We start from the raw sequence: 113,584 nt of genomic DNA on the forward strand, positions 1-113,584 counted from the left end.
GGTCCGAACATGGTCAACGTCGGCTTGCGTTCGCGCTCGGGCAGCGACGCTTTCCGCGCAGCGGTCATCCACCAATGGCTGCCGGCGCTCGAGGCCTTCGCCCCCGAGCTCATCTACATCTCCGCCGGCTTCGATGGCCACCGGGAGGACGACATGGGAAATCTGGCGCTGGTGGAAGGCGACTACACATGGGTGACGCAGCAGACCATGGCCGTCGCGCAGCGCCACTGCCGGGGCCGGGTCATCTCCTGTCTCGAAGGCGGCTATGCACTGAGCGCTTTGGTGCGCAGTGCCGCGGCGCACGTCAAGGTCCTGATGGATGCAGACTAAGGTCATGGACAAGCACTACCTCACGCCGCTGCTGGCGCCGGGCTCAGTCGTTGTCTTCGCGGGCCACGCCGAAGACCCGGTAGGCCAGACTTCGCACGCCCGGGCCGTGCGCGAAGCGCTTCGCGCAGACCGGTTCAACGGAACGCTGCAGTTTCTGGACGTCCGCACCAGCGGCACGCTGGGGGATCTGGCGCAGACGCGCGCCGATCTCGCGATCATCGCGCTGCCACCACAGGAGATCGCCTCTGCGCTGGAGGTCGTCGGCCGCATCGGCTGCCGCGCCGCACTCGTCATCTCCAACGGCATCGCCGCCGAGCAGGCTGCGCAGCTGCGAAAGATCGCGCGCCGCGACGGCGTTCACCTCCTCGGTCCGAATTCGCTCGGCTTTCAGCGCCCCCCGTTGACGCTCAATGCCAGCACGGCCGGCCCGCTGGCCAAGGCCGGCCCGCTCGCGCTGGTGTCGCAGTCGGGCGCCCTGACGGCATCGATGCTCGATTGGGCGCGCGAGAACGCGGTCGGGTTCTCCAGCGTCGTTTCGCTCGGCCGCCATACGGCGGTGGACATCGCCCAGGTGCTGGACTTCCTGGCCAACGATGCCGCCACCCACAGCATCATCGTCTACCTCGAAGGGATCTCCAGCGCACGTCGCTTCATGAGCGCCCTGCGGTCGGCCTCGCATGCCAAGCCGGTGGTGGTGCTCAAGGCCGGTCGCAAGCCCGCCGGCAACGAAGCTGCGCACACGCACAGCGGCTCGACCGTCGGCAGCGACGATGTCTTCGACGCTGCGCTGCGACGCGCCGGTGCGGTGCGGGTGCGCTCGTTCGTCGAACTGTTCTCGGCCGCCAAATGCCTGGCCTCGCGCTATCGCCCGGTCGGCCGGCGCCTGGCCATCGTCACCAATGGCGGCGGCCCGGGTGTTCTGGCGGCGGACTGGGTCAACGAGATCGGCCTGCAACTCGGCAAGCTGTCACCCGACTCGCTCAAGACGCTGCAGCCCCGGCTGCCCGCGTCGGCTTCGCTCACCGATCTGATCGACCTTTCGGAGGAAGCCGAGCCGGCGCACTTCCGGGCCGCGGTCGATGCGGCCGCCGCCGACCCGCAGATCGACGGCGTCCTGGCAATCTTCTCGCCCAAGACAGGGGCCGATGCGGTCGCGGTGGCGCGCGTGCTGGCCGACATCCCGCGGCCGATGAGCAAACCGCTGCTGTCATGCTGGATGGGCGACGCCTCGGTCGGCCCCGCGCGTGCGGTGCTGGGGGAGGCCACCATCCCGAGCTTCCGCACGCCGGAAGCGGCGGTTGGCGCGTTCGGCAACATCGCGGCTTTCTATCGGAACCAGGCGCTGCTCCAGCAGACCCCGCCGCCGCTGTCGGCGCTCGCCAAGCCGGATATCGAGGGTGCGCGGCTGCTGATCGAGAGCGTGCTGGCGGAACGGCGCAAGGTACTGACCGAGATGGAGTCGAAGACCTTGCTGTCTTCCTTCCATATCCCGATCACCCGCACCTTGCTGGCGCGCAGCGCCAACGAAGCGATGATGATCGCCGCCCAGCTGGGCTTCCCCGTCGCGCTCAAGATCGATTCGCCCGACATCAGCCACAAGTCGGATGTGGAGGGCGTGGCGCTGAACGTCATGAACGGCGCCGGTGCACGCGACACGTACAGCGACATGATGGAACGCGTGGCGCGCCTGGCGCCCGACGCGCGCATCAACGGCGTGACCGTTCAGAAGATGGCCACGGCCCGGCGCGGGCGCGAAATCCATGTGGGCCTGGTGACGGACGATCCCTTCGGCCCCGTCATCGTGTTCGGCGCAGGCGGCACCATGATCGAGCTGCTGGACGACCGTGCCATGGAGCTGCCGCCGCTCAACCAGTTCCTGGCGCGCCGGCTGATCGAACGCTCGCGGGTCGCCGAAACCCTGCACGAATGGCGCGGGGCCGCAGCCGTGGACATGGAGGCGCTGGAACAGGTGCTGCTGCGGGTTTCCGAGATGGTGTGCGAACTTCCCGAACTGCGGGAGATGGACATCAACCCGATCATCGTCGACGAAACGGGCGCAGTGGCGGTCGATGCTCGCATCGTCGTCGACAGCACGCCGCAAGGCACGAGCGGCCTCATCAACAGCTACCAGCACCTGGCCATCCTGCCCTACCCTGCGCGCTACCAACGCGAGTGGCCTTTGCCCGGTGGGGGCACCTACACCGTGCGAGCCGTTCATCCCGACGACGCGCAGATGCTTCAAGCCCTGGTGCAGCAGCTCTCGCCGGAAAGCCGCTGGTTCCGGTTTGTCTCGCGCTTCCACGAGTTGCCGCCGTCCATGCTTTCGCGATTCACCTTGATCGACTACGACCGCGAGATGGCGCTGGTCGCAGTGGTGCGGGAGCGTGGCGTCGCGGACGATGGCGCGGTCCGCGAGACCGAACGCATCGTGGGCGTGTCGCGCTACATCACCAATCCAGATCAATCGAGTTGCGAGTTCTCGTTGGTGGTTGCAGACGACTACAGCGGCAAGGGACTGGGATCACGCCTGTTGGAGGCGATCATCGATGTGGCCCGCGACAAGGGCCTCTCGGAGATCGATGGGCTGGTGCTGAGCAACAACGCCGATATGCTGAAGCTCGTGAAGAGGTTGGGTTTTTCGATCAAGTCCTTTGCCGAAGATCCGGACTTCAAACTGGTGAGTCGGGCCTTGTGACTCGATCTCGCTGAGCATCAATGCGCCGAGGGCTGCTGCGGCTCGGACCGAACCGGGGTTGCGCGGAGCTCTGTGATCGCGTCTGCGCGTTGCCGTTTGCAGGATCGAATCGCGAGTTCCGCAGATGCAAGGCAGTTCGCGCGGATGCGTTCACTTCCCATCCGCGTATCGCATCGCCATGCCTATCCCCTCGTTGAGGGCATCAGCCCGCGAGCGGGCCGGCCGCTCGTGGGTGCGAACGCGAGAAGTGCCCGCGCTTTCACCACTTCAGCCTGCAACTTCTTAAAGCGCGCCGATGCGGAAGCGGCGTCCTGCTCCTCCATGAAGCTGCGAGCGGCATGCAGGCACGCCAGAAAGTTCGGAACCGCCCGAACCCTTGCGTTGACAGGAATGCTCACGACGCCGGTGCGACGCCGAGTGCCTGGTCCAGTTCCTCGTCAGACACGACCTGCCCCGCCAAGGCTTGCCGCAGACCGGTGATGGCGTCTTCAGCCTGCACCAGATTGGCATGCTCCAATTCAAGCGCATGGTAGTAGTCCAGCCGGCGCGCGTCGATCAATGCCACGTAGCTCGCACCGTTCTTGGTCAGCACTTTCTCAGAGCCGCTGCCCACCACGTCTTCGGCGAGCTCGGTGAGTCTGGCGCGCGCTTCGCTGATGGGAACGATGTCTGATGCTCGCAACGGCATTTTGCAGTATCCGTTAAGGTTGGCGTTAATCCTAGTCTAGCGACCAAACCCTGTTCTCGGCAATCGGTGCTGGACATGCTCGGTTCCCCTTTGCGGCCACCCGCATCGCCAGTGGCTGCCGGGACAACGGACCGTGTGGGCATTTGGCAAGTCCTTTTCTCGCGCGCCAGGCACGATAGGCTTTCGCTTCGCGATCGAGACGTCGAACGCGATGCGGTAGCCGGCCCATTGCAATGACACTTTGAGCCACAAATTCGATTGCTGACCGACGGCAGTGGGCCCAGCCGAAGTTCGGGTTTCTCGAAAGCGGTTGGCTGCGCCAGAATCGCGACGGCGCTTTACTGTCCGAACCCTAGCTGCTGCGTTCGGCCAGCCGCAGCGACGTCATCTGCTCTCCAGTGCGCGTTCAGGTCGGCGCTTCGCAAGACAACATTGATGCTTTAGGCTCCCACGAAGGTGAGCCGCACCTCGTGCGCCAGCCCATCGCGAACGATGTTTCGGGCATCGTCGTCTGCGAATTCGAAGAGTGCATCGGGGATATCGTCCTCCTCGAGCGCGAAAAGGATCTCGATGGCCCCTTGCTGGGCTTCGGAGAAGGTGCCGACCTGGGTCAAGCGGTTGAACTTCGCAGCCGTCTCCTGCGGCGCCAGCTGGCGCAACTCGAGCAACTCGAGCACGAGCTCGATCTGCGATGGGGTGAGGGGCTCGGGGACAGCGGAAGACATCATGGCGTTCGATCCTTTTCGGTGGGGCTCGGGACTGTTCCCTTGCTGAGAATCAGTCTCTTCGTCGATCCTTAAACGTCGCTGAAAAGTGCTCGCTTCCCGGCTCGGCAGCGATCAAGAGCACGCAGCGTTTGACTCAGGCCCAAATGTGGGGCGTACAGAGGTACTGACGTCCTCTCCGGGGCGCACCCGGATCAATCGTCCCAATCCCGACGGTGGTGATGGCGATGGCGCCAACGCTCGCCCGGCCCGTCATAGACCTGCGCCGGCGGCCCGTAGTACACCGGTGCCGGGCGGTAATAAGCTGGCGGCGGCGGCCGGTAGTACACGGGAGGAGCCGGCTGATAGTAGGTTGGTGCAGGACGCGAATAGACAGGTGCCGGCTCGTAGTACACGGGGCCAGGCTCGGCAACGCCGATCGCCACGCCCGGAGCACTGATGCCGACGGACCAGTTCACCTGGGCATTCGCTGACGCGGCGGCGAAGAGTGCACCAGCGGCCACAGCACCGGCCGCGGACCACTTGAAGAAGGCTGAACGATTGAGGTTCACAGAGACTCCTGAAGGGGCGAAAACTGCCCCATGCCGTACACAACGCACGCCCCGGGAGCGAAGTCACGTCTGCTCTGTGAAGATGGTTGCCGAACGTGACCGATCCGCGCTTGTGCCTTCGCTGCGAGATCCTGTCGCTTGCCGCCAGCGCCTACGATCGGGGGATGATCCGACTGATCGCCTGCCTTCTTTTCGCCCTTCCATTCTTCGCGCAAGCCCAGCCCCGCCTCTGTCTCGTCGTAGGTGTCTCTGACGGCGACACCCTCAGCGCTCGCTGCGGTGCTCCAGGAGCCTATGAGCAGGTCAAGGTGCGCGTTGCGGCGATCGATGCTCCTGAATCACGCCAGCCCTTCGGCCAGCGCAGCAAGCAGGCTCTCAGCGGGCTCTGCTACATGGAGCAAGCGCGAATCTCGCCGCGCGACACCGATCGATATGGCCGCACCGTCGCCGATGTGAAATGCAGGGGCGAAGATGCCGGCCGGCACCAGGTGGCCGGCGGATGGGCCTGGGTCTACGAGAGATACGCGAGTCGCGACGACGGCGCGCTGTTCAAGATGCAGTACACAGCCCGCGCGCAGCGTCTAGGGCTATGGGCCGATGCGAAACCTGTAGCACCGTGGGATTGGCGAAAGGCGCAGCACGGCGGCTGACGCTGAGGATGCCAGGGATTGCAGGCATATGCACAAGTGAAACCGGGACCCGACGCGTCTGTCATTTGACGTCATCTGCGCCCGGGTGAACGCGCCGTCGTCGGTCGTCGGCCGCATCCAGGACAGATCTCGCCAAAGTCTTTAGAGGAAAAGGCCGTGCTTCTTAGAGCATCGTCTGCGCCGTTTCAGAATGGCCGCGCCGCGCTACCTACTCCTTGTCGCGCGGCTCAGCCGCTTTGACCTGGAGATCGTTGGGCTATCCCATGGCGTACCCCGGAAAAGACAGACGCTGAAAAGCAGTCTGGTACACGCAAGCTTGGGCGCTGCCCCGAAAAACTCGTCGCGACCCGCGCCAGCACTCGCTCTCCCCCTGGGCCAGTCGGCACAGGGCGCTCCAGTCGTCTCGGGGCCGACTCAGGTGGCGTAGACCGCTTCCAGGTCGCGAAACCCCTTGATCTCGATCGGATTGCCGAAGGGGTCGAGAAAGAACATCGTCCACTGCTCGCCGGGCTGGCCTTCAAAGCGCACCTGCGGCACCAGCACGAATTGCGTGCCTGCATTGACGAGGCGCTCGGCCATGGCCTTCCAGTCGGCCAGCGCCAGGATCAGTCCGAAGTGCGGCATGGGCACCAGCTTGTCGCCCACGTGCCCGGTGGCCGCGGTGGCGAAGGGCTGCCCCAGGTGCAGGGAGATCTGATGGCCGACGAAGTTGAAGTCGACCCAGGTGTCGGTGCTGCGGCCTTCCTGGCAGCCGAGCACGTTGCCGTAGAACTGCCGCGCGCGGTCCAGGTCGGTGACGTTGAAGGCGAAGTGGAAGATGGATTGCATGGGGTTGAGGTGTTGTGGATGTGTGATGAACAGGACAGGTTTGATGCCGAGTGCCGCGTCTCAGTACCCCTTGCCGAGGTCGACGACGCCGCTCAGCGTCGGGCTCTCGAGTCCGGCGCTGACCTTGGTTGCGATCTGGGCGATGGCCTCTCGCACCACCGTCTGCGCGGCAATGTGAGGTGTCAGGACGATCTCCGGGCGCCGCCAGAACGCATGGCCGGGCGGCAGGGGTTCCTCTTGCGTGACGTCCAGCGTCGCGCCCGCCAGATGCCCCTCGTCGATGAGGCGCAACAGATCCTCCTCGACCAGATGCGCGCCACGAGCCACATTGATCAGATAGCCACCCGGCTTCAGCTGCGAGAGCGATGCGTGCGACAGGATGCCCTGCGTGGCGGGTGTCAGCGGCAGCATGCACACGAGGATGCGGGTCTCCGACAGGAAGCGATCGAACTCGTCGGCGCCCGACAGGCAGGTGACGCCGTCGATCGTCTTGGGGGACTGGCTCCAGCCGAACACCGGGAAATCGAACTGCGCCAGGCTCCAGGCGACCCGCTTCCCGAGCGCCCCAAGGCCCATGACGCCGACCGGGAAATCGCTGCGGATCGGCGGCTTGCGGGGTGCCCATGCACCGGAGGCTGCACTGAGCTCGTACCGATCGAACTCACGGAAGTGGCGCAGTATCGCGTGGCTGACGTACTCGGCCATCTGCACGGCCATGCCACCGTCTTCAATGCGCACGATACGAGCCTGCGGCGGAAGCCGGAGTTTCATCAGCGCGTCGACGCCCGCACCCATGTTGAAGATGATCCGCAGGCGCGGATGGGCGTCCATGAACGCCTGCGTGGGCGACCACACGATGGCGCATTCGGCCTGCTCGTCAGTGTGGGGCCAGGCGCTGATCGTGGCATGGGGCAGTGCGGCCCGCAGGCCGAGCTCCCAGGTGGTGGCTTCCGTGTGGCTGCAGCACAGCGCGATCCTGTCACGGACCTCCTGTGGTCCGGATGCGTCGCCTTGCGACGCGGTGGCAGCAGAAGAGGTGGAGAGGGATGCTTGCATGAAAAGGTTCGTGAAAGGGTTGATCGCGGGGTGCGATCGGTGGCGAATGTCAGGCGGCCACCGCCGCAGCGGATTTGAGACAGTTTGCGAGCATGGGCAGGTCGACGTTTCCGCCCGAGAGCACGATGACGCTGTCGCGCCCGCCCATCGACAAGTGACCGGCCAGCAGCGCCGCCAACGCGACCGCGCCACCGGGCTCGACCAGCATATGGAGTTCCTCGAGCGCGAAGCGCACGGCGACAGCCACTTCCAGGTCCGTCACGGCCACGGCCTTCTGCAGGAAACGCCGGTTGATCTCGAAAGGCAGTTCGGCCGGCGTGGCCGCCTGCAGCGCATCGCAAAAGGTCGCCGCGCCGGGCTCGTTCACCTCGCGCCGACCACTGGCGAGTGAGCGCACGGTGTCGTCGAAGCCCGCGGGCTCGGCGGCCACGAGACGCGTTGCAGGGCTCATCGTGTCGACGACCAGCCCACACCCGGCCAAGAGGCCGCCACCACCGCAAGGAGCGGCGAAGGTTCCCAGATGGCGCAGCGCATCGTCGGGCAGATCCTGGAGCGCTTCCAGCGCGACGGTGCCCTGCGCGGCGAGCACATCGGGATGGTCGCCCGGCGGAACGAGCGTGCCGCCCATCTCGGCCAGCAACTGCATGCCGATCGTTTCACGGCTCTCGCGACGGCGGTCGTAGTGCACGACTCGCGCACCCTGGTCCAGAGCACGGGCCACCTTGTTGCGTGGCGCGTCGATCGGCATCACGATGGTCGCGATCACCCCCAGCTGCCGAGCAGCCCAGGCGATGGCCTGGCCATGGTTGCCCGTCGAGTACGCGACGACGCCGCGCATGCGCTGCTCCTCCGAGAGGCCCAGCAGGGCATTGAAGGCGCCCCTTGCCTTGAAGGAGCCGGTGACCTGCAGGTTCTCGGCCTTGAGCCACACTGGCGCACCCGCGATCTCGTCGAGTCGGGCCGATCGCAGCAAGGGCGTGCGGCGAACATGTAACGCGATGGCGCGGCCGGCACGTTCGACGTCCTCGAAGGTAGGCACCCGCATGGCGCCGAACATTTCGTGCGTGATCGAAGGCGATGGACGGGTTCTGGTTTCTATCGTGCTCATGGGCATAGAGGCATGGGGTTACACAAGCGCGCGCACCGGTGATCGGGCGCGCGACATTCCGGACAAGGGCTTCGAGGCGCTCACGTCGCCGCGATGGCGATACCGTCGGCCAGTAGCGCAGCACGGATTTGCTCTGCGAAAACGACGGCGCCGGGCTGGTCGCCGTGGATGCAGAGCGTGTCGGCGGCGACCGGCACGTCCACACCGTTCACGGAACGCACGACACCGTCCAGCACCATGCGCCGGACCTGCGCAATGGCCTGTTCGACGTCCTCGATCATGGCGCCCGGCCTGGATCGCGGCGTCAGGGTGCCGTCGTCCTGGTAGCTGCGGTCCGCAAAGACTTCGAACCGGACCGTGAGCCCCTTGTCGCGCGCCGCCTGCGCAATGTTCTTGTTCGCCACGAAGAGCTGCAGCGCCGGATTGAAATCGAACACCGCCTGCGCCACCGCCTCGGCGAGTGCCGGCTGCTGCACGGTCATGTTGTAGAGGGCCCCGTGCGTCTTGACGTGATGCAGGGTTGCACCCTGGGACTGGGCAACGCCCTGGAGCGCACCGACCTGGTAGATGACCAGCGAATAGACCTCGCTCGGCGACATCTCCATCGCCCGTCGACCGAAGCCCTGGCGGTCGGGCAGGCCGGGATGGGCACCCAGCGCCACACCGTTGGCTATGGCGGCCCGCACTGTTTTTAGCATCGTGTCGGGGTCGCTCGCGTGAAAGCCGCAGGCGATGTTCGCGGAGGTCACGTGCGGGAGGATCCGGAGATCCTGTCCCATGACCCAGGGGCCGAAGCTCTCGCCCATGTCGCAGTTGATGTCGATGGATGGCATGAATGGATTCCTTGTGGGTGAAGCGGTTAGCGAGATGCAGCGGTCAGGTCAACGCCCGTCCGGCCGCCTCGCGCACCAACGCCAGTTGGTCTTCGACCAGCAGCCAGGCGTGCTCGGCGGCCTGCTGATCGATCGGGGTGAAGCGAATGGAGGCGCCGGGCAGCGCTTGAGCCAAGGCAGGCAGGTCGGCACTGGCGACATAGGCGATCTTGGGGTAGCCGCCCGCGCTCTGCCGGTCAGCCATCAGGACGATCGGCTGGCCGTTGGGAGGCACCTGCACCGTGCCGAAGCTCGTGGCCTCGGAGATCATCTCGAGCGGTCGCGACAGGACAATATCGGCCCCTTCGAGCCGGTAGCCCATCCGATCGGATTTCGAGGAAATCGTGAACGGCGTGCGCACGAACCGGTCGCGCGCTTCCTCCGAAAAATCCTGCCATTGCGGGCCCGGGATGAAGCGCAGGCCTTCGAGCGCCGCCGACGGCGGTTCCGCGTCGACGCATGCCGCCGTCACGAACGGCAAGCCGCTCTGCACCAGCGTGCGTTCCAGCGCCAGCGTGGGGTCGGCCCTGCGCGGGCGCGCCACGGGCACGCGGTCGTCCTTGCGCAACGCCCGCCCCTCGTGGCCGCCGAAAGCGCCCGGCCGATAGGTGCTGCGGCTGCCGAGCACCGGCGCCGTCGCGAAGCCGCCGCGCACCGCCAGGTACATGCGTGCGCCACGCGTGCGTTCACCGAACTCCAGCGTGACGCCACGGCGCAGTAGCACCGCGCAATTCATGGGAACCGACCGGCCCGCGGCCGTGATCCTGACGCGAGCGCCGCAGATGGCCAGCAGCATGTCGCAGGAAAACTGGACGCTGGGACCGGTCAGCGTGCACTCCAGCGTTGCCGCGTCGTCTTCATTGCCGACGAGCATGTTCGCCGTGCGATGCGACCACTCGTCCATCGCGCCGGTGACCGGCACGCCGAGGTGCTGATGCCCGACGCGCCCCTGATCCTGCAGAACCGAGAACATTCCAGGCCGCAACACCAGCATGTGCGCCACGGATGCCCGGGTCATGGCGGCCGCTCCTGCATCCGCTCCAGTTCGGACGCCGAGATCGGATAGAAGCGCACCCGCGCGCCCTGCGGCATCCTCGTGGGTGGGGTCTTCGTCACGTCGAACAGGTCCCAAGGCGTCCGTGCGATCACGTTCCAGCCCCCTGGCAGCGCCATCTGGTAAATGGAGGAGATGCCATTGGCGATGGCGACCGACCCCGCCTCCACGCGCAGGCGCGGCGTGCTGCGGCGAGGCACATTCAGCCGCGGGTCGAGGGGGCCGAAGAAGGGGTTGCCGGGCGCGAAAAAGTAGGCGTAGAGCGACAGCGGCGTTCCCGAATGCAGGGCGATGACCTCTTCGGCCGTCAGGCCGCAATGGCGGGCCACGTCGTCCAGGTCCGGACCGTAGTCGCCGCCGTAGCAGGCGGGAATCTCGATCACCTCCTCGTTGACCGGCAGCTCGGGAACGCGGCCTGCGAGGAGTTGCTCCACCAGGCGCGTCAATTGAGACGATGCCACGCCCTGCCGGCGATCGAACGCGAGTGGCCGGTAGTGCAACGCGACGGTAGTGAATGCGGGCACGACATCGACGACGCCGGGCAGTTGCGCCGACGACAGGTGTGCGGCCACCGCCTGCACGGTCCGGCTGGTGTCGGCGCCGACGCGGTCGCCCAGGCGCACCTGCAGGCAGCGGTCGCCCACGGGTTCGATCCGCCATCCCGAGATGGAAAGCGACGGTGTCTTGGAAGAAGTTCTCATGATGTCTGTGGCTGTGCAGCGCCCTCGCTCAGGCCTGAACCAGTCGGCCGCAGGCAGTGACGATGCGTTCGCAAGCCGTCTGCAAGCGGTCCTCCGACACCGCATAGGCGAAACGCAGGTAAGAAGCCAGGCCGAATGCAGAGCCCGGGACGCACGCCACGCCCGCGCTGTGCAGCAGATAGTGGGCGAGGTCGGCATCGCTGTCGATGGTTCGACCCTCCGGCGTGCGCATTCTGATGGCGCCAGCGCAGTCGGCGCACAGGTAGAAGGCCGCCGGCGGTGTATCGACCCGCAGCATCGGACTGGCGGCCGCCAGCAGCTCGACCGCCAGATCGCGCCGCCCACGCAACCGGCTGCGCCATGTGTCCAGAAAATCCCTCGGCCCCTCGAGTGCGGCCGTTGCCGCGACCTGGCTGACCGCGCTCGGATTGCTGGTGCTCTGAGACTGGAGGAGCTCCAGTGCCTTGATCAGCCATGCAGGCCCGCCCGCATAGCCCAACCGCCACCCCGTCATCGCGAAGGCCTTGGACACGCCGTTGACGGTCAGTGTCCGATCGATCATGTCGGGCGAGGCCTGCGCAAACGACTGAAAGACGCCATCGAACACGATCTCTTCGTAGATGTCGTCGGAAATCACCAGCACCCGTGGATGGCCGCGCAACACGTCCGCCAGCGCGCGCAATTCATCGGCCGTGTAGAGCGCACCCGATGGATTGCACGGTGAATTGAGCACGAGCCATCGGGTGCGCGGCGTGATCGCGCCCGACAGCATCTTCGGCGTCAACTTGAAACCGTTGGCGCTGCCCGTCGTCAGCACGACCGGCTCGCCGCCGGCGATGCGCACCATCTCCGAGTACGACACCCAATAGGGCGCAACCATGATGGCCTCATCGCCCGCATCGATGGTCGCCAGCATGGCGTTGAACAGGAGCTGCTTGGCGCCGGTTGCGGCCATCACCTGCGTGCTGTCGTAGTGCAGGCCGTTGTCTTGGCGGAACTTGCGGACGATGGCCGCCTTGAGCTGCGGCGTGCCGCCCACGTTGGTGTAGCGGGTGTGCCCTTGCTGGATGCCGGCGATCGCGGCCTGTTGGATATGGAGCGGTGTGTCGAAGTCCAGTTCGCCTTCGCTCAGGCTGATGACGTCTCGGCCTTCAGCAAGCAGCCGGCGGGCGGCTTCGGCCATGGCGCCGGTGGCCGACGGCTTCGCCACAAGCATGCGTGCGGACAGGTGACTGTGAACGGACGGACCTGGAAATTCGTGGCGTGAGTTCATGGTAGCGGACGGAAACAAAGGCGACTCGAACGCACCAGGACTAGCGATCGACTTTGGTGCGCGCACAGCAAGACGGTGCACGAAATGCCAGGAGCCAGTCGTCAAACTGGCGCGCGGCAGCGCTCAAGTCGTCCTGACGCAGCGGCTGCCCTGCGCATGTCCAGAAGGCAAGCGCTCCTGCGTTTCCCTTGGATAGACATCTGCGTCGCATCCTGCATTTCGGTCTTCGGTTCTGGTTCATTTTTAAGTTTGGTATGCCATTGGCATGCAACATGCATGCCACGGAGCAGGCCCGGCAATCCGCACCGATTGCCGCCGTATTCGTAACCTGTACCAATCGGAGAGAGAGATGAAAAGTAAGTTGCTGACGATGGGCCGCATCGTGATCGCGACCGCGGTCCTGCTGGCTGGCGCCGCGCAAGCCGCCGAACTGAATTTCGCGAGTTGGGGTGGCGCCTACCAAGGCGCGATCCGCGACGCGTGGCTCAAGCCCTTCGCCAAGGAAACCGGCATCAAGGTGACCGAGGACACCGATCCGCAGGTCGCGAAGATCCGCGCCATGATCGACACCAAGACCGTCGCCTGGGACGTAGTCACGGAGAACAGCGCCCGCCTGACGCGCGGCATCAAGCTCGGTGTGTTCGAGAAGATCACGCCGGAAATGGTCGACCAGAAGCACGTCATTCCCGGCGCGCGCAACGAGTACGGAGTGCCCTCGGAGATCTTCTCGACGAACGTCGGCTTCTCGACCAAGGCATTCCCCGCGGGCAAGCCGCAGCCGGTCAGCTTCGCCGATTTCTGGGACGTCGTGAAATTCCCCGGCAAGCGCACGCTGCAGGACGATCCGTCCACCGTGATCGAGGCTGCACTCATCGCCGACGGCGTCGCGCCCGGGGATGTCTACAAGGTGCTGTCCACGCCCGCAGGCATCGACCGCGCGATGAAGCAGATCGAGAAGATCAAGCCGCACGTGGCCATGTGGTGGAAGAACGGCGCCGAGCCGGTCAACGCACTGGGCAGCGGCGAGGTGGTGATGGCGCTGGGCTGGAACGGCCGCTTCCAGGCCGGCATGGATTCGGGCCTTCCGATCCAGATGGGCTGGGGCAATGCGGTGGCGCAGGTCGGCTACTTCGCGCTGGTCAAGGGCGCACCGAACCGGGCCGAAGCCATCAAGCTGATGAACTACATCACCGCGCCGAAGAACCAGGCCGAGTTCAGCAAGTACATCGCCTACGGCCCGACGACCGAAGCGGCGTTCCCGCTGATCGACGACGCGCGCAAGCAGCGCCTGCCTTCGACGCCGGAACGCCTGAAGTCCGCGCTCTTCATGGATTCGGAGTTCTGGGACAAGAACGGCCCGGCCATCACCGAGCGCTACAACCAGATCCGCGCACGCTGACCCCTGCATCATGGCAAGCACCGCCCTTCCCCTTCCCCACGCCGCGACGCCGCCCGCGGCGATTCCCGCGCGGCGTGGCTGGAACCGCGCTGCGGTGTTCGCCGTGCTGCCGCTGCTGGTGTTCCTCCTGTTGGCCTTCGTCGGACCGATCGCGGGCTTGCTCAAGGAGGGTTTCCTTCGCGACGGCGCGCTCACGCTCGCCAACTACCACCATCTGCTAGACACGCCGATCTACCGGATCGTGCTGGGCAACACCTTCACCATCGCCGCCGCGGTGACCCTGTCGTGCATCGTGATGAGCTACCCGTTGGCCTACCTGATGGCCACGGTGCGACCGGGCGTCGCGCGGCTGCTGTTCTTCGCCGTCCTGCTGCCGTTCTGGTCGAGTGCGCTCGTGCGCACCTCGGCATGGATCGCGCTGCTGGGCAAGAACGGGCCGCTGAATACATTGCTCACGACTGTTGGCATCCTCGATGAGCCGATGGCGTTCCTCTACAACTTCACCGGCGTGATGATCGGGATGACGCACGTGCTGATGCCGTTCGTGGTCCTGCCGCTCTACGCCGCGTTCCGCGCCATGGACACCACGCTCGTGCAGGCCGCGCAGAGCCTCGGGGCGAGTTCGGTGGGCATCTTCCGCCACGTGGTACTGCCCTTGACCAGCCCGGGCGTGGTGGCCGGCGGCATCATCGTTTTCATGAACGCGGTGGGCTACTACATCACGCCGTCGCTCATGGGGGGGCCCGCCCAGCGCATGGTGGCGGAGCTAATTTCGCACAACATCTCGGAAGAGCTGAACTGGGGACTGGCGGCCGCACTGGCCGCCATCTTGCTGGCAACGGTGCTGCTGTCGCTGTGGGTGTTCAACCGCATGTTCGGTCTGGACAAACTCATCAGCGGCTCGACCGGCAAGGGCAGCAGCACGCCCACGGCAGGGCGCACGCCGGGGGGCCGCGTCGCCGTCGTTGCCGGACTCGCCTGTGCCGCGTTCCTGATCCTGCCGATCCTCGTGGTGATTCCCATGAGCTTCGGCACGACCGACTTTCCGGTGTTTCCACCGCCTCAATACGGACTGCGCTGGTACGCGAATTTCTTCGAGGATTCGAAGTGGATCGGCGCGTTGTGGTCGAGCGTGCGGGTGGGGTTGACGGTGACGGTGCTGGCCACCGTGCTCGGCACTGCGGCGGCGCTGGGTGTCCACAAGATGACCTCCGCCCGCAAAGGCTGGCTCGACGCGCTGTTCGTCATCCCGATGTCGGTGCCCGCCATCATCACGGCCGTCGCCCTGTTTTATTTGACAGCGCCTCTGGGCTGGGTCGCCAACTCGGTCGCGGTCATCATCGGCCACACGGTGCTGGCGTCCCCCTATGTCTACATCACCGTGCGCGCTGCATTGCGCAGCTTCGATTCCAGCCTCGAGTTGGCCGCACTCAGCCTCGGCGCGTCGTGGCCCGCGATGTTCCGGCTGGTCATGATGCCCGCCCTCTTGCCCAGCCTCATCGGCGGTGCCGTCTTCGCTTTCGTCACCTCGTTCGACGACGTGGTGATGGCGCTCTTCCTCACCACCATCCGCAACAGGACCCTGCCCAAGCTGATGTACGAGGGCCTGGCCCACGACTTCGACCCGACCGTGATTTCCGCCTCCTGCGTGTTGATCGCAGCCACCGCCCTCATCCTGATTGCCAACCTGCTTCTCGGCAGGAAGAAAGGAGATTGACATGCCATCCAACCACCAGACATCGGGGCACTCGCCTCTCGGACTCTCCATCCGTCCCGAACGCCAGGGCAAGGACGTCGCGCTCAGCGGCATCCGCAAGGTCTACAAGGATGTCGTCGCCCTGCCGGAGGTCAGCCTGGCCGTGGAGCGCGGCGAGTTCTGCACGCTGCTCGGTGCTTCCGGCTCGGGCAAGACGACCCTGCTGAAGATCATCGCCGGCTTCGAGGCGCCGGACGCCGGCAGCGTGCGCATTGCCGGCCGTGACGTGACCCGCATGCCCATCGCCGAGCGCAACATCGGCATGGTGTTCCAGAACTATGCGTTGTTTCCGCACATGTCTGTGTTCGACAACGTCTCCTTCGCGCTGCGCATGCGCCGCCTGAACCCGCACGACATCCGCCGCCGCGTCGCAGAGGCACTGGAGCTGGTCAGCATGGGCCCGCTCAGCGACCGCCTGCCTCGCGAACTCTCGGGCGGCCAGCAGCAGCGCGCGGCCCTGGCTCGCGCCCTGGTCTTCACGCCTGACATCCTGCTGATGGACGAGCCCCTCGGCGCGCTCGACAAGAACCTGCGCCAGGCGATTCAGTTGCAACTGAAGAAGCTCCACCACGACCTGGGGCTGACCGTCGTCTTCGTGACACACGACCAGGACGAGGCGATGAACCTGTCCGACCGGATCGTGATCATGGACCAGGGGCGCATCGTTCAGACCGGCGCGCCCGAAACGCTCTACCGCGCCCCGGACTCGGCTTTCGTTGCGGGTTTCCTTGGCGAGTGCAATTTCATCGACCAGACCAGCCGCACGCTCGCCGTGCGACCGGAAAACGTCCGCCTGGGCGCACAGCTCGGTGCCGATGACATCCGGCACGAAGGACGGGTCCTGACCTCGACTTTCTGCGGCCTTCACTGGAAGGTGTTCATCGAGTCCCTCGGCCGAACCGTGGTCGCCTATGCGCCCGCCGGCGTCACCGGCGCGGACCGTACGCCGGGCCAGTCCGTGGCGTGGGGATTTCGGGCCACGGATGCGATGGAGTTCGCCGCTGCGTGAGCGGCCGCAGCGCCTCCACCAGTTCCTCATTTCAACTCTTTCAGCTGAAACCAACATGATCTCGCTCACCAAGACAAGCCCGACGGTCGGTGCCTCCTCGGCGTCGGACGCAGAGTCGGATCTCGAAGCGCTTGAACCCAGCCTTACCGCCGCCGTCTCCGACACCGCCGACGGCGTCGATCTGGCGGGGGACGCCTACCGCATCTTGCTGGAGATGATTCAGCTCGGCCGTCTGCCGATGGACAAGCCGCTGCAGGAACGCACCCTGGCCGCGACCCTCGGCATCTCGCGGACACCGCTGCGCGAGGCGATGAGCCGGCTGATCGGCGGGGGCTTCGCCATCCGCACACCTCGAGGTCAATTGATGGTGCGCGAACCCACCCTGCGCCAATACCTCCAGATTCTCCAGATACGCGTGTTGCTCGAGGGTGAAACCGCGGCCGCCGCGGCCACACGGCTCGACGTTCAGCAAGCAAAGCAGATCCTGGCGCAAGTCCAGGCGCTCCTGGTCGCGCGAAACACCTCCAAGGAAGAGAACCACCGCATCGACAACCTGGTGCACGACACGATCGCCATGGCGAGCGGCAACCCGCTGATGGCCCAGACGGTTCACGATCTGCGCATCAAGGCGCGGTGTTTCGACCAGAACGCCGCCCCCGAGCGTTTTGCCCCGAGTTGCCAGGAGCACATGGCCATCCTGCAGGCCATCATCGATCGCGACCCCGACCAGGCCCGTGCCGCGATGCAACAGCACCTGGAAAACGCCCGAACAGGCCACGTGGCCCGCCACACCAGCATCTAGCCCGTCCGCAGCCTTGGCAAGCGCCTCTTCGGCAAGCCTGATCCTTCATCGCATATTCATGACATCCGACTCCCGCATTCACGCACGCTCTTCCGGTGTGTTCATCATTTCCGCCACGCCTTTCAGCGACGACGGCGCGCTCGACCTCCAAAGCACCGACACCCTCGTCGATTTCTACCTGGGCCACGGCGTCTCCGGCATGACGATCCTCGGCATGATGGGCGAGGCCCCGAAGCTGACCGAGGAAGAGTCGCTGACCTTCACCCGTCGCGTACTACAGCGCGTAGCGGGCCGGGTTCCGGTGGTCGTCGGCGTGAGCCACGCATCGAACCAGCACGTGGATCGCCTGGCCAAATCGGCCATGGACCTCGGCGCTGCCGGCGTGATGCTGGCCCCCGCACCCAACCTGAAGATCGATGACCAGGTTCATGGCTACTACGCCACCGTCGCGCGCATGCTTGGCGCCGACGTGCCGATCTGCCTGCAGGATTTTCCGCAGTCCACCGGCGTCTACACCTCGGTCGACGTCGTCAACCGGCTGGTCGACGAGTTTCCGCAAGTGGTGATGTTCAAGCACGAAGACCTGCCCGGCCTGCGCAAGCTGACGCAGATACGTTCGCAGGCAGAGTCCGCAGGCCGCCGCCGCATCAGTATCCTGGTCGGCAATGGCGGGCTGTTTTTGCCCCAGGAATTGCTGCGCGGCGCGGACGGTGCCATGACCGGATTCGCCTATCCCGAAATGCTCGTGCAGGTCTGCGCGCTGTTCGCGCAGGGCCGGCAGGAAGCGGCCGAGGATCTGTTCGACGCCTACCTTCCCTTGCTGCGGCACGAGTTTCAGTACGGCATCGGCCTCGCGCTGCGCAAGGAGACGCTGCGCCTGCGCGGCGCCATCCGCAGTGCGGCGGTCCGTAAACCCGGTCCGGTGCTCGATGCCACCGACCATGCCGAGCTGCGCAGACTGATCGGGCGCCTGCAGCGGCGGCTCGGCACATCCGCACCCCCGGTGCAAAGCGGCGTCGACGCCGCGCTGGCAGCTTGAAAGGAAGACGCAGAATGGAACTCACACTCTGCGTTTCAGGCGCCACCGTGGTCGACGGCAGCGGCCAACCGGGCTTCGTGATGGACGTGGGCATTGCCGGCGGTCGCATCGTCGCGATGGGCGATCTGTCGGACACGCCGGCACGCGAGCGCCTTGCGGCCGCCGGGCGGGTACTGGCGCCCGGCTTCATCGATGTACACACCCACGATGACCGCGCGCTGCTGACACCCGGCGCGATGACGGCCAAGCTCTCACAGGGCGTGACGACGGTGGTGACCGGCAACTGCGGCCTGAGCCTGGCGCCCAGCCGCATCCGCGGCGTCATTCCGCCGCCGCTCGATCTGATCGCAAACCACGAATGGCTCAGGTTTCCGGCATTCGCCAACTATCTGCGAGCGCTCGAGTCGGAAGGCACGGCCGTCAACGCGGTCTGCCTCGTGGGCCACCTGACGCTGCGAGCCAACGTGATGGACGACTTGGAGCGTGCCGCCACACCCGCCGAATGCACGGCGATGCAAACGCTGTTGGCCGATGCCTTGGACGCCGGAGCGTTCGGCCTGTCCACCGGCACCTTCTACCCACCAGCCCGACACGCCAGCACCGACGAGATCGTTGCTGTGGGCGAGCCACTGCGCGCCCACGGCGCGCTGTACGCGACCCACATGCGCAACGAGGCCGAGAAGGTCATCGATGCGCTGGACGAGACCTTCGAGATCGGCCGCCGCCTGGGCGTTCGGGTCCTGATCTCGCACCACAAGCTGGCGGGTGTCGCCAACCACGGTCGTTCCATCGAGACCTTGAAGCGCATCGCCGCCGCGATGGAGCATCAACCGGTGTCGCTGGATTGTTATCCATACAACGCCTCGTCCACCGTGCTGCGGCCGGAATTCGTGGCGCGCGCCTCGTCCGTGCTCGTCAGCTGGTCCGGCCCCCATCCCGAGCATGCAGGACGCACGCTGGCCGATATCGCTCGCGATCTGGGTTGCAGTGACGAGGAGGCCGCCGCCCGACTGATGCCGGCCGGCGCAATCTACTTCATGATGGATGAGACCGATGTGCGTCGCATCCTGGCGTTCCCCAAGACGCTGATCGGCTCCGACGGCATGCCGCACGACGAGCACCCACACCCGCGCCTCTGGGGCACCTTTCCCCGGGTGCTCGGCCACTATGCGCGTGAAGAACATCTGTTCAGCCTGGAGACGGCCGTCGCCAAGATGAGCGGCCTGACCGCCGAGGAACTGGGCTTGCCGGGCCGCGGCCGCATTGCCGTCGGTCACGCAGCCGACCTGGTTCTGCTCGACCCGCTCACCGTCGGCGATCGCGCCACGTTCGAACAGCCGCGCGAGCTGTCGTCGGGCATCGATCGCGTCTGGGTCAACGGGCGACTCGCCTTTGCCGACGGGTCGGTGCAAGACGAAAAGGCCGGCCAGGTCGTCCGGCGCACACCGATCGCGATGACACAGGAGACATGTCTGCAGTAGGCGCACGATCGCCCTAGGCGGCTCATACGGTTCTGGTGCAAAGATTGGTTCTGGTGCAAATCAAGCGTCTCCGTACGCCGTCACGCCGACCGAAGGCGGCTTTGCAGTACGAGAGCAGTCAATCACCTCTGGTCTGCGAATCACCGACCCGGCCAGGAAAGAGTCCTTCAGGACCGGCTCCTTCCCGGCGAACCCCGCCCGAGGGAGGACTGCGCGGCGAATCGCGTGTGCGCCGGTACGTGCATGCTCGGATCACCGGGCAAGATTTGCGGACGCGTGGCCCGACTTGATTCACGTCGCGCTTCGATCATTGACGCTCCTTCAACGAACATTGAAAGAGGCAATCATGCAAAGCGCCCCCTCCGCGACCCAGTACTCGAAGGTCATCGCGAATTCCAAACGCGTCCGCTGGGACATCGACAACGACGTCATCCGTCGCCGGCGATTCGATCTCGAGAAGACGTTCCTGCCGGCCGGCCTGTCACTGGTGAACGAGCTGGATTTCATGACGTCCGATGACCGGCGCCTGCTGAGCCAGGTGCAGGGTCGAAGCTACGCCTACATCTTCGGCCTGGTGGAGCGTTTCATCGGCGCCAAGGTGCTCGAGATCAGCCGGCAGCACGCGCTCGGCGACCAGGTGGCCCTGGAGGCCCTGGTCCGCATGGCCGACGAGGAGCTGAAGCACCAGGAGCTGTTCCGGCGCATGGAAACGATGATGGCCGCCGACATGCCGGCGGGATACGTGGCAACGGCCGAACCCAACGCCGTCGCGACAGCCGTGCTGAGCAAGAGCACCTGGTCGGTCCTTGCGCTGACACTGGACATCGAGCTCTTCACGTTGGCCCACTATCGCGCCAGCATCGAGCCGCAGGACGACCTGTGCGAGCTGTGGAAAGACGTCTTCCTGGCCCACTGGAAAGAGGAGTCGCAGCACGCGGTGCTGGACGAGCTCGAGTTCCTTCGCGAGGACGCGCGCCTGAACGCCGCCGAACGCGACGCGGCCGTCGGCGACCTGATCGACCTGGTCGTGGCGGTCGACGGCATTCTCCTGGCTCAGGCGCGCGCCGATGCGACCTACTTCGAGTCGATCGCGGGCAAGCGCTACGCCGATGCGCAACGCACCGCCATCGGCGAGGGGATCCTGAAGGCGTATCGCTGGCAGTACATCGTGTCGGGCGTGACGGAGCCGCGCTTCCAGAAGGTCCTCTTCCGCGTTCTCGATGACAGACAGGCTGCCCGGGTGACGGATGCGCTCCAGCCGCTGCTCTATGCGGTGCCCGCCCGATCGCCCGCGGTGCCCTGCAAGTAGGGCATCGCCATGCCCACCAGGGCATGCAAGTGGAGGCCGAGAACATGCTGCCCGAGCTGATGCTGCTGGGTTTCGCCGCCTGGACCCTGGTCCTCCTGCTCGCCACCGTGGGCGCCTACCGATTGAGCCGGGTCCTTCGTGGTCGGGCGGGAATGAGCGAATTCAGGGCCGACCATGTCGAGGGGCAGGACTGGTACCTGCGCTCGATGCGCGCACATGCGAACTGCGTCGAGAACCTGCCGGTTTTCGCCGTGCTGGTCTATGCATTGCGCACCTTCGGCATCGCCGATCCGACAGTGGATCCCCCGTGCGTCGTCATCCTGGCGGCGCGGATCCCCCAGTCGCTGGTCCACGTCTGCTTCGCCCAGACGGATCGAGTCGTGTCGGTGCGCTTCGCGTTCTTTCTTGTTCAGTTCCTCAGCTTCTGCGTGCTGATCGCACTGATCGTTTTCCGTCGTTGACCTCAGTCGGACTCTGGAGGCTGTTCTCGCGGCGCCAGGATGCCGGGGGCATGCCGAACTCGCGCTTGAAGGCGCGGCTGAAAGCGGCATCGGTTTCGTAGCCGACTTCCAGCGCGATATGCATCATGCTCAAGGCGTTGCGCCGCAGCAGGTTCGACGCGAGCGCCATGCGCCACTTGCCGAGATATTGGATAGGGGGCTGTCCGACATAGTGGGCAAATTTCTCGGCGAGAACCGAGCGCGATGTTCCGGCCTCGCGCGCAAGGCTTTCGAGCGTCCATGGATACGCCGGCTTCTCGTGCATGAGGGCGAGGCATTTGCCGACGACGCGATCACGCAAGCCCGCGAACCAACCGGTCTGGCCCTCGGACATCTGGGAGATGTACCGGCGCAATGTCTCGACCACCAGCACCTCGGACAACTTGGCCAGCACGCCTTCGCCACCGGGTTGCGTGGAAGTGGCCTCCGCCACCGCATAAACGAAGGAACGCTCCACCCAGTCGGTCTTTTCGTCCCTCCTGAGGCTGACCGTCAGCACTCTGGGCAGCGTTGCCAGGACCGGCCGACACAGGATGGGATCGCATGACAGATAGCCGCAGATGAAGCGGGTTGGCTCGCCGCCGCCGCCCAGCTGCAGTTCGTCGGGCCTCTCGCGCAACAGCGCTCGCACATCGAGCAGCGGCCCGGGCTCGTCCATCCCGGACGAGGCCATCGTGTGGGCATCGCCATGCGGAAACAGGATGATGTCGCCGGCTTGCAGGTGAAGCGGCGGCATGCCGTCGAGTTTCACGGTGCACGAACCGTCCACGAAGAGATGGTAGAAGAGCAGACGCTGGGATCCCGCGTTGACCTGCTTGGCCACCGCCTCCGCTTCCGGGGAAGCAAAACACCATGGTGCGGTGAATCTGGCGTTGAAGAAGATCGCGCTGTTGAACTGCAGGATCTTCAAGACCTCGGACAAGGCATCCATATCGACTTCGCCTCCGCAGGAGCGTCGCCATTTGACCACTTTCACCCGCGCTTCGCGGAGTCCAATTTCAACGAGCTCGGCATCGCGGCCCCGAGGTAGTTGGCGCCGACCGGCATGAAGACCACCAGCGCCCACAGAAAAACCGCGGCCTTGACGAGCTGCGCCCTATGCATGGACCGGATCGGCGGCACGCGACAAGTGCGAAAGAGGACGCAGGAACACGACCCCGGCCGCGGTCATCATCGGAAAGGCGATCGCGCTCAGCACCGCGTATTCGTTGCGCCGCGCCGGGCCGGCGGGAACCCAAGGCGCATCGCCGAGCGAGGGATGGCACACCAGCACGTCGCCCGTGCGGCAACAGTCGATCCACTGCCGCAGCCGCCCGCGGTAGACGTCGGAAGTGCCCGTGAAATCGTAGATGCCGAGCAAGGCGCGGCTGGTCGGGATGCCTCGGCGCGCCGCGAGCTCGAGCAGCCTCGCGCCGCCGAGCGCGAAGACGATGTCGGCCTTGGTCTTCGCGAAGCGTCGCGGTGCGGGCGGCGCCGTGCTGCGGACCCATGGCACCGCCGTGCCGTAGCGGCTCGCGATCTCCTCGGTCAGCACATCGCTCACCACCGGCAGTTGATGGACATGCCGGTGCCCGTCCACGAAGGCCGGCGGTCGGCCGAGCCCGTCTTCGAAGCGCGCCAGCTGGTCCCTGATCTCGGCCCGCACGGCCGAAGGGCGAAGCAGGCGCAGATGGCTTCGGACAATCAATCCGCCCAGCCCAGGCTCGGACTGCCGGCCTTCTGGCGGAGGGCTCAGATCGAGATGGAGTCCGACCTCGATGCAGGACGGCTCGATGCCGCGCAAGCCGCGCAGGCCCACGGCCCATGCGCCGCGGCGGACCATGCAGGAAGTTGCGGAAATCTTGTGTCGCCCCGCCAGTTCGAGCACAGCCGAGTTGATGCCCTCGGTCATGCCGAAGTCGTCGGCACAGACGCAAAGGTATCGAGGTGCATGTTCGGTCATTGCGGCGCGGCGACTCCGGGTTCGTCGAGGCAGCGCCGGTCGCGCGTTGCGCTTCCGGCAAATCGCCACACGGCCGCCTCCCTGCTCACGGCGACCAGGCGGGCCTGCGCCAGCCATGGGTGGGCCAGCACGGCGTTGGACGGCCCGATCAGCCAGGTGGCGCGAGGCACGCACAGCGCATCATGAAGACGGAAGGTGTCGACCAGCAGCGTCGACCCGCGTTCGGGCTCGAAGCGGGCGGCGTCGTGGAGTTCCTTGCGCCAATCGTCGCGCCGCTCCACGACGGCCGGCGTCCAGTCGGTCGCAACCATGACCGGTTGTCGCAGTGCCCAGTTGAAGGGCAGTTCGTAGTAGTAGGCATCGAGCATCAGCACCTGGTCGCCCGGCGCCACGGCAACACCTGCGGGAAGGCGCAGGCGATGGCCGGGCTGCACGACATACACACCCACGAAGGCGATGGATGCCAGGCAAAGAAGGCCGGACAGCGCGGCCGTCCAGCCCAAGGGCCGCGACAGCGGGCCCGGGCCCTTCATCGCGGCCGGCACGGCCCGCGCGATCAGGTGCGCCAACGGCGGCAAAGCGGGCAGCACATACCCGATCAGCTTGGAGCGCGGGATGGAAAAGAACAGGACGATGCAGACGCACCAGATCAGCATGAGCCAGTCCACGTCGGACAGCAGCGTCCTGCCGTCCCGCGCGCCGCGGCGGGCCAGCGCCAGCCAACCGATCCACGGCAGCGTCAGCCCCGCGATCACCGGCAGGTAGAACCAGAACGGGTGCTCGTTGTTGAAGCCCGAGGCGGCGAAGCGCCTGAAATGCTGCGTCACGACGAAGTAGTCGAAGAAGGCCGGATAGCGCATCTGCATCACCACGAACCAGGGGCCGGCGGTCGTCAGGAACAAGGCCCACCCGGGCGGCCAGGCCATCAGCCAGGCGGCACGGGTTCGGCGCGTTGCCACGCACCAGGCAAGGAAGACCGCGCCGGGCAGCACCATGCCGATCAGGCCCTTGGCGAGCACGCCGAGCGCTGCAAAGAAGAAGGCGCCGGCCAGCGCCCCGCGCCATGCCTCGCCCTGCGCCTTGGACAAGCTCGCATGCGCCGCCAGCAGCACAGCGGCGCTGATGCAGCCCGCCACCAGCATGTCGAGGTTGGCGAACTGCGCTGCGACATAAAAGAAGGGCATCGTGACCAGCACCAGCACGGAAAGCTTCGCGCTCGCCGCATCCGCCCAGCGGCGCAGGAACAGCAGCAGGCCGAGCGCCGCGACGGCCGCGCCGAGGATCGAAGGCAGCCGTGCCGGCCATTCGGAGGGGCCCAGCACCGCCATCGCCGCGGCGCCGATCCAGTAGAAGAGCGGCGGCTTGTGAAAGAAGGGTAAGCCGTCGAGCCGCGGCACCAGCCAGTCGCCGCTGCGCAGCATCTCGAAAGCCACGCCTGCGTAGCGCCCTTCGTCGGGCGCCATCAACGGCCGGAACCCGGCCGTGACCGCCAACCACAGGACGAAGGCCGCGAGGCCGGCAGCGGCGTGCAGAATGGCCTTGGAGTCACGGGACAGCCTCATGACTGCTGCCCGTCCAGGCCGTGGCCCAGATCCTTCTTCACCACGTAGAGCGGCCGTCCCTTCACTTCCTCGAAGATGCGCGCGACGTATTCGCCGACGATGCCGGTCGAGATCATCTGGATGCCGATGAAGAACATCAGGCTCACCACGATCGTCGTCCAGCCCGAGACGGCATTGCCTATCAGCAGGTGTTCGACGACCAGGTAGATGCCGTAGGCGAAAGCCGGTACGGCCAGCATGAGACCGACCACGCTGACCACCCGCAGGGGCCAGGTGGTGAACGAGGTCAACCCGTCGACGGCAAGATTGAACAGGCGCATCGCGTTGAAGTTGCTCTCTCCCTGCCCCCGCGGGCCGGGCGTGTAGGGCAACGCGACCGCATTGAAACCGACCCAGGCATACAGGCCTTTCATGAAGCGGGTGCGCTCCGGCAGGCTCAGCAAGGCGTCCACCACCTTGCGGTCCATCAGGCGGAAGTCTCCGGCGTCCCTGGGCAGTTCGAAGCGATGGGACGAATTCACCAGCTTGTAGAACAGGCTTGCGCCCCAGCGCTTGAGCCTGTGCTCGTCGCTGCGCTCCTGCCGCACCGTGTAGACCACGTCGGCGCCGCCCTGCCACCGGTCCAGCATGTCTGCAATCAGCGACGGCGAATGCTGCAAGTCGCCATCGAGCACGACGACGGCGTCGCCGCAGGCCGCCTCCAGCCCGGCGGTGAGCGCGGCTTCCTTGCCGAAGTTGCGCGACAGGCTGATGCACCGGAAGCCCGAGAGCTGGCACCAACCCTCGGCCACCGCGACCGTGCCGTCGGTGCTGCCATCGTCGACCACGATGATTTCCCAGGCCAGATGCGTGGCCCACAAGGCCTCTTCGAGCCTCGCAAGCAGTTCGTTGAGATTGCCTGCCTCGTTGAAACAGGGGATCACGCAGGAGATGCTGCGACCCGTCGGCACACGCACCCGGCGCTCGCCGCGCGCGGTGCTCTCGTCTTGCTGGGGACGCTCGATGTCGAGAATGTCCCCCGTCGTCTGCACGGGACCGTTCATGGCGCGTCTCCTCTCAGACGAGCGGCTGGTCGGCCTTGGAGGCCGGCGCCCGCGCGTGCAGATCGTCGCGCGCGATCCTCGGCGCGACATGGCGCCGCCAGAGCCGCTGGACCCCGACGAAGACGCCCGCCATCACGACGGCCAGCAAGAGCCCGGCCACGATGTCGGCCGGGAAATGAACCCCGACGTAGACACGTGCCCAGCCGGTGATCGCGGCCACGGCCGCCATGCCGATGCCCAGGTCACGAAGCCGGGGACGCAGCAGAAACATCAGCGCGACCGTGAACATCACCGCAGCGTGGGCGCTCGGCAGCGACCCGCGTGCGCCATGGGAGATGTAGGCCGGGCTCAATCCCAGCATGAAAGGACGCGGCAGATTCAGCGACGCAGCGATGGCGTGCGCGATCACCGCGGTGGCCGCCGCAAAGGCCAGCGTCGCCATCACGTAGCCGCGTTCCGACGGCCGCCGCCAGGCGGCCCATCCCATGAGGGCCATGCCGGCCCAGGCCCCGCCGAGCGCGATGGCCGACGCCAGGGGCAGGAGCCACGAACTGGGCTCGTAGCCTGCAGCCATCCATTGAAACAGAGCGAAATTCAGCGCCTTCATACGAGCTCCCGCAATCGGCGAAACAAGAAGCGGCTGTGCGACGACGCACAGCCGAACGCACGGCGCCGCGCGGCGTCGCTCTCAGCTCGCAAGGGGAGGCGCAGTCTCCGGCGGCCTTCTCAGCCAGAGCGTGGTGGGCGGGGGCGCACCGCTGACGTTGGGCACCGGTTCGGGAACGAGGCGCTGGGCCGGTTCGACGACCAGGACCGCGGCCACCGTCAAGGGCAACAGGAGGAGCAGCCGCGCTCTCAGGTTGTTGATGCCATGGTGCAGCGCATCCGGCAGATCGATGTTCGCCGCCGAGGACACGAACAGCGTGGTCTCCCGGTCGGTCGGATGGTCCGGGCGGTTGTCCGGTTCGAATTGCGTCGACGCGCTCACGCTGCGGATGCGGAATCCGGGCTCGTCCTCCCACCCGTCGTGGCGAAAGTGAACGGCGATGAAAGGCTGGATCGCAGCGAGCAGAACCGCTAGAAGACACCATCCCACGCGGCGTGTCGCAACGAAATGACGAGAGCGCGTGATCGGCATGGCGCCACTCTAGGGGGCGCTTGTGAAAGCAAGCTGAACGCTATCTTCAGCTTTGTGTTCCCGCACCGCAGACCTGATGCGCGCGGGTGTTATTGAGAGCAAGCTCGCTGAGCTAGGGCGCGATGCGCAACGTGCTGAGCGCACTGGTAAGTGAGTGCGTCACGGGCGATCGCCCGTGCCCGATCATTCGCACCTTGGCGGCGGACTGATCGCAAGGCGAGCAGGCGATCGTCTGGTAGCGAGGCGTGATCGCCCGTCACGCTCGTGTCAATTCATGCGGAGAAGATCCACCACCCATTCAGCTAAACCAACGCTGATTCGGCCTACGGTTCCGCGGCTCCAGCGTCACCCCGCATGATCCCGGCCATCCACTCCCCAATGAACGCCCTCCCTTCTTCCTCAAGGACGACGATCGCTGCGGCCTGGTCATGCTGCTGGCCCGCCAAGGCGATGCGGCACTGATGGGTTTGGCCTTGGTACAGGTCCGCATGGCCAGCGACGAAGCCGTCCGCCTCAAGCTTGGTCAAATAAACTCGGACGGACCATCCCTCGTGATCGAAGCGCTTCACTTCGAACTCACCATCGGCGTCCACAGCAGCTCCCGGGGATTGCGAACGCCGCCGACCGGCCGCGAATGGTCATATTAAGCCCTTTGACCTACAACGCCGTCAACAGGGGTAGCGGGTTCAGCTCCAACGGCAGCCCCTTGGCTTCGTGGCATTCAGGTGCGGTCGTCCCGCCAAGGGTTGAAGCCGCGTCGATGTGTTCGTCCCGGGCAGCCGCAGGTCGTCGCCGGCGGCGCTCCTCTGCACCGTTAGGATCGACGCATGACCGACTCTCAAGATCTATTCGCCCGCTCGCCGTCTCTGCTTCGCATGCCGTCCTGGCTCGGCCCGGGGGTGCATGAGGAACGTGAACTCCCGTTTGAGCCTGGCGAGTACGAGATCACGCCCGGGGAACGCTGGACCGTCAGCGCTCTGAAAACTGGAGAGACGGTGTATTCGGGCATCGGGCCGGTCGAGGTCCTCCGCGCCGTTCCTCAGTCCCAATAGCCCACTGCGACGCTGAGTGTGGGCGGCGTGCCACACATAAAGAGCTTTGAGCTGCAATGTGCGAAATTGCGCAGCGCGTTCTGCTGCGCAGATCCCACAATTTCTGCTCATGAACAGTCCTCGCTTGCCCCTCTGGTATCGCCACGCCTGGTGGTTGCCGGGCACCGTCACTGCGCTGGCGGTCGTCCTGGTGGCCGCTCTGGTGGCCGCGACGCAGAGGCCAGCCGAACATGGCGTCATGCTGTTCGTAGCGATCTTGTGTGCGCTCCCGTGGTCCCTGGCTCTTCTTCTCCTTGATTTCGGGCAAGGATTCGCGGATCGCGCCGCAGTGATCGTTTCCTTGGGCCTGACTGCGAACACGGCGCTGATCTGGGGCTCAACCGCCCTCCTCCTCGCTCGTTTCCGTCATCGGCAGGGCCTCGAGCTCATCAAAGCCTAGCCCCATCGACAGGACGAGGTCGACGCCTCAGCCCACGCGGCTTTCGGCCTCGTTGCCCTTCTCGCCGACGGGCACGGTCATGTCCGCTTCATGCCGGGCGCCTCTCGACCCAGTGCGTCTCATGCCCAAAGAACATGTTTCCCGTTGGCGCGGCGTGATCGAGCTTGTCTCTGTTGTGCGGCATCTAAGTGGTCACGTTTCGTCGGGAGATACCTTGTCGGACCAGCACAGCCTGATCTCGTACAACACGCGCAATGTCTTGTGCGACACGATGCTCCTCGGTGCAGAAGATGATGAAGAGGGGGAACGCCCGGTTACGAACTGGGGACAGTGACATCAGCCATCGTCTTACAAAAAGACGCACGTAAATATAAGAGAAGAGCGATGCGCTGCTCACCGCCTCGCTTGTGTTCGGCTTACCTGGACGCAGCGCCGACCATCCTGGTGCCGCCCGCCGCGTGACGCCAGTTCAGCCCCATCCTTTTCGCAGAGAAAGATCTCCCACCATGTTCCGTACCCTGCTCAAGTCCAAGATCCACCGCGCCACCGTCACCGATTGCGAGCTTCACTACGAGGGCTCCTGCGCCATCGACGAAGACCTGCTGGAGGCCGCCAACCTGGCGGAGAACGAGCAGATCCATGTCTGGAACATCAACAACGGCGAGCGCTTCGTGACTTACGCGATCCGCGGCCAGCGCGGCAGCGGCATCATCTCGCTCAACGGCTCGGCCGCGCGCCGCGCCTCGCTGGGCGACCTGGTCATCATCGCCGCCTTCGGCCTGGTGCCCGAGGAGCAGGTGCGTGGCCACCGGCCCAAGCTGGTGTTCGTGGACGAAGCCAATTTCATCAAGGAAGAGCGCGCCCACATCCCGGTGCAGGCCGCCGACGGCGAAGCGTTCGCGGCCTGAGCGCGGATTCCGCGGCGTCCGGCCGCTCCCGCTTCCGCGACGCCATCCCCCTGCACGAGCTGTGTGGGCTAGAGGGCAAGGCTTCGAATACCGCGTTGCGACTGGATACCGCTCGCCAATAGGGCTCAGGAGCCGGCAGCGGCGGTGTCGATGAACCTCAGCAGATCATGGAGCCCCGGCCCGAACTCCTGCGTGTCGACTCCCGCAAGGAGGACCAGATCACCAGGTGCCAGATCCATGTCGTCCCCACGAATCGTCCTCACAGGGAGCTTTCCATCCAGTGCGTCGGACTCCCCGGCACACAACACGACGATCGCGCATTCGTGGGGCGCGTTTCGGCCCATGGCCAGGTCGCCACGTCGAAATGGCCGCCGCTCACCCTCCCTGCGGAAACGAAGTCTGGGTAGCGCCATCTTGGTTGGGGAGGGATGGGTTGGGGTCATGTACGTTCTTTGGGGTCAAGTGCAGCCGAAGTCTCGGCTGCATTCAAGCGAATGGGAATCCGCCAAAGGTCGCGCTCCAGACGGTCCGCAAGTTCGGAGGCGCAGCTACCAGAACCTCCAGAACGGCCGCCTTTCGAGCTTGCGCTCAAGCGGCATCTGCGACGAGGTTTCGCGCATGCGCCGTCGCACCTCCACTTCGAACTCGTGCGCGGGCCCATGAGCGTAGCGATCCCCTCGGAGGGCAAGTAGCCGTAGTCGGCGTGCTCGCTCAATCAGCGCGTCATCACTGAGGACACCAGGCTCGGTCATGGCTCAATTCTGCCGATTTTGAACCGGGGCGCCCGCCTCGAGGTGCTACTTCCCGAGGAGAACTTCACACCGACCGGGAGACTCAAGGTCGGACTATTCCGTTCTACAACACCTTTGGCAGGCCTAGCCCGGATATTTCACCAGCAGGCCGATGTGCCGTCGACCGAGCCTGCTGAGGGCCATTGAGCGTGGTCTTGCGTGCAGTGTGAGCTACTGGATGGAGTGGCGGCTGTTTTTGGGCACACGACCCCCTTACCCCCGTTGTTTGTCAGCGTGCCGGGGACAGCACTGGATGGATTTCAGGGGGCGAGGGCCTGCGCTGCGCTCAGGAAGACGCTGCGCAGCGGGTGGTGCGAAGCCAGCAGTACCCGCACACGGCGCGTGTTGCGCACGATGGCCGCGCCGATCTTCAGCAGGCGCACGCGGATCGTGGCCGCGGCGGCGCGTTCCAGCTCGGTGTCCTTGAGAGCGAACTCGCGCAGCCGTTGCATCAGCGTGTAGGCCAATGCGGCCAGCAGCAAGCGCAGCTGGTTGGCCGCGAAGCGGTGGCAACTTGCCCGCGTGCCAAACAGATCGAGCTGAGCCTCCTTGATGCGGTTCTCGGCCTCGCCGCGGGCGCAGTACAGCCGCTCATACAGCTGTATGGCATCGCCCTGAAGATCGGTCACCACGAAGCGCGGGTTGTTGCCCTGGCTGCCGTGCTCCAGGCGCGTGATCACGCGCCGTTCGATGTCCCAGCTGTCGGCCGCGTAGACGAACTCGTCGATCAACCGCTGCTTGGCGCCGGTGCGCGCGTACTCGTCGGCGAGCATCGCCTCGGCGTACTGCACGGTCGCCTCCAGCCGCGCGTTGCGCGCCAGCCCGATGATGTAGTTCACGCCCGAGCGCTCGCACCAGCGCAGCAATCTCTGGCGACAGAAGCCCGAGTCACCGCGCACGATGATCCGCGCGTCGGGCCACGCCTGGCGCAGCCGCTGCACCAGCAGCTTGATCACCGCCGCGGCGTTCTTGGCGCCATCGATGCGGCTGCGCCGCAAGACGCATGCGAGCATGGCTTGGCCGCAGAACACGTACAGCGGCAGATAGCAGTGGTGGTCGTAGTAGGCATGGAACTCGCAGCGCTCCTGGTCGCCGTGCAAGGGCACATCCGAGGCGTCGATGTCCAGCACCAGTTCTTCGGGCGGGCTCTTGTGGCTGGCGATGAACTGCTCGATGAGCACGCCATGCAGCGCCACTGCCTGCGCTCGCGTGGCCCCGGTCTCCAAGCGGCTGAGCGTGGGCGAACTCGCCAGCGCATCGACCCGGCCCACAGCGGTCTGCATCAGCAGATCGTCTCTCAAGGTGTCGTGGTCGTTGAGGTCTTCGTAGCCGCAGCACAAGCCGTAGATGCGTTGGGCGAGCAGGTCGCGCAGGCTGTGCGTGATGCGTGCCGGATCGCGTGCATCACTGAGCACGGCCGCAGCCGCTCGGCTCAGACCGATACGTTCGTCAACGCGACGCAGCAGCAAGACCCCGCCGTCCGAACCGATGTCCCCGCCCTCGAAGTTGGCCTCGATGACCCGCCGACCCACACGCCCCAAATCAATCGTCCCATCGGTACACTTTGGCATCGGCAGTCCTCGGTTGAAATTGGCGTCAGATACCAATGTCAACGCGCTCCGGCACGAGGCTGCCGACCCTCTACTGGTGAAATTTCCGGGCTAGCCAGGATGCGCGACAGGTCCAGGATGCGCACGCCCGCGAGGGCCGCCGGCTCGAAGCCGTTCACGACAGCTTCCCGACGCCGGCGGACACGAAGTTGCTCGCCCCCCTGCCTCTCGCTGATGGTTGCATCCGGTCTTGCCTACCGATCCCATCTGGCTGAAATGTCAGGACCCCAACCCCACCGCATCCGGGGGCGTGCGGCCTGTTGCGCGCGTCGCTGCCGGTGGACTTCGCCACGATCTACATGGCGCCGCTGATCGCGGAGTTTGCTCGCCGCTACCCCGGGATCACCTTCGATTTCGACCTCACCCCCCGGCGAGTGGACCTGGTCACCGAACCCTTCGATGTGGCCATCCGCATGGGCGAATCAGCGAACTCGAACCTGATCGCCCGTCTGCTTGCGCGCCTGCCGGTGCAGGCCTATGCCTCGCCGCGCTACCTCGAACTCTCGGGCGAGCCAACGCAGCCCGCCGACCTGGCGCAGCACGAGTGCCTGGGCTTTCCCAAGGCAGGCAAGTGGACACTGCATCGTGAAGCAGAAACCGTCGAGGTCGAAGTCGGGGGGCGGTTTCATGTCAACAGCGTCGGCATGTTCCGGCGCTTGGCGACGCTGGATCTGGGCGTGATATTGCTGCCTGAGGAGATCGCCGCCGAGGACCTGGCAACTGGTCGGCTGCGCCGGATACTGCCTGACTGGGAGGGTAAATCGATACCGGTCTATGCCCTGACCGAAACTCGCTTGCTGCCGGCGAAGACGCAGCGCTTTATCGAGTTTTTTCAGGAGCGTTTGGGGCAGCAAGCTCGCCCGACCGAATCCAAGCAGAAGAAGAGCCAATAGTCGCGGGTCGTCGCCGCCTACGCCTCGGTCTCGAACGGCACCCTCAGGGAGTCGAACAGGGTGATGAACACGCTGCGCAGCCACTCGCTGCCGGGGTCGCGATGGAATCTTTGATGCCACGTCATCGAGACATCGAAAGCCGGGAACTGTACCGGCGGCTCCACGAGCTGCAGCTGCATATGGGGAGCGACCACCGCCCCCAGGTTGCTGGGCACCGCGCCAATCATGTCGGTGCTCGCGACGATGGGCCCTACGCACAGGAAGCTGTGGACTCTCAATGCCACCCTTGCCTTGACGCGGCTCCCTGACAGCACCTTCTCCACGGCGGCGGCGTGCTGCATTCCTTCGGGGCCCGCCACCACATGCGCCAGTTCCCGTAGCTGGTCGCGGCGCAGCTTGCCCTTGACGCCGGGGTGATCCTTGCGGGCCACGTACACGAACCGTTCGCGAAACAGGCGGCGCTGGTGCATCTGCTTGCCCAGGTCACTGAGATAGCCCACCGCGAGATCGATCTGCCCCGACGCCAACCCGTCGAACAGCTCGCCCTGGCTCGGCGAAACGACCTCGATGATGACCTGCGGGGCCACCTCGGCCAAGTGCCGCATCAGGCGTGGAAGAAACAGTCGCTCGCCGATGTCGCTCATGGAGACCCTGAACGTGCGTGCCTCCTCGGCTTGACTGAAGGTAGGCCGGTGGACGGTGGAGCGGAGGATCTCGAGCGCCGAGCTCACGGGAGACACCAGCGAGTCGGCAAAGGGCGTCGGCACGACGCCGCGCTGTTGCCGGACGAACAACGCATCCCCATACATCTCCCGAAGCCGCCCAAGGCCCCGGCTGACCGCCGGCTGGCTCAGGCCGAGCTGTGACCCGGCCGCGGTCAGGTTACGCGTGCGATAGACCGTCTCGAAGAGTTCGAGCAGGTTGAGATCGACCTGCCGCGACAGGAGACGGGAGGGGTGGCCTGCCTTGATATGTGTCGATGACATATCACGAATTCTATTTTTTCATTTCCGGAATGTCATCGATTTTTCTAAAGTGCCGGCAGCCCCAGAAAAAGGAGACATGCCGTGATCAACCTGCTCGATATTCGTTACGTGCGCCTCGGAACCCGGCAGCGTGACCAGGCGGATCTCTTTGCGCGCGAGATGCTCGGCCTGGAGCGCGCAAGGCAGGAGGCGGGCGCCTCGTACTTCCGCAGCGACAGTCGCGATCACACCCTGGTGTACTTCGACGGCGACCCGGCGGACCACACGGTGGGCTTCGAGTTGCGCACTGCCGATGAACTGGACGCGGCCGCTGCGGAACTCAGCAACGCCGGCGTCGAGGTTCGCCACGGTTGCGCGGACGAATGCGAACAACGCCACGTGCGCAGCTTCATCCACTTCAGGGACCCCACCGGCAACAAGATCGATCTCGTGCTCGGCCCCCACCATAGCGGGCGCCGCTACTTTCCGTCGCGTGATGCCGGCATCACGGGCTTCAGCCATGTCGGGCTGTGCACGACCGACGCCCAGCGCGACGAGCGCTTCTGGACCCAGGTGCTCGGCGCGCGCGTGAGCGACCGCATCGGCGATGCGCCACTGCTGCGGATCGACGAGGTGCATCACAAGGTGGCCATGTTCCCGACGACCCGCTCGGGCGTGCAGCACGTCAACCACCAGGTCGAAAGCGTGGACGACATCATGCGCGCCTGGTACATGCTCCAGAAGAAGGGGGTCAAGATCGCCTTCGGTCCGGGTCGCCACCCGACCTCCGGCGCGCGCTTCCTCTACTTCTTCGGGCCGGACGGAATGATCTTCGAGTACTCCACCGGCGTGCGCTTGATCACCGCCGAAGAGGAGCTGACCTACCAGCCGCGGCAGTTTCCTCGCGGAAACGAATCGTTCTGCATGTGGGGGGCCGTACCCGACATCGCCGAGTTTCGCGAGCCCGCCTGAGGGGCACCACCTTGAACGCCGCTCCAGCCGTTCAGCGCGAACTGCGCATTGCTGCCCGCGCGTTGGCGCGTCATGGCCTGGCACACGCCTATGGCCACTGCAGCGTCCGCCTCGACGTGGGCAACTTCCTGGTCTGTGCCTCGCGGCCGATGGGCCTGATTGGCCCTGGCGAGCCGGGCACCGTCGTGCCTGTGACCGGGGCGTTGCCGGCAGGCGTGCTGGGCGAGGTTCGTTTGCACCAGCAGATCTATCAACGCCACGCCCACGTTCACGCCGTGACCCGCACGATGCCGCCCTTGCTCATGGCGCTTGGCACCGCGCGGCGCACACCCCGGACTCGCCATGGGATGGGCGCCTACTTTGGTGCCGGTGCGGCCTTGTGGGACGACCCGCAACTCGTGCGGGACGACGAACGGGCCGCAGCGGTGATCGACGCGATGGGAAGCGCCAACGCGATCGTGATGCGCGGCAATGGCGTGCTGGTCGCGAGCGACTCGCTCGCCAAGGCGGTGGTGCTGACCTGGTATCTCGAGGATGCAGCGCGGATCGAGCTTGCCGTGCTGGCGGCCGGCTTGCAGGACGAATCGGTCGTGCTCGATGCGCCAGAGCGTGAACGGCGGGCCACCGATGCCGGCGGCATTTTCGAACGAATGTGGGAGTACCTGAGCGCAGGAGACCCAGAGATCAACTTCCAGGAGGCACAACCGTGATTCTCAATTTCATCAACGGCGAATACCGCGAGGGGCGCGGCGGCCGGACCTTCGACGACATCAACCCCGTCGACGGCTCGTTCATCGACAAGGTCAGCGAGGCCGGGCGCGAGGACGTGGACGACGCGGTGCGCGCAGCGCGCGAGGCGCTCCATGGCCCTTGGGGCTCCCTCAAGCTCGCGCAACGCTGCGACCTGCTGTATGCGCTTGCCGCAGAGATCGATCGCCGTGCGGAGGACTTCCTTGCCGCTGAAGTGGCAGACACCGGCAAGCCGCGCTCGCTGGCATCGCATCTCGACATCCCGCGCGGCGCGGCGAACTTCCGCGTGTTTGCGGATGTGGTGCGCAATGTGCCGACGGAGAGCTTTGCCAGCCATGCGCCGGATGGCAAGCCCGCGTTGAACTATGCATCGAGGCGGCCAAAGGGCGTCGTGGCCGTGGTGTGCCCGTGGAACCTGCCGCTGCTGCTGATGACGTGGAAGGTCGGGCCCGCGCTGGCGTGCGGCAACACCGTCGTCGTCAAGCCCTCGGAGGAAACGCCGGCCACGGCGGCGCTGTTGGGTGAAGTCATGAACGCCGTGGGCATCCCCAGGGGGGTCTACAACGTGGTGCATGGGTTCGGCCCGGACTCTGCCGGCGAATATCTCACCACGCATCCGGACATCGATGCGGTCACGTTCACGGGCGAGACGCGCACGGGTGCCGCCATCATGCGGGCGGCTGCAGAAGGCATCAAGCCGGTGTCGATGGAACTCGGTGGCAAGAACGCCGCGGTGGTGTTCGAGGATGCGGACCTGGACGTGACCATCGCCGGGCTGACCCGCTCGGTCTTCGAGAACTCGGGCCAGGTCTGCCTCGGCACCGAGCGGGTGTACGTGCAGCGCCCGGTTTTCGACGCCGTCGTGCAGCGGCTGGCTGCCGCGGCGGCGCGCCTGAAGCCGGGCCGGCCCGACGATCCCGAAGCCAATTTCGGGCCCCTTGTCTCGGCCGAGCACCAGGCCAAGGTCCTCGGCTACTACGCCTTGGCGAGGGATGAGGGCGCTTCGGTCGTCCATGGCGGCGGGGTGCCGAAGGTGCCGCCTGCGCTCAAGGGTGGCGCCTGGATCGAGCCGACGGTGTGGACGGGCTTGCCGCACGGCTCGCGTGTGGCCAGCGAAGAGATCTTCGGCCCCTGCTGCTGCGTCATCCCGTTCGATCGTGAATCCGAGGCACTTCAGATGGCGAACGACACGCGATACGGCCTGGCCGCTTCGGTCTACACGCAGGACGTCGACCGGGCACATCGCTTCGCCAACGCCTTGAAGGTGGGCGTCGTGTGGGTCAACACATGGTTCCTGCGCGACCTGCGCACGGCCTTCGGTGGCTCCGGTGCTTCGGGCATCGGCCGCGAGGGAGGCGTTCACTCGCTTGAGTTCTATACCGAGCTGAGCAATGTTTGCATCAAGTTCAACGGAGCGCCGCAATGACAACGCGTGACATCGAAGTGGCAGCAGATTCGCTGTGGAGCGCCGCCTCCGGCGGCAAGGCGATCGCGCCTTTGCGGGAGACCTTCCCCGGGTTCGGCCCGCAAGAGGCCTACGCCGTCCAGGAGATCAACACGCAGCGCAAACTGCAAGGTGGCGGACGGCTCGTCGGCCGGAAGATCGGCCTCACGGCGAAGGCGGTGCAGAAGCAGCTCGGCGTGGACCAGCCCGACTACGGCATGCTGTTCGCCGACATGGCGATCGCGGATGGCGAGCCGGTGCGCTGGTCCAGGTTGATGCAACCCAAGGTCGAGGCAGAAGTTGCGCTGGTCATGGAGCACGACTTGCTCGAACCCGGCATCTCGATGGCGCAGATGCTGCGCGGCGTTGCGTTCGCGCTGCCTGCGATCGAGATCGTGGGGAGCCGCATTGCCGAATGGAACATCCGGTTCGTCGACACGGTGGCAGACAACGCCTCCAGTGGTTTGTTCGTGCTCGGCAATACCCCGGTTCCTCTGGACGACCTGGACCTGCGCCTGGCTGGCATGGTCATGGAGCGCAAAGGCGAGCAGGTCAGCCTGGGCGCGGGCGCTGCGTGCCTAGGGCATCCGCTCAATGCGGCCCTGTGGCTGGCCAACAAGATGGCCGAGCTGGGCCGCGGCCTGAAGGCCGGCGACGTGGTGCTCACCGGCGCACTGGGGCCGATGGTTCCCGTCAACCCCGGGGATGTGTTCGAAGCCCGCATCCAGGGCCTCGGATCGGTGCGCGCAGTGTTCGAGGAGCAACAGCAATGAGCCAGCAACGAATCGCAGCTTTGGCGCAGCGGGTAGACGATGCCGCACGCCATGCAAAACCCATCTCGCAGTTCGGGCAGGAGGAAGAGCTCAGCGTCGAGGACGCCTATGAGATTCAGCGCGCTTCAATTGCGCAGCGGCTCGCACGCGGCGAGCGGCGCACCGGCATGAAGATGGGCTTCACCAGCCGCGCGAAGATGGTCCAGATGGGCGTGCACGACATGATCTGGGGACGCCTGACCGATGCAATGGCCGAAGAGGATGGCGGCCAGGTGGCACTGAGCCGGTTCGTTCATCCACGCGTCGAGCCCGAGGTGGCCTTCCTGCTCGGCAAGCCGCTGCCCGCGGGCGCAAGCCTCGCACAGGCGCTCGATGCCGTGGTCGCGATCGCACCGGCGCTCGAGATCATCGACTCCCGCTTCGAGAACTTCCGCTTCTCGCTGGAGGACGTCATTGCCGACAACGCGTCGTCGTCGGGATACGTGATCGGTCCCTGGTGCGACCCGCGACAGGACTTCAGCAACCTGGGCCTCATCCTGTCGATCGACGGTGCGCCGCGCCAGGTCGGGAGCACCGCGGGGATTCTTGGCAATCCACTGCGCTCCCTCGTTGCCGCCGCGCGTCTGAGCGCAGGAGCGGACGAGCCGCTGGAGCCGGGGTGGCTGGTGATGGCCGGCGGCGCCACCGCTGCCGAAGCCCTCAAGCCCGGCCAGCATATTGCGCTCGAGATGCAAGGTCTCGGCCGCGTCGAATTCAACACCACCGAATGAGGCGAACATGCCATTGATCCAGGTCACCCTGATAGAGGGCCGCAGTGCAGAGGCGAAGACCGCCCTCATCCGCGGGCTCACCGATGCTGCTGTCGAAGCCACCGCAGCCCCGCGCGAATCCATTCGCGTGATCCTGCAGGAAGTGCCGGCCGCGCATTGGGGCGTCGGTGGCGTTCCCAAGGGCGTTGCCGCCAAGGAGGCACACCGTGGCTGATCGCAAGCTGAAGGCTGCCATCATCGGCAGCGGCAACATCGGCACGGATCTGATGATCAAGATCCTGCGCCACGGCCGCCACATCGAAATGGGTGCCATGGTCGGCATCGACGCCGCCTCCGATGGCCTGGCGCGTGCCGCGCGCCTGGGCGTGGCCACCACCCATGAGGGCGTGGAAGGCCTCTCGCGCCTGCCGGTGTTCGCGGACATCGACATCGTCTTCGACGCGACCTCGGCCGGTGCGCACGTCAGGAACGATGCCTTCCTGCGTGAACTCAAGTCGGAGATTCGCCTGGTGGACCTCACGCCCGCGGCGATCGGCCCGTACTGCGTTCCTGTGGTGAACGGCCAAGCGCACCTGGACGCGCCAAACGTCAACATGGTCACCTGCGGCGGCCAGGCCACCATTCCGATGGTGGCGGCCGTCTCGCGCGTGGCCAAGGTTCACTACGGCGAGATCGTCGCCAGCATTTCCAGCAAGAGCGCCGGCCCCGGCACACGAGCCAACATCGACGAGTTCACCGAGACCACGTCGAAGGCCATCGAGGTGGTAGGCGGCGCGGCCAGGGGCAAGGCCATCATCGTGATGAACCCGGCCGAGCCGCCGCTGATCATGCGCGACACGGTCTACACGCTCAGCGAGTTCGCCGACGAGGACCTGATCGCCGAGTCGGTCGAGCGCATGGCCGCCGACGTGCAGGCTTACGTGCCGGGGTACCGCCTCAAGCAGAAAGTGCAGTTCGACCGCATCGAGGCCGAGCACCCGATCCGCATCCCCGGCGTTGGCGTGCGCATGCACGGCCTGAAGACCTCCATCTTCCTGGAGGTGGAAGGCGCTGCGCACTACCTGCCGGCCTACGCGGGCAACCTCGACATCATGACCAGCGCTGCGCTGCGCACCGCCGAATCGATGGCGGAGCGGATGCTCGCCGCGGTGGTCGCCTGAAGGAGGCCGCAATGAGCCACGACGTTAGCAAGAAGATCTACATCTCCGACGTGACGCTGCGCGACGGCAGCCATGCCATTCGCCACCAGTACAGCGTGGAGCAGGCCAGGCAGATCGCCAAGGCGCTCGACGAGGCCAAGGTCGACTCCATCGAGGTCGCCCATGGCGACGGCCTGCAAGGCGGCAGTTTCAATTACGGCTTCGGCGCTCACACCGACCTCGAGTGGATCGAAGCGGTGGCCAGCGTGACCAAGCACGCCAAGATCGCAACGCTGCTGCTGCCGGGCATCGGCACCGTGCACGATCTCAAGGCGGCCTATGACGCGGGCGCGCGCATCGTTCGCGTGGCCACGCATTGCACCGAGGCCGACATCTCGAAGCAGCACATCGAGTACGCGCGCCACCTCGGCATGGAGGCCGTGGGCTTCCTGATGATGAGCCACATGACCACGCCGCAGGCGCTGGCGCAGCAGGCCAAGCTGATGGAGAGCTACGGGGCGACCTGCTGCTACGTGGTGGACTCCGGTGGCGCGCTGAGCATGAACGACGTGCGCGACCGGTTCCGCGCGTTCAAGGAGGTGCTGAAGCCCGAGACACAGACGGGCATGCACGCGCACCACAACCTGAGCCTGGGCGTGGCCAACAGCATCGTCGCGGTGGAAGAGGGCTGCGACCGCGTGGATGCCAGCCTGGCGGGCATGGGCGCCGGCGCGGGCAATGCGCCCCTGGAGGTGTTCATTGCCGCAGCCGCGCGCCTGGGGTGGAACCACGGCACGGACCTGTACAAGCTGATGGACGCGGCCGACGACATCGTGCGCCCGCTGCAGGACCGACCGGTGCGTGTGGACCGCGAGACCCTGGCGCTGGGCTATGCCGGCGTGTACTCGAGCTTCCTGCGGCATTCGGAAGTTGCCGCCAAGAAGTACGGCCTGAAGACCGTCGACATCCTGGTCGAACTGGGACGGCGTCGCATGGTGGGCGGTCAGGAAGACATGATCGTCGACGTGGCGCTCGACCTGCTGAAGGGTATGGAGCACGAGCGCATCCACCAGCAGCCCAGCATGAGTGAGGCTGGTTGAGGCTTCGACCGTTCGCGCATTGCCACAGCTGCTGGCAATTTTTCAAAGAAATAACAAGGAGACTTCCATGGATCGAATGAACCTTCGCCGATCGCTTCTCGCACTCGCACTCGCACTCGCACTCGCACTCGCACTCGCAGTGTCGATGGTCGCAGTGATACCCGAGGCGCAGGCGCAGTCCGCTGCCGCGAAGTGGCCGAGTCAGCCGGTGCGCTTCGTGGTCCCATTCCCGGCCGGTTCTGCGCCCGACGTGCTGATCCGCTTCGTCGGCGCCAAGCTCACCCAGAAGTGGGGCCAATCGGTGGTGGTCGACAACAAGCCGGGCGGCAGCGGGGTGATCGGCATGAACACACTCCTGACCGGGCCGACCGATGGCACCACCTTCGGCTTCGTCCAGGGCTCGGCCATCTCTGTCGCGCCCAGCACCATCAAGGGCGTGAGCTACGACTTCAACCGCGACTTCGTGCCGGTCACCCTGGCGGCCGTGGCGCCCTTCGTGCTCGCCGTTCCGGGCGACTCGCCCTACAAGACGCTCGGCGAGTTCATTGCTGCCGCAAAGGCCAAGCCACAGGGCATCGAGGTGGCCGACAACGGCCGCGGCACCGCGCCGCACCTTGCTTCGGCGCTGCTGGGCCTGCAGTCGGGCGCGCAGTTCCTTGAAGTGCACTACCCGGGTGGCGCCCAGGCCATGCAGGCCACGCTCGGTGGCCAGACCAAGATGATGGTCGAGACCTACAACGTTGTCGCAGGCAACGTTCAGGCCGGCAAGTTGCGGATTCTGGCGTCGCTGAGCGACCGCGTCGAACCCGGCCTCGAGCAGCTGCCCTTGGCCACTTCGACGGTGCCGGGCGCCGTGGCCTTCGGCTGGTTCGCGGTGATCGCGAAGAAGGGCGTGGATCCTGCCATCCTCGCCAAGCTCAACAAGGACATGGGCGAAGCGCTGCTGCTGCCCGATGTGGTCGCCAAGTCGCGCGAGCTGGGGACCTATCCGCGGCCCGGCACGCCCGACCAGCTTGCCAAGTACATCGAAGACGATCGCAGGACCTGGCAAGGCGTGCTCGACAAACTCAACATCAAGCCGGAATAGCAGCGTCGCGCCGGCTTGGCTGCAAGCTGCCTTGTTTCGGTGAGACTCGCCAAGCGCGAGGCTCCGAATCGCAATCCGCCAGAATCGGGTCTACGCGCGCTGCCCGAAACCTGGAGACACGTCGATGAACGAGATTGCCGCCGGTTCGCGCCATCTGCCCGGCTTCGATGCTGCGCGTTGGTCCGCGGTCGAATCTTCGCTGGTGGATGAGCCGTGGCAGGCGGCTCCTCACCAGGTTCACCGCTCGAGCGACGGCCGCACGTGGCGCGGCCTCTTCGTGTGGCACCAGATCGGACCCGCGGGAGACCTGTACGTCCCGCCGCTCAGCAGTCACAGCATCCTGCTGCGGCGCTCGACCCCGACAGCGCTGCTGCAGCGACACGGGTCGCAAGTCGGTACCGGCCCGTGGCGGCCTGGCGACGCGCTGCTGGTGCCGGCCGGACGGCCCAGCTTCTGGCGCAGCCCGGCGACACGAGACAACATCCACATCAACCTCGACCCCGCCTGGCTGCAGCGCGCGTCGGGTGGCCAGGTCCGGCTGCGAAGCTGCTTCGGCCGGCGCGACCCGGTGCTGGCCTCGTTCGCACAAACGCTGCTCGCCTCGCTGGACAGCAACACCTCGCTGCGGCCGATGTTCGCGGAACATATGGCGCTGGCCATTGCGGTGCACTTGCTCGAACACTATGCCGACCCGGGGCCCGCTTGCGGCCCGGCGCTCAGTCGGCGACAGTCGGACACGCTGGTCGACGCAGTTGCAGCGGGACTGGACGAGAGTTGGCCGTTGGCTCGACTGGCTGGCTTGGCGGGCCTGAGCCCCTTCCATTTCGCGCGAGCCTTCAAGGCCTCGTTCGGCGCCACGCCGCATGAGTACGTCTGCGCGCGGCGGATGGAAGCCGCTGCGCGGCTGATCCGCAGCACGCGCAAGCCCCTGGCCGAGATCGCCCAGGCCACGGGCTACCGCTCGGCCGCGCACTTCGCGCAGTCCTTCAAGCGACACTGGGGCGTGACGCCAACGGCCTACCGCCAAGGCGCCTGACGGAATCGCGGGCCGCCTGGGACTTACCCTCAAAACCGCAAGATTCCGACAAGGACGGCAAGAACCGGTCGACTCCCCGGTCTCCAATCGGCGGCGCGCCACAGAGCGCCAAGCCTCGACCGACTGGAAACCATGGAGACAACGATATGACCACCCGCCGCGGATTCACTTCGCAATTGGGCGCCCTGGCCGCGATGGGCGCCACCGGCTTGCCATTCGCTGCCCTGGCGCAGCAGCATCCTGACGTGGTGCGCCTGCTGGTCGGCTTTCCGCCCGGCGGAAGCACCGACAACGTGGCGCGCCGGCTGGCCGACAAGCTGCGCGACACCTACGCGCCCACGGTCGTCGTCGACAACAAGCCAGGCGCGGGCTCGCAGATCGCGGTGACTGCCCTCAAGGCCAGTCCACCGGACGGGGCGACCTTGCTGCTGTCGCCGCCGGCCCCGTTCTCGGTCTATCCGTTCACCTACAAGAAGCTGCCGTATGCGCCGGAGGACGTGCAGCCCGTGTCGCTGGTGTGCACCTTCTCCTTCGCCTTCGCGGTCGGTCCCGCGGTGCCGGCCGGCGTGAAGACGTTGAAGGATTTCCTGGCCTGGGCCAAGGCCGAACCGGCGAAGGCCACCTTCGGCTCGCCCGCCTCGGGCTCGACACCGCATCTGATCGGCAGCCTGCTCGCACACATGGCCGGCGTGGAGATGACCCACGTGGCCTATCGAGGCGACGCGCCCGGGCTGCAGGATCTGCTGGGCGGCCAGGTCGCGGCCTACTCGACCGTGCTGGGCAGCTTCCTGCCGCACCTGAAGTCGGACCGCCTGCGCGTACTGGCGGTCTCGGGCGCCACGCGCAACGCCTTCGTGCCCGAACTGCCCACCTATCGCGAGCAGGGCTATGCGATCGACCTGACCGAGTGGTTCGGCATCTTCGTGCCCGCCAGGACGCCCGCGCCCCAGGTGCAGCGTGCCGCCGGGCTTATCCAGGCGGCCGTTGCCCAGCCCGACTTTGCCCGCGGCCTGGCGGACTTCGGCATGACGGCCAAGTCGTCCACGCCGCAGGCGCTGGCCGAACGCCTGCGCGCCGAGACGGATGAATGGCGCGCCCACATCAAGCGCATCGGCTTCACGGCCGAGTCCTGAACATGCGCAAGTTGGACAACGAAGCCGCACTTGCGGCGGACGATGCCCCGCTGTGGGCGCCCTCGGCGGAGCGCCGGCGGCGAGCCCTGGTGACCCGGTTCGGTGATTGGCTGGCGCGCGAGCGTGGCCTCGTCTTCGACAGCTACGAGACACTCTGGCAATGGTCGGTCAGCGACGCCGAAGGCTTCTGGTCGGCCGTGCTGGCCTTCTTCGACCTGCCGCTGCGCACCCCCCCGATGCGCATGCTCGGCGCCGACACGATGCCGGGTGCCGAGTGGTTCCCGGGCGCGCGCCTGAACCTGGTCGATCAGGTCTTCCGCCATGCCGGTCTTGACTCGCCCGCCATCGTCTTCGAAAGCGAAGCGGCAGGCGCCGGATCGCTGAGCTGGGCCGATCTTCAGCGCCAGGTGGCCTCGATGGCGCAGGCGCTGCAGGAACTCGGCGTCGGTCCGGGCGACCGGGTCGTGGGCTACCTGCCCAACATCCCGCAGGCCGTGGTCGCCTTCCTCGCTGCCGCCAGCCTGGGGGCCGTCTGGTCACTGTGCGCGCCCGACATGGGCGCGGTCAGCGTCGTCGACCGCTTCCGCCAGATCGAGCCCAAGGTGCTCGTCGCGGTCGACGGCTACCGCCACGGCGGCAAGCCATTCAATCGGCGCGATGTGCTGGACGGCATCCTGGCGGGCCTGCCGACGGTGAGTGGCATCGTCTGGGTTCCGCACCTCGATCCCTCGGCCCCACTGCCGGCGGCGGCCGCGCAGCGCGCCGTCGTGAGCTGGCAGACGGCGGTGTCGCAGGACGCGGTGCCGGCACCGCTGCCCCTGGCCGCCGATCATCCGCTGTGGATCCTGTATTCCTCGGGCACGACCGGCTTGCCCAAGGCTATCGTGCACGGGCACGGCGGCGTGCTGGCCAACGGCATGGTCAACATGGTGCTGCACAACGACCTGCACCCCGGAGATCGCGTGCTGTGGGCGGTCAACACCTCGTGGATGGTCTGGAACGCGCACATCCTCGGCCTGCTGGGTGGCGCCACGCTGGTGCTGTATGACGGCGCGGTCACCGGCGCCGGCGTCGAACCGGACTGGACCCATCTGTGGAGGTTGGCAGGGCGCCTGGGGGTGAATGTCCTCGGGGTCGGCGCGGCGATCCACCACGCGTGCCTGAAGGCCGGCGTCGTGCCGCGCGAGGTCGCGGACCTGGGTGCGCTGCACACCGTGTGTTCGACCGGCTCGCCGCTTTCGCCCGAGGCCTACCGCTGGCTCTATGAAGCGGTGAAGGCCGACATCTGGCTCAACACGGTCAGCGGCGGCACGGACATCGCCGGCGGCTTTCTGGTCGGCCTGCCGACCTTGCCGGTCTATCTGGGCGAGATGCAGTGCCGCACGCTCGGCGCCAGCGTGCATGCCTGGAACGACGCGGGCCAGCCGGTGATGGATGAGGTGGGCGAGCTGGTCTGCACGCGGCCGTTGCCATCGATGCCTTTGCATTTCTGGGGCGACGCGGGCAACGAGCGCTACACCGAGAGCTACTTCGGCAGCTTCCAGGACGCGCAGGGCCGCGAGGTCTGGCGCCACGGCGACTGGCTCCGGCTGGTGCCCCGGCGCGACGCCGTCGGCGGCGTGATCTACGGGCGATCGGACGCCACCATCAACCGCCAGGGCGTGCGCATGGGCACGGCAGAGCTGTACCGCGTCGTGGAAGCTCTGGACGAGGTGCTCGACAGTCTGGTGGTCGACCTCGAGTACCTCGGCCGCGAGTCCTACATGGCCTTGTTCGTGCAGCTGCGCCCTGGCACAAGGCTCGACGAGGCGCTCGACCAGCGCATCCGCCAGGCGCTGCGCACAGGCCTGTCGGCGCGCCATGTTCCGAATGAGATCTTCGCCGTCGACGGCATTCCAAGGACCATCAGCGGCAAGAAGCTCGAGCTGCCGATCAAGAAGCTGCTGCTGGGTCATCCGCTGGATGCGGTGGTGAAGCGCGATGCCTTGGCACAGCCGCACCTGATCGACTGGTTCGTGGACTTTGCGAAGGCGCCGAGATTCCGATAGGCGCATCGCTTGACGCGGAGCGGTCAAGGCGTCGCGCCGCCGTCCGCCGCGAACTGCTGGACGATGAAATCGCGCAGCCATTTGTTCGCCGGGTCGCGGTGGTAGCGGTCGTGCCAGTACAGCGCGACCTCGAACTCGGGCAAGGACAGCGGGTGCGGGCATCGGCTGGCGCCGCGTAGAAAACCCCCAGATCGACCGCGAGGTCTCGCTCGTGCGACGCGCGGGCGTTTCGCTCTCCGGCGCAAGGCTTCGTCGTCGCGCCGCGGGCAGCGCAGCAACCAACATCGAACAAGCGGGCTCGACGCAAGGTGCGCTAGAACGCGTAGGCTTTCCAAGCGCGTAGCCACCGGGCTGCGCTTCGGATTCGTCGCTGCACCCGCGCAGTGGGTGCCTGCCATGGAGCGAACGATCAGGGCTTCCATCTGGAACACCCTCGGCGTGATGACGGCGATCGCCTGCGGCTGGCTCGACGATGGTACGGTCACCCGGCTGGAGGCAGAGAAACGCCACGATGCGAGGATTCGGCAATCCATGGCCAGCGAAGTGCTTGCCAGGCTCCGATGCGTTCGCCATCCGGCTTCCCATTTTCTCTGGCTTCTGCTGGCAGAAGAGGTTCGAGCCGACCAGATAGCGATGGCGCTCATGCGCGAGCACGTAGCGGTGTCGACTGCCGAACCGTTTGCGACGTCTGTCCACGTGCCCCATGCGATCCGCTTGTCACTCGGGTCTGTAGCTCTGGACACTCTCCAGGAAGCGCTGGAAAAAGTGAAGCAGGTGATTGGCACCTACTCGTACTGAGGCCGCCAGTACATGCTGGTCAACATCAGCACTCGGAAGATGCCGATCCGTCAACACGCGTGCCGCACGAAGGTCTGCCAGCCCATCACGCCAGCTCTATCACGGGGGTGACCGTGACCGATACAGTGTCACCACGCAAGCGCCCCCGAGGCCCAGATTGTGCTGCAAGGCAATACGAGCGCGGGGCACTTGACGCTGTTCTGCGCTGCCTCGCAGCTGATGGGTCAGCTCGAAGCATTGCGCCAGGCCGGTCGCACCCAGCGGATGGCCTTTGGACAACAGGCCGCCGGACGGATTCGTCACGACCCGGCCCCCGTAGCTGTTGTCGCCCGCGGCGATGAATGCCGCGGCCCCGCCCTCGGCACACAGACCCAGCGCTTCGTAGCTGATCAACTCGTTCTGTGCGAAACAGTCGTGCAGCTCGACCACGTCGAGGTCTTCGGGGCCGATGCCGGCCTGCTCGTAGACACTGCGCGCCGCTGCTCGGCTCATGCCGTAGCCGACGAGGTTCATCATGTCGTGGCTCTCGAGCGAGTCGGGCCGGTCGGTCGTCATCGCCTGCGCGGCGATGAACACATCGGTGCGCAAGCCGTGCGACTTCGCGTACTTCTCCGAGACCAGCACCGCAGCCGCCGCGCCGCAGGTCGGCGGACACGCCATCAGGCGCGTCAGCACGCCGGGCCACAGCATCGGTGCATCCATCACATCGTCGACCGACAACTCCTTGCGCAGCAGCGCGAGCGGGTTGCGCGCCGCGTGGCGGCTGGCCTTCGCGCGCACTTGGGCGAAGGCCTCGAGCGGCGTGCCGTACTTCTGCATGTGGGCGAGCCCCGCGCCGCCGAAATAGCGCAGCGCGAGCGGCAGCTCGGGCATGCCGACTAGCGCCTCGGCCTCGCGGTCGAAGTCCTCGAACGGGCTGGGCCTGTCGTTGAACACGGTGCCAAGCGCACCCGGGCTCATCTGCTCGAAGCCGAGCGCCAGCACGCACTCGGCCGCACCGCTCTCTATCGCCTGGCGCGCGAGGAACAGAGCGGTCGAGCCGGTCGAGCAGTTGTTGTTGACGTTGAAGATCGGGATGCCGGTCATGCCCAGTGCGTAGACCGCCTTCTGGCCGCTGGTCGAGTCGCCGTAGACGTAGCCGACGTAGGCCTGCTGCAGCGCCTCGAAGACGATGCCGGCGTCGGCCAGCGCGAGCCGGCCGGCCTTCGCGGCCATCACGTCGTACGGATCGCTGCCTCCCGGCTTCGCGAACGGAATCATCCCGACACCCGCGACGAACGCCTTGCTCATCGAGCCGCCTCGGTCAAGCGTTTGAGCATCTCGGTGCGGATGTCCTTCTTCAAAACCTTCCCGACCTTGGAGCGCGGCAGGTCGGGCCAGATGTCGACAAGCTTGGGCGCCTTGACGCTGCCGATGCGTGCCTTCACGAACGCGACGAGTTCGTCGGGCCGCACGCTGCGCCCGGCGTGCAGCTGCACGACCGCGACGACCTTCTCACCCCACTTGTCGTCAGGCAGGCCGATCACCGCGCTGTCCTGCACGTCAGGGTGCCGCATCAGCGCTTGCTCGACCTCGACCGAATAGACGTTGAAGCCGCCGGTGATGATCATGTCCTTCGCGCGGTCGACGATGTAGAGAAAGCCATCGTCGTCAATGCGGCCGATGTCGCCGGTGTGGTGCCAGCCGAAGCGCCCGGCTTCGGCGGTCGCGGCCGCGTCCTTGTAGTAGCCCATCATCACCAGCGAGCTGCGGATCACGATCTCGCCGGTCTCGCCGCGCGGCAGCAGCGCTCCTTCGCTGTTCATCGTCGCCACCTGCACCAGCGGCCCGGGCCGGCCGGCGGACGCCAGGCGTTGCTTGGCTACCGAACCGTTGGCGTTGAAGTGCTCGCGCGGCGCCATCATCGAGATCATCATCGGCGCCTCGGTCTGGCCGAAGAGCTGCGCCATCACAGGGCCGATCTTCGTCAGCGCGTCATCGAGTCGCGCGGGGGAAATCGGCGCAGCACCGTACCAGAAGCACTGCAGCGAATCGCGCTTCGTCTGCGCGAGCTGCGGATGTTCGAGCAGCATGTAGATCAGCGTCGGCGGCAGGAAGGTGTGGGTGATGCGGTGGCGCTCGATCAGCGCGAGAAACTCGCCGAGGTCAGGCTTGGGCATGATGATGACGCGCCCGCCGAGCGCCATCACCGGCAGGCAAAGCACGCCGGCCGCGTGCGTCAGCGGCGCGAGCGCCAGGTACGAGGGCCGGCCGTCGAACGGGTAGCCCATCAGCGTCAGCGCGCTCATGGTCTCGAGGTTGCGGCCCGACAGCATCACGCCTTTGGGTGCGCCGGTGGTGCCACCGGTTCCGGCGATCATCGCGAGGTCGTCGATGGGCGGGATGTCGATGGCCGCGTCGCTGACGCCTTGCAGCCATTGCGCCAGCGACGGCGCGAACGCGCAGGGCTGGTCGATGCAGACGAGCACGCGAAGCTTGGACAAGTCGACACGCATCTGCTCGACCATCGGCGCGTAGGCGCTGTGGAAGATCAGCGCCGCGCAATCGAAGGCATCGAGCACGAAACGGTTCTCGGCCGCCTCGTTGCGCGGGTTCACCGGGCACCACACGGCCGCCGCGCGCGAGATGCCGAAGACGCAGGCGAAGGCGGTCGCGTCGTTGCTCGACAGCACCGCGACCTTGTCGCCGGCGGCAATGCCGGAGCGCTGCAGGCCGTGCGCAACGCGGTGGCTGATGCGCTGCACGTTGCCGTACGACAGATCCGCCGTGCCCATCGTCAGGCACGGCGAGTCCTCGCCCAGCATCGCCCCTTTGTCGAGGTAGTCGATCAAACGCATTGCAACGTCAGGTGTGCACTGTCAGAACAGGCGCCTGCACCAGGCCGAAACTGCGCAAGGCCCCGAGCAGCTCGTGGTGACCGAAGGCCTGGCAGCCCGACGCGAAGCCCACGCGCTTCGGCACTTGCTGCAGCAGCGAGGCCGCCGCGAAGGCCTGCAGCATGCCGGTCTGCTTGTAGTTGCAGTTGCCGAAGATGACACAGTGCGCGCGCGCCAGCGGGCCCGAGGCATGCACCGAGTCGACGGACTTGTTGATGCGCGGGTTCTCGCGCGGCGGCATCGTGTTCATCACACCGGCGGCCGTCTTCGCCAACGCGGCGTAGCGATCGTCGGCGTTCATGTCTTCGGTGGCCTTCAACGCGGCGGCCACGATCTGCGGCACGCCCAGCATCAGCGGCTTGTTGAACACGCCGCCCAGCACCTTGACGTTGGACACGCGCGGGTCTTTCTTGAACCACACCGGGTGCGAGGTCCCGCCCCAGGGCAGCGCGAGTGCGGCCTCGTGCTGGCCCGGGATCGTCAGGCTGTACAGGCCTGCATCGCCTTGATGCTCGACGTACTGGTTCTGCTCGAGGTAGTAGGCCTTGGCCATCGCCGCATTGACAAGGATCGTCTGCGTCGACGCGATCGTCGGGCTGCCGCCCCAGAAAACCGCGATGTCCAGCGTGTCCAGGCCCGGCGTCTCGAGACACAGCTGCGCGGCGATCTCGCCGGTGGTGTACATCTGCGCCAGGCCCGGCGACAGCAGCAGGCCGGCGGCAGCAAACCTCGCGCCGTACTCCTGGTCCAGCGTGATCAGCCAGTCCTGCTCGCCGGTCGTGTCGGTGTAGTGGCACTTGGCGGCCAGACAGGCCTCGACGACCTCGGGGCCGAACTTGGCGAACGGGCCCACGGTGTTCAGCACGACCGAGGCCCCCTTGAACAGCTGGGTCAGCGCCTCGACGGTGTGGATCACCTCGACCACTTCGTAGCTCGCGGTCTCGATGCCGGCGACGTTGGACTTCATCGCGGCCTGGATCTTGTCGGCACTGCGACCGGCGGCGATGAACGGAATGCCGTACTCGCGCAGGTACTCGCACACAAGCCGTCCGGTGTAGCCGGAGGCGCCGTAGACCACGACGGGTTTCTTGGGCTTGCTCATGATTGTCTCGCTCCTGGTTGGTTGGTCTTACATGCCCATGCCGCCGTCGACCGGCAGGCCCGCGCCGGTGATGAAGCGCGACGCGTCGGAGCACAGGAACACCACCGCATCGGCCATGTCGGCGACCTCGCCGAGGCGGCCTGCCGGCGTCTGCTCGATGATCGAGCCCACCGCCGCTTCGGGGGATGCGAACAGGCCCGCGGCGACCACGTCAGCGGCCAGCTTCATGCCCATCTCGGTTGGCACCAGGCCCGGATAGATGCAGTTCACGCGCACGCCGTAGCCGAGCTTGCCGGACTCCATCGCGGCCACGCGCGTGAGCCGGTCCACGGCCGCCTTGGTGGCCGAGTAGCCGGCGATCGCCGGGAACGCGATCGTCGCCGCGACCGACGAGATGTTGACGACCGCACCGCCTTGGCCCGCCGTGCCGCCAGGCCGCATTGCGCGGAACGCATGCTTCAGGCCGAGGGCGGTGCCGACGATGTTCACGTCGAGCATGCGGCGCAGGTCGGCGGGGTCTATTTCGGTCACCAGCGCAGTGACCTCGATGCCGGCGTTGTTGATCAGGATGTCGAAGCCGCCGAGCGTGTCAACGGTGGCCTTCACCGCGGCGAGCCAATCGTCTTCCTTCGTCACGTCGAGCTGCACGAAGCCGGCTTTTGCGCCGCTGGCTGACAGCTTGCCCGCCGCATCTCGGCCGAGCGACGCGAGCACGTCGCCGATCATCACCGACGCGCCTGCGGCTGCGAGCGCCTGCGCCATGCCTTCGCCGAGGCCGCGCGCGCCACCGGTGACCAGGGCCTTTCGGCCGCTCAGGTCGAACTTGTTCATGGATGTCTCCTGTTTGATTTGGACAGTCGTCAAGGAAATGGAAATTGATCCTAGGAGTCGTCTTGACAACTGTCAAGCGGGTTTTGGACAAGTGTCAAGACGCGCGGATTGCGACACTGGTGCGACGCGCGAAGTGCTCCTTACAATCGCCGCATGGCCACCGTTCCCCAGCCCCGCGACCACAAGTTCGCCGAGCGCCGCGCCGAGCTCGGCGAAGCCGCGCTGCAGACGCTCGCCGAACTCGGCTATGCCCGTACCAGCCTGCGCGAGATCGCGCAGAACTCCGAGTTCTCGCACGGCGTGCTGCACTACTACTTCACAGACAAGCTCGACCTGATCCTGTGCAGCGTGCGCCAGTACAAGGCGCGCTGCGTGAAGCGCTATGACGAAGTCACGGCCACGGCGACGACCTACGACGAACTGCTCGACGGCTTCGTCGCTGCGCTGGGTGACACGCTGCGCAAGGAAGCGCCGATGCACCGCCTCTGGTACGACCTGCGCGCGCAGTCGCTGTTCGAGGAAGCGTTCCGCGCCGACGTGGCCGAGATCGACAAGAGCCTGGAGAAGATGATCTGGCGCGTGATGTCACGCTTTGCCGAGATCACCGGCGAACCGGTGCGGGTGCCGAGCAGCGTGGCCTATGCGTTGTTCGACGGGTTGTTCCAGCAGAGCCTGTTGAAATACCTGTCGGGGGACAAGAAGGCGGTGGCGGCGATGCAGGCGAACGTTCGGCTGGTCGTGTCTCGGCTTGTCGGCGTCGAGCTTCCGGTTAAGCCGCGCCGGAGTGCACTGGCGCGTAAGCGCCTGAACACAGCGTGAAGCACGAAGTCATCTCGCATGCCCCCCCCCGCTCGAGGCTGTTGGTATTCGCGGCAGCTGCCGCGTCGGGATGTCAGCGCTGGGCAAAGCAGCTCAAGATCACGTACCCGAAGAAAAGCCACGTCAACAAGCAGTCGGACTTCGAGGACTTGAAAGAAGGTCAGGTTGTTGAGGTTGCAAAGAGCGCTCAGATCTTTAGTGTCCGCCGCCAAGACATTGATCAAGAAGATCGATAAGCGGAACACTGCCGCGCATCCGTCTTCGACAATCGTCATGCCTGTGACGGCAGACGAGGTCATTGCTGGCCTCGTACAAAACATCATTCTTAAGCCTACGCTTTAGCCTTGGCTCTGGACTTGCACGGGTAGATGATCGTCAATGACCGCTGCCAGTCTGAAGACAGCTATGCAGCGAAGCGGACTGTCTGCCTGGAGCGTTCAAGGCCTTGGCGGCTGATAGTCGGGCCCAACCAGATTCTCGCGTGACCGGGCGCATGCGCTACCTCTATCATCACAATTGTCGATTGCCGAGCTCTCAAAACTGCCCAATACTTGATCAATCCGATTAAGGATGGCCACTTTGCACGACCTTCGCTCTTTGCGCCGCTCGTGGCGGCCAGCAACGCTATGAATACGCCCACCGCGGCGAGCCGGCTGCGCCAGTTCGACGACTTGCCCGGCCCACACGGTGTGCCGGTGTTCGGCAACCTGCTTCAGATCGACTCCACTCGGCTGCACCTGCAACTTGAGCAGTGGTGCGAGGAGCACGGGCCGATCTTCAAACTGCGCCTGGGCCCTCGCCGCGCGGTGGTGGTGGGAGACCATGAACTGATCGCCACAGCCCTGCGTGACCGCCCCGACGGCTTTCGCCGTACCACCAAGCTCGAACAGGTTTGGACGGAACTCGGTCTTATGGGTGGTGTGTTTGGTGCCAACGGCGACACTTGGCGGCGCCAGCGACGCATGGTGATGGCCGCCTTCGATCCCGGTCACGTGAAGCGCTATCACCCCGCACTGCAGCGCGTTGGACTGCGCCTGGCCCAACGCTGGCAGCAGGCCGCGCGTCATGGCACCACCATTGATCTGCAGGCCGATCTGATGCGCTTCACAGTGGACGCGATTGCCGGTTTGGCGTTCGGCGCCGAGGTCAACACGCTGCAAAGCGACGAAGATGTGATTCAGAAACACCTGAACCGCATCTTTCCGGCCGTGTTCAAGCGCATCTTCGCGCCACTTCCGCTGTGGCGCTGGTTCCCGTCGGTCGAAGATCGCGCTCTGGTGCGCAGCGTGGCCGAGGTGAATGCGGCGGTCGACGGCTTCATTGCGCAAGGGCGCAGGCGACTACAGGCGAACCCGGCCCTGCGCGAGCACCCATCCAACCTGCTGGAGGCCATGCTGGTTGCCGCTGACGAACCCGACAGTGGGATGGACGACAAGCAAGTGGCAGGCAACGTGCTCACCATGCTACTGGCCGGAGAAGACACCACCGCAAACACGCTGGCTTGGATGATCCACTTGCTATGGCAAAACCCGCAGGCTCTGGCCGAGGCCACCGCCGAGGTGCGCCGCGTGTGCGCCGATGGCGAGCCGCCCACCGTCGACCAGATTGGTCAACTGGACTATGTGGAAGCCTGCGCCCACGAAACCATGCGCCTGAAGCCCGTGGCTCCGCAGAACGCCATGCAAGCCCTGCGCGACACCACGCTGGGTGACGTGCACATCCCGGCCGGCATGGTGGTGATCGCGGTCATGCGGCGCGACGCGGTGAGTGAATCCCACATTCGCGATGCCGGCCGCTTCAACCCCGAACGCTGGTTGGCCGACGGCCAACCCGGGCAGAACGCCAGCGCCGCCAAGCGTATCTCCATGCCCTTCGGTGCTGGCCCGCGCATCTGCCCCGGGCGCTACCTGGCCTTGGTTGAAATGAAGATGGCGATGGCGGTTCTGCTGAGTCGCTTCGACATCCAAAACGTGAGCACGGCCGACGGCAAGGAGCCGCGCGAACTGCTGCAGCTGGCCATGGCGCCGGTGGGATTGAAGATGAATGTGCGCGAGCACGGCATTAACGCTGAGGCCTGAAAAATCGCGCTCGCCTCCTCGTCAGGGCGTTGGCCAGTCGGCAGCGCGGCGTTACCTTGGCGATGCGTAGGCATCGTGTGCGTCGGCCCCGCGCAGTCTCGGCGGTGGTCGCTGCAAAAGCGGAAGCTGACCTTCGAGCCTGGACCGCGAACTCGAACTGTCGGCCCACTTGCGGACCTTCATCTCGCTGACTCGAATGTCCCCTTGCGATGCAGGCGGTCATTCGATAGTTCCAGCTTCAGTTCAGACTCCGGCCTAACGGCCGACCGTCATCCGCGCAAACGCATCGAATCCGAAAACCTGTCCGTCGGTTGCACAGGAAACCATCCAAGGTGCGGGCGTGTGAGCGCCCTCGCCTCCAATGCTCCGGGTTCGACCGCAAGAGCACGGCACGAGAGGGTGCTTCCGAGCTTTATGCGGCCCTTTGTCGGCCACCCCATGGAGACGCAAGTCGGTGTCGTCGATGCGCGGGACCAACGGGCCGCGGCCCGCTCGGACCTCCCGGGGCGGCGTTCGCACGTTGCACAAACCAACGTGGCGCGCCGCACGTATTTTGAACCGCGACTGTTCAGCGCAGCGTGGCCTCGCCGCGCGTGGCACACGGCTTGCATGCCGCTCCCTCGGATAACATTCACGCTAACAGGCCGCCGCCTCCATGGGCTTCCATCTTGGACGGCTTCCCTGAACAAGGTCTTTGGATTTGGGCACCGAGAACGCTTTCGCCGAACTGGGATTGGCACCTGACGCGACCGAGCGCGAGGTGAAGGCGGCATGGCGCCGGCTCGCCTCGCAATGGCATCCGGACCGCAATGACAGCGCCGGTGCTGTTGCCAAGATGCAGCGCATCAACCAGGCATTCGAAGAGATCCGCCGCGCCGGATTCGGTGCCCGGGCGAACGCCGACGTCGACACGCCCGGCGCGCCGGACAACAACACCCCCGACGGATTCGACGCCGACCAAGCTACGACGGCATCCCGCGCGGCCGGCACGGAACGGCAGCGCCGGCCCCTGCACCGCAAGGTCAGGATGACTCTGGAGGAAGCGGCCGTCGGTTGCATCAAGGTGCTGCGGGGCAAGGTCACCGACATCTGCGCCACCTGCGCGGGCGCCGGGCACCAGGTGATGGGCGGGAATTGCGCTCGGTGCGGGGGGTCGGGCGCGATCCCGAAGCGCTCCTTTTTCGGTTGGCCCGCCGGTGTGACCGAGTGCGAGGCTTGCTTGGGCGGCGGCATCGCGAGGCAGCCGTGCGCGGCGTGCGGCGGGGTCGGCAAGAAGGCGCCGCGCGGCTACAAGATGAACGTGCGCATTCCGCACGGCGTGCGCGATGGCGATCTGCTCCATGTCGACGGACGGCGCGTGCGAGCCGAAGGCCCTCCCGCCGACGTCGAGATTCGCGTCGAGGTGTCGGAGCACGCGTTCTTCAAGCTCGACGACGACGGCACCATTCGATGCGAGATGCCAGTCGATGGATTCGCGTGGATCGCCAATCGGCAGGTCAAGGTGCCGACCGTCACCGGCTTCCAAGCGCTGCAGCTGAGCCGCGACCGGCTGTCTTACCGCTTGAAGGGCCAGGGCTTCCCGGTGCAGTGCCGCGGCACGCGTGGCGACCAGCTGGTCACGCTGGCGCCGATATTTCCGCAGCTCAGCACCGATCAGCAGATCCTGCTCGACCAGCTCTCGGCCACCAGCTCGGGCGCTGGCGGAGAAGCATTGGACGACCGCCTTCGCGCATGGAATCGGGGGCTACGCGCCTGGGAACGAGGCCTGTAGACGGCGGTAGCTGAGCCGGCAATGGACCGCGGACCGTGCCCCCCGGGCGCGCGGGCTAGTGAGGGAACGAAATGACATTGCACCGTTTTCTCAAGACACTCGCAATAGCCCAGGCGCCTCATCGTCCATTGAAGATCTTGAACCGCAGACCTCTCTCGTCGACATTGCAGACCTTCAGACTGACAGCTCGAAAGGCGGCAACGGGTCTGGTGCCGCGGCACAGTCTTCCCCACCGTTAGGGCCGGACTCGCAGCCAGAAGCGGACGGTCGCCGCCGCCACCTGAATCCGCGTCGCCGCGCGCAACAATGAGTGTAGAAATGGATTTGACGCAGGTTTCCTTCACCGGCCCCAACCTTGATACTCAGTCGCCGGTGCTCGAGCGCCTACCGACGGAGTTTGCCGAATATGGCGGACTGCACGTGCGAGGCATCTGCTCAATATGGGCTTCGCACCTGCTGTCCTTCAAGAACTTGGGCATATCATCGAAGTCAGAAGCAGATCCCCCATGGCGCAGCCGACCAACAACCAGAGCATCACCCCGGAGGTACGACCGGTCACCGAAGAACTGGACCGCTTCGCGAGCCGTCCCGACGTGTTGTGCGTCCTGCGGCAGGCGGCCGCCGATGCCCGCGAGAAATTGCAGCAGAACCCGAACATTGCCGAAGCCTTTGCAGCATTGGATCTCTCGTGTCTTGGGTGCCCAGTGCCCGCGGCGATTGGTAGCGTCAGAGTCGTGGTGAATCGCGGCGCCGGCGGCGCAAGCATCGAGCGGCATGTGAATAGCACGCAGTATCTGTTTGCCCTGGATGGCGCCATGGAAACGCACGTCCAGACAACGGACGGCTGGCGCGTGGATCGTTATGGGCAAGGCAACCCAGCCGTACTGGAAAATCGATGGCACGTCGTTCCGCCCGGGGTTTGGCACAAATCCACCGCCCCCGGAGCGCGGAACTGGGGTGTCGTGGCTTTCCATTCCGCACGCAACGTGAGCGACGAGTATCAGTGAAGGCTCAGCCTTGCCCCGCCCTCCCAAGCAACTCGCGCGCCTCGATCAAGTCAGCCGCATCGAAGCCTTCGGTAAACCATTCATACACGGAGGCAAGTTCGAGCAAGGCCTGCGCGTGCCCGCCATGGAGACGCGCCAACCGGACCATGCTGACGCATGTGCGCAATTCAAGAGACTTGGCGCTTTGCTTCCTGGCGATGGAAAGAGCGCGCTCGAAGCAGGTCTGCGCCTCGGCGGCATTTTCCGTGGAGAGGGCAAGAAGCAATTCTCCCTTGACGCGAAAGAGCTCAGCCTCCCACCAATACGTACCCATCTCGCTGGCGAGGCCCAGCGCCTTGGTGACCGATTCCAGTCCCTCGGCGATTTGTCCGGCACGCGAGAGCGCCTGAACCTGCAACAGCAGGAATAGCGGCTGCCAGACCTTGGCACCGGTAGCCTTGTACGCTAACAGCGCCTGCTCGATGTGGGTGAATCCGCTTTCGGTATTGCCTAGCTCGGCCTCGGCCCATCCTTGGACGATCAGGCCGTGGACGAGCCAGCTCGGGAAACCCTGCTCGGTGGCGAATTCGGTCGTCGCTTCGGCCGCTTGCAGAGCCAGCGACGCTTCGCCGCGGAATTGATGGACCCATGCCAATGAAGCCATCGCGTACGCGAGGCTGAACGGGTGCCGAGGCGTTGCCGCATGCGCCGCCCGCTGCGCTTGCGCAACGCCCGCAACCGCCTGATCCGGGTATCCCAACAGCCACAGCGCCAGCGCCCCGAAGGCAAGACAGGAGATCCTCGGATCCCGGCCCAGGCTGTCGCGCAGTGCGTGATCGTGCACGTCCTCGTAGCGCTGAACCGCCAGCTCCATATGCGACCTGCAATCGATCAGGTCGCCGACCCGAAGCAACGTGAGTCCGAGCAATTCGTGGCCGCCCACAAACAGCTCGGTTTCCAGCCTGCGCTCGGCCAAGCCCAGAAGTTGCTCGCCGATATCGCGCGCCAACCGCAGTTCACCCCGATTGATGTACAGCAACCCCAATCCTGAAAGCACCCGAACGAGGTCGGCGCTATCGGTGGTGTCCTGGCATAGTTCGCGGGCCCGCTCGTAGGCTTGGGCGACCTCCGGCACCGCGAAGCCGCGCGTCGCCATCCATGCGGACCCGAGCATCGATTGAATCTGCAACTCGCGCGAGCCACGCCCCGCCGGATCGGCAAGTCCCGGCAGCATGGTCAGCGACGAACTGAGATGATCGATTGCCGTAGCGTAGGCGGAGCGTTGCATCGCTTGCGATCCGGCGCGCATCAGGAAATCGACCGCCTTCGGCACGTTGTCGCTGCAAGCATAGTGATGGGCAAGCTCGCTGCAGTGATCGTCCAGGTGATCGCTGAAATGCGCTTCCATCGCTTGCGCCGCACGCGAATGCAAGATGCGCCTGGTGTCAGCCAGCAGCTCGCCGTAGGCTGCCTCCCGGGTGAGTGCGTGCTTGAACACGTATTCCACATCGGGGAACACCGTTCGCTCGAAGATGAATTCGGCACTCTGCAGGCGGTCGAGCATATCCTGGAGCTGCGTTTCGGAACTCAGCGCCACACGCTCGATGAGACGCAGCGGGGACGCATTGCCGAGCACCGCAAGCATCTGTAGAAACGCCTTGTGCTCGGGCTCCAAGCGGTCGATGCGGGCCGCCAACACGCCCTGCACCGTTGCGGGCATCTCGATCGTCGCCAATGCGCGGGTGAGCACGATCTCTTCACCGCGTCGCATCAGAACACCATGATCGAACAGGGTCTGAACGTACTCCTCCATGAAGAATGGATTTCCCTGCGTCTTCTCGACAATGAGCGATTTCAGCTCGGCGAGCGCGGGAGCTATTCCGAGCAAGGCGATCAGCAACGCTTCGGCATCCTCACGCCCGAACGCTTTCAAACGCAATTGGCTGTGCGACGTGGCAGCGTCCCAGCTGGGTTGGTACTCGGGACGATAGTTGACGAGCAGCAGGATGCGCGCACCTTCCACGGCGCGGCCGAACATCGTCAGGAAGCTCTGACTCTCGGCGTCCAGCCAGTGCAAGTCCTCCATCACCATCAAGACCGGCTGGTTGACGGCTTCGCGCAGCACCAGTCGCTGAATTGCGTCGAACGTTCGGCGGCGCCGAATCTGCGGGTCCATCTTGTCGATCGGCGCGGCAGGATCCCTGACGCCCAACAGGGTCAACAAGAAGGGGATCGTGTCATCGAGGCTGCGATCGAGCCCCAGCACGCGGCCGGTCACCTTCTCCAGCTTACGGCGGTCGTCGTCGCCCGGCGCAATCTGCAGATAGCTCTTCAGCATGTCAATCAACGGCAGGTAGGGAAACGCCTTGCCGTAGGAGTCCGAACTGCATTCCAAGATCAGGCAGCCCTCTTTCGCCAGCAGCTTGAACTCGTGACACAGGCGCGACTTGCCCACGCCCGCCTCGCCGATGACCGCGATGATTTGTCCTTCGCCCGCCTTGGCCAACTGCAGCATCGCCTGCATCCGTTCGAGCTCGTGCTGGCGACCGACGAACCGTGCCAAACCGTGGCTGGCGGACACTTCGAGGCGGGTACGCAATGGACCGATGCCCGTGACCTCGAAGAGGTTGACGTTCGCACTGACGCCTTTCAACGGGACGCTGCCCAGGCTGCGAAACTCGAAGTAGCCCTCCGTCAGGCGATGGGTGGATTCGCTGACGACCACTGCGCCGGGTGCCGCGACGTGCTCAATGCGAGCCGCCAGTCCCGTCGAGTGCCCGATCGGAACATAGTCCGCACGCTGGTCGTCGGTCGGGATCGAACGCACGACCACTTCACCGGTATGGATCCCCACCCTGATCTGCATGGCGGGCAGCCCGTATTCCCGCAGCAGCCGGGCGCCGTACCCTTTCATCTGCTCCTGCATGCTGAGCGCCGCATAGAGAGCCCGGCGGGCGTGATCCTCGCGCGCGATCGGAGCGCCGAAGAAGGCGAAGATGCCGTCACCCAGCGCCTGGGCAACATAGCCTTCGTAGCGGTACACGGCAGTCATCATCAAGCGCAGTGCCGGATCGATCACCTGCCGCGCGAGTTCCGGGTCCATGCCGTCGAGCAGCGCCATCGAGCCCTTGATGTCCGCGAACAGCGCGGTGATGATCTTGCGCTCGCCGACGTGCTGCGTGAGATGTACTGCGTGGCCCAGCCGGAACCGCTCGGCCAGATACGCGGGAACGTACGGATCCGCCGCGACAGCCTCGGTCGACACGCCAGGACGCGCAGACGGCGAAGGTTCAAACGTCGTTGCCGCAACGACCGCCGGTTGCGGAGTCAGCTGCGTTCCGCACTTACGACAGAACCTGCTGGCTGCCGCATTCGCGGCATGACAGCCGCTGCAAATCAGCTCGAGCTTGGCACCGCAATCCTGACAAAAGTTGGCATCGGCCAGATTTTCACATTGGCAGCGGGGACATTGCATTCGCGGCTCCCAGTGATCTGGTGGCGCAAGAAGCCGAGAAACGACAATGCAGTACTGTCACACAGGACGATCGTAAGCGGGCAGGCCAAAGCACTCTTGCAGGACGGTTTCCGTGGAACGCAATGCACCGTCCACCCAAGCTTGTTCATCCGAATACGCTTCACCGCAAATGTAGACCTTGCCCTTGATCGGGTTCTGCAGCCGCGCTGCGATGGCCTTGTCGTCCGCGCCGATCACCCACGAGTGATCGCCGTCCCCGAACTCCGGCGAGCCCCAACGCACATAGGTCGACAACAGCGGATCCGGCAAGGCGTTGTCGCCGAAGAACTCGGCAAGCTGCCGCATCGCCTGCTCGACCACGAACGTACCGGCCGGCGTCGTGTGCTTGGGTTGCGTCAACCCATCGGTAGGCGCGAAGGGCTTGCCCAACTTCTGCAACTCCTCCCAATATGTGGTGCGATCGAAATCGCAGTAGATCGTCATCGACGCCGGCCCTTTGTCGTCATTGGCCGCAATGGGCCAATAGCAGTAGAACTGGGCCATCGGCAGATCGGTGAAAGAACCGCCTGCGGCAATCTTGTAGCGGTCGAACCACCACCGCTCCTTGAAGTACAGGTTGATCTTCGTGAGCGGCATGGTGGTGACGCTCCGGATGTCAGCCATGAGCTGACCGTTGTCGCGCAGGGCCGGACATTGCGAGGAGAGGAGCTCGAGCGGACGGCTGGGCAGCGCGAGGACGAGTTGCGGACAGAGAAAGCGCGTCGTCCAGCCGTTGTCAGTATGGGCTCGCACGTTGAGCAGATTCTTGTCAGTGACGTCGAAGTCGAAGGCATCGACGTAATGTCCCAGGAGGATCCTTCCTCCCATTTCCTTGATCTGCTGCGCAAGCGTGTCCGACAGCGTTTCGTAGCCGGGCCGTAACGTTAGATAGTTGGGCAACTTGTCGAAGTCACCCATGGTCTGGAAGCCGACGCCAGCGTTGACCTTTTGGTCATAGAACGCGAGGAACCCCATCGAGTCCTCGATCATCTGCAGGCATTCCTGAGAAAGACCGAAGTCGACGAGCAATGCCCAAAAGCCCCATTTGTAAAGGGGCAAGCCGCGATAGCTGAATTCGAGGCGAACCTTCTGCCAGTCCTCGGGGGTTTGCGGATACCACTTCTTCGGATCGACACCATTCTGTGTCAGCACCGTGTCGAAAATCTCTTGAAGAATCTTGTTCGGCTGGCGCTGTTTCTCCTGGTCACGCAGGAAGTAGCGGGTGCTCCAGAGGTCGGGATCGGTCGCCATGGCGCCAAAGGTGAAGCGGCGACCACGCAGGTAGTAGATGTTGTTGTCGTCCCCCATGTTGAACGGCATGATGTCCTTGTCGAGCGCCAGCGTCTTGAGCAGCCACATCAAGTTCTTCATGCTATCGACAAAGCGCATGCCGCCTTCTTCGTTCTTGACCAAGGTGCCGTCGATGACGACGAGATCGGTATCCAACCGTCCGCCGGGGCGATCGAGCATTTCCAGGATGACGATCTTCGTCGTAGGCTTGTGCCTGAGCATCCGCCAAGCGAAGTACAGACCGGCCATGCCGGCGCCAACGACGACAATGTCTGGCTGAATTGCCTCTGCCGTATTCGATTCCGTCATCTGTGCCTCCCGGACCGGTTTGCCGTAGTGAGGTATGCGTGACGCAGATCGTACGGCCAGGGCGACTAAAACGCGGACTTTCGCACTCTTGTGGAACCAGATGTTACGAAATCGTACTTACATTTGGCCGCTACGCGATTGTTCAGCGATGGCAATGGCTCCGGCAGCAAGTACCGTCAGCGACGCCGGCCGCAGGAGCTAGGTTTCGATGAGCACTCGATCAGCGCCGCGCCCAGCAGGATGAAGCCGGTGCGCGCCACCAGCGCGATCACGATGCCGATCAGCAGCGCCTTCTGTTGCTCCTCGCGCGGCACCTTGAAGCTGGACATGATCACCAGGAAGACGAACACGTTGTCGACCGACAGCGCCTTCTCCGTCAGGTAGCCGGCGAAATACTGGGTGCCGGGCTCGGTGCCGCCGAGCACCCACACCATGACACCGAACAGGACGGCCGCGCCGATGTAGGCGGCCGACCGGCGGGCGGCTTCGGCGTGCGTGGGCACGTGCGCCGTGCGGATGTGGAAGAAGTAGTCGAACAGCAGCAGGGCGACGATCAGGGCGATCGTCACTTCCCAGACCAGCGGGCCGTGAGTCATGTCGCACTCCTCGAGGAGCCTGAATCCGATGAAAGACACCGCGGGCTGACCATGCCCGCGGCCCGGCCGGGCCGCTACCGCTCGGCGCCGCCCGGCGCTAGTATTGCCGCATGCAACGCTTGCTCATTGCGCTGGGCGTGCTCCTCGTCGTCGCGGGCCTTGCCTGGCCCTGGCTGTCGCGGCTGCCGTGGGGGCGCCTGCCGGGGGATTTCTCGATCGAGCGTGAAAGCTTCAGCTTCCATTTTCCGCTGATGACCTCGCTGATCGTGTCGATCGTCCTGAGCCTCGTCGTCTGGTGGTGGTGGCGCAAGTAGGCTTCGATCCCTCAAGGCGGGATCTCCTCCCTGAAGATCACCTGGCTGCGCGTGCTCTCCACGCCAGCCAGCGCCTCGCGGCGCGGTTGGCAAATCACTGCTGTATTCCCGAGGTGGCCAGATCGGCCTGGACCATGGCACCACTTCTCCACAACATCGGGTTAGCAATGTCCGAGACGCAGTGCGATATCGGTCCTTTCTCTGCAGCCCTCGATTGGCGGCGCTCGGGCCATCAACGACCTTCGCGGGTGACCGTTCCCGAGAAGTCGAGTTGTTGCCTCTGACATCCTGCTCATCGCGCACTAGCGCCAGCGCCACGCGGCAGCGCTTTTCAGCTCCGCGCGCATGCGAGTGGGCGCCATGAGTCGCGAACAATTGACGATTGCTGACGCTGGACCACCTACGAATGGCCAAGGCCTGGCTCGACCGGGATGCGCGGCTAGCAGAAGCGATGCACCGCTCCAACCTGAAGAAGACAGTCGAAAACTGCGAGCAGAACTTCGTCAAGTGAGGCGTTGGTGAGATGCCTCGAGTGCATGCCGTAGGCTAGCCATCAAACATGGTCTATGCCGCTCCACGCCGGTGCGTTGGCGCAGAGCTTGCGCAGCAACTGCTGCAACTGCTGACGCTCTTCGGTCGTCAGGCATTCCATCATTGCCTTCTCGCGTTCAACCAGCCCAGGCATGAATCGGTTGTGCATCTTGCGGCCGGACGCCGTGATGAATATGACCTGCCTGCGCTGATCGATCTCGTCAAGCTCCCGTCGGATCAACCCCTTCTTCTCCAGCGCGGTCACGGCGCGGCTGATGTTGTTCTTCAGGTGTCCGGAAAAGTCGCAGATGTCTGAAGCGGAAATGCCGTCTCTGAAGTACAGGAAGATCAAGGAAAGAATCTCCGGCCTCGTCAACCCGTACTTTGCTTCGATGGACCGGAACGACGGTTCGCGGTACGAATTGATCATGTACCCGAGCTTGTAGGCGTACGGAATCGCAACGCCTTCCAGGATGTCGCTCAGGGGTCGAGAGGTCGTCATCGTCTTGTGTGTTTCAAACAATGCGTGGGGAATCTGCCGGAGGTACTAGTTTCGATGCTACCAACCGCCGCTCTCGGCCGCGAACTCAGCAAAGCGGGAAAACACCGACTTTTACTTGGTTCCATATGGAACTACAATGGGTCTCGGATTCTTCACGAGAACTTGCATGTCCCGGAGCCTGTGTGATGCGTCGACGTCGTCCGTGCGAACGGCCCGATCATGCTTTTTCCTGGGCACCGCTTCGCACCCCGTGTATGTGGATCATCTGCCCCCGGCATGCGTCGGCCGCCATCTCCTGCCGGTCGTGATGATTCATGGAGGGTTTCATACGGGCGTGTCGTATCTGGGCACGCCGGACGGCCGTGACGGATGGGCGCAGCTGTTCGCGGCCAGAGGGCATGCCGTGCACGTGCCCGACTGGCCGGGTCACGGGCGTTCCCCTGGCGTCGAGAATCTCGTTCGCCTAACGACGCACGACGTAGCCACTGCGCTCGCAACGGTGATCGACGCGATAGGCCCGGCCATCGTTGTGGCCCACTCTGCGGGGGGACCCATCGCGTGGTGGATCGCAGAGCACCATCCAGACAAGGTGGCTGCCATCATCGGCATCGCGCCCGGGGCGCCCGCGAACTTGCTCAATCCCTTGCCCGACGATCCCGCGGCCATCGAGACCATGCGCCATGACCGTGAGGCTGGTTGTCCCGTGTATTCGCCCTTGGATCGACCCGTGTCGGCGGATCGCACATTCATAAACGACTTCTGGGCGAGCAGCCCAAGATTCCCTCGAGATGCATTGGAAAGCTACGCGGCCTCAGTGGTGCCCGACAGCCCGATCGTCCTGAATGAGCGGTTCAACATCGGAGGCAGAGGACTTCAGCTGGCAAGCCTGTCCGTCGTAGGCCAGAGACCGATCCTGATCGTCACGGGTGAGCACGATGCACGTCATCCAAAGTCTGTCGACCAGGCGCTTGCCCGCCGTCTGAATGCCGATTTCACCTGGCTCCCCGACATCGGCCTGAATGGCAACGGGCACATGTTGATGATCGAAAGCAATAGCCACGAGGTTGCCTCGGTTCTGATCAGGTGGCTTGAAAGCAGGAATCTTTGACAGCGTCCGATGACGGCCGTCCACACAAGGAGACAACAAACATGAAGCACCTCGTGACTCGTCGCGCTATTCTGGCCGGCCTGGCCACTTCCGCTGCCACGACAGCGCCCCTGAGCGCGTTGGCTCAAACCGCTGCTTATCCTTCGCGGCTCATCAAGATCATCATGCCGTGGAATGCAGGAGGTGGCGGCGACGTGTTGGTTCGCGCGATGACGCCGTCGCTGGCGCAACGCCTCGGACAATCCATCATCGTGGAGAACCGGCCGGGCGCGATTGGCACGATCGGCAGTCTCGCCGCTGCTCGCAGTCCGGCCGACGGCTATACGTTGGTGTACGGAACGGCAGATTCGCATTCGATAGCGCCGCACATCCTGAAGCCTCCGCCCTACGACTCGAAGAAGGAGTTCGTGGCCGTGGCCCCCATCGGTTTCACTCCCCTGGCGCTGATCGTCCCCGCCTCTCATGCAGCGAAGACGCTCACTCAGTTCCTGCAGATCGCCAAAGAGGCGAAGGACCCCATGACCTTCGGATCCTGGGGGCAGGGCAGTTCCGGCCAGATCATCATGGAAGCACTCAAGCAAAAGACGCGAGTCGATCTGCTGCATATCCCCTACAACGGAACAGCGCCGCTGATGCAAGCACAGCTCGCGGATCAGGTGAACTGCACGATCGTTCCAGTGCTCGTCGCCGAACAGTATCTTCGTGCTGGGCGTGTTCGCAGCCTGGCAATTACGGCACGCGAGCGCCTACATGGCTTCGCCGACATTCCAGTACTCAAGGAGTTCGGGGTGGAGATCGACATGGGCCCGTGGTTGGGGTTCCTCGCTCCGGCTGGTACTCCTGCTGACATCGTCAACAAGCTCAATGCAGCAATTTCCGCAACGATGGCGGAACCTCAGGTCGCTGAATTCATGAGCAAGATGGCGATAGTCATTGAACAAATGACCCCGGGCGCATACCAGCACTTCTACAACAGCGAGTTCGACCGTTGGGGGGCCTATATTCGTACAGCGAAAGTGACTCTGGATCGGTAGTTGACCGCCCGCGTTGGCGCAGACTACTCGAGTGTGGCGAACGGCCGGGCCCAAACTTGCCCGTCGCCCTACTCCGACGAACATCGGGAACGCAGTGCGAAAGCCGTCCTCGCCCCCAGAATGCTGAAACTCGGCAATCAGCCCAGCCCAGCCCATAAACAATGAAAGCGTCCCTTGGGACGAACAGGGCCGTCTCGCCGATTCGGGTGAATCGATATTCCTTGCCCTCTGATCATCGAACTTGGGTTGATTTGCGCCCCTCGCCACCCGCAGCGAATTTTTCGCCGGGTGCAACAATGGGGCGTGGCCAAGCCCTGGCAGCACTTACGACGACCTGTTTTCGCCCTATGCGGTCGCGCTGACTCCGGCCCTCATACTCGCGCGGCCAAGAAGTCCAGAAAGCAGGCGATGCGCGCCGCCAGTTTCGTGTTGCGGTAGTACACCGCATTGATCCCCTGGCGTACGTCCGCCGTGTGCCCACCGAGGCAGGCAGGTAATGCGCGTGGAGCACGAGTACGCACGCGATGGCGCCTGGGCGTACTTGGCGGCGTTGGACGTGCATCGCGCCAAGGTGTTCGGCCGCTGCGAAGCAACCACAGGCATCGCGCCCTTCGAGCGTTTGGTCGATCAGGTCATGAGCCAGCCGCCATATGTCAGCGCAAGACGCGTGTTCTGGGTCATGGACAACGGCTCCTCGCATCGTGGCCAGGCGTCAGTGCAGCGCCTCACGCAAGCCCATCCCCGATTGGTTCCGGTCCACGCACCGGTCCATGCCAGTTGGCTCAACCAGATCGAGATCTACTTCTCGATCGTGCAGCGCAAGGTGCTGACCCCGAACGACTTCCCTTGCTTGGAGGCGGTCGCTCAACGGCTGGCGAACTTCGAGCGCTACTTCGAGAGCATCGCGCGTCCATTCGAGTGGAAATTCACCCGCACCGATCTCAATGCCTTGATCGCGCGCATGCGTGATCGCCGGGCGCAGAGCCAGCCCTTGAAGCTGGCCGCTTGAAGAATACGTGTGCGAATTTCCGAAACGGACTACGAAGTGTCGCGGTCAGATCTCGCCTCTGAAGATCGCTTCCAGGTCCACCTCCTCGGTCGCATGCTCCAGCTTCATGCTGCTCTCGATATGGTCGAGGTGCTCGCGCATCAGCCGCTCGGCGCGCGCCGGATCGCGCTTGGCGATGGCCTCGATGATCTGCGAGTGCTCGTCGGCGCGGCAGCTCGAGCTGGTCGGTGCGTCGTATAGAAAGATCATCAGGCAGGTCAATATCGACAGCTCGCGCATGCTGCGCGCCAGCGCCGTGTTGCCCGCCAGGTCGGCCGCCAGCGAATGGAATTCACCGGACAGCCGGATCACAGCGCGCTTGTCATCGCGGCGGCGGGCATCGAGCTCGAGTTCCTGGTGCTGGCGCAGGCGCGCCAGCTTCTCGGGCGTGAGTGTCTCGATCAGCCGGCGCAGCACGGCCGGCTCGATGAGCCGGCGGGCTTCGAACACATCGAGCGCTTGCTCGATCGAGGGCTTGGCAACATAGGCGCCGCGCTGCGGATAGAGCTCGACGATCTGCTCGTGCGCGAGCCGCGCCAGCACTTCGCGAATGCGCGCCCGGCTGGCGCCGAAGATCTCGGCCAAGCGCTCCTCGCCGAGCTTGGTGCCGGGATGCAGGCGGTGCTCGAGAATGGCGACATAGATCTTTTCGTAGATTTCGTCCTGCGTGTTCTCGCGTTCGAGTCGGGCTTGCGAGGCAGGCTTGCGCGCGCTTTTGGTTGGCATGTCTGGGTTGAGCTTGGCGAGCGGATCGGACGCCAGCAGCACGCGTGCATGGCGGCAGGCGGCGGGATGGCGGTCCATTATCGCCAGCCGAACATGCGGCCCCAGCCGCTCACCTGCGCCGGATCGGCGCCGGCGGCGCGCAGTTGCCCCCATACCGTGGTGCTGACGGTGTCGAGCAGCGGAATGTCGAGTTCGGCCTCCACCGCCTCGGCCAGCGGTGCCGCCCGCAGGTTGGTGCAGAAGGTGGTGATGGCCTCCGGCCGTGCCGGCGCCACCTCGCGCATCAAGGCCATCAGCCGTTGCGGCGCGACCGATGCGAAGGCGTGGTTGACGCTGATGCCGAGGTGGCGCTCGGCCACCACTTCGATGCCGATGCTGCGGTAGTTGTCGACAATTTTCTGCTGCACATCTGCGGTGTACGGCGTCACCAGCGCGAGCCGCTTCACGCCTCGCGACGCGAGCAGTTCATTCAGCGCCAGCACCGCGGTGGTGGCGACGATGCCGGTGCGCTCGCGGATGCGTTCGACCAAGTGCCGGTCGGCGTCGAAGCCCAGCCAGCCTGAGGAGGTGCCGCTCCAGCCGATCACGTCCACCTTGGCGTCGGCCAGCAGCTCGGCGGCCGCGAGGATCTTGCTGTCGTCGAACTGGCCGAGCGCCTGCGCCGACAGCGAGATCTCGGTTACCTTGAAGCGTGCGAAGTGGGCGCTGCAGCCGGGCACGGCCGCCGCCAGCGCACTGGTCAGCGGCTCCAGCGCGGTGTTGGATGAGGGCGTGAGCACGCCGAGACGAAGGGTCTGGGGCATGGGAATCCTTTCGGGCAAGCTTCGTCGCAAACCATATTGTCGACATTAGTGTAATCACCGAGATCGACAAACAAATTGTCGACGATGATGTCGACAAAATGAACACGCCCCACCCCTTCGACTTCGTGCTGCGCAACGCCCGCGTGGCAACCGCCAGCGACACCTTCGACGCAGACATCGCCGTTGTTGGCGGGCGCATCGTCCAACTCGGCACCGGGCTGGCCGGCGGTGCGCGCGAGATCGACGCAGCCGGCCGCGTCGTGACGCCCGGCGGTGTGGACGCGCACTGCCACCTCGACCAGCCGATGGCGTCGCCGCTGCGCATGGCCGACGACTTCGAAAGCGGCACCCGAAGCGCGGCTTGCGGCGGCACGACCACCGTGATCCCTTTCGCCGCACAGGAAAAGGGCCAGTCGCTGCGCGCCGCCGTCACCGACTACCACCAGCGTGCCGAGGGCCGCGCCCACGTGGACTACGCCTTTCACCTGATCGTCAGCGACCCCACGCCCAAGGTGCTGAACGAGGAACTGCCGGCGTTGATCCGAGAGGGCTACACCTCGTTCAAGATCTACATGACCTATGACGACCTGAAGCTCGACGACGGCCAGATCCTCGACGTGTTGTCGGTCGCGCGCGAGCACGGCGCGATGGCGATGATCCACGCCGAGAACGCAGACTGCATCGAATGGCTGACCAGGAAGCTCGAGGCCGCCGGCCGCACCGCACCACGCTTCCATGCCCATTCGCGGCCGATGCTGGTCGAGCGTGAGGCGACGCATCGCGCGATCGCGCTGTCGGAGCTGGTCGACGTGCCGATCCTGATCGTGCACGTCTCGGGTCGCGAAGCGGTGGAGCAGATCCGCTGGGCGCGCGCCCACGGCCTGTCGGTGTTCGCCGAGACCTGTCCGCAGTACCTGTTCCTGACTGCGGCCGACCTCGGGCTGGACGACAGCTACCAGGGCGCTCGCTGCGTCTGCAGCCCGCCACCGCGCGACAAGGCGAACCAGGAGGTGATCTGGAACGGCCTGAACGACGGCCTGTTCACCGTGTTCTCTTCCGACCACGCGCCCTTTCGCTACGACGCGCCGGAAGGCAAGAAGCCGGGCGGCGAGGAAGTCGCGTTCCGCCACATCCCGAACGGCATCCCCGGCCTCGAGACGCGCCTGCCGCTGCTCTACTCCGAAGGCGTGCTGGGCGGCCGCATGACGCTCAACCGCTTCGTCGAGCTGACCTCGACCAACCCCGCTAAGGCCTATGGCCTGCATCCGCGCAAGGGCACGATCGCGGTCGGCAGCGACGCCGACCTGGTGGTCTGGGAGGAGCGCGAGTTCGTGCTGCGCAACACCGACCTGCACCACAACGTCGACTACACGCCCTACGAGGGCCAGCGGCTGCGCGCCTGGCCGGCACTGACGATCGCCGGCGGCGAGCTGCTGTGGGACGGCCAGTTCCACGGCCGCGCCGGACGCGGGCGCTTTCTGGCTTGCGACGCACCTTCGCTGCTGCCGCGGCGCGCCTGACCATGAAGCTGCTCCTGATCAACCCCAACATCTCCGACAGCGTCACGGCGCTGATCGACAGCGAGGCGCGCCGCGCGGCCTCGCCCGAAACGCGCATCACGACGCTGACCGCGCCCTTCGGCGTGGCCTACATCGAGACCCGCTTCGAGGCGCTGATCGGCGCCTACGCCACGGCGACGCTGGCGGCCGAGCACGGCGCGCTGCACGACGCCGTGGTGGTCGCCGCCTTCGGCGATCCCGGCCTGGCGGGCCTGCGCGAGGCGCTCGACATCCCGGTGCTCGGCCTCACCGAAAGCGCGCTGATGAGCGCCTGCATGCTCGGCCAGCGCTTCTCGATCATCGCGATTTCGCGCCGCATCACCGCCTGGTACCGCGAATGCGTGGCGGCGAACGGGCTGGCCGATCGGCTCGCCAGCATCCACCACCTCGACCAGCCGCTCGCGGACATCGGCCGCGTGCAGGACGACCACGCCGCGCATCTGGCAGCGCTGTGCGAGCGAGCCGTCGACGAAGACGGCGCAGACGTCATCGTGCTGGCCGGCGCACCACTCGCGGGCCTGGCGCGCAGCCTCAAAAGCCGCCTGCCGGTGCCGGTGGTCGATGGCGTGTCGAGCGCGGTTCGCCACGCCGAGACGTTGGTGGCGCTGCAGTCCGGCACGGCCCGCCGCGGCAGCTTCGCGCCGCCGCCCCAGAAGCCGAACCGCGGGCTGCCGCCCGCCATCGAGGCGCTGCTGCGCCGCCAGTGATCCGAACTCTTCACCCACCACCCGCGAGACCCTGAACCATGCAAAGACGTCACATCCTCCAGGCCGCCGGCGCGGCCGCCGCATCGCTGGCCGCGCCCTCCATGTTCGCCCAGGCCTTGCCGGCTACGCCGATCCGCCTGGTCGTCGGCTTTCCGCCCGGCGGTGGCGCCGATGCGCTGGCACGGGTGGTGGCGCAGAAGCTCAGCGGCCTGTGGAACCAGCAGGTCGTGGTCGAGAACAAGGCCGGTGCCTCGGGCACGCTCGCGGCCGACTACATGCTGCAGCAGCCGTCCGACGGCAGCGTGCTGCTCCTGTCCACCATCAACAGCCACGCGCTCGCGCCGGCCGTGCGCTCCAACCTGCGCTACAACGCCGAGCGCGACTTCGTGCCCGTGGTGCTGCTCGGCGTCACGCCCAACCTGCTGATCACGAGCGCGACGAACCCCGTGAAGTCGGTGAAGGAAGTCGTCGCGCAGTGCAAGGCGCAGCCCGGCAAGATCAGCTTCGGCTCCGCCGGGCCCGGCACCATCCAGCACTTCGCCATCGAGATGTTCAAGCTGCAGGCCGGCGTCGACGTGCTGCACGTGCCATACAAGGGCAGCGGGCCGTTGCTCACCGACCTGATTGGCGGCCAGATCCAGTACACCTTCGAGACCATGACGGCCGCCACGCCGCACGTGAAGAACGGCCGCGTCGTCGCGCTCGCGCAGACGCGCGCCAAGCGCTCGAAGGCCTACCCCGGAGTGCCCACCATGCAGGAACAGGGCTTCCCCCAGTTCGAGACCATGAACTGGTACGGCATCTCCGGCCCGGCCAAGCTGCCCGCGGCGCTGGCGCGCAAGATCAACCAGGACGTCAACGCCGTGCTCGCGATGGCCGACGTGCAGGAAAAGTTCGAAGGCTTCGGGGTCGAGGACGGCGGCGGCCCGGTCGACGCCTACAGCAGCTTCACGCACAGCGAGATCGCCAAGTGGGCCAAGGTGGCGAAGGACGCCAAGGTCTCCATCGACGGCTGAGGGGGCGCCGGCCACCACCCGATGGCGCGCAACTTGCAAGAGGCACGCCATGACAGCAAGCTCGCCCCGCCGCCCCTCCAAGACCGCCAAGATCACCCGCATCGACCGCGACAGCGACAGCACCGTGCAGTCGCTCACGCGGGCAATGCAGTTGCTGGAACTGCTCGCCGACGATGACGAAGGCTACCGCCTCGTCGACATCGCCGCGCACAGCGGCCTCTCTTCCTCCACCGCGCACCGCCTGCTCACCACGCTGGAGCAGCGCCAGTTCGTCCAGTTCGACCGCGAGACCAACCTCTGGTATGTGGGCGTGCGCTGCTTCTCGGTCGGCGCCGCGTTCGCGCGGCGGCGCCGCATCGCGCCAGTCGCGCTGCCGGTGATGCGACGCCTGCGCGACAGCTCCGGCGAGAGCATCAACCTCGGCATCGCCGACCTGGGCGACATCGTGTTCGTGACCCAAGTCGAAAGCCGCGAGCAGATGCGCGCCATGGGCAAGCCGGGCTTTCGCGCGCCGCTGCACGGCACGGCGATGGGACAGGCGATCCTCGCCGCGATGGCGGAGGACGATGTGCTGCAGTACCTGCGCACCTACGGCCTGCCGAAGCTCACGGCCAACACCATCGCGCGCGCTTCGCGGCTGCACGAGACCCTCGGCGAGGTCCGCCGCGCCGGCTTCGCGATCGACGACGAACAGAACGCGGTCGGCCTGCGCTGCATCGCCGCCGCGATCCGCGACGAGCATGGCCAACCCTTCGGCGCGATCTCGCTCGTCGGGCCGACGCAGCGCATCAAGAGCGCCGACTTCGCGCAGCTCGGCGCGGCCGTGCGCGCCGCGGCCGACGACATCACCGCAGCCTACGGCGGGCGCATCAGGTAGCGCGCTTCTTCCACGGGCGCGCAGCGCCAAGTGCTTGATTCGAAAAGAGTTTTTCCGCCTCTCCCGCTCCGCGGAAAAGTCTGCAGGCGCGCCCTGCCGCGCGCTTCAATGCGTGCACGTTCCCCTTCACTGCACAGCCACGAAAACCCATGAAAACACTGCTCCCACCGGACCCCGTGAGCCGCGGGCTGACGCGCGTCTGTGACTGGACCGTCATCGCCTGCGGCTGGTGGCTCATCGCTCTATCGGTGATGACCTGCATCGAGATGCTCGGCCGCAAGGTCTTCTCGTTCAGCTTGCAGGGCATCGACGAGATCGGCTCGTATACCTACGGCATCGTCGGCGCGTTCGGCTTCGCCTACACGCTCATCACACGCAGCCACACGCGCGTCGACTTCCTGCTGTCGCGCTTCCCCGCGAAGACGCGCGCGCTGCTCAACCTGCTCGCGATGCTGAGCCTCGCTGCCCTGTCGATGCTGTGCCTCTGGCGCGGCTGGCACGTGGTCGTCGAAAGCATCGAGCTGCACAGCACCGCGGCCACGCCGCTGGCCACGCCGATGTGGATCCCGCAATCGATCTGGCTCGGCGGCTATCTGATGTTCGCGCTGGTCGCGGGCTGGGCCGCGATCGATGCGCTGCGCCTCTTCCTGGCGCGCCGCACGCAGGAGCTCAACACGCGCTTCGGCCCGCAGACGCTCGAGGAAGAGATCGAGGCCGAGACCGACATCCACGTGAAGACACCCACGGAAACCGCGTCCATCCACACGACCCCCGTCGGAGCCGCATCATGATCGGACCGCTCGAAATCCTGGCCGGCCTGGCCATCATGCTGGGGCTGATGTTCCTCGGCTTCCATGTCGCGACGACGATGCTGGTCGTCGGCCTGCTCGGGTCGCTGATCCACTTCGGCATGCCGGCGATCAACGCCGTAGGCGAGCAGCTCTGGGCCGCCGGCGAAGACTACCTGCTGCTGTCGATCCCGCTGTACATCCTGCTCGGCGAGATCCTGATGCGCGGCGGCGCCACCGACAAGATGTATCGGTCGCTCGGCCAGTGGCTCAACCGCATGCCCGGCGGCCTGCTGCACACCAACATCGGCGCCTCGGCGCTGTTCTCCGCGGTGTCGGGCTCGTCGGTCGCGACCGCGGCGACGATCTCGACCGTCGCGCTGCCGGCCTTCAAGAACCGCAAGTACGACCAGCGCATGGTGCTCGGCACCATCGCCGCTGGCGCCAGCCTGGGCAACCTGATTCCGCCCGGCGTGGCTTTCATCATCTACGGCTCGATGACCAACACCTCGGCAGCGCGGCTGTACATGGCCGGCATCCTGCCCGGCGCGATCATGACGGTGCTGTTCCTGCTCACCATCCTCGCAATCTGCGTCTGGAAGCCCTCGGTCGCCGGCACTCGCGAAGCCGGCACGGCGATGCGCGAGAAGCTGCGGCACTCGGTGCACCTGCTGGGCCCGCTGGCCGTATTCTCGGTCGTGATGGGCGGCATCTACACCGGCTGGGCTACGGTGACCGAAAGCGCGGCGCTCGGCGTGATCGTGTGCCTCCCGATCGCGGCGGCCTACGGCAAGCTCAAGGTCGGCATGCTGCACGAGTGCTTCCGCTCGACCATGCGGCTCACCGCGATGACCGCGCTGATCCTCGTCGCGGCGCTGTACCTGAACTTCGTGCTGTCGATGCTCGGCGTGCCGCAGGCGCTCGCCAGCCTCATCAAGTCGGCCGACGTCTCGCCGATCATGCTGCTGTGGATGCTGGCGGTGATGTATCTCATCCTCGGCATCGCGCTCGAGACCATGCCGATGCTCGTCGGCACGCTGCCGGTGGTGTTCCCGATCATCCAGGCGGCCGGCATCGACCCGGTGTTCTTCGGCGTCTTCATGGTGCTGATGTGCGAGATCTCGCTGATCAGCCCGCCCATCGGCATGACGCTGTACGTGATCCAGGGCGTGCGCGGCGAAGGCTCGATCAACGACGTGTTCCAGGGCACCCTGCCCTTCTTCGCCGCCATGATCGTGATGACCGCGATCCTGATCCACACCCCCTGGATCGCCACCTACCTGCCGAACCTGATGTTCGGCAAATGACGGTCCCTCCCACGAAAGAACCCATGAAGCTCAAGCTCGCCCTCATCGCGGCCGCGCTCGCGTTCGCGCTGCCCGTCCACGCCCAGAACACCAAGCTTCGCGCCGCCGGCAGCCTGGTCTCCGGCGGCCTGATCCAGCAGAACAAGGAACAACCCTTCTTCGAGAACTTCGCGAAGAACACCGGCCTGCCCATCGACGTCGACTACAAGCCGATGGACGTACTGGGCGTGAAGGACGCCGACGGCCTGCGCGTCGTCAAGTCGGGCTTGTTCGACATCGTGACCTTGCGGCTCGCGCAGGTGTCGCGCGACGACCCCTTCCTGCTGGGCCCCGACATCGTCGGCCTGTCGACCGACTACGACACCGCGCGCAAGGTGGTCGACGCCTACCGCGGCGCATTCGACAAGCGACTGCAGGAAAGGCACAACGCCAAGCTGCTCGGCACCTATCCCTTCGGGCCGCAGATCCTGTTCTGCAAGTCGGCGATCTCGGGTCTGGCCGACCTCAAGGGCAAGAAGGTGCGCGTGAGCGACCAGTCGCTCGCGAAGTTCATCGAAAAGCTCGACGGCATCCCGGTCGCCCTCGCCTTCAACGAGACGCAGCAGGCGCTCGAGCGCGGCGTGACCGACTGCGCCATCACCGGCCCGAGTTCGGCCAACTCGGCCGGCTGGCCCGAAGTGGCGACGCACGTGATGCCGATCGGCTTCCAGATTCACCTCGTCGCTTACGCGATCAACCTGAAGAAGTGGAACGCACTGCCGCCCGCCCAGCAGACAAGGATGAGCGAGGCCTTCGCCAGGTTCGAGACCGAGGCCTGGGCCTATTCGCGGGAACTGTGGGACGACGCGTCGCGTTGCAACGTCGGCCAGGAGCCCTGCAAGTACGGCAAGAAGTACGCGATGAAGGAAGTGCCGGTAAAGCCCGCCGACCAGAAGCTCGTGCGCGACGCGGTCGGCGCCGTCTCATTGCCGCTGTGGGCCGAGGTTTGCGACAAGTCCTACGACAAATGCTCGGCCACCTGGAAGCAGGCGATCGGTCCGCTGGTCGGAATTCGATGAACAAGTTCTTAAAGGAGTGATGCAGTGAAACTGAAATTCGTTCTCCCCTCGCTTGCCGCCGTCCTCGCGCTGGCCCTGCCGGCCCATGCCGAAAACCCCAAGCTGCGCGTGGCCGGCAACCTGGTCGCCACCGGGCTGATCCAGCAGACGAAGGAGCAGCCCTTCTTCGAGAACTTCGCGAAGAACACCGGGCTGCCCATCGACGCAGACTACAAGCCGATGGACGTGCTCGGCGTGAAGGACGCTGACGGCCTGCGCGTGCTGAAGTCGGGCCTGTTCGACATCGTCACGCTGCGCCTCGCGCAGGTGTCGCGCGACGAACCCTTCTTCCTCGGCCCTGACATCGTCGGCCTGTCGACCGACTACGAAGTCGCGCGCAAGGTGGTCGACGCCTACCGGGATGCCTTCGACAAGCGCCTGCAGGAGCGCCATGGCGGCAAGCTGCTCGGCATCTATCCCTTTGGCCCGCAGGTCGTGTTCTGCAAGGTGGCGATCACCGGCCTCGCGGACCTGAAGGGCAAGAAGGTGCGGGTCTACGACCAGTCGCTCGCCAAGTTCATCGAAAAGCTCGGCGGCATCCCGGTCACGATCCCGTTCGGCGAGACGCAGCAGGCGCTCGAACGCGGCGTGACCGACTGCGCCATCACCGGCCCGAGCTCGGCCAACTCGGCCGGCTGGCCCGAAGTCACGACGCATTTCATGCCGATCGGCTTCCAGATCGCGCTCAACGCGTATGCGATGAACCTCACGAAGTGGAACGCGCTGCCGGCCGATCAGAAGGCGAAGATCACCGAGGCGTTCAAGAGGTTCGAGACCGACGTCTGGGCCTACTCCAAGGAACTCTTCGAGGACGCATCGCGCTGCAACGTCGGCAAGGAACCGTGCAAGACGGTCAAGAAGTTCGCGATGAAGGATGTCCCGGTCAAGCCGGGCGACCAGCAGATGATTCGCGACGCGCTGACGACGGTGTCGCTGCCGATCTGGAGCGAGCTCTGCGACAAGTCCTACGACAAGTGCTCGGCCACTTGGAAGCAGGTCGTCGGCCCGGTGGTGGGACTGAAATGAGCTCACCCCCAGGCTTGCCCGCTTCGTGTGGCCGCCAGCCCCCTGGCCGGGGGCAACACCAGCGGCCCGGCAAAGCCGGTTCCGCGGTGTTTGCCGAACGGGCCCGGCTGCGCCGGCCGTCTTGCGTCGCGGGTGGCGTCCGGCCTGTGGATCGACTGAAATGAAATTGCTCTGGCAACTTACGGCAACGCAGCTCGCCGCCGGTTTTCGCGACGCCGCGTTCACGCCGACCCAGGCGCTCGAGGCCTGTCTGGCGCGCAGTGCCGAGGTTAACCCGCGGCTCAACGCGCTGATCGCGCTCGACGCCGAGGGCGCGACCCACGCCGCCGAGCAAAGCAGCGCGCGCTGGCGCACGGGCCGGGCGATCGGCGCGTTGGACGGCGTGCCGATCACGATCAAGGACAACCTGCAGGTGCGAGGCCTGCCCACTCACTGGGGAAGCCGCGCGCTCGCCGGCTTCGTGGCCGAGCGCGACGAGCTTCCGGTGGCGAAGCTGCGCGAAGCCGGCGCCCTGATCTTCGGCAAGACCAACGTGCCCGAGTTCACGATGCAGGGCTACACGGACAACCCGGTGTTCGGCCCCACCGGCAATCCGTGGAACCCGGCCCTGACGCCCGGCGGCTCATCGGGCGGCGCGGCCGCGCTGGTCGCTGCGGGCGGATGCCCCATCGCGCTTGGCACCGACGGCGGCGGCTCGATCCGGCGACCCGCATCGCACACCAACCTGGTCGGCCTCAAGCCCTCGCGCGGCCGCGTGCCGCGCAGCGGCGGACTGCCGCCGATCTTTCTGGACTTCGAGGTCGCAGGGCCGCTCGCGCGTTGCGTGGACGACGTGGCCGCGGTGATGCAGGTCATCGGTCGCGGCGCGGTTCAGCCGGATGCCGCGCTGCCGGCGCGCATCCTGTACATCCCGCGCTTCGCCGATCACCCGCTCGATCCGCAGATCGCGCATCTCGCCGATGCGGCGGCCCGGAATCTTTCCATGCTGGGCCATGAAGTGACGACAGCAGAGGGCTTCGATCTGGCAGAGGCGGTCAACCAGCGCTGGCCGCTGCTGGCGCAGGTGGGGCTGGCGTGGCTGGTCGAGCATCCGCAGGCGCTGTCGCCGACGCGCCCGTTCGATCCGGCCTTGTTCGCCCCCGCGATGCAGGCCAACGCGCAAGCCGGGCGCAGCGCGTCGGCCCTCGCGCTGTTCGACCTGCTGCTCGAAGCCGAGCGGTTGCGCACCGAACTGGCCATCCTGTTCGAGCGCTACGACTTCCTCTTGACGCCGGCGGCGGCGGCGCTTCCCTGGCCGGCCGGCGAAACGCATCCACCCCGAATCGATGGCCACGAGGTCGGCGCGCGCGGTCACGCCGTCTTTGCTGGCTTCGCCAATGCGGTCGGCCTGCCGGCGATCGCGCTGCCCTGCGGCTTCGCCCAAGGCTTGCCGGTCGGCCTGCAACTGGTCGCGCGCGAAGGCGACGACGACGCGTTGCTCGCGCTGGCCCGCGCGTTCGAGCGAGCTCATCCGTGGCAGCGCTTTCCCGAGCTCTGACGCCGGTGGCCGCCACGGTCACGCCGGACACCGCAGCGCGCGCCCTGTACATCGCGCGTCGCGACGGCCGGCGCGTGCCCTCGGCACTGGTGCAGCCTGCGGACCGCCACGAGGCCTATGCGATCCAGGACGCGACGCTGGCCGCTCTCGGCACCGTCGGCGGCTGGAAGGTCGGCGCGCGTGCGCCGGGACTGGAGCCGACCTGTGCGCCATTGCCGGCCGAAGGGCTGCGGTCCGACGGTGCGCTGCTGAAAGGCCCGGCTTGGCGGCTGCGCGGCATCGAAGTCGAAGTCGGCTTCCAACTCGGCGCCGACCTGCCGTCCCGCGCGGCGCCCTATGCCCTGGACGAGCTGGCGTTCGCCATCGAATCGGTGCTGCCGGTGATCGAAGTCGTGGAGACCCGCCTCGCCGACTGGCTCGGCGCCGGCTCCGATGCGCAATTGGCAGACCTGCTGAGCCACGGCGCGCTGGTGCTGGGGCGACGCCAGCCCTTCGAGCCGGCGTGGTTCGATCTGGCGAAGGTCGAGGCCGTGCTTCGCTTCGGCGAGCAGATCGTGGCCCATACGGTGGGCGAGCACCCGAGCCCCGATGCCGGCACGCTGCTCGAATGGCTGGCCAACCATTGCTCGGCGCGCGGCGTCGGGCTCAAGGCAGGCCAGGTCATCACCAGCGGCTCGTGCACCGGCATGCTGTTCGCGTCCCAAGGCACTGCCGTGCGCGTCGAGATCGCGGGTCTCGCGCCGTTGAGCGTGTCGTTCTGACCCCAGTCAAAAGGAATGGAAGTGCCCCTTTCGAAAATCGATGCCGTGGCCGACGCGCTGATTCATGCGCGTCGCACCAGGAACCTGGCGGATGCCGCGCCGCTGGCCGATGCGCTGACCGACACAGCCGATGCCTACGCAGTGCAGCAGCGCGTGGCGCGCGAACTCGGCGGGTTCGAAGCTGCAGCGCCGCAGTACTGGAAATCGGGCAGCCCGTCCCGCGGCGCGGTACTCACCCATGCGCGGCTGCCGCCGGCCGGCGTATGGACCAGCCCGGCGCAGAGCGGCACCTGGCCGTTTCACATGCGCGGCATCGAGGCCGAGGTTGCGCTGCGGCTCGCGCGCGATGTCGATGCCACGCTCGCCGAAACGCTGGACGCAGGCAGCGCGAGCGCACTGGTCGATGCGATGACCGTCTCGATCGAGCTCGTCGACTCGCGCTGGCGCGAAGCACTGGGCGCGCCGGCGCTGTTCAAGCTGGCCGACCTGCAGTCGCATGGCGCGCTGGTGCTCGGCCCCTGGATACCGTTCGCGGCGCGTGACTGGCGCGCGCAGACGTGCCGCGTGCAGATCGGCGCACAACCGCCGGTCGAACGCCGCGGCACCCACTCGCTCGGCGACCCCGCCTTCCTGCTGACGGCGTGGCTGCGTCACGCCACGCAGGACGGCCGCAGCCTGCCGGCGGGCACCGTCGTGACCACCGGCACCTGGGTGGGGATTCTTCACGCGGCCGCGGGCGATCTCGTCACGGCCGAGTTTCCGGGCATCGGACGCGCGTCCGTGCAGTTGTAGTTCCATCGACTCGCCACAGAAAAGGAGACCCATGATCGCTCTCGACAACCATCCCAGCGGCCGCCACTTCCTGCAGATCCCCGGCCCGAGCCCGGTACCCGACCGCATCCTGCGCGCCATCAGCCTGCCGACCATCGATCATCGCGGCCCCGAGTTCGCGACGCTCGGCAAGAAGGTGATCGCCGGCCTGCAGCAGGTGTTCCGGACGCAGCATCCGGTGGTCATCTACCCCGCGTCGGGCACCGGCGCCTGGGAGGCGGCGCTCGTCAACGTGATGAGCCCCGGCGATGCGGTCCTGATGTACGAGACGGGCCACTTCGCGACGCTGTGGCAGCGGATGGCGCAGCGCCTCGGCCTGGAGCCCGAGTTCATCGGCCTGCCCGGCGTCGACGACACCGGCTTGCCGCGCAGCTGGCGCCACGGCGTGCAGCCCGACCTGATCGAGGCGCGCCTGCGCAAGGACACCGAGAAGAAGATCAAGGCCGTGTGCGTGGTGCACAACGAGACCTCCACCGGCGTCACCTCCGACATCGCCGCGGTGCGCCGCGCCATCGATGCGGCCGGGCATCCCGCGCTGCTGATGGTCGACACCATCTCGGGCCTCGCGAGCGCCGATTTCCGTCACGACGAATGGGGCGTCGACGTGACCGTCAGCGGCTCGCAGAAGGGCCTGATGCTGCCGCCCGGCATCAGCTTCAACGCCCTGTCGCCCAAGGCCATCGAGGTCAGCAGGACGGCGCGCCTGCCCAAGGCCTTCTGGGCCTGGGACGAGATCGTCGAGATGAACCAGGGCGGCTACTGGCCCTACACGCCGAGCACGAACCTGCTCTACGGCCTCAGCGAGGCGCTCGACATGGTGCTCGGACAGGGACTGCCAGTGGTGTTCGCGCGCCACCAGCGCTGGGGCGAAGGCGTGCGCGCCGCGGTCCGTGCGTGGGGCCTGCCGACGCAATGTGCGGACGAGCGCGTCCACTCGCCGGTGCTCACCGGCGTCATCACGCCGCAAGGCGTGGATGCCGATTCGCTGCGCCGGCTGATCCACGAACGCTTCGATCTCTCGCTTGGCGCGGGACTCGGCAAGCTCAAGGGTCGCATGTTCCGCATCGGCCACCTGGGCGACTGCAACGACCTGACGCTGATGGCCGCGCTGACGGGGGTTGAGATGGGCCTGAAGCTGGCAGGCGTGCCACTGGCCGGCAGCGGCGTCGCGGCGGCCATGGACTTCTTCGCAGCGACACCGCAGCCCAAAGTCTAGCAAGCTCCTCGCTTCACTCAACCCGAACTTCCGCTTCGCGGCGGCGGGAGCGGACGTCGAGCTTGAGGTTTCAAACTACCGACTTCGGTGGCCACAAGATGCTATGTAGTCCCCTGTTTCGATCGAGACTGCACACGGACCCAATCCTTCATTGGGCGCGAACTGACCCGCGCTTCATCTGCATCATCGCGAAATGGGACGTGCGCGGCAGCATCCAGCCGTCGTCGCCCCGCCAGGAGATGGATGGACCGTTCGATGGATTGATCAGGGCCTCGCCGATCCGCTGATGTATGCGCTCGCCCATCTGGACCGTTGAGCTCGCGCACGGGCAACTGACCAGAGGCGGGCCGACCATTCACATGCGCGCGAGCTGGATTTTTTCCACCAATGACGTGTATGGCCTGGCTCGCACCTGGCGGACCTTATGGTCGGTACGGCGATCGCCTTGGTAGTGCTGTCAGGCGCGGTGCGGATCCTGCGGCTGGCCAAGACTTGAGCGAGAGAGTCGGTCGAACCGCAATCTTTGCTCGACCTTGTCTGAGCGGCCGTTTTGCGCCGTTTAGTTTCGGGAGCTCAAGGTCCGTTCAGCGCCCGGAGCGCCGGTTCGCGACATGCAGAAGCAGCCGTTCACGCGCGAATTCGTCGTGGTCGTCCGCTGCCACCCGCGATCCGTCTGCTGTCGCCGAACTCGGGTTTCCTCGACGATGTCGGAGAAGGTCAAGTTCCGAAAGGTAGACCGGCTGTTGGCGACGAAAAGTGCCAAGGTCTGCTTCTTCTTGGGCGCTGCGGGCCGCGCCGATGCGTCCAAACAAGCAGCCTTTGCTCTGTCTGAGATAGCGCTGTGAGGTTGTAGCGCCATATCGGCGCGGACTCGTCAAATGCAGGGGTTGCGCAATAGATGCCGCTCGCAACGATGGTCTCCAGCCGGTTCACGATCGAGCGTACGGTATCGAGCGTGTCGTAGCGCACGAGAGCATCGAGCTCCTCGCCAGTGGCGATGCCGGTCGCGTAGACGGTGAACATCTCGATGACGCCTACGAGAAGTGGAAGGGCATCGTGCAAGCCTCGGGCGCGACAATCGAATAGGTGCCCGTGTCGCAGAATGACGTCTCCACAATAGGCCGCACCGACGGCACGGAGACAGCAATGGCACAGCGCAAGAATCGAACAGACACCCTTCTGCTGAAGACAACCGCCCTCGCAGCGGTTGTCGCCCTGGCGCAGGGCTGCGCGCAGACCACGGCACAGCGGCCGGCGCCGTCGGGCGCCACCGTCGCCGCACATGTTGCAGCAGCCACGGGTGCCGCCGGATCCGATCTGACGGCGCTGTTGACTCTCTGCAAACCCGCTCCCGCCGCGCGGCCGGCCCAGGCCGAGCTGGACAAGGGCCTTGCCGCATTCATCGCCAAGCCCGCACCGCCGCCGGGCCAGGCTTTCGACAACCTGTATTTCGTGGGCGCCGACTGGGTCAGCGCCTGGGCGATCAAGACCTCGGACGGCATCATCCTCATCGATGCGCTCAACAACCAGGCGGAGGCCGCGGCACTGATCGAAGGAGGCATGCGCAAGCTGGGCCTCGATCCGGCGCAGATCAAGTACGTGATCGCGACGCACGGCCACGGCGACCACTACGGCGGCGCGCCGTACCTCTCGCAGAAGTACCGTGCGCGCGTGGTGATGAGCGAGACCGATTGGACCATGACCGAAACCAAGCTCGAATTCGCAACGCCGATCTGGGGCGCGCCGCCGAAGCGCGACGTTTCCGTGAAGGACGGTGACCGCATCACGCTCGGCGATACCACCGTCTCGCTGTACATCACGCCGGGCCACACCATGGGCACGATCTCGCCAGTGTTCGACGTGACGTCTGGCGGCAGGAAGCACCGCGCCATGCTCTGGGGCGGCACGGGCTTCAACTTCGGCAAGGACGTGCCGCGGCTGGACAGCTACATCGATTCAACGCGGCGCATGGGCGCGGTGGCACAGGCGCAGCGCATCGACGTGCTGCTGTCGAACCACTCGGGCATCGACGGCTCGCAGGCCAAGCTGGCTGCGCTGCGCCAGCAGCCGGCCGGCGCGGCCAACCCGTTCGTGATCGGCACGCCCGCCGTGGAGCGCGCATTGAACGTGATGGGCGAATGCGCTCAGGCGCAGCGCGATCGGTTCGCGCTGCAGTAGGGCCGGCTCAATCTGGCGTGAACTTCTTGTTGAAGATGTCGACATCCGATGCCAACTCGAACGTCGCCACCTGCCCCATCTTCCCGTCGCTGAGGCGGCAGGCGGAGAACAGGCTGTAGCGGCCCTTGAAGTAGAACTCGTCCATCACGATCAGCGCGTACGGATACGGCACGAAGACCTGGTGCTCGAAGATGACGCGGTGCGCGTTCCTGGGCGAAGGAAAGAGCTTGTAGTCGCCGGTGTCGATCGACTTTGCGGTGGCCATGGCGTGCTCGCTTCTTCTGCGTTCAGGCGGGGTCGCGCACGTCGGCCACGGGGTTGTTGCCGAAGTCCTCGCGCGCCAGATACTTGAGCACCTTGGCCGCCGCGGTGGCGGGGCTGTCGAGCCGGCCCTCCTCTTTCATGCTCACGAAGCGCGTTCGGTCCGGAAACTTCTCGGCCGATGAGCCGCGCAATTGCACCTGCATGTCGGTGTCGATCACGCCAGGCGCGAGCGAGACGATGCGTGCGCCGTTCGGCGCCCCTGCTTCCTCGAGCGCCACGACGCGCGAGAAGTGGTCCATGCCGGCCTTGGCGGCGCAATAGGACGCCTGGCTGCCCATGGCACTAGCCCCAGGCCCGATGGCGCGTCGAAGGCATGAGCCCAATGCCGTGCGTGCCGACGTGTGACCGCGCTTGGCCGTGAGTCGGCAGCACGTCGCACCAGCCAGCCACTACACCTTCCAGAGCGGCAATCATCTGGCGCCACCGGTTCGCGACGATAGACGAGCACAACGCCCATGAATCCTCCTCTGGCGGCGCCTCCGTGAACGAGAGAAATCGCTTCTCTCGCGCCACTGTGTCGAGCGCGAGCCGTAGTCCCTCGAAATGCTGCGTCGAAAGAGGTTCAATGGACAGGTTCATCTGATAGGAGCCCTGGAAGTTGAGCTCTTGGGCAGAACTCTGTCTGTCGCTCTCATTGGAAATGACCTCAGTCGTTGACACGTTGGTACTGCTCGATCTGACAGGCGTAGCTCCCAGGCTGCGTCGAGCATACCGAATAGCCCACAGGCGCGGTGCTTGCGCAGCCGGCCAGGACGCATGAAAGTACTGCGCTCGCGACCTTGAACATGAAGCCTCCGAACGACGGACCTGACAGCTGGGTCTTGGCTGCATTCTGCCCGTCAAGTTGGAGCGGCGGCGAACGTCGGGTTTTGGACCGTATCGCGTCATGCGGCCGAATCATCGAGCCAGAGATCCGATCTGTCGACGGCGCCCCAAGGGCGGCGGCAAGCATGCCGACCTGCTCCGCGTCGCGCGCAGTGCCCCGGCGGGGCTTGATTTGTCTTGACGAAACGCTGAGATGATGTAATGCTGTGCGGTATATATACCGCACAGCACCGCTATATTCCATTCAGGCACGACCCATACATCCAAGCCTTAGGCGACGCGCCCTCCCCGATTCTTTTTGACAATTCACTGGTCAAGGGTGTGCGCGAGATCGTTAACTTCTGCGGTATATATACCGCAGAAGTATACAAACCACATCGAGGAGAGTCAAGGGCTGTGCCCCCACATCAAACCCTTTGCCTGCCTTGATGCTCGACTAGACAACTTCTGAAAGTCGTGTTAGTCTGTGTGGCATATATGCCACACAGACCTTCAATTCGTTCCAGCTAATGGAGAGACGTTGGTTACCCGCATCCAGATCGCCCGGCCCGACATCATCAAGACGTTCGAAGCCGGGCGCCACATCCTCAGACCCGTCCAGCTCGCAGCCGTCTTCTCTAAGAACCGCGACGCCTGGCGCCTCGCGCGTCGAATGACGCTGGCAAGCTTTGAACGGTTCATGACTGAACGCACGCCGATGAAGGCGGTGCGCTTCAACTTCCCGCAGCGACCCGTGACGGGCTTCGTCTGGGGAGATGTTCCCCTGCTTGAGGTCCTCCTAGGCTTGGTCGACGACAGCTATCTGAGCCATTACACGGCGGTGCGTCTCCACGGCCTCACAGAACAGGTGCCCAAGACCATCTATCTCACGCGTGAAAGGTCGAGCACAACCGCGTACGTTGCCCAGGACCTCGATGAAATCACACAGGAGGCCATCGATGCGGCCTTCAGCCGACCCCCTCGGGTCTCGCACAACGAGGCAACCGTCGGCGATCGACGGGTGCTTTTACTGCAAGGCGCCCCTCAGGACGAGCTCGGCGTGACTGCGAAAACCACGACCTATGACAGCAACCGCGCCATGCCGCTGCGCTACACGACGCTTGAGCGCACCCTCATCGATATCGCAGTCAGGCCGGCCTACGCCGGCGGCATTTTCGAGGTCGCCAAGGCCTATGCGAACGCCAAGGATCAAGAAGTCTCGGCTAACGCCATGGCTTCGATGCTGAAGCGCATGCGCCTTGCGTATCCGTACCACCAGGCGGTTGGTTTCTATCTCGAGCGCGCTGGCTACAGGCGATCGTTGGTCGACTTGTTCAAGTCGCAACCGATGGAGCGCGCCTTCTACCTGACCCACGACATGGGCAAGACCAGGTACGTCAACGACTGGCGGTTACATGTGCCAGAGGGGTTTTAGCTTCTTGACCTGGTCCGTCACGAACTGGTGGTAGTGGTCAAAGGGTGCAAGCTTTACGCCGGGCTTCATCGTGGCTTGGACTGCAGCAAAACCGAGAGCGTGAAAATCGCGGACTTCGGCAATTCGCGGGATGAGCTGCAACGGCACGCGCTTCAGCTCGAACATCTGCTGCACCATGTGCCTCACCCTCTCTTCGGCCAGATCGACCTTGAACATGTTGACCAGCGCCTCGATGTCGACGAAGTCTCGCGCGCGCTCGTTTCCCAACCCCTTGCGTTTGATGATGTCTGCGTACTCCGGCATCTGCTGGCAGATGGCCCGAATCTTCTCGCTGACAATCATGGCCGGCGAGTAGACGTAGATGCGATAGCCAAGGAGCTCGTGTTCCTGCTTGTCTTCGGTGTACTCATGCCGGCTGATGTCGACTGTGAACCTCGTCCCCTCGCCGAGCTTGACGGCCTCTCTGCGCATCTGCGCCAGATCGCGTTCAAGCGCGCCGGCTCGCTCGAGCGAAATGAGTTTGAACTCGACGAGGTAGCCGCCCCAGAAGGCAGCGAGGTCGTCAGGCATCTTGCCCGGTCGCTGATTCATGCGGATATCGAATGCCAGGTAGCCGAGTTCTCGTTCGAACGTGGACTGCAGCGCACGCTCGACTTGCTTCTGCGCCTTCACAAAGTCCAGGTCGCGCGCCGTCGAGAAATCGAGGTCTGCCGACGCTCGGCTGTTGACCTGAAGAACCACGTCCATGGCGTTCCCGCCCTTCAGGACAAGTAACTCCAGGAGTTCGTCGTCCGAGAACATGGCTGCGATGGCTACGCGCTTGATCTGCTCAAGGCTGTCGCCGCTGGCCGTCTTTGCCGTCTTGCCACGAATCATTCGACGATGGTACTGCCGCGCCCAACCGCAGGCGCCTTTGAGCTCTGCTTCGATCTGGACTGGGTGACAAGTTTGGTGTCGACCGCACCTCGTATCTCCCAACTACCAAGAACGGTAGTTGCCCCCTCGTGTCGCCTCGGCTGAACATGATCTGTTCCAACGCTGAAGGGATATGCGCATGAAAACGCTCCTTATCGACAACTACGACTCCTTCACCTACAACCTCTATCAGTACCTCTGCGCCTGCAACGCCGAGCCGCCCCTCGTCGTGCGCAACGACGAGATGACCTGGGACAAGGTGGAAGGCCTCGCATTCGACAACATCGTGATCTCGCCGGGCCCCGGCCGACCGCAGCGGGCCGAGGACGTCGGAATATCTGCCGACGCGCTGCGCTGCTCGTCGAAGCCCGTGCTCGGCGTGTGCCTGGGCCACCAGGCCATCGCCCACCACTGCGGCGCAGTGGTCGATCTCGCGATGAGACCGATGCATGGCCGCATTGACCGCATCTCCCATGCCCAACGCGATCTGTTCCGGGGCATTCCGGATCGCTTCCAGGCGGTGCGCTACCACTCCCTCGCTGTGACGCATCTGCCGCAATCGCTCGAACCCCTCGCCTGGACCTCGGACGGCACCTTGATGGCGCTGCGTCACGTCTCTCTTCCCTGGTGGGGCGTACAGTTCCACCCGGAATCGATCTGCACGGAGTTCGGCGCCAGGCTCCTGCGCAATTTTCGGGAGCTCACCGAGGAGTGGCGCGCGGGCCGTCCCCTGAAAAGCACCTTTGGAAGCTTCGGGCAGCCGGATCAGGCCACCAGCGAGCCGCAGCGCCACTTGCATGCGGAGTACGTGGAGACGCAAGTCGAAGCACAGGCTCTCTTTGAGCTCGCCTTCGCGACCGCCGAGTGCTCGTTCTGGCTCGACAGCAGCCTCACGACCCCTGGACAGGCACGTTTCTCGTTCATGGGCGATGCGAAAGGCCCACTCGCCGAAGTCGTGAGCTACCGCAGCGCCACGCAGGAGCTCGTGATCCGGCGCGCACACAAGGTGCAGACGCGTTCGCAGAGCATCCTGGACTACCTGCGCGAACAGATTCCCAGCAACGCAACGAAGTCATGGCCGGACTCGATGGGTTTCAGTTCGCAACGACCGCGATCCCCCGGAACTGCCCCGCCTGCACCCCTGCCGCCGGCCTCGGGTAGCGCCCTGGCGCGAAGCGGTGCATCAGCTCGGCCTCGCGGGCGCGCGCCAACGCGAGGTTGGCCAGCTTCACGTGGCCGAAACCGCGGATCGTCATGGGAACGGCGGCGATCTGCGCCGCGAGCTTCTGGTTGTCCGTGGACAGTTCGGCCAGCAACTCGTCGAGTCGCGCATCGAACTGTTCGATCAGCGAGCGCTCGAGCCTGCGTTCGGCCGTGTAGCCGAACAGATCGAAGGCTGTTCCGCGCAAACGCTTGCCATGGGCCAGCCACCTCATGGCGGGCAGCATCCAGCCGCCGAGGCGGATCTTCGCCGGCGGCTGTCCGTTCCTCGGCCGCGACAGGAACGGCGGGGCCATGTGGAATTCCAGCTTGACGTCGCCTTCGAACTGCTGCGCGAGCTTCTCGCGGAAATTGCCGTCGCTGTACAGGCGCGCGACCTCGTACTCGTCCTTGTAGCTCATGAGCTTGAGCAGGCTGCGTGCAGCGTTGCGACTGAAAGGCACGGATGGATCGCCCCCCGCCAGCGCCGCCTCGCGCTGCTGCACGCCGCGCACGCGCGCCTCGAAACGACCCGCCCAGGCCCCGTTCTGATAGCCGGTGAGATGGCTGCGGCCGCGCGCGATCAGCGCCTCCAGCGATTCATCCTGCGTCTCGGGCGAGGTGCTGCGCAGTCCTTCGATCGCCTGCGGCGCGCCCGCGGCCAGCCGGCCCAGCGAGAAGGCCATCTGGTTGGATGCGATGGCGACACCGTTGAGCTCGATCGCGCGCGTCAGCGCCTCCAGGCTCAGCGGTATCAGGCCGCGCTGCCAGGCGTAGCCGGTCGCGAGGATGTTCGACGCCAGCGTGTCACCGAGGAATTCCTCCGCGAGCGTCTGCGCATCGAAGGTCTCGACCTGGTCGCTGCCGGCGACGAAGCGCATCTTCTCGAGCAGCAGCTCCACCTTGAGGTCCGCATCCGGGTTGCGCAGCGATTCGGCTACCGGGATCTCGTGCGTGTTCGCGAGGATGCGGGTGCGGCCATGGCGCACGGTCTGTAGTGCGTCGGGCGAGGCTCCCACCACGATGTCGCAGGCCAGGATCGCGTCGGCCTGTTGGGTGTCGATGCGCACCTGGTTCAATCGCTCGGGCACATCGGCGAGGCGCACGAAGCTCAGCACCGCCCCGCCCTTCTGGGCGAAGCCCATGAAGTCCAGCACGCTGGCCGATTTGCCTTCGAGATGCGCGGCCATCGCGACCACCGCACCGACGGTCACTACGCCGGTGCCGCCGACGCCGGTGACGAGCAGGTCGTAGGGCGCGTCCCAGGTTCGCTGCGCAGGCCGTGGCAATGCGGCCACGTGTCGCAGAAAGGCATCGCGGCCCGCGGCCAGCGTCCCGCTCTTCTTGCGCAACGCCCCGCCAGTCACGCCAACGAAGCTCGGGCAGAAGCCCTTGGCGCACGAATAGTCCTTGTTGCAGCTGGTCTGGTCGATCTTGCGCTTGCGCCCGAGGTCGGTTTCATGCGGCAGCACCGCCACGCAGTTGCTCTGCACGGTGCAGTCGCCGCAGCCCTCGCAGACGGCCTCGTTGATGAAGAGGCGCTTGGCAGGATCGACCATCTCGCCCTTCTTGCGGCGGCGGCGCTTCTCGGCCGCGCAGGTCTGTTCGTAGATCAGCACGGTGACGCCGGGCAGCTCGCGCAGTCGGCGCTGTACCGCGTCGAGCTCGCTGCGGTCGTGGAACTCGGTGCCGGCCGGGAATTTGCCCTTGATCTGCGCGTACTTGTCGATCGCGTCGCTGACGACGACGACCTGCTTCACGCCTTCCGATTCCACCTGCCGCGCGATGGCATCGACACTGATGACGCCATCGACCGGTTGCCCGCCGGTCATCGCGACCGCGTCGTTGAAGAGGATCTTGTAGGTGAGCGTCGCCTTGGCCGCGACCGCCTGCCGGATCGCGAGGTAGCCCGAGTGATAGTAGGTGCCGTCGCCGAGGTTCTGGAACACGTGCGGCGTGCGCGTGAACATCGAGTGCGAGACCCAGTCGACGCCTTCGCCGCCCATCTGGATCAGGCCCGCCGTGCTGCGGTCCATCCAGTTGGCCATGAAGTGGCAGCCGATGCCGGCGCGTGCGGTCGAGCCTTCGGGCACCTTGGTGCTGGTGTTGTGCGGGCAACCGGCACAGAAGTAAGGCAGGCGCTTGACGCTGTCGCCACCGTTGCTCAGCAGTTCGGGCGGCGTGAAGTCGCGCACATGCTGGAAGTGGTCGCCCAACTCGGCGTTATCCGGGAAGTGCTCCGACAGCCAATGGGCCACCAGCTCGATCAGCCGCGAAGGCCGAAGCTCGCCGAGCGCCGACACCAGTGGCCGGCCGTCGCGATCGTGCTTGCCCACCAGTGCCGGCCGCGCATCGGCCGGTGCGTTGTAGAACAGGTCGCGCAACTGGCTCTCGACGATTGCGCCCTTCTCCTCGACGATCAGGATCTCGTCCAGACCTTGTGCGAACGCCCGGATGCGCGTGGGCTCGATCGGAAAGCTCAGGCCCACCTTGTAGAGGCGCACGCCCACGCGAGTCAGGCTCTCCGGCGTCACCTCGAGACGGCGCAGCACCTCCATCAGGTCGTAGTGCGCCTTGCCGCAGGTCACGATGCCGACCTTCGCATGCGGGCTCTCGATCACCTGGCGGTCGATGCTGTTCACGCGCGCAAAGGCGGCCACCGCCTGCAGCTTGTCGGCCAGGCGCGACTCGATGCGCAGCGACGGCAAGTCGGGCCAGCGATAGTGCAGCCCGTCGAGCGGCGCGACGTGACTGGTGGCCGCGCGAACTGCGTCGGCATCAGCCCAGGCGGCGACGCGGGACTCGACCAGGTCGAGGTCCACCGTGCCCGCGCTCTCGACCACTTCGGACAGGGCCGCCATGCCGACCCACGCGCCGGAGAAACGCGACAGCTCGTAACCGTACAGGCCGAACTCCAGGTACTCGGCCACGCAGGCCGGCTGCACGATCGGCATGCTCCACGCCACGAAGGCGTGGTCGCTCTGGTGCGGCATCGACGAGGAGACGCAGCCGTGGTCGTCGCCGGCGACCACCAGCACGCCGCCATGCGGCGACGAGCCATAGGCATTGCCGTGCTTGAGCGCATCGCCGGCGCGGTCCACGCCCGGGCCCTTGCCGTACCACAGCGCGAAGACGCCCTCGACGGTGCGCTCGGGGTCCGACTCCACGCGCTGCGTGCCCAGCACCTGCGTGGCCGCCAATTCCTCGTTGATCGCGGGTACGAAGCGGATGCCCGCGTCCTTGAAGCCCGGCCCGGCCTTCCAGATCGCCTGGTCGACCATGCCCAGTGGCGAGCCGCGGTAGCCGCTCACGAAGCCCTGGGTGTTCAGCCCTCGGGCCGCATCGCGCCAGCGCTGCATCAGGAGCACGCGCACCAGGGCTTGCGTGCCGGTCAGGAAGACGGCGCCCGAGCGCGCCCAGAGGCTGTCTGAAAGCTGGTAGTCCGGGCGCTGCAGCGCAGGGGGCGTCGTGATCAAGTGCATTGGAGGATTGTTCTTCGCCATTCGGAGGAATATCCTCTGCAATGCACCGGAACCGACCCTAGTTCTGAGAATTTTGTTCTCCTTATCCTCCATGAACGACGTTTTCATTCCTCTTGACAACCACTCGCTCCAGATCCTGCTCGAGCTGCAGCGCGACGCGCGCCAGACGGTGCAGCAGATTGCGGACAAGGTCGGGCTTTCGTCCACGCCCTGCTGGCGCCGCATCAAGGAGATGGAAGCTTCCGGCGTGATCCGCGGCTACACGGTCGTCGTCGATCGCGAGAAGGTCGGCCTCAACCTCGCGGCCGTGACCGAGGTCAACCTCGACCGGCACAGCGAATCGAAGGTGCGCGATTTCGAGAAGGCGGTGGAGGCGAGCCCGCAGATCGTGCGCTGCGTCTCGGCGACGGGTCCGGCCGACTACATCCTCACCGTGCTGGTGCCCGACATCAAGCACTACGAGAAATTCCTGCACACCACCTTGTTCGAGCAGGCCGGCGTCACGCACGTGCGTTCGGCGATCGTGCTGAGGGAAGTGAAGTCCGAAGGAAGCCTGCCGGTCGACCTCGGGCCGACCAAGAGGGCGCGCGCCTGAGCGGCGACGGATTCGGTACGCTCTTCATCGTGGACTCAGCCCGATGAGTGCCGTGCCCCGCCCCTAGGCTGCACCGGGTCGAACCGGCGCGCCTTGAATCTCCCGGTTTCACTTGGCATCATGGATTTTGAAACTTCTCATTCTTGATGAGGAATGATAAAAGTCCATGGCCGCCAAGACGCAAAGCGGCGCATGGGAAAGTCCGAATTCCTCGAGAAGGACCTCATCCCCGCTGTACAGAACGCGGGCTACCTCACGACGTACTTGAGCCTGCGGGTCGTCGACCTTGTCAGGCAAGGGCGGCGCCCAACGATCGATCACCTCTTCCCATGGGCCAATCAGTTGGGGGTTGGTGGAGGATTCGAGCATGAAGAGCAGCCGGCGCGCCGCGCTCTGGGCACAGGTGCGGGCATAGGCGACGCAGCGTTCCTGGAGCGTGGCATCCTGCCCTGCGGCCGCTTGCCGACGCTCTGCGCCATGCCGGCCTCCCATTCGGACCGACGAGCTTGGCTACGCACTGATCAAGAACAACATCAACCCCGGGGTGTCCACCGTAGGTCAGCCCTTCCGGGATGCCATGGGCCGTCCGTCTGGCGATTCCATCTTGCTGCTCGGTGACGAGGCCGTGAGGATGGTGCCCACCTATTGATTTGGTGGGCACCTTGTGAATCCCAATTCACGGAAGCTTCGGCGCAGGCATGACCCGGAGTTCAAGGCGACGGTCATGGCCGAGTGCCAGCGGCCCGGCGCCTCGGTCGCGGCGGTGCCGCTCGCGCACGGGCTCAACGTCAACCTGGTTCGCAAGTGGCTCGTCGGCAAGGGGCTGAAGCGCACGGGCTTGTCGGCGCCACGCACGGTCACGCCGCGACCGCATGTCCGATGCGGATCACTTCAGCGCCGCGGCGCTGCACAGGCAGTGGTCCACGCACTGGCTCCCTATCCGGCCGACAAGATCGTGACCGTGCTCTGGAATCGCAATCTGCTGCAAGTGCTTCTGTCCAACCCGCCGTCGTAGCGAGTGACAAGCCAGGGCTTGTCCCGCGGATGCGATTGCTTCAAGAGGTTCACGACGCCTGCATGCCTCCTCGAGGCGGTACGCCGGCCGGCTAGCCCGGAAATTTCACCAGTAGAGGGTCGGCAGCCTCGTGCCGGAGCGCGTTGACATTGGTATCTGACGCCAATTTCAACCGAGGACTGCCGATGCCAAAGTGTACCGATGGGACGATTGATTTGGGGCGTGTGGGTCGGCGGGTCATCGAGGCCAACTTCGAGGGCGGGGACATCGGTTCGGACGGCGGGGTCTTGCTGCTGCGTCGCGTTGACGAACGTATCGGTCTGAGCCGAGCGGCTGCGGCCGTGCTCAGTGATGCACGCGATCCGGCACGCATCACGCACAGCCTGCGCGACCTGCTCGCCCAACGCATCTACGGCTTGTGCTGCGGCTACGAAGACCTCAACGACCACGACACCTTGAGAGACGATCTGCTGATGCAGACCGCTGTGGGCCGGGTCGATGCGCTGGCGAGTTCGCCCACGCTCAGCCGCTTGGAGACCGGGGCCACGCGAGCGCAGGCAGTGGCGCTGCATGGCGTGCTCATCGAGCAGTTCATCGCCAGCCACAAGAGCCCGCCCGAAGAACTGGTGCTGGACATCGACGCCTCGGATGTGCCCTTGCACGGCGACCAGGAGCGCTGCGAGTTCCATGCCTACTACGACCACCACTGCTATCTGCCGCTGTACGTGTTCTGCGGCCAAGCCATGCTCGCATGCGTCTTGCGGCGCAGCCGCATCGATGGCGCCAAGAACGCCGCGGCGGTGATCAAGCTGCTGGTGCAGCGGCTGCGCCAGGCGTGGCCCGACGCGCGGATCATCGTGCGCGGTGACTCGGGCTTCTGTCGCCAGAGATTGCTGCGCTGGTGCGAGCGCTCGGGCGTGAACTACATCATCGGGCTGGCGCGCAACGCGCGGCTGGAGGCGACCGTGCAGTACGCCGAGGCGATGCTCGCCGACGAGTACGCGCGCACCGGCGCCAAGCAGCGGTTGATCGACGAGTTCGTCTACGCGGCCGACAGCTGGGACATCGAACGGCGCGTGATCACGCGCCTGGAGCACGGCAGCCAGGGCAACAACCCGCGCTTCGTGGTGACCGATCTTCAGGGCGATGCCATACAGCTGTATGAGCGGCTGTACTGCGCCCGCGGCGAGGCCGAGAACCGCATCAAGGAGGCTCAGCTCGATCTGTTTGGCACGCGGGCAAGTTGCCACCGCTTCGCGGCCAACCAGCTGCGCTTGCTGCTGGCCGCATTGGCCTACACGCTGATGCAACGGCTGCGCGAGTTCGCTCTCAAGGACACCGAGCTGGAACGCGCCGCCGCGGCCACGATCCGCGTGCGCCTGCTGAAGATCGGCGCGGCCATCGTGCGCAACACGCGCCGTGTGCGGGTACTGCTGGCTTCGCACCACCCGCTGCGCAGCGTCTTCCTGAGCGCAGCGCAGGCCCTCGCCCCCTGAAATCCATCCAGTGCTGTCCCCGGCACGCTGACAAACAACGGGGGTAAGGGGGTCGTGTGCCCAAAAACAGCCGCCACTCCATCCAGTAGCTCACACTGCACGCAAGACCACGCTCAATGGCCCTCAGCAGGCTCGGTCGACGGCACATCGGCCTGCTGGTGAAATATCCGGGCTAGGCGCACCTGTGCTGGCGGCCAGCCCTGCACCAGCAGCCAGCAGCCAGCTCCGCTCGCGATCCTGCTCGCGCATGAGCAAGAGCATCTGCTGCGCCAGCGCCGCGACAGCCTCAGGCGTCTCCGCCACAGCTCCCAAGGTAGCTCGACGAGACGCCTGCCCTGCTGCTTCCCCGCCTCATTCCATGCTTCTCTCTCGATCGGCCGAGCGGGAATTGCGTGGTTCCATCCGCTCCTGCGGCCAGCGCCCTCATCAGACTCCCGAGAAACCCCGTCATGCTGCGCGAGCCAGGGCCGGAAACCTGCGTCCAGAGATACAAGGCAGGCATTTGCGCGCAGAAATCACGCACCAATCACCGGTTTCCGTGATTCCCAGAATTGCATCTGCATGTAACAGTTCGCGCCCAAACGAAGCCGCGCCGACGCCCCTCGCAGGGTCCGCATCCCGCACTTGGCACCGGCTTCGCAACGGACCCGAACCATGCCCATTGCCGAGCGCCGGCGCCACCTGCCGCGACAGACACAAAAAACACATCTGCTGACATTACTCTTGCTGGCGACGGCCTTGCCGGCCCAGGCACAGATCGACCCGAACGCCCTGGACCGCCAGAACCAGCTCATCGAGCGCCAGCAGCAGGAGCGGCTGCGCCAGGAACAGGAGCGCGCCCTGCCGCAGCGGCCGCCGCCGGGCGGCACCGACCTGAGAACGATCGAGCCGAAAGTGTCGGTGCCCGACATCGGCGCCCCGTGCCGCGACATCCGCGTGATCCGCATCGGCGGCGCGAGCCGGCTGCCCGAGGACGTCGGCAACGCCATCACGCGCGACTACGCGGGCCGCTGCCTCGGCGCGGCCGAGCTCGAAGCCATTCTGGCGGCGCTCACCAAGAGCTACATTGACCGCGGCTTCATCACGACGCGCGCCTACCTGCCCGCGCAGGATCTGCGCAGCGGCGTGCTCGAGATCGCCGTGGTGGAAGGCCGCATCGAGCGCTTCGAGTTGCAGCAGACCGGCCGCAGCGCCGGCGCGGTGTCGATCCCCGGCGCCTTCCCGGCGCACCCCGGGGACCTGCTGAACCTGCGCGACCTGGAGCAAGGCATCGACCAGCTCAACAGCCTGTCCTTGAACGAGGCCACGCTGGACCTCCAGCCCGGCAGCCAGCCCGGCCAGAGCGTGGTGGTGGTGCGCAACAAGGCGCGGCTGCCGGTGCATCTCTTCACCACCTACGACAACACGGGCACGCCCGCCACGGGCGAGAAGAGCGCTTCGGCCACCCTCAGCCTCGACAGCCTGCTGGGCCTGAACGAGCTGATCGCGATCACGCGCCGCCAGTCGGTGCCGCACGAGCGCGAGCACAACTCCGGCATGACGGCGCTGCGCGCCTCGGTGCCCTTCGGCTACAGCAGCTTCAGCGTCGATGCGAGCGAAAGCGACTACACCAACACGCTCGTGCTTCCCAGCGGCAGGAAGCTCGCTTCCGAAGGGCGCACCGCCACGCAGAGCCTCGGCGTCGACCGCGTGGTCTATCGCGACCAGGCGAGCCGCGCGTCGATGTCGGCCAAGCTCACGGCGCAGGACAGCCGCAACTTCCTGGGCGGCGAGTTCCTCTCGGTGAGCAGCCGCAAGCTGAGCACGCTCGACCTCGGCACCGCCGCCTTCACGCAGCTGGCCGGCGGCGTGCTGAACGCCCGCCTCGGCTTCGTGCGGGGACTGACGATCCTGGGCGCGCTCGAGGACCCGGCGGGGCTCTCGGACAAGCTGCCGCACGCCCAGTTCAGCAAGTTCGCGCTCGACCTGGGCTACAGCCGCCGCTTCGACATCGGCGGCCAGCCGCTCCTGTGGTCGAGCCAGTTCAGCGGGCAGCGCAGCCGCGACACGCTCTACGGCTCGCAGCAGATCCTGGTGGGCGGCATCGCCTCGGTGCGCGGCTCGCTGCTCAACACCCTGAGCGGCGACAGCGGCTACTACTGGCGCAACGAGATCGCCCTGCCCTGGCAGACCGTGGCAGGCGGCGAGACGCTGTCGGGCCGCGTCTATGTCGGCTACGACTTCGGCCGCGTGAGCAACCACGCCGACGGCGTGCCCTCGGGCTCGATGTCGGGCGCCACCCTCGGCGCCTCCCTGCTGTGGCGCGGACTGAGCGTGGACCTGTTCGCCTCGCGCGCCCTCCACCTGCCCGCCTCCATGACGCGCGAATCGACCCGGGTCGGCGTGCGCCTCTCCTATTCGCTCTGAACCCGCGCTGAAAGGCCTCTCATGAACCACATCTATCGTGTCGTCTGGAATGCCGCCTTCGGCAGCTGGGTCGCCGTCGCCGAAACCGCACGCGGGCGCGGCAAGAGCAGCAGGCGTTCGCGCCTCGCCGTCGCGACGGCGCTCGCGGCCGCGCTGTCGACCGCGCAGGCCCAGGTGCCCTCCGCCGTGCTCGCCCCCGGTGGCCAGGCCAGCGCCTACGTCTCACCCAACGGCACAACGGTGGTCAACATCAACGCCGCGAACGCAGCGGGGCTGTCGCACAACCGCTACCAGCAGTTCAACGTGAACGCGAATGGCCTGGTGCTCAACAACACGACGAGCACGCAGCAGATCAACTACCAGTCGCAGCTCGCCGGCCAGGTGCTGGCGAACTTCAACATGGTCAGCCCGGCCAGCGTGATCCTCAACGAGGTGGTGAGCAACAACCGCAGCACGCTGGCCGGCTTCACCGAGGTGCTGGGCAGCAAAGCCGACGTGGTGCTGGCCAACCCCTACGGCATCACCTGCTCGGGCTGCGGCTTCATCAACACCGACCGGGTGACGCTCTCGACCGGCGTGCCCTTCTTCACCGCAAACGGCCCGCTCGGCGGCTTCAACGTCAACCAGGGCGACATCCTGGTCACGGGCAACGGCCTGAACGCCACGGCACAGCAGGTGCTGGACCTGGTGACGCGCTCGGTGCGGCTCGAGGCCAACGTCAACGCGAAGGACCTGGGCATCTTCACCGGCCCGAACCAGTGGGACTACGGCACGCGCGCCATCACCGGCAGCGCCGATGCGCTGGGCAGCGCGCCGAGCTACGCGATCGACAGCTCGGCGCTCGGCGGCATGTATGCGAACCGCATCCGCCTGATGGCCACCGAAGCCGGCGTGGGCGTGCGCATGCTGGGCGACGCGGCGGCCAGCGCCGAGGACTTCACGCTCTCGGCGGCCGGCCGCATCGAGCTGCGCAACCGCCTGTCGGCGCAGCGCGACGTGCTGGTGGCGAGCAGCAGCGCCGATGCCACAGCCATTGCGCTGGCCGATGCAACCCTGACCGCCGCCCGCGATGTCCGGGTGGCCGCGACGCAGGGCGGCCTGGCGCTCGAGCGCGCGGCGCTGATCGCCGGCAACGACCTCCAGGCGAGCGCGACCCGCATCGACGCGGGGCAAGGCTCGCGCCTGCAGTCGGCACGGGCCATGGAGGCCAGCGCCACCGCGGGCGACCTCGCCCTCGGCGCGGCGGCCGTGCGGGCGGGAGGCGACCTGCGCCTTGCCGCCGCCGGCGTGCTGTCGACCGCGAGCGGCGACGGCCAGGGCGTGCAGAGCATCGGCGGGCAACTCGCCATCGATGCGGCGAAGGGCATCACCAACGCCGGCACGATCACGGCCGACCAGGGCAGCGTCACGCTGCGCGCGGGGGACGTCATCGCCAACAGCGGCCAGATCAACGCGGGCCAGAACCTCGACATCGCCGACGCCGCGGGCGGCGCAACCCAGGCGATCGACAACCGCGGCACCCTGCTGGCGGGCCAGTCGATGACGACGCGCGCCGCGGCGATCGACAACAGCGCATGGATGCAGGCCGGCGGCGCCAACACGATCGACGCCGCGAGCCTGCACAACAGCGGCAAGGTGATCGCGGTGGCGGGCACCGCCACCCTGCATGTGGCAGACACGCTCACCAACACCGGCAGCGTGCGCGCCGCCCAGGACATCGTCGTCGCCGGCCGCGACGGCGCGGCCGTGCAAGGGCTGGCCAACAGCGGCGACCTGCTCGCCGGCCGCGCCATGGACGTGAACGCTGTCGCGCTCGACAACCAGGCGGGCGGCTGGATCCAGGCGGCCACCGGCTCCGTCATCCGCGCCGGCTCGCTCGACAACACGGGAACCTGGCTGCTGTCGCAACAGGCCGGCGCGACGGATCGCATTGAGATCGGCGGCACCCTGCTCAACAGCGGCGTCGTGCAGTCCGCCGGCGATGTCACGATCGCGGCCGGCGTACTCGACAACCGCCATGCCATCGCAGCCGCCGGGGACCTCGGCGCCACCACCTCAGGTGCCATTCAGAACGCCAACGGCGCCGTGCTGCAGGCAGGCAAGACGCTCTCGCTCACGAGCGGCGGCGCCCTCGGCAACGCCGCCGGCGGCACGCTCAGCGGCGCCAACGTCGCGTTGAGCTCGGCGCAAGGCCTGGACAATGCCGGCGTCGTGGATGCCACCAACGGCAGCGCCGTCGTGCGCGCGGACGGCACCATCGCCAACAGCGGAACGATCCACGCCGGGACCTCGCTGGACATCGCCGACAGCAACGGCGGCGCAACCGAGGCGCTCGACAACAGCGGGAATCTGCTCTCGGACGGCACCCTCACCCTCGCGGGCGGCACGACGAAGAACCAATCCAATGGGTGGATCCAGGCTGCTGGTGGCAGCCGGGTCGATGCAGGGTCGCTGGACAATGCGGGCGTCTGGCTGCTGTCCACGCAAAGCGGCGCGGCGCCGAGCCAAGTGAACGTGGCGGGCCTGCTGACCAACCGCGGCACGCTGCAGGCGCAGGAGGATGCCACCTTCAGCGCGAACCGCCTCGACAACCAGGCGACGGCGCTGCTGCGCACCGGCGGCCGCTTGCAGGCCGACATCAGCGCCGCCGATGGCCTGAGCAACGCCGGCACGATGCAGGCCGGCAGCACCCTCGGCATCGCGGGCACCGGCAGCAAGCTCGCCAATGCAGGCCTCATGCTGGGCGACAAGCTGGCGATTTCGGTCGGCGAGATCACGAACACCGGCACAATCCAGGGCGGCAGCAGTGCGGACTCCAGCGTCGCGGCCACCGGCAGCGTGAACAACCAGGCCGGCGCGACGATCACCCTCGCCACCACGAACACCGGCGGCGGCACGCTGTCCGGCCAGAGCATCGTCAATGCAGGCATGCTGCAGTCGCTGGGCGCGCTCACGCTCCGCATCGGCAGCGGCGGGCTCACGACCCAGGTGGACGGCACGGCAGGCCACGGCGACATCGTGGCCAACGGCGCGCTGACGCTGCAGGCCCTCGGCGCCAACAGCTTCACGGCCACCGTCTACGGCACGCTGCAAAGCGGCGGCCTGCTGAGCGTGAACGGCGACTTGAATTCCACGCTGGCGCTCAACGGCAACGCGCTCGGCGATTCGATCGCCGTGAACATCGGCAAGGTGAGCATCGGTGCGCAGGCCGCGATGGTGTCGCAGTACACGCTCGACCTCGACGCCTCGACGCTTTCCCTGGCGGTTCAGGGAACAGGCGCGAGCGCCAAAACCGGCCGCATCCTCAGCGCGCTGGACGCGAGCCGCCAAGGCAAGGGCACGATCCGGGTCTCGAATGCCTTCACCAACGACGGCCTGCTGTTCTCGGCCCACGACCTCGACGTGCAGGCGCCTTCGATCGCGGTCGGCGCGACCGGCGCGATCTCGGCGCTGAAAGACCTGAAGGTACACGCCAACGGCGGCGCGCTCGACCTCACGGCCGCCACACCCGATGCACAGGCAGGCAACCTGAACAACGCGGGCCTGCTGTACGCGGGCCACATGCTCACCGCCCAGGCCAACGGCACGCTCACCAACACGGGCGACATCAACAGCGACGACAGCCTCTCGCTGCGCGCGAACACACTGCTCAACGGCCGCATCATCAACGCCACCAACGACATCACGATCGTGGCGGCCACCCTCAAGAACGAGATCCCAGGACTCCAGCGCATCACCACGCGGGGGCCTGACAGCGCGCACACCGAAATCGCCTCGCGCGACGACTACCACGACGGGGCCGCGGATGGCACCAACAAGGACGTGGCCACGCTGTACCAGTACAGCTACACCACCACGCAATCCTATTCGCAGGCTCTGCCGGAGGTCGTGCCGCAGATCACGGCCGGACGCAACATGCAGCTGGCCTTCCATGAAGGCAGCAACATCGGCGGCACCATCTATGCCGGTGCGAGCATGAACTTGCAGGGCTTCTCGCACGACCCTGCGCAGACCGATGGCGCCCTGCATGCCGGCCTCGGCATCGTGGATGCGGGCCACGGTTTCCAGCTCACCGGCGCGACATTCACCAACGACAACCTGGCGCTCACCACGACCCCGCACATCGTTCGCTATTCGCTCACGACGAAGTACAAGGCGCTCGGTCCCGCAACCTACTATGAGGACCAGTTGTGCGTCGCCGGCGGCACGTGGGACGTCGTCTGCTACACCAGCGGCTACGAAGACAGCCCGCAGACGCCGACCGCCAACAACGTGCTGAAGGCCGGCCTGTACACCGCGAGCCTGCGCGGCTCCGGCTTCAGTCTCTTTAATAATGGCTCCACGGCGCAGGACGTGGGCAGCAACCAGGATCTCAACGGCGTGCGCGAAGGTGCGGCGCCCGCGTCGACGGGCGCGCCGCGCACGGTCGGCCAGGGCCCGTTGCCAGGCAGTGCCGTCAGCCAAGGCCCGAGCACCCCCGTCGTCGGCGCCGACGCCGCGCCTTTCGGCGGCAGCACGGGCACGCGCCCGCTGCCGGCCATGTCCTTCCTGGACGCCAACGCCGCCAACGGCGTGAGGGGGACCTCCTTCGGCGGCATCAACATCGCGCTGCCGACCAATCCGAACGGCTATTTCGTGACGGTGCAGTCGCCGGGCGCCAGGTACCTGGTGGAGAGCAACCCCCTCTACCTGACGGGCACTGCCTCCGTCGGGTCGGACTACCTGACCCGGCTGCTGGGCTACGACGCGGACAAGTTGTCGATGCGCCTGGGCGATGCCAGCTACGAAGCCTGGCTGGTCAAGCAGCAGCTGATCAAGCAGACGGGCAGCGCGGTGCTTGCGAGCTACCAGGGCGCGGACGCGCAGATGAAGGGGCTGATGGAGAGCGCCGCCAGCCAGAGCGAGTCGCTGGGCCTGGTCTACGGCAAGGCGCTCACGCCCGCGCAGCAGGCCGCGCTCAAGCAGGACATCGTGTGGATGGTGCAGACCGAGATCGACGGCAAGACCGTGCTCGCGCCGGTGGTCTACCTCGCGCAGAGCACGAAGAACAAGATCGCCAGCGGCGCCGTGATCTCGGCGCAGGACGCCGATCTCAGCCTCACTTCGCTGACCAACACCGGCGGCACCATCGTGGGCGGCAGGTCGCTCGTGATCGCGTCGGCGGGCGACATCACCAACCTGTCGGGCCTGATCAAGGGCGGCAACGTCAGCCTCAGCTCCACGCAGGGCAGCATCGTCAACAAGACGGCCAGCGAGGGCGGCGGCGGCGAACACTTCTACAGCACCGTGCTCGGCAAGACGTCGGGCATCGAGTCGACCGGCACCCTGTCGCTGGACGCAAAGAAGGACATCACCAATCTCGGTGCCACCCTGAATGCCGGCACCGACGCCAGCCTCAAGGCCGGCGGCAACGTGACTTTCGACACCATCGAGAAGACGGACACGAGCAGCACCTTCTCGAACATCCAGGTCAAGCACGGCAGCGGCACCAAAGACACCACCACGACGAGCGTCACCCAGGTGAAGTCGGGCCTCACCGTCGGCGGCAACCTGGCGGTGCAGGCCGGCAACGACATCACGCTGGCCGGCACCGACGCCAAGGTCGGCGGCAACGCCGAGCTCCAGGCCGGCAACAATCTCAACATCATCGCGCGCGAGAACACGACGACGACGCACACCGAGAGCAAGGCGAGCGGCTTCGGCATGAACGGCTCGCTGTACGGCACCACGAAGACGACCAGCGATTCGCTGTCGGTGCGCAACGTGGGCAGCAGCCTCGAAGTGGGCGGGAACGCCAGCCTCGCAGCGAAGAACGACATCACCATCCAGGGCTCGAACGTCGACGTCAAGGGCGACGGCAAGATCAGCGCGACCAACGTCAACGTGCTCGCGGGCCGCAACTACGACGAGACCCACACCACGACCAAGAACACGGGCGTGATGCGGGTCGGCGCCTCCGGCAAGGGCTCGGCCAGCGCCAATTCGGCGTCGAAGGCCGGCTCGGGGCGCGGACTCGCCAATGCCTCGGCCGAGGCGTCGGCCGGCGCGGGCGGCAAGGGAGCCGCCGGCCTGGCCTTCAGTTCGACCACCACCACGACCACCGACACCACCGACCTGCGCCATGTCGGCTCGAACCTGAACTTCGGCGGCAACCTCGCGGTGGACGCGTCGAAGGACCTCACGCTGCAGGGCTCGACCGTCAACGCCGGCGGCAACGCGACGGTGAACGCGCAGAACGTGAACCTGCTCGCCGCGGAGGACAAGAAGACCTCCAGCACCAGCACGACCACCACCAAGGTCGGGCTGATGGCCAGCACCGACAACAAGGCCCAATCGGGCGCGGGCGTCGCCGCCTCGGCCGCCGGCGGCAAGGGCAACCCGAACGCGGGTGCCGACGCCAACGCCGGCGCCTCGGCCACGAGCGAGAACCACGTCGATGTCTTCCAGCAGACGAAGAGCACCACGAGCACGCTCGACACCACGCACCAGGGCTCGGCCATCAATGCCAAGGGCAATCTCGACGTCACCGCGCGCGACAACCTGACGCTCGAGGGTTCGACCATGAGCGCGGGCAAGGACATGAGCCTTGCGGCGACCGACATGAGCTTCAAGGCGGTGCACGACGTGCACCAGGCGTCGACCACCAGCAGCAGCACCACCGCGGGCCTCTACGCATCGGGCAAGGCGCAGGCCGGCGCGAGCGCCGATGCCGGCGTGGGCCTCGGTGCCAAGGCCGGCGCCCAGGCCAATGCCTCGGCCTCGGGCGAAGTGGGCCTGTACGGATCGAACACGAGCGCGAGCTCCGTCGAAGGGTCGACCACCGCCGTGACCTCGGGGCTCTCGGCGGGCAACAACATCACGCGCAAGGCGACCAACAGCATCACCGACGTGGGCACGCGCATCGAAGGCGGCGGCAACCTCGTCCAGACGGCGAAGACCATCACCAGCCTGGCGGCCGCCGACACCACCTACGCCTCCTCGGAAAGCACGAGCCACACTGCCAAGGTGGGCGCCTACGGCGAGGCCTCGGCCAGCGTCTCGGCGGAGGGCCAGGTCGGGCCGGGCGCCAGCAAGCAGTCGATGAACGTCGGCGTCGGCGGCGGCGTGAAGGCGAGCTACGAATACGACAAGGAGACCGCGCAATCCAACAGCAGCACGGCCGTCGTGTCCACCATCAGGATGGGCGGCAGCGTGACCAGCAACTCCAGCGGCAAGACCACGCTCGAGGGCACGCAGATCGCCGCGGCGAAGGACGTCACGCTGGAGGCCGGCTCGCTCGACTACAAGGCGGCGCAGAACACGAGCAGCAACAGTTCCAGCACGACGAGCGCGGGCGGCTCGGTGAAGGTCGACATCGTGAACAAGGGCGGCAGCGCCGGAGTCAACTACCAGGGCGAGAAGAGCAAGGAGAGCGCCAGCACCGCGGTGACCGGAGGCATCGCGAGCGGCGGCAACCTCACGATCAAGACGCAGGGCGACACACGCCTGGAAGGCACCAACCTCGCCGCGGGCGGCGCAGCCACCGTGGATGCGGGCGGCAAGCTCGACTTCGCGGCCGCGAAGAACACGGCGTCCTCCAGCAGCGAGCAGGTCGGCGTGGCGGCGGGCGTCAGCGCGACCAAGAAGGGCGGCAGCGGCAGCGTGGACGTGAGCGTCGGCAAGTCGAGCAGCAGCCTCGACCAGGACGTGGCCGGCAGCATCTCGAGCGGCAGCGGGCCGCTGACCCTGCGCAGCGGCGGCGACGCGAGCTTCACCGGCACGGCCATCGCCAGCACGGCCGGCGACGTGTCGGTGGCCGCCGGCGGCAACCTGGCCATGAACGCCGCGCGCACCATCGCGACCAGCGAATCGCTCAGCGTGGACGTCTCGGCGGCGGGCGGCGGCGGCAACAAGGAGAAAGTCACGGGCGGCGGCACCTTCGTCGGCAGCACGGCGTCCGGCAAGGGCACCGCCGTCAATCACCGCAGCGGACAGGCGTCGCTCGGCGTCGGCTCGTCCAAGTCCGACAGCAACATCGCCACGGCCGGCAGCATCGCGAGCGGCGGGAAGATCAGCCTGTCCTCGGGCGGCAACACCTCGCTCGAAGGCACCCAGGTCGCGGCAGCCAACGGCGTGGCGGTCGACACGGGCGGCAGCTTCGAAACCAAGGCGGCCGTCAGCACCAGCAGTTCGCAGGTGGTGGGCTTCTCGGCCTCGGCCTCTGGGTCGAGCATGACGCCCTCCAACAAGACGGGCGCCAAGACGAATCCTCCGGCCGGGACGCCCGCGCCGGCCCCGGCCCCGGCAACGACAACCCTGCCCGGTACCAGCAAGCCACCGGCGACGCCTCCCCCCGCGACGCCCGGTACCAGCAAGCCACCGGCGACGCCTCCCCCCGCGACGCCCGGTACCAGCAAGCCGCCGGCGGTTCCCCCTCCTCCCACGCCCGGCAGCAGCGGCAAGCCGCCGGCCGTGCCACCGCCGCCGACGCCCACGGCGGCAGGAAGCACACCGGCCGCGCCCGCCGCGAAGCCTCCTGCCTCCCCCCACGAGCAGCAGAAGGGCGGCGGCATGGCGAACGTCTACGTGGACAAGCAGAAGAACACCACCGTGCAGAACACCACGATCAGCGGCGGCGCGGGCGGCATCGTGATCAACCAGGGCAAGTCCACGCCCGGCGCGCAGCAGATCAGCGCCAGCGTGCCGCTGCCCGCTGCGATGCCGCCGGGCAAAACGGCCCAGGCCCTGACCAGCGACGGCAAGCCGCTGCCGGCCTGGCTGAAGTTCGACCCGAAGACCGGCGCCTTCCAGGGCAAGCCGCCGGCCGATTTCAAGGGCGAGCTCAAGGTCAATGTCAGCGTGCCGCAGGCCGACGGCACGACCAAGACGGTGCCGATGCGCTTCTCCGGCCAGTGACATGGCTATTGTTGAGAAAATCGATACCCGCCCTGCCGCCGGCACGGCCCGATAAGGGAAAAACGCTTGTTGAACGTCCTGATCGTCGATGACGACGAACCCGTGCGCTGGCGCCTGCAGCGCATCGTCTCGCAAGTGCACGCGCAGGCGCTGTGCACGCAGGCCGACTCGCTGGCGCAGGCGCGGGCGCAGTCGGCGCTGCAGCGCTTCGATCTCGCGCTGGTCGACGTCGGCCTGCCCGACGGCAGCGGCATCGAGTTCGTGGAGTGGATGCAGACGCATGCGCCGAAGACCGAGACGGTGATCGTCTCCAGCCTCGGCGACGACGCGACGGTGCTGCGCGCCATTCGCGGCGGCGCGACCGGCTACCTGCTGAAGAACGGCGAGGACGTGGAGCTGGAGCTCTCGCTGCGCAGCATGCAGCGCGGCGGCGCGCCGATCGACCCGGTGATCGCGCGTCGCATCCTGCACCTGGTGGCCGCACCGCCGGCCGCGCAGGTGGTTAGGATTGCGGCCGCCCCGCCAGCGGACACAGGCCTGCTCAGCGAACGCGAGATCGAGGTGCTCGAACTGGTGGCCCAGGGACAAAGCAACCGCGAGATCGCGCAAAGCCTGCACATCTCGGTCAACACCGTCGAATGCCACGCCAAGAACATCTATCGCAAGCTCGCTGTGCGCTCGCGTGCTGCGGCCGTCCACAGCGCCCGCGGGCGCGGCCTGCTGCCCTGATCCTGCTCGGTCGCATGCAGCAGCTGCTGCTGGGCCTGCTGCTTTTCTTGCTGTTCGCCGGCCTGCCGCCGGCCGCGGCCGGCGGGCTGCCCGGCTTCGAGCGCATCGAGGCCGTACGCGCGGACCCGGCGGCTCCCGACACGCCGCCCGCCGAGGGCTGGACCACGGTGACGCTGCCCGACGCCTGGGCCGAGCGCTGGCCGGCGCACGATGGCATGGTGTGGTATCGCCTGCGGTGGAACGAGCCCGCCGCAGCCGGCGAGCCTTCACCCCGGGGCCTCGCGATGGACTATCTCTCGATGGCCGGCGCGATCTACGTCAACGGCACCCTGCTGGCGCAGGACACGCAGCTCGAGGAGCCGCTGTCACGCAGCTGGAACTATCCGCGCCACTGGCTGCTGAGCGCGCCCCTGCTGCGCTCCGGGCCCAACGAGCTGCTGGTGCGCGTCTCGGGCCTCGCGGCCTATGCCCCCGGCCTCGGCCAGGTGACGGTGGACCAGCCGGCCGCGGCCGAGGCGCACTACCGGCACGAGCAGCTGATCCGGCAGTCGCTGCACATGCTGAGCTTGGGCATCACGCTCGCGATGGGCGTGCTCTACGGCCTGTTCTGGCTGCTGCGGCGCAACGAGACCTTCTACGGCTGGTTCAGCCTGTTCTCGCTGCTGTGGGTGCCGGTGGGCTACAACTACGTCGCGCGCGACACCTGGCCCTTCGGCAGCACCCACGCCTACCAGGCCGTCAACATGTCCGCCCTGGTGCTGAGCATCGCTGCCTTCCTCATGTTCGCCCTGCGCTTCTGCGATCTGCAACGGCGCCGCGCCGTGCGGCTCATCGGGGGCGCCATCGGCCTGACCACGACCGCCCTGTGGCTTGCGCCGCACGCGCTGCTGTCGCCGGTTCGCGACGCCGCGGTCGTGATGGCGCTGGCGACCTACGCGCTGAGTGTCTGGATCATCTGCCGGCACGCGCTGGCCTCGGGCAAGCGCGAGGTGCAGGCGTTGGCGCTGTGCACTCTGCTGCCGCTGGCCGCCGGCACGCACGACGTGCTCGTGTTCCACAACGTGCTGGCCACCAATCTCTACTACACGCCCTGGTCCTCCAGCGCGATGCTGGTGGGCATCTCCTTCGTGCTGACCTGGCGCTTCGTGGTCGGCATGCGCCTGGTCGAGCATTTCAACGCCGAGCTGCGGCACCACGTGGAGGACGCCACCCAGCGCCTGTCCTCGGTGCTGCACCGCGAGCACGCGACGGAACTGGAGAACACGCGCCTGGCCGAGCGCATGAACCTGGTGCGCGACCTGCACGACGGCCTGGGCATGACGCTCAGCGGCCACATCGCCTCGCTCGAGAACCGCAGCGCGGCCGGGCATGACACCGCGCTGTGGGCGCTCAAGGAAGTGCGCGACGACCTGCGCCTGATCATCGAAAGCTCGTCGCTGGGCGATGCGGACCGCTTGTCGGAACGCCTGGCGCCGCTGCGCCACCGCAGCACGCGCGTGCTGGAGGCCGCAGGCATCGAATGCACCTGGGCGCTGCGCGGGCTGGACCAGTGCCGCCTCGACGACCGCCGCGGGCTCGACTTCCTGCGCCTGCTGCAGGAGGCGCTGGCCAACGTGCTCAAGCACAGCCGCGCCTCGAAGGTGCGCGTCGGCATCGACGCGGCCGACGGGCAGCTCTCGCTCTCGGTGGCGGACGACGGCAGTGGCTTCGCCGGCGGCGGGGACGCGCACGGCGGCATGGGCCTTCGCAACATGGAGGCGCGCGCGCGCCGGCTGAACGGCACGCTGGACATCCGCTCGACACCCGATGGCACCACGGTCGCGCTGCGCTTTCCAATCCAACTGCCGGCTGGCGTGGCGATCGCGGCATGATGCAGCCATGCGCACCCGATCCAAGCCCACAAGAGCCTGGCCGGCCCGACCGCGTGCGAATGTGAGGCCAATGTCGGAGGGCCTACCGGCCTACCCACGAACACGCCGGCGGTCGGCTGAGGCATCGACTGCAACGCTTGCGCAAGCCTAAGTTCCGTAAGCCGTCAATTAACCACGTCCTTCAATTCGGTGCGCTGAACTGACAGGCTACGTTCCCACGTAGAAGTAGATGGGAACGTAATGTCAGATTGGGTTTCGGAGTTGGCGAAGCGGCTTGTCCTGGGTCGCAAGCGCGATGGCCGGTGCGTCTATGACGCGCAGGCGAAGCAGGAACTGATTCTCGCGTGCGGGGCGCCTGGCATATCGATGGCGAAGCTGGCTCGCGATTGCGGCATCAACGCCAACCAGTTAAGTACCTGGGTACGCCGGCACGAACGCGGCATGACCAAGACAGCGTCCCCCACCGGCGGCGTGGCCCGAGCCGTGGAACCGGCATTCGTGATCCCCGAGCAGGTGCGCGTCATCCAGCACCAGCGCATCAAGTACGCGTGCCCCTGCTGCGACCTCAGCCTGAAGGTGACGCCGGCGCCCGCGCGCATCATCCCGCGGGGTCTTCTGAGCGAAGCCGCGCAGGCCTGGGTCATCACCGGCAAGTACCAGTTCGGCATGCCGCTGTATCGCCAAGCCGCATTGCTGCGGCGCTTCGGCGGGGATCTCGCCAGCAACACCCTGGCCGCCGGGGTGGTGCGCATAGGACGGGCGGTACAGCCCATCATCAACCTGCTGCGCGATCACTTGCTGGACTCCGATCTGATCTACGGCGACGAGACCACCGTTCAGGTGCTCAAGGAGCCCGGGCGCAAGGCGCAGACCAAGCGCTTCATGTGGGCGCAGATGAACGGCAGCGGCCCGCCGGTGCGGCTGTTCGCCTATGCGCCGGGTCGTGGCGGCGTGCACGCCGAGAAGCTGTACGCGGGAATCCGGCACGGCGCGACGCTCGCGAGCGACGGCTATGACGTGTACAACGGGATGCCAAGGCGCATGGCCTGACGCATCTTGGTTGCTGCAGTCACGCGCGCCGGCCCTTCATTCGACGGGATCCGGTTAAGTTGAGCGGCAGCGAACGCACGGCGGGTGGCGAGAAAAAATTCCCGCCATAAGACTTGCCGGGACCGCTCGGCTACAGATCGACCTTGCCTGGGCCCTGTGGCGCCACCGGGTCTCCGCCGAAGTGCAGAACATGCACCGCCTCGGGCGGCCAGCGGCCAGCCACGACCTGCCCCACAACGTCCATGAAGGGCTTCGGGCCGCACAGGTACAAGTGATCGTCCTCGGCGCGCTCCCGCAGCAGGAGTCTCAGCGTATCCCGCATCCGTTCCGGCCCCGTGGGCCAGTGGAAGATGGCGCGGTCTGCGAAGCGCGGATGCGACAGCAACTCGAGAAACGCGGAATGTTCGACGGAACGCGTGAAGCAGTGCAGCTCGAGTGGCAGGGCTTGTCGCTGCAGGTCCTGCGCCATGGCCAGCAATGGCGTGATGCCCATACCGCCGGCGACGAGCAGATGGCGCGTCGCAGAGCGGTCGAGCGGGAAGTGATTGCGCGACGGATCCATGAACAGCAAGTCGCCCGGCTTCATGCGCTCATACACACGGTGGAAGCCGTCACGCGACACGTCGCCCCCTGCACCGGAATCAGGTAACACCCGCCCTGCTCGCAAGCCGCGGGTCGCAGATGCGCGAGCTCTAGACCGAGGGCGGTGAAGGCGAGGAAAAGCAGCAGCAGCCCGACGGTCAGGCCAGTCCTGCGGTGCGCCTTCAGCGGGAGCGTGCGTCGCGTGAGGTTAAAGATCAGGTCTCCGCGCAAGTTGGCGCGAGGGTCGATCGCGCGCGGCGGTAGCATCGAGGGGATCGCGTTCAATGGAGCGTCAGCGGGCGCACGACGGGAGGCGAGAACTCGCGACCCACCATTGCCCGAGCAAAGAAGTAGTTATTGCGTGCGGCCTCGCTGGCACGGTCCAGATCGAGGCGACCGCTCTGGTCGCACGGGAACGCGAAGCCCCGGCCTGGCTTGAACAGGGACTCGAAGCGGACTTCATATTCGCTTTGCTGATGAATGGACTCCAACATGTCTGTCTCCTCGAAGGACCTGGGGACGAAACCACCGTCCTGGAAATACAGACATTAATGGACCTCGCTCAACGCAGGCTGAAGGCCAACTGAAATCCGGTTCAGGTTGTTTCCGGGCGTCAGAACGGCACGTGCACCACGCGCGACAGCTTCATGGGTGCGCAGGCTCATAGGCATTGCCTCGGTGGAGACGAGGCCCGGCAGCAGCGCTCAACGTTTGGCTCGGAATCCCGGCAACAGCGGCGTGCCCTCCATCTGCACCGCCCTGAGCGCGTTCGGATCGAGCCCGAGTGCGGCAAGAATCGTTGGCGCGACCTGGCTCACCTGCACCGGCGCTCGATTGATCGTGCCCCTTGCGCCGGGGAACGAGACCAGCAGCGGCACATTGGTGTCCTCGTCGATCATTCCGCCGTGCTCGGCCAGCAACTCCCTGGCCGCGTCGCCGTCCGCATTGTCGGTGTAGAACGCGCCAAGTACGGGCTGGATCAGGATGTCGGGCGTGCGCGAATCCTGCCTCGGCAGCAGCAGCTCGAGCTGCTCGCCGGAGTAGATCTTCAGGATCCCGGCTTCGCCGGCCTTCGCGCGCAGCGCCGCGACGACCTCGCTCGTTCGGCTTCGATCCTTGAGGTACACGAGGCCGATGGCATCGAGTGATCCGTGCGCGAGCAAGCCCGGCGCGACGCTGTTCACCGCATTGCGAATCACGTTTCGATCGATCACGCGGCGCTGCTTGACGTCGATCGGCGATTGGCCGTGCTTCGCGGTCAGCACGATGAGGGTCGAGTCGTAGCGTTTGCTGGACTTGAGCTCCGCGACGATACGCCCGATCGAGTTGTCGACGAAGTCGAGCGTCTTCTTCAGCGCTTCGCTTGGGGTAGCATCGCCATCCTTGTAGCCTTGCGACTTCTGGGCGGCACCGAAGCTGATGAATCCCATGCCGAAAACGGCCGGCACGCCGACGCGCTGCGTGCCGGTGCTGTCGAATCCTCGAATCTGCTTGAGCAGCATCTCCAGGCGCCGCGCGTCCTGCCCCATGAAGCCCTCGAGCGTCTGCGGAACGCCCTTGCGCTCGAGCGCGCGGCTGTCGTCAAGGCCTTTGCCCGAAGGGCCGTTCAGCAGGTCGTTGTACATGTCGTGCTGGTCGATCCATGCGGTGCGCCGTCCCGCCCCCTTCACGACCTCGAACACCGTGTTGACGCGCATGAGCTGATGGGGATAGACCGGCGTGCAGCTCTTCGACGCATCGCGAGGCAGCTTGCCCGGATCGATGCCGCCGCCCGAGTCCTCGCGCTTCATGTCCTTGACCCACTTCTCGTCGACGTAGTAGACCGAGCCGCGCGTGCTGCAGTCGGAGCCGGGCGGTGACAGGTCGCGGTCATAGAATGGGCTGTAGATCACGCCGGCCCCCGCACCGGAGCCGCCGGTGGCGAGCGACAGCAGCCCCGGCGTCGAATCGCCGAGCAGCGGCTGGCGCGCATTGGTGTAGGTGATCGCGCGCTGCCCGAGCTGCGCCAGGTGCGATCCCGGGTTGTTCCTGACGTAGAGCGCCAGGTCGATGGCATGCGCTCCGTCGACGCTGATCAGCAACGCGTGCTTCGCGACGGCCGGTGGTGGAGTCGATGCCGCTTGCACAATGACAGGGCCGCCCGCCGCAAGCATGACGGCGGACACGACAGTCAGCGCGAGTAGTTTGGGTGTTTGCATGGTTGAGTTCTCGGTCGATCAGTGGTCGAGCAATGCGCGGCTGCCTTGCGCCTGCCACGCGCGCAAAGGGATGTAGCTCGCGTGATCGAGAGCGACCTGCTGTCCTTCGCGGCTCAGGATGAAGCGCAGAAACTCGTCCAGCGCGGGCGTCAGCGCCTTCCCTGGCGCCTTGTTGGTGTTGAAGTAGATTAGCCGGCTGAGCGGATAGGTGGCGAGCGCGACGTTCTCGT

Annotated in this window: 98 protein-coding genes and 6 pseudogenes (2 of these 104 running past the window's edge); 62 read left to right on the forward strand and 42 right to left on the reverse strand. The window is 66.1% G+C overall.

Features of this window, described 5'->3' with window-relative positions; all coding sequences use genetic code 11:
- Positions 1-330: the final stretch of a histone deacetylase family protein gene (locus ACSQ9A_RS33640; protein WP_436307752.1), read on the forward strand. Its footprint begins 597 nt before the window's first position; the window shows 330 of its 927 coding nt (coding positions 598-927); its start codon lies beyond the left edge, outside the window; its stop codon occupies positions 328-330.
- A 4-nt stretch (positions 331-334) separates the two neighbouring features.
- Positions 335-3,025 (forward strand): bifunctional acetate--CoA ligase family protein/GNAT family N-acetyltransferase, encoded by a 2,691-nt coding sequence (locus tag ACSQ9A_RS33645; RefSeq protein WP_436307753.1) that lies wholly within the window; start codon positions 335-337, stop codon positions 3,023-3,025.
- A gap of 394 nt (positions 3,026-3,419) precedes the next feature.
- Here ACSQ9A_RS33645 and ACSQ9A_RS33650 read toward each other — a convergent pair whose 3' ends face one another.
- The 3 genes from ACSQ9A_RS33650 to ACSQ9A_RS33660 all read right to left on the reverse strand — a co-directional run bounded on the left by ACSQ9A_RS33650 (position 3,420) and on the right by ACSQ9A_RS33660 (position 4,989).
- The gene (locus tag ACSQ9A_RS33650; RefSeq protein ID WP_436307132.1) at positions 3,420-3,713 is read right to left on the reverse strand and encodes a type II toxin-antitoxin system Phd/YefM family antitoxin; all 294 of its coding nucleotides are present in this window, start codon (positions 3,711-3,713) and stop codon (positions 3,420-3,422) included.
- Between the two features lie 440 nt (positions 3,714-4,153).
- The gene (locus ACSQ9A_RS33655; protein WP_436294919.1) at positions 4,154-4,441 is read right to left on the reverse strand and encodes a hypothetical protein; all 288 of its coding nucleotides are present in this window, start codon (positions 4,439-4,441) and stop codon (positions 4,154-4,156) included.
- A 191-nt stretch (positions 4,442-4,632) separates the two neighbouring features.
- Entirely contained in the window at positions 4,633-4,989 is a 357-nt protein-coding gene (locus tag ACSQ9A_RS33660) for a hypothetical protein (RefSeq protein WP_436294920.1), read from the reverse strand.
- Positions 4,990-5,153: 164 nt separating this feature from the next.
- On the opposite strand from ACSQ9A_RS33660, the gene ACSQ9A_RS33665 reads away from it, so the two are divergent.
- Positions 5,154-5,639, forward strand: a complete 486-nt coding sequence (locus ACSQ9A_RS33665) for a thermonuclease family protein (RefSeq protein ID WP_436294950.1) — start codon at positions 5,154-5,156, stop codon at positions 5,637-5,639.
- A gap of 414 nt (positions 5,640-6,053) precedes the next feature.
- Here the strand turns inward: ACSQ9A_RS33665 and ACSQ9A_RS33670 are convergent, their stop codons facing one another.
- The 7 genes from ACSQ9A_RS33670 to ACSQ9A_RS33700 all read right to left on the reverse strand — a co-directional run bounded on the left by ACSQ9A_RS33670 (position 6,054) and on the right by ACSQ9A_RS33700 (position 12,474).
- Positions 6,054-6,467 carry a VOC family protein gene (locus ACSQ9A_RS33670; RefSeq protein WP_436294921.1) on the reverse strand — a complete coding sequence of 138 codons (414 nt, stop codon included), beginning with the start codon at positions 6,465-6,467 and terminating at the stop codon, positions 6,054-6,056.
- Positions 6,468-6,527: 60 nt separating this feature from the next.
- A complete protein-coding gene (locus ACSQ9A_RS33675; protein WP_436307133.1) occupies positions 6,528-7,523 on the reverse strand; it encodes a 2-hydroxyacid dehydrogenase in 996 nt (331 codons plus the stop codon).
- A 49-nt stretch (positions 7,524-7,572) separates the two neighbouring features.
- Entirely contained in the window at positions 7,573-8,631 is a 1,059-nt protein-coding gene (locus ACSQ9A_RS33680) for a threonine ammonia-lyase (protein WP_436307134.1), read from the reverse strand.
- Between the two features lie 80 nt (positions 8,632-8,711).
- Entirely contained in the window at positions 8,712-9,464 is a 753-nt protein-coding gene (locus tag ACSQ9A_RS33685; RefSeq protein WP_436307135.1) for a LamB/YcsF family protein, read from the reverse strand.
- A 43-nt stretch (positions 9,465-9,507) separates the two neighbouring features.
- Positions 9,508-10,497: a biotin-dependent carboxyltransferase family protein gene (locus ACSQ9A_RS33690; RefSeq protein ID WP_436307754.1), complete on the reverse strand. Its 990-nt coding sequence runs from the start codon at positions 10,495-10,497 to the stop codon at positions 9,508-9,510.
- Between the two features lie 20 nt (positions 10,498-10,517).
- The gene (pxpB, locus tag ACSQ9A_RS33695; protein ID WP_436307136.1) at positions 10,518-11,258 is read right to left on the reverse strand and encodes a 5-oxoprolinase subunit PxpB; all 741 of its coding nucleotides are present in this window, start codon (positions 11,256-11,258) and stop codon (positions 10,518-10,520) included.
- 28 nt (positions 11,259-11,286) lie between these two features.
- Entirely contained in the window at positions 11,287-12,474 is a 1,188-nt protein-coding gene (locus ACSQ9A_RS33700; RefSeq protein WP_436307137.1) for a pyridoxal phosphate-dependent aminotransferase, read from the reverse strand.
- Positions 12,475-12,880: 406 nt separating this feature from the next.
- Between ACSQ9A_RS33700 and ACSQ9A_RS33705 the strand changes: the two genes are divergently transcribed.
- From ACSQ9A_RS33705 to ACSQ9A_RS33740, 8 genes are all read left to right on the forward strand, one after another.
- Positions 12,881-13,930 carry an ABC transporter substrate-binding protein gene (locus ACSQ9A_RS33705; RefSeq protein ID WP_093110493.1) on the forward strand — a complete coding sequence of 350 codons (1,050 nt, stop codon included), beginning with the start codon at positions 12,881-12,883 and terminating at the stop codon, positions 13,928-13,930.
- 10 nt (positions 13,931-13,940) lie between these two features.
- The gene (locus ACSQ9A_RS33710; protein WP_436307138.1) at positions 13,941-15,647 is read left to right on the forward strand and encodes an ABC transporter permease subunit; all 1,707 of its coding nucleotides are present in this window, start codon (positions 13,941-13,943) and stop codon (positions 15,645-15,647) included.
- Between the two features lies 1 nt (position 15,648).
- Entirely contained in the window at positions 15,649-16,695 is a 1,047-nt protein-coding gene (locus tag ACSQ9A_RS33715) for an ABC transporter ATP-binding protein (protein ID WP_093110495.1), read from the forward strand.
- A gap of 55 nt (positions 16,696-16,750) precedes the next feature.
- The gene (locus ACSQ9A_RS33720) at positions 16,751-17,497 is read left to right on the forward strand and encodes a GntR family transcriptional regulator (protein ID WP_093110496.1); all 747 of its coding nucleotides are present in this window, start codon (positions 16,751-16,753) and stop codon (positions 17,495-17,497) included.
- 58 nt (positions 17,498-17,555) lie between these two features.
- The gene (locus ACSQ9A_RS33725) at positions 17,556-18,536 is read left to right on the forward strand and encodes a dihydrodipicolinate synthase family protein (RefSeq protein WP_436307755.1); all 981 of its coding nucleotides are present in this window, start codon (positions 17,556-17,558) and stop codon (positions 18,534-18,536) included.
- Positions 18,537-18,550: 14 nt separating this feature from the next.
- Positions 18,551-20,017: an N-acyl-D-amino-acid deacylase family protein gene (locus ACSQ9A_RS33730; protein WP_436307139.1), complete on the forward strand. Its 1,467-nt coding sequence runs from the start codon at positions 18,551-18,553 to the stop codon at positions 20,015-20,017.
- 346 nt (positions 20,018-20,363) lie between these two features.
- The gene (locus ACSQ9A_RS33735; RefSeq protein WP_436307140.1) at positions 20,364-21,326 is read left to right on the forward strand and encodes a hypothetical protein; all 963 of its coding nucleotides are present in this window, start codon (positions 20,364-20,366) and stop codon (positions 21,324-21,326) included.
- Positions 21,327-21,370: 44 nt separating this feature from the next.
- Positions 21,371-21,787 (forward strand): MAPEG family protein, encoded by a 417-nt coding sequence (locus ACSQ9A_RS33740; protein WP_436307141.1) that lies wholly within the window; start codon positions 21,371-21,373, stop codon positions 21,785-21,787.
- Here the strand turns inward: ACSQ9A_RS33740 and ACSQ9A_RS33745 are convergent.
- The 7 genes from ACSQ9A_RS33745 to ACSQ9A_RS33775 all read right to left on the reverse strand — a co-directional run bounded on the left by ACSQ9A_RS33745 (position 21,744) and on the right by ACSQ9A_RS33775 (position 28,104).
- Complete coding sequence (locus ACSQ9A_RS33745) at positions 21,744-22,757, reverse strand: AraC family transcriptional regulator (protein ID WP_436307142.1); 1,014 nt, start codon at positions 22,755-22,757, stop codon at positions 21,744-21,746. The two genes, ACSQ9A_RS33740 and ACSQ9A_RS33745, sit on opposite strands and share 44 nt — an antisense overlap.
- 165 nt (positions 22,758-22,922) lie before the next feature.
- Positions 22,923-23,768: a ChbG/HpnK family deacetylase gene (locus tag ACSQ9A_RS33750; protein ID WP_436307143.1), complete on the reverse strand. Its 846-nt coding sequence runs from the start codon at positions 23,766-23,768 to the stop codon at positions 22,923-22,925.
- The gene (locus tag ACSQ9A_RS33755) at positions 23,765-25,330 is read right to left on the reverse strand and encodes a glycosyltransferase family 39 protein (protein ID WP_436307144.1); all 1,566 of its coding nucleotides are present in this window, start codon (positions 25,328-25,330) and stop codon (positions 23,765-23,767) included. The genes ACSQ9A_RS33750 and ACSQ9A_RS33755 overlap by 4 nt, the downstream gene beginning before the upstream one ends.
- A complete protein-coding gene (locus tag ACSQ9A_RS33760) occupies positions 25,327-26,373 on the reverse strand; it encodes a glycosyltransferase family 2 protein (RefSeq protein ID WP_436307145.1) in 1,047 nt (348 codons plus the stop codon). The genes ACSQ9A_RS33755 and ACSQ9A_RS33760 overlap by 4 nt, the downstream gene beginning before the upstream one ends.
- Before the next feature lie 13 nt (positions 26,374-26,386).
- Complete coding sequence (locus tag ACSQ9A_RS33765; RefSeq protein ID WP_436307146.1) at positions 26,387-26,980, reverse strand: phosphatase PAP2 family protein; 594 nt, start codon at positions 26,978-26,980, stop codon at positions 26,387-26,389.
- Between the two features lie 81 nt (positions 26,981-27,061).
- A complete protein-coding gene (locus ACSQ9A_RS33770; RefSeq protein WP_436307147.1) occupies positions 27,062-27,511 on the reverse strand; it encodes a hypothetical protein in 450 nt (149 codons plus the stop codon).
- Between the two features lie 323 nt (positions 27,512-27,834).
- Positions 27,835-28,104 (reverse strand): hypothetical protein, encoded by a 270-nt coding sequence (locus tag ACSQ9A_RS33775; protein WP_436307148.1) that lies wholly within the window; start codon positions 28,102-28,104, stop codon positions 27,835-27,837.
- 234 nt (positions 28,105-28,338) lie between these two features.
- Here ACSQ9A_RS33775 and ACSQ9A_RS33780 point away from each other — a divergent pair, with 234 nt between their 5' ends.
- From ACSQ9A_RS33780 to panD, 4 genes are all read left to right on the forward strand, one after another.
- Positions 28,339-28,563 (forward strand): hypothetical protein, encoded by a 225-nt coding sequence (locus ACSQ9A_RS33780; RefSeq protein ID WP_436307149.1) that lies wholly within the window; start codon positions 28,339-28,341, stop codon positions 28,561-28,563.
- Positions 28,564-28,672: 109 nt separating this feature from the next.
- The gene (locus tag ACSQ9A_RS33785; protein WP_436307150.1) at positions 28,673-29,002 is read left to right on the forward strand and encodes a hypothetical protein; all 330 of its coding nucleotides are present in this window, start codon (positions 28,673-28,675) and stop codon (positions 29,000-29,002) included.
- Between the two features lie 121 nt (positions 29,003-29,123).
- Positions 29,124-29,336 carry a hypothetical protein gene (locus ACSQ9A_RS33790; protein ID WP_436307151.1) on the forward strand — a complete coding sequence of 71 codons (213 nt, stop codon included), beginning with the start codon at positions 29,124-29,126 and terminating at the stop codon, positions 29,334-29,336.
- Between the two features lie 172 nt (positions 29,337-29,508).
- Positions 29,509-29,910: an aspartate 1-decarboxylase gene (panD, locus tag ACSQ9A_RS33795; RefSeq protein WP_436296930.1), complete on the forward strand. Its 402-nt coding sequence runs from the start codon at positions 29,509-29,511 to the stop codon at positions 29,908-29,910.
- Positions 29,911-30,961: 1,051 nt separating this feature from the next.
- Here panD and ACSQ9A_RS33800 read toward each other — a convergent pair.
- Positions 30,962-32,272 carry an IS1380 family transposase gene (locus ACSQ9A_RS33800; protein WP_436304863.1) on the reverse strand — a complete coding sequence of 437 codons (1,311 nt, stop codon included), beginning with the start codon at positions 32,270-32,272 and terminating at the stop codon, positions 30,962-30,964.
- A 293-nt stretch (positions 32,273-32,565) separates the two neighbouring features.
- Between ACSQ9A_RS33800 and ACSQ9A_RS33805 the strand changes: the two are divergent.
- A pseudogene (locus ACSQ9A_RS33805) lies at positions 32,566-33,204 on the forward strand (substrate binding domain-containing protein); the annotation flags it as partial.
- 17 nt (positions 33,205-33,221) lie between these two features.
- Here the strand turns inward: ACSQ9A_RS33805 and ACSQ9A_RS33810 are convergent.
- Positions 33,222-34,190, reverse strand: a complete 969-nt coding sequence (locus ACSQ9A_RS33810; RefSeq protein WP_436307152.1) for a LysR family transcriptional regulator — start codon at positions 34,188-34,190, stop codon at positions 33,222-33,224.
- Positions 34,191-34,271: 81 nt separating this feature from the next.
- Between ACSQ9A_RS33810 and ACSQ9A_RS33815 the strand changes: the two genes are divergently transcribed.
- From ACSQ9A_RS33815 to ACSQ9A_RS33875, 13 genes and pseudogenes are all read left to right on the forward strand, one after another.
- Positions 34,272-35,141 (forward strand): VOC family protein, encoded by an 870-nt coding sequence (locus ACSQ9A_RS33815; RefSeq protein WP_436307153.1) that lies wholly within the window; start codon positions 34,272-34,274, stop codon positions 35,139-35,141.
- Positions 35,142-35,152: 11 nt separating this feature from the next.
- Positions 35,153-35,851, forward strand: a complete 699-nt coding sequence (locus ACSQ9A_RS33820; protein WP_436307154.1) for a class II aldolase/adducin family protein — start codon at positions 35,153-35,155, stop codon at positions 35,849-35,851.
- Positions 35,848-37,317: a 2-hydroxymuconic semialdehyde dehydrogenase gene (locus tag ACSQ9A_RS33825; RefSeq protein WP_436307155.1), complete on the forward strand. Its 1,470-nt coding sequence runs from the start codon at positions 35,848-35,850 to the stop codon at positions 37,315-37,317. The genes ACSQ9A_RS33820 and ACSQ9A_RS33825 overlap by 4 nt, the downstream gene beginning before the upstream one ends.
- Positions 37,314-38,108: a 2-keto-4-pentenoate hydratase gene (locus ACSQ9A_RS33830; protein WP_436307156.1), complete on the forward strand. Its 795-nt coding sequence runs from the start codon at positions 37,314-37,316 to the stop codon at positions 38,106-38,108. The genes ACSQ9A_RS33825 and ACSQ9A_RS33830 overlap by 4 nt, the downstream gene beginning before the upstream one ends.
- The gene (locus ACSQ9A_RS33835; RefSeq protein ID WP_436307157.1) at positions 38,105-38,878 is read left to right on the forward strand and encodes a 2-keto-4-pentenoate hydratase; all 774 of its coding nucleotides are present in this window, start codon (positions 38,105-38,107) and stop codon (positions 38,876-38,878) included. The genes ACSQ9A_RS33830 and ACSQ9A_RS33835 overlap by 4 nt, the downstream gene beginning before the upstream one ends.
- A 7-nt stretch (positions 38,879-38,885) precedes the next feature.
- Complete coding sequence (locus ACSQ9A_RS33840) at positions 38,886-39,092, forward strand: 2-hydroxymuconate tautomerase (RefSeq protein ID WP_093111107.1); 207 nt, start codon at positions 38,886-38,888, stop codon at positions 39,090-39,092.
- On the forward strand, positions 39,085-40,038 hold the full coding sequence (locus ACSQ9A_RS33845; RefSeq protein ID WP_436307158.1) for an acetaldehyde dehydrogenase (acetylating): 954 nt from the start codon (positions 39,085-39,087) through the stop codon (positions 40,036-40,038). The genes ACSQ9A_RS33840 and ACSQ9A_RS33845 overlap by 8 nt, the downstream gene beginning before the upstream one ends.
- An 11-nt stretch (positions 40,039-40,049) precedes the next feature.
- Positions 40,050-41,117 carry a 4-hydroxy-2-oxovalerate aldolase gene (gene dmpG, locus ACSQ9A_RS33850; protein WP_436307159.1) on the forward strand — a complete coding sequence of 356 codons (1,068 nt, stop codon included), beginning with the start codon at positions 40,050-40,052 and terminating at the stop codon, positions 41,115-41,117.
- 67 nt (positions 41,118-41,184) lie between these two features.
- A complete protein-coding gene (locus ACSQ9A_RS33855; RefSeq protein WP_436307160.1) occupies positions 41,185-42,204 on the forward strand; it encodes a Bug family tripartite tricarboxylate transporter substrate binding protein in 1,020 nt (339 codons plus the stop codon).
- A 124-nt stretch (positions 42,205-42,328) separates the two neighbouring features.
- Positions 42,329-43,240 carry a helix-turn-helix transcriptional regulator gene (locus ACSQ9A_RS33860; RefSeq protein ID WP_436307161.1) on the forward strand — a complete coding sequence of 304 codons (912 nt, stop codon included), beginning with the start codon at positions 42,329-42,331 and terminating at the stop codon, positions 43,238-43,240.
- 146 nt (positions 43,241-43,386) lie between these two features.
- On the forward strand, positions 43,387-44,373 hold the full coding sequence (locus ACSQ9A_RS33865; protein WP_436307162.1) for a Bug family tripartite tricarboxylate transporter substrate binding protein: 987 nt from the start codon (positions 43,387-43,389) through the stop codon (positions 44,371-44,373).
- A 2-nt stretch (positions 44,374-44,375) separates the two neighbouring features.
- Positions 44,376-46,421, forward strand: a complete 2,046-nt coding sequence (locus tag ACSQ9A_RS33870) for an acetoacetate--CoA ligase (protein WP_436307163.1) — start codon at positions 44,376-44,378, stop codon at positions 46,419-46,421.
- 327 nt (positions 46,422-46,748) lie between these two features.
- A pseudogene (locus ACSQ9A_RS33875) lies at positions 46,749-47,219 on the forward strand (aminotransferase class I/II-fold pyridoxal phosphate-dependent enzyme); the annotation flags it as partial.
- Positions 47,220-47,318: 99 nt separating this feature from the next.
- On the opposite strand, the gene ACSQ9A_RS33880 reads toward ACSQ9A_RS33875, so the two are convergent.
- From ACSQ9A_RS33880 to ACSQ9A_RS33895, 4 genes are read right to left on the reverse strand one after another with little or no spacing between them, the layout of a single operon-like run.
- Positions 47,319-48,509: a lipid-transfer protein gene (locus ACSQ9A_RS33880; RefSeq protein ID WP_436307164.1), complete on the reverse strand. Its 1,191-nt coding sequence runs from the start codon at positions 48,507-48,509 to the stop codon at positions 47,319-47,321.
- Complete coding sequence (locus ACSQ9A_RS33885) at positions 48,506-50,056, reverse strand: AMP-binding protein (RefSeq protein ID WP_436307165.1); 1,551 nt, start codon at positions 50,054-50,056, stop codon at positions 48,506-48,508. The genes ACSQ9A_RS33880 and ACSQ9A_RS33885 overlap by 4 nt, the downstream gene beginning before the upstream one ends.
- Before the next feature lie 7 nt (positions 50,057-50,063).
- A complete protein-coding gene (locus ACSQ9A_RS33890; RefSeq protein ID WP_436307166.1) occupies positions 50,064-51,197 on the reverse strand; it encodes a DUF5938 domain-containing protein in 1,134 nt (377 codons plus the stop codon).
- Positions 51,198-51,224: 27 nt separating this feature from the next.
- A complete protein-coding gene (locus ACSQ9A_RS33895; RefSeq protein ID WP_436307167.1) occupies positions 51,225-52,028 on the reverse strand; it encodes an SDR family NAD(P)-dependent oxidoreductase in 804 nt (267 codons plus the stop codon).
- Positions 52,029-52,181: 153 nt separating this feature from the next.
- On the opposite strand from ACSQ9A_RS33895, the gene ACSQ9A_RS33900 reads away from it, so the two are divergent.
- The 5 genes from ACSQ9A_RS33900 to ACSQ9A_RS33920 all read left to right on the forward strand — a co-directional run bounded on the left by ACSQ9A_RS33900 (position 52,182) and on the right by ACSQ9A_RS33920 (position 57,703).
- A complete protein-coding gene (locus ACSQ9A_RS33900) occupies positions 52,182-52,847 on the forward strand; it encodes a TetR/AcrR family transcriptional regulator (protein WP_436307168.1) in 666 nt (221 codons plus the stop codon).
- Positions 52,844-53,083, forward strand: a complete 240-nt coding sequence (locus ACSQ9A_RS33905) for a hypothetical protein (RefSeq protein ID WP_436307169.1) — start codon at positions 52,844-52,846, stop codon at positions 53,081-53,083. Before ACSQ9A_RS33900 ends, ACSQ9A_RS33905 begins: the two co-directional genes overlap by 4 nt.
- 390 nt (positions 53,084-53,473) lie before the next feature.
- Positions 53,474-54,925 carry a cytochrome P450 gene (locus ACSQ9A_RS33910; RefSeq protein ID WP_436307170.1) on the forward strand — a complete coding sequence of 484 codons (1,452 nt, stop codon included), beginning with the start codon at positions 53,474-53,476 and terminating at the stop codon, positions 54,923-54,925.
- Between the two features lie 700 nt (positions 54,926-55,625).
- Positions 55,626-56,696: a DnaJ C-terminal domain-containing protein gene (locus tag ACSQ9A_RS33915; protein ID WP_436307171.1), complete on the forward strand. Its 1,071-nt coding sequence runs from the start codon at positions 55,626-55,628 to the stop codon at positions 56,694-56,696.
- Positions 56,697-57,202: 506 nt separating this feature from the next.
- The gene (locus ACSQ9A_RS33920) at positions 57,203-57,703 is read left to right on the forward strand and encodes a hypothetical protein (protein ID WP_436307172.1); all 501 of its coding nucleotides are present in this window, start codon (positions 57,203-57,205) and stop codon (positions 57,701-57,703) included.
- Between the two features lie 4 nt (positions 57,704-57,707).
- Here the strand turns inward: ACSQ9A_RS33920 and ACSQ9A_RS33925 are convergent, their stop codons facing one another.
- The 3 genes from ACSQ9A_RS33925 to ACSQ9A_RS33935 form a co-directional block, all read right to left on the reverse strand.
- The gene (locus ACSQ9A_RS33925) at positions 57,708-61,157 is read right to left on the reverse strand and encodes an AAA family ATPase (protein WP_436307173.1); all 3,450 of its coding nucleotides are present in this window, start codon (positions 61,155-61,157) and stop codon (positions 57,708-57,710) included.
- Positions 61,158-61,214: 57 nt separating this feature from the next.
- Positions 61,215-62,795, reverse strand: a complete 1,581-nt coding sequence (locus tag ACSQ9A_RS33930) for a flavin monoamine oxidase family protein (RefSeq protein ID WP_436307174.1) — start codon at positions 62,793-62,795, stop codon at positions 61,215-61,217.
- A 176-nt stretch (positions 62,796-62,971) separates the two neighbouring features.
- Complete coding sequence (locus ACSQ9A_RS33935; protein ID WP_436307175.1) at positions 62,972-63,391, reverse strand: TerC family protein; 420 nt, start codon at positions 63,389-63,391, stop codon at positions 62,972-62,974.
- Between the two features lie 110 nt (positions 63,392-63,501).
- On the opposite strand from ACSQ9A_RS33935, the gene ACSQ9A_RS33940 reads away from it, so the two are divergent.
- The gene (locus tag ACSQ9A_RS33940; protein ID WP_093111088.1) at positions 63,502-63,705 is read left to right on the forward strand and encodes a DUF2905 domain-containing protein; all 204 of its coding nucleotides are present in this window, start codon (positions 63,502-63,504) and stop codon (positions 63,703-63,705) included.
- A gap of 382 nt (positions 63,706-64,087) precedes the next feature.
- Positions 64,088-64,216, forward strand: a complete 129-nt coding sequence (locus ACSQ9A_RS33945) for a hypothetical protein (protein ID WP_436307176.1) — start codon at positions 64,088-64,090, stop codon at positions 64,214-64,216.
- Between the two features lie 42 nt (positions 64,217-64,258).
- Here ACSQ9A_RS33945 and ACSQ9A_RS33950 read toward each other — a convergent pair whose 3' ends face one another.
- The gene (locus ACSQ9A_RS33950; RefSeq protein WP_436307177.1) at positions 64,259-64,738 is read right to left on the reverse strand and encodes a MarR family winged helix-turn-helix transcriptional regulator; all 480 of its coding nucleotides are present in this window, start codon (positions 64,736-64,738) and stop codon (positions 64,259-64,261) included.
- 250 nt (positions 64,739-64,988) lie between these two features.
- Between ACSQ9A_RS33950 and ACSQ9A_RS33955 the strand changes: the two genes are divergently transcribed.
- Positions 64,989-65,846: an alpha/beta fold hydrolase gene (locus tag ACSQ9A_RS33955; protein WP_244504084.1), complete on the forward strand. Its 858-nt coding sequence runs from the start codon at positions 64,989-64,991 to the stop codon at positions 65,844-65,846.
- 41 nt (positions 65,847-65,887) lie between these two features.
- On the forward strand, positions 65,888-66,880 hold the full coding sequence (locus ACSQ9A_RS33960) for a Bug family tripartite tricarboxylate transporter substrate binding protein (protein WP_436307178.1): 993 nt from the start codon (positions 65,888-65,890) through the stop codon (positions 66,878-66,880).
- A gap of 371 nt (positions 66,881-67,251) precedes the next feature.
- On the opposite strand, the pseudogene ACSQ9A_RS33965 reads toward ACSQ9A_RS33960, so the two are convergent.
- A pseudogene (locus tag ACSQ9A_RS33965) lies at positions 67,252-67,365 on the reverse strand (LysR family transcriptional regulator); the annotation flags it as partial.
- Positions 67,366-67,376: 11 nt separating this feature from the next.
- On the opposite strand from ACSQ9A_RS33965, the gene ACSQ9A_RS33970 reads away from it, so the two are divergent.
- Positions 67,377-67,889: a transposase gene (locus tag ACSQ9A_RS33970; protein WP_436307179.1), complete on the forward strand. Its 513-nt coding sequence runs from the start codon at positions 67,377-67,379 to the stop codon at positions 67,887-67,889.
- Positions 67,890-67,934: 45 nt separating this feature from the next.
- On the opposite strand, the gene ACSQ9A_RS33975 is transcribed toward ACSQ9A_RS33970, so the two are convergent.
- Positions 67,935-68,654 carry a GntR family transcriptional regulator gene (locus ACSQ9A_RS33975; RefSeq protein WP_436307756.1) on the reverse strand — a complete coding sequence of 240 codons (720 nt, stop codon included), beginning with the start codon at positions 68,652-68,654 and terminating at the stop codon, positions 67,935-67,937.
- A gap of 77 nt (positions 68,655-68,731) precedes the next feature.
- Entirely contained in the window at positions 68,732-69,457 is a 726-nt protein-coding gene (locus ACSQ9A_RS33980) for a maleate cis-trans isomerase family protein (protein WP_436307180.1), read from the reverse strand.
- Positions 69,458-69,555: 98 nt separating this feature from the next.
- Between ACSQ9A_RS33980 and hydA the strand changes: the two genes are divergently transcribed.
- From hydA to ACSQ9A_RS34040, 12 genes are all read left to right on the forward strand, one after another.
- Entirely contained in the window at positions 69,556-70,977 is a 1,422-nt protein-coding gene (gene hydA / locus ACSQ9A_RS33985; RefSeq protein WP_436307181.1) for a dihydropyrimidinase, read from the forward strand.
- Positions 70,978-70,979: 2 nt separating this feature from the next.
- Positions 70,980-71,723: an aspartate/glutamate racemase family protein gene (locus tag ACSQ9A_RS33990; protein WP_436307182.1), complete on the forward strand. Its 744-nt coding sequence runs from the start codon at positions 70,980-70,982 to the stop codon at positions 71,721-71,723.
- 38 nt (positions 71,724-71,761) lie between these two features.
- Positions 71,762-72,739, forward strand: coding sequence for a Bug family tripartite tricarboxylate transporter substrate binding protein (locus ACSQ9A_RS33995; protein WP_436307183.1), 978 nt, complete (start codon positions 71,762-71,764; stop codon positions 72,737-72,739).
- A 49-nt stretch (positions 72,740-72,788) separates the two neighbouring features.
- Positions 72,789-73,616, forward strand: a complete 828-nt coding sequence (locus ACSQ9A_RS34000) for an IclR family transcriptional regulator (protein ID WP_093111072.1) — start codon at positions 72,789-72,791, stop codon at positions 73,614-73,616.
- A 149-nt stretch (positions 73,617-73,765) separates the two neighbouring features.
- The gene (locus ACSQ9A_RS34005) at positions 73,766-74,407 is read left to right on the forward strand and encodes a TRAP transporter small permease subunit (protein ID WP_093111070.1); all 642 of its coding nucleotides are present in this window, start codon (positions 73,766-73,768) and stop codon (positions 74,405-74,407) included.
- Complete coding sequence (locus ACSQ9A_RS34010) at positions 74,404-75,711, forward strand: TRAP transporter large permease (protein WP_436307184.1); 1,308 nt, start codon at positions 74,404-74,406, stop codon at positions 75,709-75,711. The genes ACSQ9A_RS34005 and ACSQ9A_RS34010 overlap by 4 nt, the downstream gene beginning before the upstream one ends.
- A 23-nt stretch (positions 75,712-75,734) precedes the next feature.
- Positions 75,735-76,769, forward strand: a complete 1,035-nt coding sequence (locus tag ACSQ9A_RS34015) for a TRAP transporter substrate-binding protein (RefSeq protein ID WP_436295568.1) — start codon at positions 75,735-75,737, stop codon at positions 76,767-76,769.
- A gap of 24 nt (positions 76,770-76,793) precedes the next feature.
- A complete protein-coding gene (locus ACSQ9A_RS34020; protein ID WP_436295569.1) occupies positions 76,794-77,834 on the forward strand; it encodes a TRAP transporter substrate-binding protein in 1,041 nt (346 codons plus the stop codon).
- A gap of 160 nt (positions 77,835-77,994) precedes the next feature.
- The gene (locus tag ACSQ9A_RS34025) at positions 77,995-79,371 is read left to right on the forward strand and encodes an amidase (RefSeq protein WP_436307185.1); all 1,377 of its coding nucleotides are present in this window, start codon (positions 77,995-77,997) and stop codon (positions 79,369-79,371) included.
- A complete protein-coding gene (locus tag ACSQ9A_RS34030) occupies positions 79,347-80,132 on the forward strand; it encodes a 2-keto-4-pentenoate hydratase (RefSeq protein WP_436307186.1) in 786 nt (261 codons plus the stop codon). Before ACSQ9A_RS34025 ends, ACSQ9A_RS34030 begins: the two co-directional genes overlap by 25 nt.
- A 15-nt stretch (positions 80,133-80,147) precedes the next feature.
- On the forward strand, positions 80,148-80,924 hold the full coding sequence (locus ACSQ9A_RS34035) for a fumarylacetoacetate hydrolase family protein (protein WP_436307187.1): 777 nt from the start codon (positions 80,148-80,150) through the stop codon (positions 80,922-80,924).
- A gap of 31 nt (positions 80,925-80,955) precedes the next feature.
- Positions 80,956-82,179 (forward strand): pyridoxal-phosphate-dependent aminotransferase family protein, encoded by a 1,224-nt coding sequence (locus ACSQ9A_RS34040; protein WP_436307188.1) that lies wholly within the window; start codon positions 80,956-80,958, stop codon positions 82,177-82,179.
- Between the two features lie 717 nt (positions 82,180-82,896).
- On the opposite strand, the gene ACSQ9A_RS34045 is transcribed toward ACSQ9A_RS34040, so the two are convergent.
- Positions 82,897-83,202 carry a hypothetical protein gene (locus ACSQ9A_RS34045; RefSeq protein ID WP_436307189.1) on the reverse strand — a complete coding sequence of 102 codons (306 nt, stop codon included), beginning with the start codon at positions 83,200-83,202 and terminating at the stop codon, positions 82,897-82,899.
- A gap of 123 nt (positions 83,203-83,325) precedes the next feature.
- On the opposite strand from ACSQ9A_RS34045, the gene ACSQ9A_RS34050 reads away from it, so the two are divergent.
- Positions 83,326-84,357 carry an MBL fold metallo-hydrolase gene (locus ACSQ9A_RS34050; RefSeq protein WP_436307190.1) on the forward strand — a complete coding sequence of 344 codons (1,032 nt, stop codon included), beginning with the start codon at positions 83,326-83,328 and terminating at the stop codon, positions 84,355-84,357.
- A gap of 7 nt (positions 84,358-84,364) precedes the next feature.
- Here ACSQ9A_RS34050 and ACSQ9A_RS34055 read toward each other — a convergent pair whose 3' ends face one another.
- The 3 genes and pseudogenes from ACSQ9A_RS34055 to ACSQ9A_RS34065 form a co-directional block, all read right to left on the reverse strand.
- A complete protein-coding gene (locus ACSQ9A_RS34055; RefSeq protein WP_436307191.1) occupies positions 84,365-84,622 on the reverse strand; it encodes a hypothetical protein in 258 nt (85 codons plus the stop codon).
- A 22-nt stretch (positions 84,623-84,644) separates the two neighbouring features.
- Positions 84,645-85,055: pseudogene (locus ACSQ9A_RS34060) on the reverse strand (SDR family NAD(P)-dependent oxidoreductase); the annotation flags it as partial.
- Entirely contained in the window at positions 84,964-85,341 is a 378-nt protein-coding gene (locus tag ACSQ9A_RS34065; protein ID WP_436307192.1) for a hypothetical protein, read from the reverse strand. The pseudogene ACSQ9A_RS34060 and the gene ACSQ9A_RS34065, both read right to left, overlap by 92 nt.
- Positions 85,342-86,026: 685 nt before the next feature.
- On the opposite strand from ACSQ9A_RS34065, the gene ACSQ9A_RS34070 reads away from it, so the two are divergent.
- Positions 86,027-86,920 (forward strand): type IV toxin-antitoxin system AbiEi family antitoxin domain-containing protein, encoded by an 894-nt coding sequence (locus tag ACSQ9A_RS34070; protein ID WP_436307193.1) that lies wholly within the window; start codon positions 86,027-86,029, stop codon positions 86,918-86,920.
- Here the strand turns inward: ACSQ9A_RS34070 and ACSQ9A_RS34075 are convergent.
- Positions 86,897-87,796 carry a nucleotidyl transferase AbiEii/AbiGii toxin family protein gene (locus ACSQ9A_RS34075; protein WP_436307194.1) on the reverse strand — a complete coding sequence of 300 codons (900 nt, stop codon included), beginning with the start codon at positions 87,794-87,796 and terminating at the stop codon, positions 86,897-86,899. The genes ACSQ9A_RS34070 and ACSQ9A_RS34075 overlap by 24 nt on opposite strands.
- A 178-nt stretch (positions 87,797-87,974) precedes the next feature.
- Between ACSQ9A_RS34075 and ACSQ9A_RS34080 the strand changes: the two are divergent.
- Positions 87,975-88,472, forward strand: a pseudogene (locus ACSQ9A_RS34080) (anthranilate synthase component II); the annotation flags it as partial.
- 457 nt (positions 88,473-88,929) lie between these two features.
- Here the strand turns inward: ACSQ9A_RS34080 and ACSQ9A_RS34085 are convergent.
- A complete protein-coding gene (locus ACSQ9A_RS34085) occupies positions 88,930-92,517 on the reverse strand; it encodes an indolepyruvate ferredoxin oxidoreductase family protein (protein WP_436307195.1) in 3,588 nt (1,195 codons plus the stop codon).
- A gap of 91 nt (positions 92,518-92,608) precedes the next feature.
- On the opposite strand from ACSQ9A_RS34085, the gene ACSQ9A_RS34090 reads away from it, so the two are divergent.
- Complete coding sequence (locus ACSQ9A_RS34090) at positions 92,609-93,112, forward strand: Lrp/AsnC family transcriptional regulator (RefSeq protein ID WP_093110988.1); 504 nt, start codon at positions 92,609-92,611, stop codon at positions 93,110-93,112.
- Between the two features lie 108 nt (positions 93,113-93,220).
- Here the strand turns inward: ACSQ9A_RS34090 and ACSQ9A_RS34095 are convergent, their stop codons facing one another.
- Positions 93,221-93,481 carry a hypothetical protein gene (locus ACSQ9A_RS34095; protein WP_436307196.1) on the reverse strand — a complete coding sequence of 87 codons (261 nt, stop codon included), beginning with the start codon at positions 93,479-93,481 and terminating at the stop codon, positions 93,221-93,223.
- A 355-nt stretch (positions 93,482-93,836) separates the two neighbouring features.
- Between ACSQ9A_RS34095 and ACSQ9A_RS34100 the strand changes: the two genes are divergently transcribed.
- The 7 genes and pseudogenes from ACSQ9A_RS34100 to ACSQ9A_RS34130 all read left to right on the forward strand — a co-directional run.
- Positions 93,837-94,127 carry a hypothetical protein gene (locus ACSQ9A_RS34100; RefSeq protein WP_436307197.1) on the forward strand — a complete coding sequence of 97 codons (291 nt, stop codon included), beginning with the start codon at positions 93,837-93,839 and terminating at the stop codon, positions 94,125-94,127.
- 185 nt (positions 94,128-94,312) lie between these two features.
- Positions 94,313-95,623, forward strand: coding sequence for an IS1380 family transposase (locus ACSQ9A_RS34105; RefSeq protein WP_436304863.1), 1,311 nt, complete (start codon positions 94,313-94,315; stop codon positions 95,621-95,623).
- A 654-nt stretch (positions 95,624-96,277) separates the two neighbouring features.
- Positions 96,278-98,029 (forward strand): ShlB/FhaC/HecB family hemolysin secretion/activation protein, encoded by a 1,752-nt coding sequence (locus tag ACSQ9A_RS34110; RefSeq protein WP_436307198.1) that lies wholly within the window; start codon positions 96,278-96,280, stop codon positions 98,027-98,029.
- Between the two features lie 21 nt (positions 98,030-98,050).
- Entirely contained in the window at positions 98,051-106,924 is an 8,874-nt protein-coding gene (locus ACSQ9A_RS34115; protein ID WP_436307199.1) for a hemagglutinin repeat-containing protein, read from the forward strand.
- Between the two features lie 66 nt (positions 106,925-106,990).
- Positions 106,991-107,653: a response regulator transcription factor gene (locus ACSQ9A_RS34120; protein WP_436307200.1), complete on the forward strand. Its 663-nt coding sequence runs from the start codon at positions 106,991-106,993 to the stop codon at positions 107,651-107,653.
- Between the two features lie 14 nt (positions 107,654-107,667).
- Positions 107,668-109,524: a sensor histidine kinase gene (locus tag ACSQ9A_RS34125; RefSeq protein ID WP_436307201.1), complete on the forward strand. Its 1,857-nt coding sequence runs from the start codon at positions 107,668-107,670 to the stop codon at positions 109,522-109,524.
- Positions 109,525-110,022: 498 nt separating this feature from the next.
- A pseudogene (locus ACSQ9A_RS34130) lies at positions 110,023-110,624 on the forward strand (IS66 family transposase); the annotation flags it as partial.
- An 80-nt stretch (positions 110,625-110,704) separates the two neighbouring features.
- On the opposite strand, the gene ACSQ9A_RS34135 reads toward ACSQ9A_RS34130, so the two are convergent.
- The 5 genes from ACSQ9A_RS34135 to ACSQ9A_RS34155 all read right to left on the reverse strand — a co-directional run.
- A complete protein-coding gene (locus tag ACSQ9A_RS34135; RefSeq protein WP_436307202.1) occupies positions 110,705-111,160 on the reverse strand; it encodes a hypothetical protein in 456 nt (151 codons plus the stop codon).
- A complete protein-coding gene (locus ACSQ9A_RS34140; RefSeq protein WP_436307203.1) occupies positions 111,157-111,441 on the reverse strand; it encodes a hypothetical protein in 285 nt (94 codons plus the stop codon). Before ACSQ9A_RS34140 ends, ACSQ9A_RS34135 begins: the two co-directional genes overlap by 4 nt.
- A complete protein-coding gene (locus ACSQ9A_RS34145; RefSeq protein WP_436307204.1) occupies positions 111,438-111,650 on the reverse strand; it encodes a hypothetical protein in 213 nt (70 codons plus the stop codon). The genes ACSQ9A_RS34140 and ACSQ9A_RS34145 overlap by 4 nt, the downstream gene beginning before the upstream one ends.
- A gap of 210 nt (positions 111,651-111,860) precedes the next feature.
- On the reverse strand, positions 111,861-113,354 hold the full coding sequence (locus ACSQ9A_RS34150) for an alkaline phosphatase family protein (protein WP_436307205.1): 1,494 nt from the start codon (positions 113,352-113,354) through the stop codon (positions 111,861-111,863).
- An 18-nt stretch (positions 113,355-113,372) separates the two neighbouring features.
- On the reverse strand, positions 113,373-113,584 hold the end of the coding sequence (locus tag ACSQ9A_RS34155; RefSeq protein WP_436307206.1) for a PstS family phosphate ABC transporter substrate-binding protein. Its footprint extends 943 nt past the window's final position; the window shows 212 of its 1,155 coding nt (coding positions 944-1,155); its start codon lies off the right edge, out of view — the gene reads right to left on this strand; the stop codon is at positions 113,373-113,375.

It is taken from the genome of Variovorax sp. LjRoot290 (genome assembly GCF_964253985.1).
Taxonomy (GTDB): domain Bacteria; phylum Pseudomonadota; class Gammaproteobacteria; order Burkholderiales; family Burkholderiaceae_C; genus Variovorax.

Bases quoted from the DNA above. Each gene is read 5' to 3' on its own strand.
- ACSQ9A_RS33865 (WP_436307162.1), top strand. From the start codon at position 43,387: ATGACCACCCGCCGCGGATTCACTTCGCAATTGGGCGCCCTGGCCGCG.
- ACSQ9A_RS33690 (WP_436307754.1), bottom strand. From the start codon at position 10,497: ATGCTGGTGTTGCGGCCTGGAATGTTCTCGGTTCTGCAGGATCAGGGG.
- ACSQ9A_RS33855 (WP_436307160.1), top strand. From the start codon at position 41,185: ATGGATCGAATGAACCTTCGCCGATCGCTTCTCGCACTCGCACTCGCA.
- ACSQ9A_RS33655 (WP_436294919.1), bottom strand. From the start codon at position 4,441: ATGATGTCTTCCGCTGTCCCCGAGCCCCTCACCCCATCGCAGATCGAG.
- ACSQ9A_RS33935 (WP_436307175.1), bottom strand. From the start codon at position 63,391: ATGACTCACGGCCCGCTGGTCTGGGAAGTGACGATCGCCCTGATCGTC.
- ACSQ9A_RS33925 (WP_436307173.1), bottom strand. From the start codon at position 61,157: ATGCAATGTCCCCGCTGCCAATGTGAAAATCTGGCCGATGCCAACTTT.
- ACSQ9A_RS33910 (WP_436307170.1), top strand. From the start codon at position 53,474: ATGAATACGCCCACCGCGGCGAGCCGGCTGCGCCAGTTCGACGACTTG.
- ACSQ9A_RS33830 (WP_436307156.1), top strand. From the start codon at position 37,314: ATGACAACGCGTGACATCGAAGTGGCAGCAGATTCGCTGTGGAGCGCC.
- ACSQ9A_RS33960 (WP_436307178.1), top strand. From the start codon at position 65,888: ATGAAGCACCTCGTGACTCGTCGCGCTATTCTGGCCGGCCTGGCCACT.
- ACSQ9A_RS33860 (WP_436307161.1), top strand. From the start codon at position 42,329: ATGAACGAGATTGCCGCCGGTTCGCGCCATCTGCCCGGCTTCGATGCT.
- ACSQ9A_RS33670 (WP_436294921.1), bottom strand. From the start codon at position 6,467: ATGCAATCCATCTTCCACTTCGCCTTCAACGTCACCGACCTGGACCGC.
- ACSQ9A_RS34125 (WP_436307201.1), top strand. From the start codon at position 107,668: ATGCAGCAGCTGCTGCTGGGCCTGCTGCTTTTCTTGCTGTTCGCCGGC.
- ACSQ9A_RS34100 (WP_436307197.1), top strand. From the start codon at position 93,837: ATGGCCGAGTGCCAGCGGCCCGGCGCCTCGGTCGCGGCGGTGCCGCTC.
- ACSQ9A_RS33725 (WP_436307755.1), top strand. From the start codon at position 17,556: ATGACATCCGACTCCCGCATTCACGCACGCTCTTCCGGTGTGTTCATC.
- ACSQ9A_RS34110 (WP_436307198.1), top strand. From the start codon at position 96,278: ATGCCCATTGCCGAGCGCCGGCGCCACCTGCCGCGACAGACACAAAAA.
- ACSQ9A_RS34090 (WP_093110988.1), top strand. From the start codon at position 92,609: ATGAACGACGTTTTCATTCCTCTTGACAACCACTCGCTCCAGATCCTG.
- ACSQ9A_RS33645 (WP_436307753.1), top strand. From the start codon at position 335: ATGGACAAGCACTACCTCACGCCGCTGCTGGCGCCGGGCTCAGTCGTT.
- ACSQ9A_RS33700 (WP_436307137.1), bottom strand. From the start codon at position 12,474: ATGCTTGTGGCGAAGCCGTCGGCCACCGGCGCCATGGCCGAAGCCGCC.
- ACSQ9A_RS33735 (WP_436307140.1), top strand. From the start codon at position 20,364: ATGCAAAGCGCCCCCTCCGCGACCCAGTACTCGAAGGTCATCGCGAAT.
- panD (WP_436296930.1), top strand. From the start codon at position 29,509: ATGTTCCGTACCCTGCTCAAGTCCAAGATCCACCGCGCCACCGTCACC.
- ACSQ9A_RS33720 (WP_093110496.1), top strand. From the start codon at position 16,751: ATGATCTCGCTCACCAAGACAAGCCCGACGGTCGGTGCCTCCTCGGCG.
- ACSQ9A_RS33780 (WP_436307149.1), top strand. From the start codon at position 28,339: ATGACCGACTCTCAAGATCTATTCGCCCGCTCGCCGTCTCTGCTTCGC.
- ACSQ9A_RS33990 (WP_436307182.1), top strand. From the start codon at position 70,980: ATGAAGCTGCTCCTGATCAACCCCAACATCTCCGACAGCGTCACGGCG.
- ACSQ9A_RS34115 (WP_436307199.1), top strand. From the start codon at position 98,051: ATGAACCACATCTATCGTGTCGTCTGGAATGCCGCCTTCGGCAGCTGG.
- ACSQ9A_RS33675 (WP_436307133.1), bottom strand. From the start codon at position 7,523: ATGCAAGCATCCCTCTCCACCTCTTCTGCTGCCACCGCGTCGCAAGGC.
- hydA (WP_436307181.1), top strand. From the start codon at position 69,556: ATGAACACGCCCCACCCCTTCGACTTCGTGCTGCGCAACGCCCGCGTG.
- ACSQ9A_RS34150 (WP_436307205.1), bottom strand. From the start codon at position 113,354: ATGCAAACACCCAAACTACTCGCGCTGACTGTCGTGTCCGCCGTCATG.
- ACSQ9A_RS33760 (WP_436307145.1), bottom strand. From the start codon at position 26,373: ATGAACGGTCCCGTGCAGACGACGGGGGACATTCTCGACATCGAGCGT.
- ACSQ9A_RS33895 (WP_436307167.1), bottom strand. From the start codon at position 52,028: ATGAACAAGTTCGACCTGAGCGGCCGAAAGGCCCTGGTCACCGGTGGC.
- ACSQ9A_RS33920 (WP_436307172.1), top strand. From the start codon at position 57,203: ATGGCGCAGCCGACCAACAACCAGAGCATCACCCCGGAGGTACGACCG.
- ACSQ9A_RS33880 (WP_436307164.1), bottom strand. From the start codon at position 48,509: ATGAGCAAGGCGTTCGTCGCGGGTGTCGGGATGATTCCGTTCGCGAAG.
- ACSQ9A_RS33785 (WP_436307150.1), top strand. From the start codon at position 28,673: ATGAACAGTCCTCGCTTGCCCCTCTGGTATCGCCACGCCTGGTGGTTG.
- ACSQ9A_RS33745 (WP_436307142.1), bottom strand. From the start codon at position 22,757: ATGGATGCCTTGTCCGAGGTCTTGAAGATCCTGCAGTTCAACAGCGCG.
- ACSQ9A_RS33685 (WP_436307135.1), bottom strand. From the start codon at position 9,464: ATGCCATCCATCGACATCAACTGCGACATGGGCGAGAGCTTCGGCCCC.
- ACSQ9A_RS34025 (WP_436307185.1), top strand. From the start codon at position 77,995: ATGAAATTGCTCTGGCAACTTACGGCAACGCAGCTCGCCGCCGGTTTT.
- ACSQ9A_RS33705 (WP_093110493.1), top strand. From the start codon at position 12,881: ATGAAAAGTAAGTTGCTGACGATGGGCCGCATCGTGATCGCGACCGCG.
- ACSQ9A_RS34045 (WP_436307189.1), bottom strand. From the start codon at position 83,202: ATGTTCACCGTCTACGCGACCGGCATCGCCACTGGCGAGGAGCTCGAT.
- ACSQ9A_RS33940 (WP_093111088.1), top strand. From the start codon at position 63,502: ATGCAACGCTTGCTCATTGCGCTGGGCGTGCTCCTCGTCGTCGCGGGC.
- ACSQ9A_RS33835 (WP_436307157.1), top strand. From the start codon at position 38,105: ATGAGCCAGCAACGAATCGCAGCTTTGGCGCAGCGGGTAGACGATGCC.
- ACSQ9A_RS33840 (WP_093111107.1), top strand. From the start codon at position 38,886: ATGCCATTGATCCAGGTCACCCTGATAGAGGGCCGCAGTGCAGAGGCG.
- ACSQ9A_RS34000 (WP_093111072.1), top strand. From the start codon at position 72,789: ATGACAGCAAGCTCGCCCCGCCGCCCCTCCAAGACCGCCAAGATCACC.
- ACSQ9A_RS33900 (WP_436307168.1), top strand. From the start codon at position 52,182: ATGGCCACCGTTCCCCAGCCCCGCGACCACAAGTTCGCCGAGCGCCGC.
- ACSQ9A_RS33715 (WP_093110495.1), top strand. From the start codon at position 15,649: ATGCCATCCAACCACCAGACATCGGGGCACTCGCCTCTCGGACTCTCC.
- ACSQ9A_RS33665 (WP_436294950.1), top strand. From the start codon at position 5,154: ATGATCCGACTGATCGCCTGCCTTCTTTTCGCCCTTCCATTCTTCGCG.
- ACSQ9A_RS33870 (WP_436307163.1), top strand. From the start codon at position 44,376: ATGCGCAAGTTGGACAACGAAGCCGCACTTGCGGCGGACGATGCCCCG.
- ACSQ9A_RS34050 (WP_436307190.1), top strand. From the start codon at position 83,326: ATGGCACAGCGCAAGAATCGAACAGACACCCTTCTGCTGAAGACAACC.
- ACSQ9A_RS33885 (WP_436307165.1), bottom strand. From the start codon at position 50,056: ATGCGTTTGATCGACTACCTCGACAAAGGGGCGATGCTGGGCGAGGAC.
- ACSQ9A_RS33770 (WP_436307147.1), bottom strand. From the start codon at position 27,511: ATGCCGATCACGCGCTCTCGTCATTTCGTTGCGACACGCCGCGTGGGA.
- ACSQ9A_RS33750 (WP_436307143.1), bottom strand. From the start codon at position 23,768: ATGACCGAACATGCACCTCGATACCTTTGCGTCTGTGCCGACGACTTC.
- ACSQ9A_RS34035 (WP_436307187.1), top strand. From the start codon at position 80,148: ATGGAAGTGCCCCTTTCGAAAATCGATGCCGTGGCCGACGCGCTGATT.
- ACSQ9A_RS33800 (WP_436304863.1), bottom strand. From the start codon at position 32,272: ATGCCAAAGTGTACCGATGGGACGATTGATTTGGGGCGTGTGGGTCGG.
- ACSQ9A_RS34010 (WP_436307184.1), top strand. From the start codon at position 74,404: ATGATCGGACCGCTCGAAATCCTGGCCGGCCTGGCCATCATGCTGGGG.
- ACSQ9A_RS33950 (WP_436307177.1), bottom strand. From the start codon at position 64,738: ATGACGACCTCTCGACCCCTGAGCGACATCCTGGAAGGCGTTGCGATT.
- ACSQ9A_RS33995 (WP_436307183.1), top strand. From the start codon at position 71,762: ATGCAAAGACGTCACATCCTCCAGGCCGCCGGCGCGGCCGCCGCATCG.
- ACSQ9A_RS33730 (WP_436307139.1), top strand. From the start codon at position 18,551: ATGGAACTCACACTCTGCGTTTCAGGCGCCACCGTGGTCGACGGCAGC.
- ACSQ9A_RS34075 (WP_436307194.1), bottom strand. From the start codon at position 87,796: ATGATTCGTGGCAAGACGGCAAAGACGGCCAGCGGCGACAGCCTTGAG.
- ACSQ9A_RS33930 (WP_436307174.1), bottom strand. From the start codon at position 62,795: ATGACGGAATCGAATACGGCAGAGGCAATTCAGCCAGACATTGTCGTC.
- ACSQ9A_RS33890 (WP_436307166.1), bottom strand. From the start codon at position 51,197: ATGAGCAAGCCCAAGAAACCCGTCGTGGTCTACGGCGCCTCCGGCTAC.
- ACSQ9A_RS33650 (WP_436307132.1), bottom strand. From the start codon at position 3,713: ATGCCGTTGCGAGCATCAGACATCGTTCCCATCAGCGAAGCGCGCGCC.
- ACSQ9A_RS33765 (WP_436307146.1), bottom strand. From the start codon at position 26,980: ATGAAGGCGCTGAATTTCGCTCTGTTTCAATGGATGGCTGCAGGCTAC.
- ACSQ9A_RS33810 (WP_436307152.1), bottom strand. From the start codon at position 34,190: ATGTCATCGACACATATCAAGGCAGGCCACCCCTCCCGTCTCCTGTCG.
- ACSQ9A_RS33740 (WP_436307141.1), top strand. From the start codon at position 21,371: ATGCTGCCCGAGCTGATGCTGCTGGGTTTCGCCGCCTGGACCCTGGTC.
- ACSQ9A_RS34005 (WP_093111070.1), top strand. From the start codon at position 73,766: ATGAAAACACTGCTCCCACCGGACCCCGTGAGCCGCGGGCTGACGCGC.
- ACSQ9A_RS34105 (WP_436304863.1), top strand. From the start codon at position 94,313: ATGCCAAAGTGTACCGATGGGACGATTGATTTGGGGCGTGTGGGTCGG.
- ACSQ9A_RS33980 (WP_436307180.1), bottom strand. From the start codon at position 69,457: ATGCCCCAGACCCTTCGTCTCGGCGTGCTCACGCCCTCATCCAACACC.
- ACSQ9A_RS34135 (WP_436307202.1), bottom strand. From the start codon at position 111,160: ATGAAGCCGGGCGACTTGCTGTTCATGGATCCGTCGCGCAATCACTTC.
- dmpG (WP_436307159.1), top strand. From the start codon at position 40,050: ATGAGCCACGACGTTAGCAAGAAGATCTACATCTCCGACGTGACGCTG.
- ACSQ9A_RS34055 (WP_436307191.1), bottom strand. From the start codon at position 84,622: ATGGCCACCGCAAAGTCGATCGACACCGGCGACTACAAGCTCTTTCCT.
- ACSQ9A_RS34040 (WP_436307188.1), top strand. From the start codon at position 80,956: ATGATCGCTCTCGACAACCATCCCAGCGGCCGCCACTTCCTGCAGATC.
- pxpB (WP_436307136.1), bottom strand. From the start codon at position 11,258: ATGAGAACTTCTTCCAAGACACCGTCGCTTTCCATCTCGGGATGGCGG.
- ACSQ9A_RS34085 (WP_436307195.1), bottom strand. From the start codon at position 92,517: ATGCACTTGATCACGACGCCCCCTGCGCTGCAGCGCCCGGACTACCAG.
- ACSQ9A_RS34145 (WP_436307204.1), bottom strand. From the start codon at position 111,650: ATGTTGGAGTCCATTCATCAGCAAAGCGAATATGAAGTCCGCTTCGAG.
- ACSQ9A_RS33710 (WP_436307138.1), top strand. From the start codon at position 13,941: ATGGCAAGCACCGCCCTTCCCCTTCCCCACGCCGCGACGCCGCCCGCG.
- ACSQ9A_RS34095 (WP_436307196.1), bottom strand. From the start codon at position 93,481: ATGCTCGAATCCTCCACCAACCCCCAACTGATTGGCCCATGGGAAGAG.
- ACSQ9A_RS33755 (WP_436307144.1), bottom strand. From the start codon at position 25,330: ATGAGGCTGTCCCGTGACTCCAAGGCCATTCTGCACGCCGCTGCCGGC.
- ACSQ9A_RS33970 (WP_436307179.1), top strand. From the start codon at position 67,377: ATGCGCGTGGAGCACGAGTACGCACGCGATGGCGCCTGGGCGTACTTG.
- ACSQ9A_RS33680 (WP_436307134.1), bottom strand. From the start codon at position 8,631: ATGAGCACGATAGAAACCAGAACCCGTCCATCGCCTTCGATCACGCAC.
- ACSQ9A_RS33975 (WP_436307756.1), bottom strand. From the start codon at position 68,654: ATGCCAACCAAAAGCGCGCGCAAGCCTGCCTCGCAAGCCCGACTCGAA.
- ACSQ9A_RS33790 (WP_436307151.1), top strand. From the start codon at position 29,124: ATGCCCAAAGAACATGTTTCCCGTTGGCGCGGCGTGATCGAGCTTGTC.
- ACSQ9A_RS34015 (WP_436295568.1), top strand. From the start codon at position 75,735: ATGAAGCTCAAGCTCGCCCTCATCGCGGCCGCGCTCGCGTTCGCGCTG.